The sequence below is a fragment of the Priestia sp. BR_2 genome, from assembly GCF_041954005.1.
Classification (GTDB): Bacteria; Bacillota; Bacilli; order Paenibacillales; family Paenibacillaceae; genus Paenibacillus_AQ; species Paenibacillus_AQ lautus_A.
On the sequence record NZ_JAVFHM010000276.1, the window covers coordinates 1 to 98,838 of the forward strand.

A 98,838-nucleotide genomic window follows, 5' to 3' on the forward strand; every position below is an offset into this window, starting at 1 on the left:
CGGAGGGTTCCCGGCAAGCGGACGGTTCATGGTCTGAAAGAATCAAGAAGTCGTTGCGCAGCATCATGCCAAGGTATACGGAAAAGCCAAGGTTGGAGCTCCTCCGATGTCGGTGCCCCATCTGGACACAAGATACATCGATAACCAAAAAGCACTGCTCTTCGGTCCGTTTGCCGGCTTCTCGCCGAAGTTCCTAAAAACGGGTTCGAATTTCGATTTGATCGGTTCCGTCAAGCCGAATAACGTCTTCACGATGCTGGCGGCGGGGGTTAAAGAAATGGCGTTGACCCGATACCTGATCCAGCAGGTGGTGCTATCGAATGAGAAGCGCATGGAAGAGCTGCGCGAGTTCATCCCGAACGCGAAGAGCGAGGATTGGGAAATCGTCGTGGCGGGCCAACGCGTACAAGTCATTAAGGATACGGCTAACGGAAAGGGCACGCTGCAGTTCGGGACCGAAGTGGTTAGTGCCGCGGATGGTTCGGTCGCAGCCCTGCTCGGTGCTTCGCCCGGGGCTTCGACGGCCGTTCACGTGATGCTTGAGGTATTGCAGAAATGCTTCCCGCAGCAGATGAAGGAATGGGAACCGAAAATCAAGGAAATGATTCCTTCTTACGGGATGTCGCTTTCGAAGAATCCGGCCCTCTTTGAAGAAATTCAAGATACGACTTCAGAAACGCTAGGTTTAAGCTTAAAAGCACTGGTGCATAGTTAATCCCTTCCATGACGAAGACCAACCCGGTATACCGGGTTGGTTTTTTTATGCTGCCAAGCATCACAGATAACAATATTTCGGATAATATTGAAAGTTTACAGGATATTATGAATGGACCAAGCCTCTTATAATGAGTTAAAGAAAGCAGCTTGATAACACTTACATAGCAATCATGAGGAGGCTTATCCATGAAAATCACCCGGCATGCGGAAAATCCGATAGTAGTGCCTGGACTCTACGATTGGAGAAAGGTGACGGTATTCAATCCGGCCGTCATTATCGATAACGGAAAATTCTATATGATTGAACGGACGGCAGGATCCCTGACTCCCTGCAAGAACTACCTGGGTTTGCTGGAAAGCACGGACGGCGTGCATTTCACCCATGTGCTGGACGAACCGGTGGTAACGCCGGACCAGCTGGGATTCCCCTATGGCAGCATCCAGGACCCGCGAATCGTCAAGATCGACGACACCTTTTATTTGAACTATGCCTTGCGCCCGTGCGCCATGAACTATTACCCGACGGGAGCCGGCATCCCCGAACGCTCGATTCCCGAATATCCGGACGGCTGGGGCGAAGAGGAAGGCCATTGGCTGACGCGGTCCGGGATCCTGACTTCGAAGGATCTCATTCATTGGGAGTACCTGTGCGATACAACGCCGCTTGATATCAATGATCGCGACAACATTCTGTTCCCGGAGAAAATCAACGGCAAGTATGTGCTGCTTCGCAGACCGGAAGAATATGTAGGGGAGGAATACGGAACCGAAAAAGCGGCCATGTGGATCAGCTACTCCGAAGACTTGGTGCATTGGGACGAGCCGAAGCTGTTGGCAAAAGCCGAGAACAACGATTGGGAGTTTAAAAAAATCGGCGGCTCGACGCCTCCGGTGCGGACGGACAAAGGCTGGCTGGTGCTCTACCACGGCGTAGACCAAGATACGGTGTATCGCGTGGGGGCTTTGCTGCTGGATCTGGAGAATCCCGAGAAAATCATCGCCAGAACCCGCCGGTTCATTATGGAGCCGGAGACGTATTATGAAAAATTCGGCTATCAGATCCCGAACGTCATTTTCCCGACAGGCAATGTGGTCAAGGACGGTCTCCTCTATATCTATTACGGCGTAACCGATACGGCAATTGCCCTCGCAACGGTACCGTTGGATGACTTAGTGGATTATATTTTGAACGAACCGCAATAAAGACGCTTCAGGGCGTGGCAAATGACTTAGTTCAATGCCACGCTTTCCGTAGAACCTAAGATGTAAGCGATACCATTAAAATGGAAAAACGTGAATTTAATGTAATGAAAATTAACGCATTTGAGAGAAATGTGATGAATAAGAAGCCCGTTTTGTCCAAAATGACTTAAAAAAATTAGATGAAATCGTTTTTTTAGCGGATATTGGGATCGCTAACCCGATTGTATAATTAATATATCTTATATTGTTAAATATAAGAACATGATATGTAATGTATAAAGAGAGGGGTATATTAAATGAAAACGTCTAAGAAGCTTAGAACGATGCTGCTCACCGGAACAGCTGCGCTGCTGCTCATGTCAACCGTCGCTTGCGGCTCCGGAGAGAAAGACGCTGCCGAACCGGAAAAGGTTACCTTGAACATCATGCATCCATGGACATCGCCGAACGTGGATAACGAGGTGTACAAAGAGCGGATCGCCGAATTCGAAAAACAGCATCCCGACATTATCATCAAGCAGGACGGGGTAGCGGCAACGGAGTATAAAACGAAGCTGCGCACGTTGGCTGCCGCCAACAACCTGTCGGATATCAACGTCGTATGGCCTGGTGCCGACCTGGCTCCTCTGGTAGCCGGGGATCTGCTGATGCCGCTGGATGACCTGATGGATAACTGGAATGATATTTTGCCTGAGGACGCGTTGGCCGGATTTAACCAGAACGGCAGTCAATTCGCCGTGCCGACCAAACAAACCTTCGTGGACATTATTTATTACAATAAAGAGATGTTCGCCGGGGTCGGTTATGACCAATTTCCGGCTACCTACGACGAATTCATCGATGCGGTGAAAAAGCTGAAGGAAGCCGGCATTACGCCGATCTCCTTGGGCAACAAAGAGAAATGGCCGCTTCAATCGTCCTTCTTGTCGATTATCGGGGACCGTTACGTAGGCAGTGACTTCTTGCAGAAAATTCTGAACAAGGAAGCCAAATTTACCGATCCCGAATACGTGAAAGCGATTGCCGTCATCGACGAACTGTCCAAGCTGGGAGCATTCAATACGGATGCGAACAATATGGATTCCGTCCAAGGGCAGGACTATTTTATTCAAGGCAAAGCAGCGATGCATATTTCTTCTTCTACCGTTGACGGAAGAATCCGCATCAACAACGAGGAAGGGGACAAATTCGGCATTGCGCTCTTCCCGAGCGTCCCTGGCGGATCCGGCGATCCGGTGAAAAGCGCGGGCGTCGTTCAGTACGGCATCTCCATTAAAAAAGGATTGAGCGATGAAAAGAAAGCGGCTGCCGAGGAATTTATTAAGTTTTTTGTCAATGAGGACCTGTACAAAGATCTGATCAGTAAAGGCGTTGTCGTACCGGCCAACGTTGAAATTCCTGAAGATGCGAGCCCGTATCTCAAGGAGATGCTGGAGTTGACCAACAAGGGAACGGCACCGGTGTTCGACAGCGTCATTCCGACGCAAGTTACCGACGTCATGCAGAACGGATTGCAGGCTCTGACCATCGGCAGAGGGACGCCGGAGGAGCTCGCCCAAGAGGTTCAGGAAGCTTTCGACAGCATGAAGTAAGTTGCGAATTTCCTTCCTTAAGTCAAGATCATGATGGCACAAAGAAAAACCCGGCAGCGGGTTTTTCTTATTAAAGGCAGAAAGAAAGGAGTTACGCCAATGCATACGCTTAAGCATACGAAATGGGCTATATTCTTGGGCTTGGCGCCAGCACTCATTATCTATATATGTATTGCCATATTTCCCATCGGCTTATCGGTTTATTATTCATTAATGAACTGGGACGGAATCACGCCCATGCGTTTTATCGGGCTGGACAATTTCGTAGATATTTTCAAGGATGATATTTTTTGGCTGTCCGTTAAGAACAACATCATTATCATGTTTACCGGGATAGCGGGTCAGATCCCGCTTGGTCTGCTGCTGGCCCTGCTGCTGAATCGAGGACTCAAGGGCTCCAGCTTCTTCCGGACCATCGGATTCCTGCCGGTCGTCATTTCATCGGTTATGGTATCCCTGATCTGGGGCATGGTGTACAACACGGAATACGGGATGCTGAATAACCTGCTCGGCGTTCTGGGTCTTGAGAGCTGGCAGCAAAATTGGCTGGGGGATCCGTTCTGGTCCATGATCTCCATCAGCATCGCTTATATATGGCAAAACTGCGGCTTATATATGATCATTCTATTGGCCGCGCTGCAGAATATCCCCGATGAAGTCAATGAGGCGGCTGCCCTGGACGGCGCGACTGGTCTAAGCCGGATCATGCGGATTACGATCCCGATGATCCGAGGAACATTGCTCGTGTCCGTTGTCTACAGCATCAGCAATTCGTTCCGCGTGTTCGATCTGATCCAGATCATGACGGGCGGCGGACCGGCACATGCGACGGAGGTTATGACCGTCTATATGTACAACAACTCGTTTATGAATATGAGATTCGGCTACGGCAGTGCAGTGTCCGTATTGATTCTGCTGTTTAGCCTTATCGTCATCACGATCGTAAATCGATTGGCGAGAGAAAAGGAATAGAAGGGAGAGGGAGGAGATGTACAGACAAACGAAATGGTTCCATTTATCGGCATACACTTTTTTGGGGATATTCGCTATTATTAATATAATCCCTTTCTTTTGGATGATCGTAGATTCGTTCAAAACCGAGCAGGAATATGCGGCGAACCCGTTCTCCATACCGACCGAGCTGCAGTTCTCCAATTACGCGAAGGCATGGGAAGTGGCGAATATGGATACCTACTTCCTTAACAGCATCATCGTAACGGTCGTATCGTTGGTCGTGACGGTCCTTCTAGGATCGCTTGCGGCATACTTCTTGGCAAGGTTCAATTTTAAGCTGCGCGGTGCAACTTACGCGATATTTCTGCTGGGCATGGTCGTTCCGATTCATGCGACCTTGATTCCGATTTTCTTGATCATGCGGAATCTGCATTTGCTGGATACCCACTTATCGCTGATCCTTCCATACACGGCGTTCCATTTGTCCTTGACGATCTTTATCCTGGAGGGTTTCATGAGAGGGTTTCCGAAGGATTTGGAGGAGTCGGGCGTCATGGACGGCGCGGGCGTATTCAAGATTTTCTGGTCGATCATATTACCGATCACGCGTCCGGCGATTTCAACCGTCGTGATCTTGAACTTTATCTATAATTGGAACGAGTACTTGTTCGCACTCGTCTTGATCAGTTCATCGTCGCTGAAAACATTGCCGCTTGGGCTCGCCAACTTTGTCGGCATTGAGACGGCCAGCCTTACGCTGCAAATGGCTGCGTTGACGATCGCGCTTATACCGATCATTATTTTTTACCTGCTCCTGCAAAAGCAGCTCGTTAACGGCATGACGGCAGGCGCAGTCAAAGGTTAATCCGGTTTCAGCTCAACATCATGAAGTCATCGAAAGAGGGAATGGACATGCGCAGCAGTTTGGGCTGGATCGGGAATTATGGTCTGAAACAGAAGGCTCTGGTCATTTTCCTCTTTTTTGTCATTCTGCCTACGCTGGGGGTCGGCGTCCTGGCCCAAGACAAGCTGAACGAAGTGCTGCGCGGCCAATTTATCCAATCAAGCCAACGCAGCCTGGAGATCGTAACGAACCAGCTGGAAGAACAAACGGCCATGATCGAGGATATCGCCGATTATTTGATATTGAGCAATGACATGCGCCAATACCTGCGCCTTGATCCACCGCCAGAGAGCGGGAGGGCGGAGCAGTTGAAGCAGAATCTCGAAGGATTCCTGACGTTTCAGCTCATGTCCAAAAACTATATCAAATCCATTTCGATTACCGGGTTTAACGGCAATTCCATCGAGATGGGCGAGCCGATTCACGGCAACGAAGAGTCTTGGAACCGGCTGGCGGACGAGCATAAAGGCGGAATCGTGTGGAGCAACGGCTATCCTTCCACCAGCGGCTGGTATGGTGAAGTAAACCTCGTCTCATTGTTCCGGGTTCTGAATTCCTATGACGAGATCACGCTCCCGCTGGCTAGGCTCGTCATCCGCATGGATGAAGCCAGTATTCTTAAACAGCTGCAGCGGGGGTTGACGCGGGACGAAGGCATGGTATTCATTGTGAATGCCGAAGGACAAATCGTACTCCCCTCCAAAGAATTGCTATCCTTGGATATCGGCGATGGGAAAGCGATTACGGATATCATAACCGCCGGGACGATGGGCTCTTCCACGTACCGACACGACGGGGAAGCGTATTTGACCTTTCATCAACGGATGGAGAATACCGATTGGACGATCGTTTCCATGGTGCCCAAGGCTGCGTTGGATCAGGATGTACGCGGCGTATCCATCTTGATGCAGGTTATTCTCATCGGAATTCTCCTGTTGGGCTTATCGGCCTTGATCGGGTTCCACTATACGATTATCAGGCCGATCCTGCGCCTGAAGATTGAGACCAATCGCGTAAAGCTCGGCGATTTCAACGCCCGGGTCCCCATTCGTTCCAAGGATGAGATTTCCGAGCTGAACCGCAGGTTTAACGACATGGTCTCCACGATTCAGGAACTGATCGAGCATAAATACAAGCTGGAACTGAGGGAGCGCGAATCCGAGCTGCGCCTGCTGCAGGAGCAGATGGATCCGCATTTTCTCTATAATACGCTGGATATGATCCGCTGGACCGCCAGGCTGGAGAAGGCCGTCGAGTCCAGCCAGCTCATCGAAATTTTGTCCCGATTCCTGCGTTCCAGTCTGAACAATGGCCATTACGAGACCAGCCTTGCTAAAGAAATGGAATTCGTACGCTCTTATTTGTATTTGCAGCAGAGACGGCTGGGGCGTAAACTGAAATATGCGCTTTACATGGAATATGATCTGGCGAATTCGCTTACCTTGAAGGCTACCATTCAGCCTTTGGTCGAGAATTTTCTCAAGCATGGCCTTGATCGGCGCGAGCCGGTCGCCAGAATAACGGTCATCGCGTATAAGCGGGAGGACGAGATTTGGATCGACGTGCAGGATAACGGCCGGGGTATGGACGATTCTACTTTGGAAGAAGTCAGGGAATCCCTGCGAATCGGAGTCCAAGCCGGCCGCACACGAGGTGCGCTCAGCAACATTCATGAACGTTTATACCTATTTTTCGGAGAACGCTACGGACTGGAAGTGATTGAGGCTTCATCGCAAGGAACCTTGATTCGCCTCAAGCTTCCATATTCTGAAACCTACGGTGGTGAATCGTACGATGCAACACGTGAAGACAGTAAAAATGCTGATCGTTGACGATGAACCGGTGATCTGTCAGGGCTTGCACTATACCATTGACTGGGCGGATTATGGAGTCGAGGTCGTCGCCGAGGCTTATGACGGCAATGAAGCTTTGCAGGTGGTGCAGGAACACGAGATTGATCTGGTTCTGACGGACATCCGAATGGAGGGAATGGACGGGCTTCAGCTTGCTAAGGAGCTGAAGCTCCGTCATCCTCAGATTCGGGTCATCATGATCAGCGGTTATGAGGAATTCGAGTATGCCCGCCAAGCCATCAAGCTTGATGTAACCGATTACTTGCTGAAGCCCGTCGATATTGACGAATTGGTGGCCGCCGTGACCGGAATCGTGGAAGACATTCGCAACCAAGATATCCGTGTCGACGGATCATCGAAGGATGCGGAGCTGTGGCTTTCCGACATGGCAGCGCATAATGAAACTTCATTGGCCAAGGCGGTGCCCGGCGATTTAGTAAACGGTGCCGAATATAAACTCATGGCTACGCAGCTGGAGAAGTTCTCGAACCTTGCAGCTTCCGTATCGGAACAGGATTTAACGATGCTGCAGCATGTATGGATCCGGACGGTTCGTGAAAACCTCGAAACCAGCGGAATTCGTCAAGTATCCGTGTTTGTGCATAAAAATCTGCTGTTGACCCTGCTGATGACGGATCAGCCGCGCCCGAAGCGGCAGTGGGATGAAATTCTGCAGGCGATGCTGGATGCCTGGCCGGAAGAGCATCGTTTGTATGGCGCGGTATCGGATGCTTACGCTTCCCTGGACCAAACGGCAGCCATCTGCTCGCAGGTGCGAGCGTTATTGCCTTATTATGCCTTGGAACAGCGCCCCTTGCTGGATCGAGAATATAAGTCCGAGGTGGATAACGGCCGGGCCAAGCACGATTTCGACAGTGCCGACATGGTCTCGAAACTGTCCGTGGCATTATTCAAGCAGGATGCCGAAATGCTGGAAGAGCTAATCGACGGCATGTTCCGATTCTTCCGGGATCAGCGGTACCTGTTGACGGATATGGTGAACGTGTGTGATGAACTGTCCATCATGCTGCGGCAGCGACTTCGTCAAAGCGGCCTGACCCAGCTGGAGCATGGCCTGGAGAGAACGATCGACCTGGAGGTGTTCAATCATCCCGACGCGATTCGTCTGGCGATATCCACGGAAGTGTTTGATCTGCTGCAGCTGATCGACAGGGTCGGCATCGACAGATCGTTCTGGATCATTGAGAAGGCCAAGAAGTATATGGCGGATCATTATCTGAGCGACCTGAAAGCGTCGGAAGTGGCAGCGTATTTAAAGATTACGCCCAGCTACTTCAGCAATATTTTTAAACAAAGCACGGGAAAAAGCTTCAGCGAATACATGAACGAATTGCGCATCAACGAGGCGAGAAAGCTGCTGCTGACGACGCAGGACAAGGTGTTTGAGATTGCCGACCGCGTCGGTTACAAAGAATACAAGTATTTTGTATCCGTCTTCAAACTGTACACGGGCATGACGCCCAAGAAATATCGGGTCTTGAATATCAAAGAATGATTAAAAGCATGACGACCAGGATGGAAGGAGTATGGGGAATATGGAGAAATATCGGAATGCTGCGCTCCCCGTAGACGAGCGCGTAGAGGATTTATTGTCCAGAATGACGCTGCGGGAGAAGGTCGGGCAGCTGAACCAGCACTTGTACGGCTGGATGGCATATCGGCGAAGCGAAGGGACCGAAACGGAGTTTGAACTGACCGACCTATTCAAGGAGCATGTTGAATGGGGGGCCGGCATGGGGGCGCTGTACGGTCTGTTCCGGGCGGATCCTTGGTCCGGGGTGACCTATGAGAACGGGATTCCTACGCAGGACAACGCGAAGGTGGCGAATGCCATTCAGCGTTACGTGATCGAACACAGCCGGCTCGGCATTCCCGTCCTGCTCTCCGAGGAATGCCCCCACGGCCATCAAGCGCTTGACGGAACGCTTCTGCCCGTCAATACGGCCATCGGTTCCACCTGGAATCCCGAATTAATTGAGAGCGCCTATTCCCATGTGGCCTCCGAGATCCGCAGCCGAGGCGCGCATTTAGGCTTGGTCTCGGTACTGGACATCCTGCAGGATCCGCGGTGGGGACGCTCCGAGGAATGTTACGGAGAAGATCCTTACCTGGCTGCGCGAATGACGGAGGCGGTTGTGTTTGGCATGCAGGGAAGAAACCCGGAAGAATGGAAGAGACACGATAAGGCAGCTGCCGTGCTCAAGCATCTATGCGCTCAAGGAGCAGGGCAGGGCGGACGGAACGCAGGCCCGGTTCCCGCAGGCGAGCGGGAGCTGCGGGAAATCCACCTGCCTGCCGCGGAGGCGGGGATCAAGGCAGGGGCGGCTGGCGTCATGGCGGCCTATAATGAACTCGACGGCATTCCATGTCATGCCAATGATAAGCTGTTAACCGGCATCCTGAGAGATGAATGGGGATTTGATGGGATTGTCATGGCGGATGGAACGGCCATCGACCGTTTGGTGTCCATTACGGGAGACTATGAGTCGGCAGCGGCGCTTGCTCTCTCATCCGGGGTGGATCTAAGCCTGTGGGACAAGTCGTTCACGACGCTTGAACAAGCGGTGGAGCAAGGGAAGGCCGATATGGAGAGCATCGACCGCGCGGTTGGTCGGGTGCTTGGCCTGAAATTCCGGTTGGGGCTGTTCGAGCAGCCGTACGTTGACGAGGGCTTGGCTGCTTCGACCGTGAACAATGCAGCCGCCCGAGCGTTGAACGTTTCCGTTGCAAGAGAAGCGGTTGTGCTTCTTAAAAACGATGAAGGCGTACTGCCATTGAATCACAGCAGTATCAAACGGCTGGCGGTCATCGGTCCTAATGCGGACCGTCTCTACAACCAGCTCGGGGATTACACCAGCGTTCAGCGCGAGGGCAGCGGAGTCACGGCGCTTCAAGGCATTCGGATGGCTGCTCCCGAAGGCACGGACATCGTCTTCGCTCCAGGATGCAGCGTTCGAGGCATGTCCACCCAGGGCTTGCCTGAAGCAATCGAAGCGGCCCGTTCCGCGGACGCGGTCGTGCTCGTGCTTGGCGGCAGCAGTGCTCGTCAATTCGGGGGCACGTTTGACAATAACGGCGCAGCGATCGTAGCAGAGGGGGATCCGACGGAAATGGACTGCGGGGAAGGAGTCGATCTAGCCGAACTTCGCTTAGGCGGGATACAGGAGCAGTTGGTTCGGGAAATTCACGCGATCGGCAAACCGGTGATCACCGTGCTCATTCAGGGACGTCCGCTCGCCGTCGGCGAGGTGGCCGAGCTTAGCGATGCCTTGCTATGCGCTTGGTATCCCGGCAGCGAAGGGGGCCGTGCCATCGGAGAAATCCTGTTTGGCCAAGTGAACCCGAGCGGAAAGCTGCCCGTCTCGATTCCACGCTCCGTAGGTCAATTGCCGGTTTATTACAATCAGAAAAACGCAGGGCGCCCTCGTCCCTATGTCGATATGCCGTCCAAACCGTTATATCCGTTCGGATTCGGCTTGAGTTACAGCTCGTTTGAATATGGATCTCCGGCCATCTCCCAGAACGAAGTGACGCTTGACGAGCTTCGCTCCGGAAGTCGTGTCGAGGTGTGCGTGGAGGTGAAGAACAGCGGAAAGCTAAAGGGGGACGAAGTCGTACAGCTTTACATACAAGCCGATCAATCAGGGATTACCCGCCGACTTCGAGAATTGAAGGGATTCAAGAAGGTAATGCTGGAGCCCGGGGACAGCACCACCGTTACGTTCGAGCTCGGCTTCGAGGAACTGGCCATCTGGAACCGCAACATGGATTACGATGTCGTCCTTTGCCGAGTTAACATCGTTGTAGGCGGCCACTCGGATTGGGAGAACAGTGTTGTTGAGTTGAAGGTAAAAGCCTGAAGCGTAAGCCTATTTCAAAGGGTTTGCCTACATGTCTAAGCTATCGATGTTTTTGGAGACAGCATTCCATGCTGTCTCTTTTCGATGTGATCAGCCGCCTTTCGTTTGACACAAAGAAGGAATCGGGATAATATGTAAGGAAAATACGGAAAATGATATTATTTATATATTTTCCGGGATGGAGGACAAATTTCATTGAGAGAACGAATTGTCGAGGCGGCAAGCAAGGAAATCCGGAGAAGCGGATTGCGATTTACGATGGGTGAACTGGCCAAACAGCTGGGGATGAGCACGAAAACCCTGTATGGCGTTTTCCCTTCCAAAGATGAGCTAATTGCCGAAATTCTCGAGGGGGCGATCGATGAGCTTCAGCATAAAGAGAAGGAAATCATGAATAACGCGAGCCTCAGCACATTGGAGAAACTTAGACGATGTCTGATTCTTATCCCGGCTGATTTTCAGTTTATCGAGCTAAACCTCATCACGGAGCTGCAGCGTTATTATCCTAACCAATGGAACCGCCTCGACCAATTTCTAAATAAGCAATGGGGCAGCATTGCCGAATTATTTCAGGAAGGCATTCGTCAAGGCTTGCTCCGGCCGTTTAACGCCAAAATATTCATTGATCTGTATGTAGGGGGCTTTTATCGGTTAATGGAGGACTCGGCGGCAAACAGGAGCAGCATGACCCTTCAGGAGGGCCTGCGCGATATGGGAGAGATTCTTTTGGCCGGTATCATCAAGAGGGAAACTTGAGCCAACGATAGACCACGAAGGAGAAGAGAGGGTATGCCTTGAGCAAAACATTAAAAGGTTTGTTCTTAGTGACGGATATCGGATTTATTAGTTATTGGGTCATTACCGCACTTGCCTTAATTCCTAAAGAGTATTTATATCAGGATTATACCAATGAGCTGTTGGTTGTTTGGAATTGGTCGTTCTTTCCGCTGGACATATTCATATCCGTGACCGGGATGTACAGTCTGTACTTACATAAACGAAGAAATGCGAAATGGAAAAATCTCGCCTTAATCTCGCTTACCCTAACGTTTTGTTCCGGGCTGCAGGCGATCGTTTTTTGGATCATCAAGTCGGATTTCGACCTCATGTGGTGGGTGCCCAACCTGTACCTTTTGTTGTATCCGTTGTTATTCATCCCTAAACTGCTAGAGACAAAGGAAACATTCGCCGAATCTTAAAGCGGATGCTCCTTTTCTTTATTATCTCTTGAACGTTCCAATTGAAAAAAAGGGCTAAAGGACCATGATTTCCTAAAACTTTAAGTATGATAAGCACAGGAAATCCCTGGGGGAAATGGTAAACTCAAAGTGTACATTCACTACCTAGGAAAGGGGGCGCCGAGGAACTCACGGAATTCTATCATTTCATGGAGGTGGATTGATGTTTGACGTTCAAGGGCTGAGCCTTAAGAAAAGGCAATTTAAATTACTCACGTCCTTCATCCTTGCAATGCTTATCTTTTGTATGTCCGGTTTGCCCGCGTTCGCGGCAACCCCAGAGAAAACCGTCAACGCTTCGGCAACGCTTGCCTACAATTTAAAAGGGCTTCAACACAACGTGGCTGTTCAAAAAGCCTACATCGCGGATAAATATCTGTATGTCACGCAGCGTTCCAAGGGAACCTGCTATCTTTCAAGATTGCTCATTAACGGCAATGACGCTACTTTTGTAGATAAAATGACCGTCACCAACACGGGGCACTGTCAAACGCTGGATATGTATACGTACAACGGCGTCAATTATTTCTATTTCAGTTCAAAAGCGGATCCTTCAACCGATTATTACTGGTCGCTTCAGGTAGCAAGACTGCAATATTCGGCCGGCAAGACGGTCGATTATACGGATCTGCATCGCTTTACCTATATGAATTACGCCAATAAAACGGGAGCAAGGCTGGGCGAGACCTACCGGGTTGATGGCGGCGGCAACAGTACGCATACGGTGTTCCGCGTTCAAACGAAGGAAGGAACCGTGACCTGGTCCATTTATGACACGGTCGCGCTCAATAAGCTGCTTGACAGCAATGAACAGGTGCGGATGGACAGCGCAGCCGCGGTGAACGCAGCGGTTGGCAGCTTCACGCAATCGGGCAGCGGCATCGTCAGACCGAACGGATCCTTCCAGGGGGCGGATATGCTCGGCCAAACGAAAATCTATACGTCAGGCGGAGCCGAAGGCGAAACCCCGCAGATTGCCATGATGACGAATACCGGGACTTTCAAAACCCTCGTGAAAATTACGAATGTAGGCAACCATGAAATCGAGGGAGTTCAGACCAAGAACGGCAACGTATATTTTACGATCGTGACGGATCCGGTCAATAAGCAGAATACGCAGAAGGTATATTACGTTCCGGACAGCATTTTTAACTGACGCCTAGGCGGGTTTTGACTCATTGAATAGTTGCGATCAACCAAGCGAATGTAAGTCGCAGGTCACAGGCTGGACCATATTAAGTGTGTCTAGTCTGTTTCTTTTTTACCATTTTAAAGGAGCAGCTCTTGGCTTGATCTGGCGAAAATAAAACCCGTATATAATCAATTTGATTCTTACGATATTAATCTGACTATTGGAAGGAGATTCGTTCATGAAAAAAAGCCTCATTTCGCTAATCGCTTGTTTGTTCCTCATTCCCCTGTTTGCAACGGGCGTCATGGCAGCGGGAAAGGGTCAAGGCAAAGAAGTAAGCACCACCGTAATGTCTTACAATATCCATCATGGGGTAGGAATCGATGGTCAGCTGAGCCTGCAGAGAATTGCGGATGTGATCCGCGACTCCGGCGCTGAGATTGTCGGGCTTCAAGAAGTGGATCGGCATTACGGGGAACGAAGCGATTTTAAAGACCAAGCCAAGGAATTGGCTGATTTGCTCGGCTATCATTACGCTTATGGCGCGAATCTTGATTTGGAACCGGGGGAAGGACAAACAAACAACCGTCAATACGGGACAGCCATCGTGAGCAAGTATCCGATACTCCGATCCGAGAATACATGGTTAAGCAGCTTCGGGAAGGAACAGCGCGGCGTTCTTCATGCCGTCGTTAATCTGAGAGGAATCCATGTGGATGTCTACAACACGCATCTCGGGCTGGATGTCACCAGCAGAACGGCACAGGCTCAGGAAATCATTGACCTTGCTTCCGGCTCCCAGGGACCTGCGCTTCTCCTGGGGGATTTTAATGCGGAACCGGACAGTTCAGAGTTTCAATTACTGTTAAACAGCGGTTTATTCGTAAACAGCTTTGTGGGAATAGACGATGCTTATACGTTCCCTGTCATCAATCCGTCGGCAACCATCGATTATATTCTGACTTCCCCTAACGTCCGGCATGCCAATCAACGCGTGATCCAAACCGAAGCATCGGATCATCTGCCGATTGCAGCCGATGTGGTATTCAAGCGATAGGTACTAGCATCGGGGAGAATAAGTTCTAATTGGATCTCAGCATGACCGGGGGCTTCCACCAAGCAATTGCTTGGTGGAAGCCTCTTTGCATTTAGGAGATAAATCGATTTTCTTCCCTTTACAGTTTTTTTACCGTCCTGTCTATATCGATAAAATAGGTTATGCTACGATACAAGCACAGGGAGGGAGTGTGCATGATAACTTGGAGATTACCGCTGATTGTATTGACGTGCCTAAGCATGGCCGTAACAGGCTGCATGCAGCGCAGCAGCGGGCAGGGCACGGACGGCATATTTTCGCACTCGGCAGCTTCGAAAATGGCCGTTACAGGTGCAAAGACAAAGCTTAAGTTCTGGTCGACGGGGCGGCATGACGCGAACTATATCAAAGAGGTGATTCATCGCTATAACCAAGAGAATCCCGATAACATTGAGGTTGAGATGACCGTGATGGCGGATGATTTTGCCCAATCATTGGATTTGTCTTTTGCCAGCGAACAATCACCCGACATCTTCACCCCGATCGATCTCGCTGAAATGACCCGTAAAGGCTACGTGGAACCATTGAACGAGTATATAACGCCCGTAATCAGAAGCAGGTTCGGGAAGCAGGCCTTTATCGAAGGATATAACGTATTCGATCAATGGATATACAGCCTTCCTAACAGCGGATCCACCTTACGGCTTATTTATAATGTTGAGCTGTTTGCGCGGGCCGGCATCACCTCTCCTCCGAAATCTCTTGACGAGTTAGTGGAGGCTGCTTGGAGAATCACCGAGATTGGAAAAGCAGAAGGCGTTTACGGGTTCGCGCTGCCCTATAAAATTCCGGCCAGCGCCCTCGGCCGCTCCGCCGTTCCGATAGCTGAAATAAGCGGCATCAGCGGCGATGGTTATGACTTTTCAACAGGTACCTATGACTTCTCAGGCTTAAAACCGATTATTGGCGCATTCCGGGCCATGATGGAGAATGGCAGCACGCTTCCGGGAGCTGAATCCCTGGATATCGATCCGCTCCGGGCGCAGTTTGCCGACGGTAAGATCGGGATGTATCTGTCCTATTCTTCGGAACCCGGCATTTATAAATTTCAATTTCCGGCAAAGATCAAATGGGGGGCGGCACTTCCCCCGTCGATTGACGGAACCTATAAAGGAGTGATCAATCAGGGAGTGGGAGCGACGAGATGGCTATCGATCAGCAGTCAATCGCAGCATAAGGAGGAAGCATGGAAGTTTCTCAGCTATATGTACAGCGATGAAGTCCTGATCGGGTACCAGGAAGCCGGACTTGGCATTCTATCCGTGGAATCGATAGCCAAGAAAGCCAAGAAGCCTGACATCGAGGGCATCGACGGCTTTATACCAGGCGATTATGACGGGATATGGCCTGCGTCGCCTCAAGGATTCAAACCAAACGGAAGGGAGTGGGAGGACGAATTCGTAAAGTATATCATGATCGGCGGTGACCTTGATCGATTGGTTGAAGACTTGAACGCGCGTTACAATGCCGCATTGGATCGGGAACGGGCTGCCGGCAGAGTGAATATGCAAGCCATCCCGGAGTTTGATCCGCTGCATCCTCAGGATCGTCTTATGGCAAGTGATTGATCTTATTCAAAAAGGACAACTGCTGCCACAACCGAAAATAGAGACGGAGGATGTTGATTTATGCTCTACCGACTATCGTTCAGACGCCGAATTTGGATCGCGTTCATGCTTATCGTTATTTTTGCAGTCACCACCGCAGGCGCGCTTAGCTACGTCATCGCCGAGGAAGTCGTGAAGGACAACGCTTATCAGCTTAGTCAGGATACGATCGTTAAAACTTCGAAGGTATTGGATGAGAAGCTGAATCATATCTCGCAAGCGGTTTACTCGATGATGGTCAATACGGCTTACCGAAGAGCGTTAGGGATGGACAGCAGCTATTCGGGCTCGGAGAATTACTATACGCATCTATCGGGGCTGCAATCGACTTTTGTACAGACCAAGCTCACGGAACCTCTTATCGATTCCATTCTTATCGCAACGCGTGAGGGAGACTATTATCAGACGAGTCAGCAGCGTAATTTCTCCCATTCGTTTTATGATTCGGCGCTCTATACGTATATCAAAAGCGAGCGGCGCAAGCTATGGGTGGCCGGTCATGAGGATCTTTTCTTTGCCAGCAGGGAGAAGGTCATTTCCTTTGTAATGGAGGGTATCCCATCCCATTACATCGATGATAGTTATGTTGTAGCGAATGTCAAAATCGACTCGATTCGATCATTAATCGTTTCGGAAGACACAAATCGTAAGCCTTTCCTTCTCCTGGCCTCATCCGATGGGAGCGATGCTTTAATCGAAGATTCCGTCATAACGGATAAGTTGAAACAGGATCCTGAGTATATGGCTGCTTTAACAGTTGAGCAGGGAAGCTTCGAATATTCGGACCAAGGCGATGAATACCTGGTTAACTTTACCAAGCTGGGTGGAGTGAAGGAGTGGACGCTATTCAGCTTTCTGCCTAAAGCTGAATTGATGAAGCAGATGGACAGCATTAAATTGACGATTCTCGGGGTGATCACGGGATGTTTGCTTGTATCTTTTGCTTTTGCGAATATGCTGACACGTTTGCTCGTAAGACCGTTAAGCCATCTGCAATCGTTAATGAAACGGGTGGAGATGAACGATCTTAACGTCCGTTATGAAAGCGAATACAATGACGAGATCACGCAGGTCGGTTATCGCTTTAACCGGATGCTGGAAGAGCTTAATCACATGTTTGACGTGGTGAAGCAGGCAGAGACGGATAAACGTCAGTCCGAGATGAGAGCCCTGCAGGCTCAAATTGATCCCCACTTTCTATATAACACGCTGAATACGGTTTATTGGAAAAGCCAGCTGAATCAATTGGAGGATGTTCAGGAAATGGTGCTGTCCCTGTCACAGCTGTTCCAGCTCGGCCTCAATCGAGGCAAGGAGATGACGTCCATTGAGCACGAGTTACTCCACGTTGAGGAGTATTTAAAAATTCAGCAGAGATGTTATGAAACGCTGTTTACCTATTCCATCGAGGTCGATCCCCTGGTCGATATGCAGCAGCCGATCCTAAAAATCATGCTGCAGCCGCTGGTTGAAAACTCCATCCTGCATGGCTTTAATGATCGCAATGATGGTGGAATTATTCGGATCCAAGTTAAACAGGATGATACCCATCTATATTTCATCGTGGAGGATAACGGATTAGGATTTAGCGAAAATAACGCAGCGGATCCAGAGCTTCGGGAACCGGCTGCCTTTGCTTCATCGGGTTATGCGCTGCATAATGTTCGATTGCGATTACAACTTCAGTATGGAAGCAAGGCCGGCTTGCATATGGAAAGCGAACCTAACCTATGTACTCGGGTCTCGATCATCATCCCCCGTTTACCAGTACCCGAAGGGAGTTGACTTAAGGACGATGAGCGTTATATCGACAACGATATGTTTCATTGACGATATTCAGAGCGTGGTCGACGGCATATCCAAGCAAATCAGCTGGGAACGTCATGGGATCACGGTATGCGGAACGGCCATAAATGGAGAAGACGGATTGAACCTGATCACAACAAGCAAACCGGATATCATCGTGACCGACATTCGAATGCCGAAGCTCGACGGTTTGGAATTGACCCGGCGCGTCAAAGAATTGCTGCCGCGCAGCAAGGTCATCTTGATGACGGGTTTCAGTGATTTCGAATATGCGAAGCAAGCCGTTCAGCTTGGAGCGTTCAACTTGATTACCAAGCCTTTTTCGCTGGCCCATATTGAGGAGATTGTTGTAAAGGCCAAAGAAGAGATCGAGGCGCTGCGAAACCAAGAGCATCATATCGCTGATTTGGAGCAGCGGGTTCAAGAGAGTATGCCGTTTCTGCGTCAGGAATTGTTTGCATGGCTGCTGCATCATAAGGTGAATGAGCAGGAAGCGAAGCAACGGTGGGAATATGTTAAGCCTGATTTGGAGCCCAGGCATCTGCTCGTTATGATTCTTGAAATCGACGGTTATGACGACAAGTATCGGGATTCGCCGATGAACGAACTCGAGCTTGCCAGGTTCGCGTTGAAAAATATTACGGAAGAGACCATCGCTTTATATACTAGGGGACTGGTATTCCGGGACTCGGCAAACCGTCTGGTAGCGGTGTTGAATGCGCCGTTATCAGATTCAGCGGCAGCAATAGCGGAGGCGTGCTGTCACCATGTGAGCGTATATACATCTTTAACGGTATCCATAGGAATTGGCAGAATCGTTTCGTATATCCACGACTTGTATGCATCGTATGATCAAGCTTTGCATGCACTGTCGTATCATTTCTATACCGGCGGCAATGCGGTTATCTCCTATGAAGAGGTGGCTAACACGGAAATGTCCTTGCCGCGCAGCATTCGAAGTGCAGAACAAGAGATGGTGTACGCAATACAATCCGGCAACGTCAGTCAAGCCATAATGAGACTCGATCACATCCTCGACGAGTTTAAGGACAGGATACCGCTTCCCAAACCGGAATATTTCATCAGCCTATATTATGAGCTAGCATATATGATGCTTCGGGCGATACAAGAGAAGGTACCGATGAATGAATTGGCCGATTTGAGCTCGATCGTTCGGGAAGGAAGGGTGAGCTCCGAGAGATCCTTGGCGGACATGAGAAGGGTGCTGCATCACATCGTAACGCTGGGCTGTGAACGCATCGAGAATCAGAGCCGTTCCGCGGCCGTGAAAATCATTCAGGATGCCATTCAATATGTAAACTCCAATTTGGATCAGGACATCAGCCTTAGTGCTTGCGCGAAGGCGGTTCACCTGAGCCCCAGCTATTTTGCCGGCTTGTTCAAGAAAGTGACGGGGATGGCATTTAGTCATTATGTTACCCAGATACGGATCGAGGAGGCTAAGCGTTTGCTCTTGGAGGATCGGCCGATCCAGGAAATTGCAGAGTCTCTTGGTTATGCGGAGCGCCGTTATTTTAGCGACGTTTTCAAAAAGTATACGCAGATGACGCCATCGGAGTTTAAGCAGGCGCACCTAGACAACAACTTTCCATTGCAAAAGGAGGGAGTTCGTGAATAGCCGCATTGAGGAAGCCATTGATTGGCCGGTGTTTATGTCCAGGCACGACATGTTATGGTCGACGCGTCCGATCAGCTGGGATGAAGGGGCGTTTCTTGGAAACGGCATGCTGGGCGCGATGATGTATAGCGAGGAACACCGGGATAAACGGAACGTGCTGCGCTTTGTGCTTGGACGGTCGGATATCACCGCATCACGCCCGGGTAATCGGGATTTTTCGGTACGCGTGCCCATCGGCGAGCTCGCTTTGGAGCTGGAGGGCTGGATTTATCAGCCCTGCGAAATCCGATTGGATTTATGGAATGCTGAGCTTAGAGCGGTTATACCGACAACCAAAGGGGAGGTCAGGATTCGCGCGCTGATTCATGCAACGGCTCCGGTACTTCTTGTGGAGCTGGAGGCAGATGAAGGGGAACACGATGCGAAGCTGAAGTGGTACGCTTATCCGGAGGTTGACCCCGTATTGAAGAATGCGGACGGGATTAATCTCAACCAGTTTATTCCCGAAACCACTGTTCAGCATTTGAAATCCGGCGAGATATCGATCGGCGTCCAGGAATATGGAAGCGGGGAAGGCTGCACTACAGCTTGGCTTACATGCCGCCCTGATCCGACCGAACGAAAGTTGGGGAAATGGAGCAGGCAAACCTGTATCTTAACCGTCATGAAAGGGGTGGAAAATACCGTTCGCGATCAAGCGGTTCAAGAGCTTCGGGCTGTCCCCCTCTCAACCATCGGTTGGGAAGCTTGGCTGCATGCCCATCGCCAATGGTGGCATCATTATTACCCGGAGAGTTTCATATCCATACCGGATACGCAGCTGGAGAGCTTTTACTGGATTCAGATGTATAAGCTGGCTTCTGCGACCCGAGCGGACTCACTCCCTATCGATAATCAAGGTCCGTGGCTCACTTCCACGCCATGGCCGGGGTTATGGTTCAATATGAATGTTCAGATGAGTTATTCCCCAATCTATACGGCGAATCGTCTCCATCTCGGCATGTCGCTGATTCGCTCATTGCAGGAGCATCAGGAGCAGCTGATCCGAAACGTTCCCGAAGCCTACCGTAAGGATTCGGCCGGACTCGGCCGGAGCTCCAGCTATGACCTGCACAGCCCGGTCACGGATGAAGTGGGGAATTTAACGTGGGTCATGCATAACTGCTGGCGTCACTGCCGTTATGCCATGGACGACAATATGCTGCAAGACGTGGTCTATCCACTCCTGCGGCGCAGTGTGTGTTTATATTTGCATCTTCTTGAGGAAGGGCAGGACGGCCGACTTCATTTACCACCGACGGTTTCGCCTGAATACGGCTCCTTCAAGCAGTTGAAGATTGCCGATGCCCATTATGATTTGGCCCTGCTGCGCTGGGGATGTGAAACCTTAATCCGCATCACGGATAAGCTCGGCATTCATGATTCGCTGCATGATCGCTGGCGGGAGGTCCTGGACCGATTGGTACCCTTTCCGGTCGATAGTTCCGGTTATATGATCGGCGAGAATCAGCGCTTGGATTTTGGACACCGGCATTTCAGCCACCTGCTGGCAGCATTTCCGCTGCAACTCGTAGGCGATACCGAAGAGGAGAGGGAGCTTATCCTTCGCTCGCTCCGCCATTGGATCGGACTTGAAGGAGATTTGCGCGGATTCAGCTTCACCGGAGCAGCCTCGATTGCAGCCATACTCGGACTAGGCGATGAAGCATTGGCGTATTTAAGAAGCTTAATGCATCTCATCAAGCCGAACACCATGTATAAAGAGGCGGGACCGGTCATCGAAACGCCGCTCGCGGGGGCGGAGTCGATCCATGATATGCTGCTCCAGAGCAGAGGGGAGCGAATCAGCGTTTTCCCCGCTGTTCCTGAGGAGTGGCCGGAGGCGGTATTTCATCGGCTGCGGTCGGAAGGCGGCTTTCTTGTGAGTGCTGTTCGGGAGGAGGGGCGTACCGCTTGGATACATATTTGCAGTCTTGCGGGTGGATCGTGCCGAATCGCAACGGATATGGTTTCATCACCGGATGCCGGCTTGGTATTGGAGATCGGGGGCATGTCCACAGTATGTCCGATCCAGGCTGACGGATGGATCCATCTGGTTATGCAGGCGAGAGAAGAAGCTTATATATACAGCGATCATTGGAGCGGATCTTCGCCTTTCAAGATCTCGCCCATTCCTGCAGAGAAGGGGAAATGCAATATGTTCGGCAGCCGCAAGCCATGGAGGCTGTACGGAATTCCCCGTTAACCGTATAAATGCCGAAAGCCAACTACAGATCTAGTCCGAAGAGCAGCCTTATCCCCATCAAGGCTGCTCTTATCATAAACAGCAGGTGATAAGGAGGAATAATCGCATGTTCAGCACCCTTCGCAAATATAACCGCAGCGTCATTACGGCATGGCTGTTCTCTTATATTACCGTATTAATGGTGCCAGTCCTGATCAGCTTTGTGCTCTATTCGATCTCGTACCATCAAGTGAGGAGCGAAACCAACCGGGCAAACGGGTTACTTCTTCAGCAGATGGAAATGTCCATTGACAGCAAGCTGAAGAGCCTTGAGCGATTAAGCCTGGAAATTGCGTTAAACAAGGAGATTTCTGCATTTTCCAGCGCGGAGCTCCCGCTTCGCGATCCTCAATATTATGATGTGTTCAAGATATCCGAGAGCCTGCGAACGTATAAAAATGCGAACGATTCCATCGAAGATATCTACGTCATGTACCTGAACAGCGGTACGGTTATATCAACGTTTGATCACACGAACGGCATGGGCCTCTATCAAAAGCTGAGACAGCCGGACGACACCTCCTATGATCAGTGGACGGATTTTTTCGAGCAAAGATATGTAAACGGTTACAAACCCATGGTGTTCAATGACGGCATGGAGAGCTTCCCGGTTGTCGTGTTCGCCCATTCCCTCGTATTCAACTCTCCGGCCCAGCCTTCGGCCGTTGTCCTGTTCTTGATCAAGGATTCGAAACTAATCGAGAGCGTTCCCCAGCAAAAGGGTGCCAATATGTTCATTATAGATGCGGAAAGCCGGTACATCGCTGCATCCGACAAGGATCTGGCCGTACCTGCAAATCTGCGTTATGAACATTTGCAAGGAGACAGCGGAATGATCTATATGAAATCGGATGCGGGGCAGACCGCGCTTTCCTATATTACGTCCCAAGTCACCGGCTGGAAATATGTATCGGTACTCCCGGCGGCTTTGTTTAATGAGAAAATGAAAAATTTACGCCTTTTGACATGGCTCAGCATAGCCCTATGCCTGATCATTGGAGGCTTGGTCACGGGATTGTTATTACGCCGAAACTATATGCCGGTTCAATTGATGCTGCACAGTTTATCCAAGCAATTCGGCCTCAGATTTGACCGGGGGGCCAATGAATACGCATTCCTGGAGGGGGCGATTCAACATCAATTCCATGAAAAAGCAGATATACAAACGCAGCTTCGCAAACATGGCAATACGATTCGAGCTCATTTGCTGCGGCGCCTCCTGAAGGGGTACGCCGATCATGATCAATCGCTCCAGAGCGCCCTCCCGGCCCACGATATCCGGTTTCGATCGGAGCGATCTGTCGTCATGCTGATATCGATCGATCATTTTGGCAAGTTTGAGCAGTTTGGCATCCGTGGGCTCCCGGATCAGAAGCAGCAAATGCTCTATTTCGTGCTGACGAATGTCCTTGAGGATACGGCATCCAATGAAGCGGTCGCTTTTACGACGGAAATGAACGATGTGCTTGCTTGTATTGTTAACTTTAGAGCAGAAATCCCTGAGGAGCAGGAGCTATCCGTTCTGAACCGAATGCTGGCCGAGGTCCAGGATTTCATGGGCAAACATATCGAAACGGAGCTTACGCTGGCCGTAGGACAGGTCCATACGGGCTTGCACGGCATCGCTCAATCTTATCAAGAGGCTCTAACCGCGCTTGAGTACCGCATTGTGATAGGGAGCGGCCAGTTTATCCAGTACAGCGATACTCTGATGAGTAAAGGTAAGCAGTCCCACCGTTTCTATTATCCTCTAAGTGTTGAGCAGCAGTTCGTTTATGTGGTGAAAAGCGGGAACTACGACAAAGCGGAAGCGATTCTTGAAGATATTTTTCAAGCCAATTTTACCAAGCACCCGGTTTCGGTTCCACTTGCCAAATGCCTGATGTACAACTTGGCAAGCACGATGCTGAATACCCTTGAGGAAGTGAAGGCGGGAAGCAAGCGAACATGGGAAGACCATTACATTGAAGTGAATCCATTGCTCGAGTGCGATCATGTTCCGGAGATGAAGGATCGGATGAAACAAATGCTCGGGGATGTCTGCGGATGGATTCTGGCCGAGAAACGGGATCATCATCGTTATTTCATCGAAGATGTCCGGCTGTATATCGAAGAGAACCTTTATGACCCGAGTTTGAATATTTCGATGATCGGCGATGCTTTTCAGCGGACTCCGTCTTACGTTTCGAGACTCTATAAGGATTACACCGGAGAAACCTTGCTGGATTCCATCAACCGTCTTCGTGTGGCTGAGGCGAAAGAACTGCTGGCCCATGGGAAACTTACCGTAAATGAAATCGCGGGCCGGGTCGGTTACGCGGATGTCAGCACATTTCTGCGAATCTTCAAAAAATTCGAAGGCATCACCCCCGGAAAATACCAGAAAACCGCGCTATAAACCGGATTTTGAGATGGCGAAACATCGATTTTTAAGAAATTGCCTGCGATTTTAGATTTTGTCTATGTTAACGGATTCGGTTTTATTGAACAATGACATCGGATAGGTCGGCAAGACCGCCGATCTGATCCTTATCCTAAAATCGGGGGAATGATGATGGTACATCGTATGCTGGCCAAAGACAGCTTGCTGAGAAATTTGAAGTCAGGATTGACCGCCGTATTGTTAACTAGTTTGCTGCTTGCGGGTTGTTCGTCAGGGAGTAAGGAGGATACGCCGGAGGCAAAGCCGAACGACGGCGGGAAGGATGCGTCAACCGCAATCGGCTCATCGTATCCGCTGAACACAACCGAAACGATCACGTCTTGGGAAATCTTGAACATGAATGCCGTAACCTTCTATTCCAATCTTGCGGATACACCGTTCGGGAAGGCGCTTGTCGACCAAACGGGAGTGCAGGTCGAGTACATTCATCCGAATGATCAGCAGACCACCGAGCAATTCAATCTGATGATTGCCTCCGATGAGCTTCCGGACGTCATTGAATATGATTGGACCGGAAGAAGTGCGGGCTCTTATCCGGGCGGACCGGAGAAAGCCATCCAGGACGGCGTGATTCTGGAACTTAATGATCTGATTGATCAATATGCGCCCAACTTGAAGAAGAAACTCGAAGCGGACCCGACTCTTGATCGCATGGTCAAAACAGACAGCGGCAAGTATTATGTATTTCCCATGATCCGCAATCCGTCCGGGCTCGTCTTCCGCGGGCCCATGATCCGCCAAGATTGGCTGGAAGAGCTTGGGCTGCCCGTGCCGACGACCATAGAGGAGTGGGAGAAGACGCTAATCGCCTTTCGCGACGAAAAAGGAGCCACTGCGCCGCTTAGCGTGACGTATACCGGCGGAAATTTTGAGATTCGAGATGCCTTCATCGGAGCTTACAAGACATCGAACTCCTTCTATGTAGATGATGAAGGAAAGGTAAAGTATGGGCCTATGGATCCGCAATACAAGGATTTCCTGGCCTTGTTCCGCAAATGGTTCGCGGAAGGGTTGTTTGACAAGGATTTTGCGCTCACCGATACGAAAGCATTGGATAACAAGATCTTGACCGGGCAGACCGGGGCAACGGTACATCTCCTCAGCGGCGGCATGGGCAAATGGATGGATGCCATGAAGGAGCAGGATCCGAAATTCAAGCTGGTCGGCGCTCCATATCCAACGCTCAATCCGGGCGAAATTCCCTTTATCGGACAACGGGACTTCAAGTACAATCCGGGACCGAGCAAGGCCATCACAACGGCTGCCAAAAATCCCGAGCTGATCGTACGCTGGCTTGATTATGCTTACAGCGAAGAAGGCTCGTTGCTCTATAACTTTGGCATTGAAAGGGAGAGCTATGTGATGGAGAACGGCGCTCCGGTGTATACCGATTTGATTAAAAACAATGAGAAGTACAGTCTGCAGCAGATGGTATCGCAGTATTCCAAGCCGAATGGTCCATACGAAGCGGATGAACGTCGGAACTGGAATACGTTCCCCGAGCAGGATGAGGCCGTGAAAGTATGGTCGAAGACGGATGCCGAGAAGCATATACTGCCTGGCTTCCTGACGCCAACCGCCGAAGAAAGCAAGGAGCTTGGCAAGATTCTAACCGAAGTAAGCAACTATAAAGAGGAAATGTTTGTCAAGTTCATTGTCGGCAAGGAGCCGATGGAGAGTTATGACAAGTATGTGGAGCAGCTCAAGAAGCTGGGTATTGAGCGGGCGGTTGAAATCTATCAAAGCGCACTGGATCGATACAACAGCAGATAACGAAATCATAACGCGCGGGGAATGGAGCGGTTCATTCCCCCGATAACTTGCTACTTCAATAGACCGTACATGAGGAGTGAGAACGGCATGGCGAAACTTCCGCCTCCGACACGCACGTCAATTCCTTCAAACACGGCAGGACTGAATCCACGAAAATGGGGCTTGCTGAAGGACATTAGCAAAAATCGTTTCCTATACATCATGTTGATTCCGGTACTTCTATATTTCGCGGTTTTTCATTATTTTCCGATGTACGGGGCGTCCATAGCTTTTAAAGAGTTCTCCCCACGTCTTGGTATCATGGGAAGCCCATGGGCCGGCTGGGAGCATTTCGAATCGTTTTTCAACGGCATTTACTTCTGGCGAGTTGTCAAGAATACGCTGTTAATCAGCTTTTATGAACTGCTCTTTGGCTTTCCGGCCCCCATTATATTGGCGCTCCTGCTGAACGAAATCAGAAAAACCGCTTTCAAACGCACGGTTCAAACCATAACCTATATGCCGCATTTTATTTCGCTGGTCGTTGTTTGCGGCATCATTAAGGAATTCACGATGAGTGACGGGTTAATCAACGATATCATGGCCTTTTTCGGATGGGAACGGGTCTCCCTTCTGCTGGAATCCGAATATTTCCGGACTCTTTTCGTAACCTCCGGAATTTGGCAGAACATCGGCTGGGGGACCATCATCTACCTTGCCGCCTTGGCCGGTATCGACCAAGAACAATATGAGGCCGCGAAGATCGATGGAGCCAACCGGTGGAGGCAAATGCTGAACGTGACGCTGCCGGGGATAATGCCAACGATAGTCATTCTGTTCATTCTTGAGATCGGTAGGCTGATGAACGTCGGCAGCGAGAAAATCATTCTGCTCTATAACCCGTCAATCTACGATACCGCAGACGTCATTAGCTCCTATGTGTACCGGGTCGGGCTGCAGGAATTCAATTACAGCTTCAGCTCGGCAGTAGGGCTGTTCAATTCGGCCATCAATTTCACGCTTGTCATCGGCTCAAACTGGCTGAGCCGCAGGATGAACAAAACCAGCTTGTGGTAGGAGGTGAAGGGAATGGAATGGAGAGCAGGGAATCGATCGGTCGGCGAAAAGCTGTTTGATATGTTTAATTACGCCTTGTTGACCATCATCACATTATGTACGTTGTATCCATTGATCTACGTGCTGTTTGCTTCCTTGAGTGATCCAACCCGTTACATGCAGCATTCGGGGATTCTGTGGAAGCCGCTGGATATGACGTTTAACGCTTATCGGCTCGTGTTTGATAATCCGATGATTATTCAAGGATACATGAATACGTTCCTTATCGTTTCCGGCAGCTTGGTGCTTAATATTACATTGACCGCGTTCGGAGCGTATGCGCTGTCCCGTAAGGGATTGCGATATCGTAAGCAACTGATGCTGTTTATCGTATTTACGATGTTCTTCAGCGGCGGCTTGATTCCCCTGTATTTTACAGTAAAAGGCTTGGAGCTAACCAATACGCTGTGGTCCTTAATTATTCCACAGGCCATATCTGCTTTTAATCTGATTATCATGAGAACGGCTTTTGAGGCGGTGCCGGATAGTCTGGAAGAATCGGCCAAGATTGACGGAGCCAATGAATTTGTCATCTTATTCCGAATCATGATGCCGCTCTGCATGCCGGTTATCGCCGTCATGCTGCTGTATTACGGCGTCAGTCACTGGAATTCATGGTTTCAGGCCATGATCTATCTGCAGGATCGCTCCTTGTATCCGCTGCAGCTCGTCCTGCGGGAGCTGCTGCTTCTGAACGATGCAAGTTCTATGGCAAGCGGTGCGAGCGGCGGGGAAGTCGCCGTCATCGGCGAGACGCTGAAGCATGCGACCATTATCGTGGCGACGGTCCCGATTCTGCTGGTTTATCCGTTTCTGCAGAAGTATTTCGTGAAGGGCGCTCTAATTGGTGCCATTAAAGGATAGCGATAGGAGGATATAGGATGAGTAAACTAGAGACCCGCCCTCAACTCGACTTGGATACGTGGTGGAATGGTGCTCGCATGAAGGTGGACCGGATATTGGCCAGAAAGCCAGATCTTGCACCGCATGCGGCCAAGGACGGAGAATACGACGATTTGACGTTGGATAACTGGATTTCGGGTTTTTGGCCGGGAATGCTGTGGATTGTTTACGATATGACCGGAGATACGAAATATCGGAAAGCGGCGTGGGACTTTGATATTCGGATGGAGCGTTTGACGCTGGAAGAAAGCCGCTTTCACCATGATGTGGGATTTCAGTATTTGCCGACATCCGTCATGAAATACAAGTTGACCGGCGATGCAGACGGCAAAAGGCGAGGGCTTGCGGCTGCCAACTTTCTGGCAGGGCGGTTTAACCTGGCCGGCCAATACATCAGGGCATGGAACAAGGATCTTCCGGGATGGGCCATCATCGATTGTCTCATGAACTTATCCCTTTTGTATTGGGCTGCCGAAGAAGGAGAAGACCCTCGATTCCGCCACATCGCAAATGCCCACGTAAACATGGCATTACGGCATATGATTCGTGCCGATGGATCCACTTGCCATGTTGCCGTATTTGATCCGGAAAGCGGAGAGCTGCTGGAGTATAAAGGCTGGCAGGGCTATGCCCCGGATTCCTGCTGGTCCAGAGGGAATGCGTGGGCGTTGTATGGGATGGCCAACGCTTACCGATACACGAACAATTTAAATTACTTGCAAGCCGCCAAGCAGGTAGCTCATCATTTTATAGCCTCATTACAAGAACATGGGGTCCCGCCATGGGATTTCCGCGTACCGGATCCCGAAACCGAGCCGTGCGACACTTCGGCCGCGGCCATTGCCGCTTCAGGATTATTGGAGCTGGCTGCCCTGACAACCCCGGAGATTGGCGCTGTGTACCGGAAAGCCGCTGAACGAATCATCGCGGTTTTGTCGACGGAGTATGCAGCCTTTCAGGCCCCTGAGCATGAGGGGATCCTGTTTGGCGGAACCGGCCATAAGCCGGCGGATACCAATATCAATGTATCGCTTATATATGGGGATTATTATTACATTGAGGCACTCGCGAAGCTTCGGGGCTGGGCCCATCGCGTATTCTGATCGGTTATCGGTACGTTAATATTCGAAGCGAGGTGAACGGATATGAGAACGTTATTTACCGCATTAAACCTACGGTCTCTCCGATCGATAAATATGGGACTGGTTATAATCCTGTTGATCGGAACACTGATGATAACACCTTCAGAAGCCCAAGGGGCTTCGGGTGATGCAGGAGGGAGCAGCATGAATCGGATCGAGAGCACGGTAACGGCTAGCAGCTACCAACCGGGCACGAATTACGTACCGGGGAATGTGTTGGACGGGGTATGGGGCGAGGACGCGGAGAGCCAGCAAAGCCGCTGGTCCGCTTCCGGTCAAGGACAATGGCTGCAGTTTGATCTGGGCACGGAACAGACGGTCACGTATGTGAATATTGCCTTTTTGAATGCCAGAGAGCGTCTGTCCAGTTTTGAGATATCAGCTTCGCATACCGAAGATTTTCAATCCAGCACCGTTGTGTTTGAACGACAATTCAGCCGGCAGCTGCAGCCGGAAGACAGCCTCTTGCAAACTTATGTATTGCAAAGTCCGGTGAAAGCCAGGTATTTGCGGTTGATTGGATATGGCAATAACGCCGGCGGCAGCTCGGGAAACTGGAACAGCATCATGGAAGTAGAGCTTTATGCAGGGAAAGTGCCGGGTGAATCACCGGAAGAGCCGCTACCGCCACTTCCTCCTAACGCCGGCGAAGTGAAGGAGGAGGACGTGAAGCCCCCGGAGCTGAAGCGAGTTTCGGTTCGTACGGCGGAACAATTGCAGCAGGCGCTGGATCAGGCAGTGGCCGGCACGCTGATTGAATTGAAGGATGGGACCTATGAGCAGAACGGTCCATTTATTGTGAAGGATAAACACGGCTCTGCGGCCTATCCGATTCGGATAACCGGAAAGTCCGGCAAAGCCGTCATCAGCGGCAATAGTTACATGCACATTGAAAATTCAAGTTATGTTGAAGTCAGCGGGCTCACGTTCCGGAACGGGATCGGCGATGAGAATGGAATACAGACCTTGACTGACCGTGGGTTGGCACATCGGGCGCTTACGGGGGTACACCCGGGCATTCAATTGGAAAGCTCAAGCCGGATATCCATATTAGGCAACAGCTTTGCCTTGAATGAAACAGGTCAGCCTTATCGATTCAAGGCTCTAAACAGGAATGTATGGTGCCTGCTCGATGTCGAGGACAGCTGCCGGTACAGCGGTGATCAGTATGATCCGAATGGCGAAGTATATGAGGGGTTAACGCCATATGAAGATCCGAAGCTGATAACGGACAATGGCACGCACCGACATTATATCCGGGTCGAAGGAACGAGCAGCCATAACCGGATCGCTTATAATGATATCGGACCGAAGAAGGGTTTTGGCGCAGTCGTGATATATGATGGCGAAGGGCATAGCGGGCAGCATATATCGCAATACGATGTTATTGAATACAATTATTTTCACGGAATCGGTCCGCGGGTAACCAACGGGCTGGAGGCCATCAGGCTCGGTCTTTCCAGTACATCCCTCTCCTCCGGATATATTACGATTCAGCATAATTTGTTCGACGGGTTTCATGGCGAAGACGAAGTAATATCGGTGAAGAGCAGTGACAATATCATACGGTATAACACGATTCGCAATTCATACGGCGGGATCGTGTCACGACACGGAAACCGCAACAGCTTCTACGGCAACCATCTCATCGGCGATGGGGTGACACCGGGCAGCAGCGGGTTCCGGATATACGGCAACGATCACAAAATCTATAACAATTACATGGAAGGTCTTACGGATAAAGTGATTCGCCTTGATGGCGGAACGCATGACGGCGGGCCGGAAGGCAGTACGAATCCGGTGGTGCGCTGGGGTGGTAGCCAGGAACAAACCGCGAGGCTGGGGGACCTGCCGGCCGAGCAAAGGACTGAACTTCTGCGCGGACACTGGAGGCAGTACAACGTACAGATTTACAACAATACCATCGTGAATGTCGGCAACCAAACGACGGCCTTCAATCTCGGCGGCAGAACCTATCAACCCGTAGGAACTAAGATATACAACAATTTGATATTCAGCCATGCAAGTACGATATTCCATGAAACCGATGCGGTTATTCAAGCACCCGATCAGGAGCGGGTGGAGTACAAGGGGAATAAACTCGAGGGGAATGCACCGATCTCGAACAATCCGATCGTGGACAGAGAGATGAACAAACAAGACCTTCGTTTGGTGCGCAGCAAGGACGGACTTATCCGGTTATCCATCTATAGCCCCGCCGTTGACGCTGCCCTGGCTCCTTATGCTGCAGCGGAGGACTTGGATGGACAGCTTCGGTATATCCCGGACGTAGGTGCAGATGAGTATGACTCAGGTAAACAGCGGTCCAATCCTCCGCTCACTGCCCGTGATGTCGGCCCGGACGCCTGGATAAAATAAAGCAGCGCCGTTGGGACCCATCGTGTCTGCTGATCCGCGTCGCCTGTCGCACGCATTCAGCGCCATCATTCGGCCTTCATGCCGACTCTTCGGACTTTCGATGTTACACGGAAATCAAAGGTTGTATGCTTATAAATTTCACTCCATTGATCTGCGGTTTTGACATGGCTATTCCAATAGGAAGGTTTTCTGGCTCGTACCAATTCGCCGAATCCGAAAATATCGGATTCTTTTTTTTGCGTTTTTTGGATTAGTCCGAGCATGAGTTCTTTAACGGATCGTTCATTCTCCCGAGCAATTTCCTCAAGAATATGCGAGTTATTGAGCGGGAGGGTTTCCGTGTTTTTCTCTTCGACATTCACTTCCGTCACTGCCGTGATCGTAAAATGAGGAAGCCCGTTCTTGATGTCTACCTTGATTTCCGATTCCCGGTTCGTTGCATGGATGGTGACGACCTGAGAGTCGTCTCCAACATGAATGATTCCGCGATAACCTGCCGGACTGATTCCCTTAATGACCAAGTATCCGGCAATTTCAAACGGTTTAGTCACGCCGACCAGTGTAGCACCTTTGAAAAAAGCCATGCCGCTGATTTCCACGTTATCGCCCTTCATGATTTGGATGTAAGGCAGAAATCCTTCCTGGCCCTTCTTCGACGAATTGTTCCAGAAGGTTCCGATATAGTCGCTCGGGAACTTGCCATGCTTAACGGCGTCGTCCAGCGTGGAGGACAAATACAATGCCGGGACGCGCTCCAGCTTCGGAGCTGCTTCCATCAGTTCTCTCGCTTTCCCTTTGGATACCATCAGCCAGGCCATACGGCGAACTTCTGCGTTTCGGTGAAGATAGTCGTTTAAATTCTCCATCCCCTTTCTGGCAAATTCTTCAGAAACGACGATGACACGGAGATGTCCAAAAAACAATTTGCCTGATATTTGCTGCTGGAGATTCATCATCGCATCATCGACGGTATGTCCCACAACATCAAGCACCCACACAGTTTCTTGGGCGCCTTCGCCTGAAGCACCGCCTTCGCCGGGTCCGAGCGGTATTCTGCCGGGAAGAGCGATTTGAACGGATAACTGGATCATTTCCTGTTTCGGTGCGGGATATTTCCCTCGAAGATGAGAAATTTCATCTTCACGAATCTCGGCATCCTTGCCGGCCGAGTCGATTGATATACCTAGAACGACCGCGCGTTCCTCAATCTCCATCCGATCCCAGCAGCCTGTCAGAAGTGAGCAGAGGAGAAGAAGGATCATGAATTTTAGGTTAAAGCCGGCGTTTACTCTCTTACTCATTGAGATCCTCCTGAACTCAGACATCTAAACTCACACGAAGACTTTAACAAGGACGATAACCAGAAACCAAACCGTTACGATACCGATATTGATCCAACCTAGCACGCGGGATACTTTTTTTTCCTTGGTCATGTTCGATTGTCTGTACTTATTCGTGTCGATGAACAGATTGAACAAGCCGCAGAAGAGCCAGATCAGAATGGCAACATCCAAATAACCGCTGTAAATTTCCCCGATCATTTGGCTGCACCTCTTTTTTTGCGCAGGATGGCAATGATCAGAAGGATTCCGGGATACGCGATAGTAATCAGCAGTCCATATTTGGATATCATGCCGTTCACTTCATTCAATTGAATCAAGCTTTGGGGCAGCATGGCCAACACGAACAGAAAGGGGAGGATGAAGAAGGACAACATCCCATGATCCGCTAACCGGAATAACTTGCTTATCGAGTAAAGCGTAAAGTAGTAACAAGAGAACAAGGAAGTAAAAACAGCCGTTACCCATACGGCTAGAAAGACTGCATCCAAGCGTTCCAGCACATTGGCAGGCAATGAAGTGGCTTTGGCAAGCTCCAGTGTAGGCCACAACAGCTTTTTGGTTTCCTCGGCTCCGAACACACCCACGGTGGCAGCCACGATCAAAATATACAAAGCGCCGGTTACTACCATGGCCCAAAGGCTGGACCGCATCGCTCTTTCAGGTTTGCACATGGCCGGAATGACCATCATCATAATAAAGTATCCTTGGAACACGGTGGAGAGCGTAATAATGCCTGCCGGTATGCCTCCGGGTTCATTTCCCCATAGAGGGAGAACATTGACCAAGTCTGCATTTTTTAATGAAAGGGCGACGATCAAAAGGGCAGGTATCAGAATAAAGGGGCTGTAAAATAAGTGGATATACGCAAAGGTCATAATATTTCGGCGTGAAGAAAATGCAGCCAGGAGCAGCATGACTAGCACCGTTACCTCCAGCGGTGTATTTTTCAGGACGGCCGTAACGACAACCTCACCGAATTCTCTGGCGACCAGAGAGGTCAAAACCGCAAAAAACGCAATCGAGACCAAGCTTGCGATTCGACCGAACCACTTGCCGATGATGACTTCGGTGTACTCCACGTACGAGTCATTCGGAAACCGCATGCCGAGCCGGGTCATGAAGAAAAGTCCGACAAACGCCAGCAGCATTCCCAAAAAAGTAACGAACGGAGCCCCGGCATCCGCAGCTTTGACCGCAGACAAAGGGAGTGCAAGAACGCCTACTCCCACGATGGTGCTGATCGTAATGGCAGAGGCTTGCAGAACCGTGATTTGGCGCTGTTCATTCATGGTTATCGACCTTTCTCGTCATTAGGTTGGACGGGATTCATGATATTGGTTGAGGAATGATCCACCTGCTCCTTCATTTGATCACCGAGCCTTGATGTGTCAAGCGAGTGGAGGAAGGAAGGCCTGTTCTTCATCTTCCACAGCGGTCCGCGAGTCAGAAGATCCCGCATGCCTTGAAAGTTGCCTGGGACGAATGGGCTTAGATACGGAACTCCGAACGATTTAAGCGACAAAAGATGATTGGCAATCAGGATGATGCCGACCATGACGCCGTACAATCCGAAGATCCCGGCCAATATGATCAGCGGAAAACGCAGCAGACGGAGCGCAAGCGCCGCGTTGTAGGCCGGGGTTGCGAAAGATCCGATGGTCGTTAATGCTATGATGACGATGGTAATCGGACTAGCGAACCCGGCAGATACCGCGGCTTGCCCGATGACGAGCACGCCGACAATGGATAATGCACCGCCCACCTGCTGCGGCAACCGGATCGTGGCTTCCCGCAAAACCTCCATCGAAATTTCAATAACGAGCACTTCGACCATCGCCGGAAAAGGGACGCCTGCACGTCCGCCTGCGACGGCGACCGCAAATTCCGTGGGAATCAGCTCAGGATTAAAGGAGATAATCGCCACATACAACGAGGGAAAAACCAAGGAAAATACCAAAGCCACCAGGCGGGACAGCCGAATCGCGCTCATCAATAGAAATCGTTCGGTATAATCTTCGACCGTTTGATAGAACTGGCTGAATACGGTTGGAGCGATCAAGGCGAGAGGAGAACCGTCGACCAGAATGGCCACTCGGCCTTCCAGCAGATTCGCCACGACTTTGTCGGGCCGCTCCGTATACTGGATTTGCGGAAACGGAGACCAATGATTGTCTTCGATAAACTGTTCCAGATACCCCGAATCCAGCACGGCATCGATTTCAATGGCGTCCAGGCGCTTATTCACTTCTTTAACGATGCCGGGATTGGTGATGCCATCCATGTAACAGACCGCAACCTTGGATTTCGTTTTCGTTCCGATCTCCATGGATTTCACGCGGAAATCCGGCGTTTGCAGCCGGTAGCGGAGCAGGGAAATGTTGGTGCCGAGCGTCTCGATGAATCCTTCCCGGGCCCCGCGGATCACCTGTTCCGTCGCCGGCTGTTCGATTGAACGCTGCGATATTTTTCGTGTATCAATGATAATGGCCTCGTCCAGCCCTTCGATCGCTACGACAGACTGTCCCCTTAAAAGATTGTCGGTGAGCACGGAGATTTTTCGTTCCGCGTATCCTTCGCTGTGATAAAGCGTATCCTTCATCAAAGTGTCCATCAACGCATGGCGAGGGAGGTCTGAAACATCGAGATGGCGAGGGCCATATTTAAGCGGTCTTAATAAAGTATTATTAATGACGGCGTGATCCGTCATATCGGAGAAATAAAACAATACGGCCGGATGCTGCCCGAACACATGGAAGGGATGTATCATAAAATCGTCGTTATCGCCGAGAATTTTCTTGATTTCGGATGTGGTCTCTTCTAAGCTCTCCGATATGTTACGGCCATCTGAACTCGCATTATTTGAGTTACGGGATTGGTTTGAACCCGTCCATGTGGAAAATGGCATTGTTGTTTACACCTCACTTGTTTAAACGGTGGTCCTTAGCTGTTTGGATAGTTTGATTAAGTATTTCCTCTGTTTGTTATTTTTATCAAACGAAGCCCTCTAAGTATTGTATTTAATATATGAATGCGATATATTGCATATAACAAACTTAAAGAGTAAGGATGATGAGCCATGCCAGTTCCTAAGAATTATGTCTCTCCCGTACGGATGACCGCAAAAGAAAGAGCCTTCTCCCAAATTCAACGGTGGATTATCGATGGCACGCTTCAGCCCGGCGAGAAATTGCTCGACGCCGAATTGGCGGAATCGCTTGGCGTAAGCCGAACGCCCATCCGGGAAGCTTTTCAACTGCTTGAAGTACAAGGACTCGTGTCCACGCACCCCGGGAAAGAAACAAAAGTTACGGCCATTGAAAGGGAAGATATCTTTAAGATGTATTCGACCATGGCCGTTCTTCAAGCATTGGCTGCCGAAGTGACCACTACCATCATTGTTCCGGAGCAGATCCAGCAATTGCGGGCGATGAATCTGGATTTTGAAAATGCCATGAAGAGCGGGCAAGCTTATCAAGCCATGGAGTTGGATGAACAGTTTCATAATTTCATCGTGGAGCTGTCAGATAATCCTTATGTCGCTGCATATAGTGCCTCGCTTCAGATGCATATCCGGCGGTTTAAGTACGTGTTCTTAAAACAGCCGATTGCTGCCGCACAGGCTTCAGTCGATGAGCATGCCTCGATCATCAGCGCTTTCGAGCAGAAGGACGGTGATCGGGCTCAAGCTATGATGAAACAAAACTTCATGCGTCCCATGCAGGAACTACACGGGTTACTCTAAGTAGAGGGGAGAAGGAAGGATGACAAATAAAAAAGATTTACGCATTCGCAGTAAGGTAATCAGTGAGGGCGTCAACAGGGTACCGAACAGGGCGATGCTGCGGGCTGTTGGTTTCACGGATGCGGATTTTAAGAAACCGATGATTGGCGTAGCCAGCACTTGGAGCGAAGTGACCCCTTGTAATATGCATATCGACAAGCTAGCCATAGAGGCCAAGCAAGGGGTACGCAACCATGGCGGCGCTCCGCTTATTTTCAACACGATCACGGTTTCGGATGGCATTTCGATGGGGCACGGGGGCATGCTGTTCTCCCTGCCCAGCCGAGAAGCCATCGCAGATTCGATTGAGATCGTGACGGGGGCCGAACGTTTCGATGGTCTGGTGGCGATCGGCGGTTGCGACAAGAATACGCCCGCCTGCCTGATGGCAATCGGACGGATGAATCTTCCTGCGGTTTATGTTTACGGCGGTACGATACAGCCCGGGAAGCTCGATGGCAAGAACGTGGATATCGTCACGGCTTTCGAAGCGGTCGGGCAATATCATGACGGAAAAATGACGGAGGAGCAGTTACATAAGGTGGAATGCAGCGTCTGCCCGGGACCGGGCTCTTGCGGGGGCATGTATACAGCCAATACGATGGCCGCTGCGGCAGAAGCCATGGGGATGAGCCTGCCCGGTTCCTCTTCCACGCCGGCTATTTCACCAGACAAAGCAGCGGAATGCGCTGCGGCTGGAAGGCAGGTCCTCTCCTTGTTGGAGCAAGAAATCTATCCCAGGGACATCATGACCAAAAAAGCGTTTGAGAATGCGATAACCGTCGTCATGGCTTTGGGCGGTTCAACCAACGCGTTCCTGCATTTGCTTGCGATCGCTCATTCGGTTGGCGTAGATTTGACGTTGGACGATTTCGAGCGAATCCGTTTGCGAGTTCCCCACCTTGCAGACCTGAAGCCAAGCGGACGACAAGCCATGCAGGACTTAAACGAAGTCGGCGGCGTACCGGGCGTCATGAAATTATTGCTCGCCGAGGGGCTTCTGCATGGCGATTGTCTAACGGTCACAGGTAAATCATTGGCAGAGAATCTGGCGGAAGCTGCGCCGTTAGAGGGCAGCCAGGAAATCATTCGCCCCATTGATAAGCCGCTGAAGCCGAACGGGCCATTGGTTGTATTAAGAGGCAATCTCGCGCCAGAAGGTGCGGTCGCCAAAATGTCGGGTATGAAGAAGCTGCGTTTTGTCGGACCGGCCAAGGTGTATGACAGTGAGGAGGATGCAACCGAAGCGATCTTGAGAGATGAAATATGCAAGGGCGACGTGTTAGTCATTCGTTATTGCGGTCCTAAGGGCGGCCCGGGTATGCCGGAGATGCTGTCGGTCACGGCACTCATTGTAGGCAAGGGTCTTGGCGGAGAGGTTGCGCTGATTACGGACGGCAGATTCTCGGGCGGCTCGCATGGGTTCGTTGTCGGTCACGTAGCGCCTGAAGCACAGGTAGGCGGGCCGATCGCGCTGCTGAGGAATGGAGACATGATCACGATCGACAGCGAAACGCAAGAAATGACGTTCGACGTATCGGATTCCGAATTGGCTGCAAGGGCACAAGCATGGCAGCAGCCTCCACTCAAAGTTTCCACGGGCGTGTTGTACAAATATGCAAAATTAGTGTCCTCAGCATCGAGAGGCGCGGTTACCGACTCTGCAGAATAATGGAATTTCCAGCCCGAATTAAAGCTTATAGTCAATATCTCGGCGAAGACAGGCATCGGTCAGAAGGCCGAGTAATGTGAACGATGACGAAGAAACTGGGCAGCTTTGAGAACAAAACAGGGATGATTTCATCCCTGTTTGTTATTGTCCTGGCTCCCGTGGTCCTTTCGGTACTATCGTTCACATAGTGTTACATTTCAGTATGACTGCAATCACATATGCGGGGATCGGAGTTTCATATACTTGAGTTGTAAGAGTGAAAAAGTTCACAAACACGTATTTAGTCTAGGGAGGTTTGAATAATGAGTTCATTCACGCTTCAGAGCCAAGTATCCGACATTGTGACATCCATCCCGCAAACCGCGGATTTATTTCGATCCCTCCGCATCGATTTTTGTTGCGGCGGACAGGTGCCTTTGGAAGAGGCAGCCAAGCAGCGTCATTTGGATCCAGCCGTCGTTCTGGAGCAGGTTCGGTCCGTAGAGAGCAAGTTTGCCGATTACCAGGAAAGCCGTCCCGCTTCATTGAAGGAATCCGAACTGATTGATCACATCCAACAAAAGCATCATGCCTTCCTCCGTGATGAATTACCGGCATTAACGCCCTATGTAACGAAATTGGCCCGTGTGCATGGAGAGCATCATCCCGAGCTGCTTCGCGTGCAGGTGCTCTTCTCGGAATTGAAAAAGGAGCTGCTAGAGCATACGAAGGACGAGGACGAACGTGTATTTCCGCTCATCTTGAAATTTGTGGCGGACCCTAGCCACCAAGCGGCAGCAGGGCTTAAGCCGCACGTGTCCGAACTGGAGCATGAACATGCTCATGCCGGCAGCTTGCTGCAGGAGCTGCGGGACGTAACATCCGATTTCGAGCTTCCGGCTGATGCCTGCGGTACGTATCGTCTTGTCTTTCAACGGTTAGCCATGCTTGAAAAGGACACGTTTGAGCATATCCATCTGGAAAACAACATATTGTTTGCGCGGCTGCGACAAGCGGTATAACCTTTCGACAACGTCCCTTCCTCACCGAATGAGGAAGGGATTTTTATTGTTCCAGCCTGTCATCCTACTCAACGATTCGCTGCATTCGGACAATATACGCATAAGTAACTCTTCCGATGATGACGTCGAAAGAGTTTTTTCGTGCAAAAATGTTGACTATTTCAAAAAGGCATGCTATATTCTCATCATTCTAAATCGTAAAAATTACGAATAAAGAATATTAAGCCAACTGGCAATCCATTGGAACAGAGGGAGCCCGTGATGAAGCAGAAGATCGATTTTGTGAAATGCAATCCCACGCAGAACATGACGATTCTCATTAACACCAAGCTTCCGCACGATGAACATAAACGCGTCGCTGCTAAAATCATGTCGTACGACAACGTTTATGCAGAGCAGGTTGGTTTTATCGAACAATCCAAGATAGATCATGCAGAAGCGTTTCTGCGGATGGCAGGAGGTGAATTTTGCGGGAATGCTTGCATGGCCTTAGCGGCATACCTGGCAGAGGTTCAAGGGACGAAACGTCATATAACAACTGAATTTCGACTGGAGGTTTCAGGCGCGGAGCGGTTAGTGTCATGCTACGTAACAAAAAACAAGGAGGATTATTGCTGCCGGGTCAACATGCCGCTTCCGGTGACAATTGATCAAACGGTCCTTCAAGACGGGTGCTCCCTTGTTGACGCGGTTGTCGTTCGATACAACGATTTTGTTCATTTCGTGATTGAAGTGGAGCGCTTCGATGCGCAAATGAACAGCAGCATGTTGGCCCTGGCCAAGCACATCGGACCCTCTCTCGATACGAGAATGGTCGGGATCCTGTTATACAACTCCCGCACTAGGGAACTGACTCCGCTCATTTATGTACCGGAGCTTAATAGCGCGGTGTGGGAAAGAGGTTGCGGATCCGGTACGGCTTCCGTAGGCGCCTACTTAGCTTGGAAGCATAAGAGGGATGTCGAGGCTTCCATCAAACAGCCCGGCGGAACGATTCATGTAAAGGCACTATTTGATCAAAACCGGGTGACGCATCTGGAAATCGAAGGGGCCGTTGGCATTGCGGCTCAAGGCATCGCATTCATTGATCTGGATGAAGACCATATCGCGGGGGTGGGAATTCGTGAAACTAACCATGTTTGATCAATCCTTGGCTGATTATTTAACAAGGTTTAAGTACTTCGCAGACCGCTTCGATCATATTTCCCGTCACCGAACCGAGCTGGAACGTCTGGTCGATGATTATTCAACGTTTATCACCGACGAGTCCAACTCCAATATATGGGATGGGCTGGAGCGGCAAGGAACTGGAGGTTTGAACGGGCTTGCGGAGGAATTGAGAGCGTATTCGGCACGCTGCGTAGCGACCCTGGAGAAATATCGCGCATTGAAATTGATCAAGGGAGACACGGGGATCACCGATTATTTCAGGAATATCGAAGAATGCATCGAGAAAGAGTTCGGAAGCTTCCAAGTGACTTCGAAGTCGATCGTACTGCTGGTTGGCTCCGGCGCATTTCCGATGACGGCTCTATTGATCGCCAAGCGAACGGGAGCCGTGGTGATCGGGATCGACATTGACGATGAGGCCATTGGGCTCGGGGTCAAGGTTATCGAGGCATTGGGCCCGGAGCTGAAGATCCGGCTGATAAATACACCAGTAGAAAATCTTGATTACATACAAGAGGTCACCCACATCATTTTCAGTTCAACGGTTGCTGAAAAGTACGACATGTTGGAGCGGTTACATCCATTAACGAACGAAGAGGTCGTTGTGGCCATGAGGCACGGAAACGGTTTGAAGTCTTTATTCAATTACCCCATGAAAGAAACGGATGACGACAAATGGAAACTAGTTGATACGGTATTGCGCCAAAACGATATATTCGACATCGCGTTGTACAAAAAAGGCACCATAACACATGGCTAAACGAAGTGAGGTGTTCTTATGAGAGATATGGAGCGAGTCCTGATATTGGGAACGGGTCCAGCCGCCTTGCAGCTGGCAGTGATCCTTAAGAAAGGGGAGCGTTGTCATTTGGGCATTGCGGGCCGGGAATCGGTCCGTTCCGCGGATTTTTTTGAATCGCTTTCGGCCAGCGGTCAAAGGGTTCGCGTAAGCATCCAAAACGAAAAACATCATGCCTTGGAAGGCGAGTACCGTTTGGACGGCGTATTTCGTGGAATTGAGACGATCGAAGGCCAGTGGGATACCCTGATTTTGGCAGTGACCACCGACGCATATTTGGAAGTCATGCGACAGATCGACCAAGACGTTCTGCGAAAAGTAAACAGCTTGGTGCTGATCTCCCCTACGTTCGGTTCCAACAGCTTGGTAACCGGTTATATCGGGCAATTGAATCCGGGTGCGGAAGTCATAAGCTTTTCTACATATATCGGGGACACCAGATGGGTCGATGACCGGGTTTCCAATCATGTCATAACGACGGGGGTCAAGAAAAAAGTCTATATCGGCTCGACACGGGGCCGCTCAGATCTTGTTGACAGGCTGTGCGGTCTGTATAAGCAATCGGACATTGAAGTGGAATTCATGAGGACGCCCCTGGAGGCAGAAGCGCGAAATATTTCGTTATATGTCCATCCCGCTTTATTCATGAATGACTTCTCATTAAACGCCATTTTTGACGAATCGGGTACTCGTAAGTATGTCTATAAGCTTTTTCCTGAGGGCCCTATTACGCAGGAACTGATCCGCAATATGTTATCCCAGTGGAAAGAAATGATGAACATTTTGGGTCGATTAGGGATGAGAGGCATCAATTTGCTGAAGTTTATGACGGATGATACCTATCCGGTGAGAAATGAGAGTTTATCACGCCGGGATATTGACAGCTTCGAGCACTTGGAAAGCATTCATCAAGAGTATTTATTGTATATTCGTTACGCCTCATTGTTGATCGATCCCTTCTCTGAGCCGGATCCTGAAGGAAAGTACTTTGATTTCTCGGCGGTGCCGATCCGGAGTTTGTTTATCAATCTGGAAGGCTGCCTGGATATCCCGAGAATGCCCAAGGAGGACTATTATCGGATCAAGATCATACAAGGCATTGCCGGCTTCTTAAAGGTGGAATGTCCAACCATCGATCGGTTCATTTCAGCATATGAAAGCAAAATCGTCAGCGTGGCACTTGCTCATAAGGACCGGTCGTTGTCCGGCGCCTTCGCGGTTCAGAGTTTCGGAGAAGAACTGGCCATGATATGCAAGGACCTAACCAATACATGAACGTTAACATAATCAAGTGGGTGGCAGGAGGAAAACCGTGAAAAGAAAAACCGTAATCATATGGATGTTTTTATGCACGATGGCGCTTTTGGCAGGCTGCGGAGAGACGAATCAGGCAAACAAATCCGCATCGGCTGTCCAGGAAGAATTAATCTATGCGACAGCAAAAGATATTCATGATATGAACCCGCATTTGTACACGGGCTCCATGCCGGCTCAGGGCATGGTATACGAGTCGCTGGTGGAGAACACGAAGGAGGGCATCAAGCCGCTGCTTGCGGAATCTTGGGACCTTTCCGAAGACGGCCGGACCTATACCTTTCATTTAAGAAAAGACGTGAAGTTCCATGATGGAGAACCGTTTAATGCCGAAGCGGTCAAATTGAACATCGACGCCGTGCAGCGTAATGCCGAAAAACATGCTTGGATTAAGCTGTCCAGCAAAATCAAAAACGTGAAGATCGTGGATGAATACACTGTCCAATTGATCTTAAGCGAAGCTTATTACCCAACGCTGGTCGAACTGTCCATGACGCGGCCGTATGTATTCCTATCGCCGAAGGACTTCATTCAAGGGGAAACGAAGGATGGCGTTAACGGCCATAACGGTACAGGTCCTTACAAGTTCACGGAGCATAAAATCGATGAGTATGCCGTTTTTACCGCCAATGAAGAATACTGGAACGGTGCGCCGAAAATCAAGAAAATTACGGCCAAGGTGCTGCCTGCCGGCGAGACGACGTTTCTGGCCATGCAGAAAGGAGAGGTGAACTTCGTATTCACCGATGATCGGGGGGCAGACAGCATCGACGTGCAAGCGATGAATCAACTGGTTGACGCCGGAACCTATCAGCTTGTTCGCAGCGAAGCCATGAATACGAAAATGATAGTCGCCAACAGCAGCAAATCGGACAGCCCGGTAAGCGAAACCGCGGTGCGTGAGGCATTCTGGTATGCAATCGATCGCGAAACGATCAGCAAGGACATATTCGAAGGAACCGAAGCCGAGGCGAACAGACTGTTCTCCTCCAACGTGAACTATGCGGATGTCGAATTGAAGGAACGCGGCCATGATCCGGGAGCGGCCGAGTTAATCTTGGAACAAGCCGGATGGAAAAAAGGCAGCGGCGACGAGGCCCGGACCAAGTCCGGGCAGCAGCTGGCCATGAACTTATATTATGACAGCAATTCATCTTCGCAAAAAACACAGGCGGAATTCATTCAGCATGCGCTAATGCAGATCGGAATAAAGCTGGATATCATCGGCGAAGAATCGAGTTCGATCGCGAATCGAAGGTCTACGGGCGACTACGAGTTATTGTTTAATCAGACCTGGGGATTGGCGTATGACCCCCAAAGCACCATCGCTGCGTTCACTTCCGAGGCTTCTTATCTGCATACGACCAAAGGGATCGCCGAAGCGGATCATCTCTATGACCGGATACAGCAGGTTATGGTATCGACTGACGAGGAAGCCAGAAAGGCGTTGTATGCCGAGATCATGCGGACGGTTCACGATGAAGCCGTATTTATCCCGATTTCGAGCGGGAGCGTCACGGTTCTCGCACCGAAGAACTTGAAAGGCATTACGTTCAAGCAAACCCAATTTGAGCTGCCTTTTGAACAAATGTATTTCGAATAGGCTGCGTGCTCATCAATCGATAAGGAGTCATTATGGGAAGTTATATAGCTAAACGATTATTGCTGTCCGTTCCGATTCTGCTCATGATTTCATTCTTGACCTTTCTATTGATCAACCTGTCGCCCATGGATCCTGCCGAAGTGGTGCTCCGCGCCCAGGAAGTTCCCGAAATCACGGAGGAACTGATCGCTAAGACGCGTGAAGAGCTGGGACTGAATCAACCGTTCCTGAAGCAATATGCCGACTGGGTGATGGCCTGTCTTCAATTGGATTTCGGAGAGTCCTACGTCACGGGACAATCGGTGTGGTCCTTGATCAGCCCGGCGTTTCTCAACACGTTAAAGCTAACGTTGGTTTCGTCGATCATCATCATCGTCATGTCCGTCATCTTGGGGGTTGTCTGCGCATTAAACGAAGGCAAAATGCTGGATCGATCGGTAAGAGGCGTTTCCTTCTTTCTGACGGCGATGCCTTCTTATTGGCTGGCTTCGATCATGATCTGGTATTTCTCCGTCCGGCTGGACTTGCTGCCGACCAGCGGCATGGACTCCTATCAAAGCTATATTCTTCCCGTAACGGTCATATCGGTGAGTTATGTCGGCATTTACTTCAGAAACGTAAGAAGCTCCATGCTGGGCCACTTGCATGAAGACTATGTGGTTTATGGGAGAGCTTGCGGTTTGCCCGAGAAGAAGATTACGAAACATATTCTAAGAAATTCGCTGCAAGTCGCCGTATCCATCTTTTGCATGGCGATCCCAATTATACTGGGCAGTACCGTAGTCATTGAAAATGTATTTGCATGGCCCGGACTTGGGCGACTGAGCGTGAAATCCATATTGAGCAGGGACTTTCCGGTCATTCAGGCCTATGTCCTGATACTGGCTGTAGCCTTTGTCTTATTCAACACCTTGTCGGACATGATCAATGCTGCGTTCAATCCGAAATTAAGGAAGGAAATCTGATGAGAGCACTGAAAAATCTGAGCAAAGACAAGCTGGCCAGCCTGTCACTGCTCCTTATTGCCGCAATCGTAATATTGGGGCTGTTCGCCCCTATATTCGCGCCTCACGATCCGAACCATGTCGATATGAAGCTGCGTTATGCCGGCTCGTCCTGGGCGTATTGGTTCGGCAACGACCATTTGGGGAGATGCATCCTGTCCCGGCTGATTTATGGCATACGTCCCAGTATATTATGGGTTCTGGCCGCCTTGTTGGCATCGGTAGGCGTAGGTGCGGCCGTTGGATTCCTGGCAGGCTACTTCAAAGGCAAAACGGACGCGATTCTGATGAGAATTTGCGATATCATGCTTTCTTTTCCCGGGTATGTCATGACGTTAGCGGTTGTCGGCATTCTGGGTGCAGGCCTTGAGAACATCCTGATTGCCTTTGTTGCCATGAAATGGGCGTGGTTTGCCCGCGTCATCCGAACGTCGGTCCAGCAGTATGCCGAAATGGATTATGTGAGGTTTTCAAAAGCTGCCGGCATCAGCAATCGTAGAATCATCATGAAGCATATCGTTCCCGTAACATTCTCGGATATTGCCGTCATTGCCAGTGGTTCGATGTGTTCCATGATATTGCAAATCTCCGGATTATCCTTCTTGGGGCTGGGCATCAAGGCCCCTCACGCCGAATGGGGGATGATGCTGAATGAAGCGAGAGAGGTTATGTTTTCACATCCCGAGCTGATGTTGGCGCCCGGCTTGGCGATCGTCATTGCCGTATCGGCATTTAATTTTCTGGCGGATGGGCTTCAGGTCGCGCTGGATCCCAAACGAATGAACTCCGGCAAGCAGCCGCGAATTGCAAAGGTGGAGAAACCGAATGTTGAATATGCTAGAGGTTAACCATTTGAGGGTATGGGATGCGAAGGAGGGCAAAGAGATCATCCGTGACAGCTCTTTTCGGTTAAAGCCCCAAACCTGCCTGGCAATCGTAGGGGAAAGCGGGAGCGGAAAATCCCTTACGTGCAGATCGATCATCCGATTGCATAAGCCCTGGATTCGTCAATCCGGGGAGATTCTGTTCAAAGGCGAGAATTTGAATCAACTTTCGGATAAAGAAATGAGAAGAAGAAGGGGTAAACAGATTGGGATGATCATGCAGAACGGCATGGGAGCGTTTGATCCATCTTCCGTAGTCGGCGTTCATTTCCAAGAGACGTTAAAAGCGCATTTCGGCTGGAGCAAGAGCCAAGTCGAAACCGCGATGAAAAAAGCGATGGAGAGCGTGATGCTCAATCATCCGATCGAAACCATGAATAAGTACCCTTACCAACTATCGGGCGGCATGCTGCAGCGGTTGATGATTGCGCTCACGCTGGTTCTTTCGCCCGACATCGTGATCGCCGACGAGCCGACGACGGCACTCGATACCATCTCGCAGTACGAGGTCGTTGAACAGTTCATCCAGCTCCGCGAGCGAATGGGAGGCTCCATGATTTTTGTGTCCCACGACTTGGGGGTCGTGAAGAAGATTGCCGATGAAGTATTGGTCATGAGAAACGGCGTCATTGTAGAAAGCGGGAGCGTTGAAGAGGTATTATCGGCACCGCGGCATCCCTATACCCAGTACCTGGTTTCTACCCGTCTTGAGCTGAGCAACCATTTCAACGAGATTATGAGGGGGGAGTAACGTGCTGAAGGTAGAGAACGTTCATAAATCCTACCGGGTAGGCGGCCTGTTTTCGAGGAAAAAGCAGCAAATTCTGCACGATGTAAGCTTCGAATGCCGAAGCGGCGAGTGCCTTGGCATCATCGGCGAGAGCGGAAGCGGAAAATCTACCCTTGGACGATTGATTTTGGGTATTGAACAACCGGACCAAGGGGCCGTCTTAATCGAAGGAAACGATGTGAGGAATCGTCAAGTGCGTTCCGGCAATATGAGTGCCGTTTTTCAGGATTATACGTCTTCGATCAATCCGTTCTATACCGTGAAGGAAGCCATCATGGAACCCTTAACGGCACGGGGTCCGGTACGTTCCGGCCAAGATGCCCGAGTCGATCGTTTGCTGCATCAGGTCGGGTTGAACGCTTCCTACAAAACGAAATATGCGCATGAGTTATCCGGCGGAGAGGCGCAGAGAGTTTGCATTGCCAGAGCGATTGCCACGGAGCCCAAGTGCATCGTGCTCGACGAGGCGATCAGCTCTTTGGACGTATCCGTACAGATACAAGTCCTCCGCTTATTGAAGGAGCTTAAAGACATCTATCAGATGAGTTACGTCTTCATCACGCACGACATTCAAGCTGCCGCTTATATTTGCGACAGGGTACTTCTTTTCAGAAGCGGCAAGGTGGAGGAGACGATCGACGTCAAGCAATTAAAGCATGTTCAGTCGGATTATGCCAAAAAATTAATGGAGCATTTGATTGCGTTCTAACGTTTACACGCAAGCAGGAGGAGAAATATAGTGAGTGGAGCGATGTCTTGGCCGTTTTTGCGTTTATATATGCTGGCCCTGCTTTATTTCAGCGCCAATGCCTTACTCAACGTCATCATTCCGCTTCAAGGAGCCGCATGGGGAGCCAGCAGCACAACCATCGGTCTCGTCATGGGGGCTTACATGCTGACAACGATGTTCTTTCGGCCCTGGGCCGGGCATTTGATCCAAAAGCATGGGCCCGTTAAGGTGCTGCGCCTGGTTCTGTTGGTAAACGGCACTGCCCTGATTCTGTACACTTGTACCGGATTAGGGGGATACCTCATGGCTCGAATTTTGCAAGGCATATGCACGGCTTTTTTTTCGATGGCATTACAGATCGGCATCATTGATGCGCTGCCTGAGAAGGAGCGTTCGCAAGGCATTTCATTTTATTCATTGTTCACTTATATCCCGGGCGTGATCGGTCCGGTTCTCGCATTAGGCCTCTGGCAGACGGGCGGCATGGATTCATTCACGCTTATTCTTGTTGCGATCGCCATTTGTACAGGTTTATTCGGGTACAGCGTCAAGATGGACACAGAGAATGCCCCACCGGAACAAGCGACAAGCCGTTCAGGCGTGTTCCATTCCTTCGGGCAAATCGTCAAGAATCGGTTCCTGTTCCGATGCAGTGTCTTGATGCTGTCGGCATCCATCGTATTCGGAGCGGTCACCACGTTTATGCCTTTATACGGCGAGCAGCTGAACAGCGGCAGCGCCGGCATTTACTTGATGCTCCAGGCTTCGGTCGTAGTCGCTTCGCGGTTTGTCCTGAGAAAACGAATTCCGTCCGATGGCAGATGGCATTCATGGTTTATCATGGGTACCATGCTTCTTGTAACCCTGGCTTCGGCATGCATCAGCTTGTCTTCAGAGTTGGGAAGCATGCTGCTGTACGCAGGCGCCATTCTTATGGGCATGGCCCAGGCGCTGCTGTACCCTACGTTAACGACTTATTTGTCATTTGTATTGTCCTCGTCCAACCGCAACGTGTTAATCGGTCTGTTCATTGCGATGGCTGATTTAGGCGTATCCTTGGGCGGGGTCGCGATGGGACCGATCGCCGATTATTTGTCCTACTCCACCATGTACATGATCTGTGCAATGTTAAGCATGATGATGGTTATTTTCGCGTACGAGCGAAAAGGAGGCTTGGCTGCTTCAAACACCAGCCATATCAGGGAGAGTGAAGGGGATGTTTAGCAATGTACGCCTGAAGCTTCATGAATCTCTGCTCGCTGGTTGAGCAGAGATTCTTTTTGAATTACTCAAAAGTTTCTAATTTTGGCTACGTGATCGATGCATAGCCATCAACTATGAGCTCTGCCGCTCAGGCGGGGAATATTGTTGAAGCTCATCCCAATGCGGCGTCGCCATATTCGCGCTTTTCTTTAATTCGGCAAAAGCTTGCTGCAGCGCTGTCACCTCGTTGGCCGACACCGCCTTATCACTTAACAGAATTCTGCTGATCGGGATAGACAGCATCATCTTCAATAGAACGTAAAAGAGCTTTCTGTTTTTGCGGGCGAACTGCTTTTGAGCGGCAGGCGTAACCGTGAACCCGTTTTTCTCCAATACTTGATGCCCCTCATCCATAGCATGGATGACAAGATGAAGAAGCTTCCTGTCTTTGGCGGCTCTGCGCAAATTCCCGTTATATGTAGAAGCAATAGAATTCAAAGCCAAGATCATAACATAATGGCTCTTCAGCCACTCATTCATATTGTTTTGGTAGGTCCATGCATATTTGGTGTTTGCCAGAGCCTGATCGATGAACGGTCGCCAAGACAGATCCTCGCCTAAACCTCCGATATTGATTTTGGTTCTTGGGCCGCGCACGCTAATGACAAGGCCGTTCTCTCTCCAGCCGGCGATCGATTGAAAAGCGAAGGCCACATGTTTCGTTACGGGGCTATGGGCTTGCAAGTAGGTTTGCATATCCTGAGGGCTTGCATTGTTGCCCATGATCACGACATGGCGGCTGTGATTCGCAGCCAGTGCAGGCAATACGGCCTCGAAATCCGGATATTTCATCACGACAAAAATAAGGTCATATACATCGTCCGGCTCTAGCTCGCGGATGACCCTCACGTTATGAACCGTAGTTTTGAATTGAAAATAATGACGGATGACATTGCCGTTCTTCTCCAGCTCATCCGCTCTTTGTCCTCTGGCCAGCATCGTGACGTTGTGTCCTACGCGCACCAGCTCGTGGGCTAAATAACTGCCCAGAACGCCTGCGCCGTAAACCAATATTCGCATAATAGGTCCCCCATTGTAGATTAAACGCTTGGATCAAAACGAGTTTGCTCAAGCGCATATTGAATGTATTGATCATAGTTTTTAAATAATCGACTTGATATTTAAAAATTACAGCTTGATTCTATATGGATCTTGCTAAGACTGTCAAGAAGTTTTTAAATATTTCCTGTTTAATTTAAAAACTGTACAGGTTATGTTAAACTACGTGTAGTGATGAATGCGGAAGCGAGTGAGGATTTTGATGAACAAATTCGAAGTGAGAACGCAGCAGAAGAAGGATGCGATCGTTCAAGCGGCCTTAAAGCTGTTCAAAGAAAAAGGCTTCGTCCACGTCAGCATCAAAGACATTGCCGAAGAATCCGGAGTGTCGTCCGTATCGCTGTATAACTATTTTGGCAGCAAAGAAGGGGTGGTCAAAGAATGCGCAAACGTTCTGATGCAGAATACCATCCGTATGGCCACGGAGCTGTTAAACCAAGATATCGAGTTTAAAGACAAGTTATCCCGCGTGCTTGCGATCTGCGCCGACCAAGACTATCAATTGCTTTGTACCCCAGGCGCGGTCGAAGATCAGGTGCTGGCTAGCTTATACAGCGAAAGCACCAATAACATTAGACTGGAGCTTATTCAGGAATTTATTGAGATGGGGAAGAAGGAAGGGGCAATTCATTCTTCGGTCTCGCTGGAGACCCTGTTGGAATTATTGAATGCCGTCGGGACGCTGCAAGCTTCCTGGGCAAGAGCCGGGAATTATAACGACAAGATGGCTGAACTTAACCAGCTTCTCTTGTTTGGTTTTATCGGACGCTAATGAATCAATAATAAAATGACCTCCGCCGTATCGGGTGAGAGGTTATTTCTGTTGTTTAATAATGCTGACGAGACAACGCAAAAAAGGAAATTAACCTTCCAAGGAGAACCATATACTACTTGAAGGAGGATGCTTTTTATGCCTAGAACCATACTTGTAGTCGATGATGATCCGGATATCGTAGACATGCTGAAACTCTATTTAGACGCAGAAGGATATAAGACTTTGGCAGCCTTCGACGGGCTTGCTGCTCTTGAGCATCTCCGAAGCCAACGCGTCGATCTCGCTCTGGTCGATATCATGATGCCGGTCATCGACGGATACCAGCTGCTCCGCACGATTAGACAGGATTATAAAATCCCGGTCATTCTCGTATCGGCCAAAAATCAGGAGCTTGATAAAATCACGGGTCTCAAGCTCGGAGCAGACGATTATGTTTCCAAACCGTTTAGCCCGATGGAAGTAATGGCAAGAATCCAGGCCCAGTTAAGACGGTCCTATGAATTCAATGAGCCGTCGGAACCTGACCCGGTTTCCGTCACCCGCATCGGGGATTTGGTGCTGGATCATCGCGAATATATACTGTATATCCAGGGAAAGCCCATTTCGCTCAGCGCGATCGAATATAAATTGTTAAACCTGTTTATGGGAGAACCGGGGCGCGTATTTACGAAACGTCAAATGTTTGAGCATGCCTGGGACGAGATGTACCTGGCCGACGATAACGCCGTTATGGTGCAGATTAGCAGGCTGCGGGACAAAATCGAGACCAATCCGAGAAACCCCGTTTATATCAAAACCATCCGCGGCCTCGGCTACCGGTTTGCCAAGAAAGATGAGTTAGACACATGAAAACGCCTAATCGTTTACAGCGTTCGCTGATCGGACAATACTTGTATTTCTTTGTTACGATTGCCATCATTGCGGCGTTATCGTTGTTTATATTGAATGCGCAAATCATGAATTATTTTCTCGATTCAACCGGTCAGACAAAGGTGGAGGAGACAACACAGAAGGGCTATTCGCCAGCTGCACGGGAGGAGATCTACAACGATCAACAAGAGCGCGTATTCTATAAAATGGCACTTCAGACCCTGCTTCTGTTTCTCGTTTTGTTTGCGATCACCGTGTATGCGTTCGGAAGAAGGACCGCTTCGAGGCTCACGACTCCGCTCAGCTCCATAGCCGACGGCATTCGAGACATTGCCCAAGGTCAATACCGCAAAAGGCTAAACTTCAAAGCAAGCTATGAGCTCGCGCAGATCCAGGACGATTTCAATGATATGGCAGAGCGTCTCGAGCGGATGGAGCGGGAAAAGAAGGAGCTGGAAGAAAGCAAGCAGCGCATGCTGATCGACATCTCCCATGACTTGAAGACACCGTTGACTACCATTCGGGGCTATATCGAAGCGCTTGAGGCGGGACTCGTGGATACGGAAGAGAGAAGACGACAGGTGTTGCGTTTGATATCCGACAAAGCCAGTTTGATGTCGGAGCTGATTGACGATATCTTTGACCTGTCCAAGCTGGACAGTCCCGATGTTTCTTTTTCCGTTGAATTCTCCGACATTACGGAATTTACGAGGGAAATCGCGGCCGAATATTATGAGGTTTTCGAAGATAAACAGCTTGTTTTCCGTTACGATATTCCCGATCGGGAAATGAGGGTCCCGTTCAACGCGATCTGGTTATACCGGGCGGTTTCCAATATGCTGTCCAATGCATGGAAATACAACCCTCCCGGCACAACCGTGGAATTGAAATTGGTAATCGCAGAGAACGGGGTTGAGATTCACGTTGCGGATGATGGCGCCGGTATCCCGGATGCCCTAAAGGATAGGGTGTTCGAAGCTTTCGTTCGCGGAGACAGGGCACGGACAAGCGATGGCGGCACGGGACTCGGTTTGGCGATTGCTAAACAAGTGGCAGAGAAGCATGGAGGAAAGATCAGGCTTACAACAACAAACGGGCAGACGACATTCATTCTGTTTCTGCCGAGCAATATGTAAGATTTCTGAAAGAATTGAGAAAGTGCACAGAAAGAGTGATCCGGTATCCTCAGGTGTAGAACGATCTACTAAATAGAGTGCAGGAGGACTGGGAAGAGTGGAGATACAAAAAGAGAAAGAGAACGAGAAGGGCATTGCCATTATACAAAGAATCGTTGCAAACCGGAAACGTATGCAGCCTTTAACTCCTGGATGGAAGGGGGCGTCGCTTGGACTAGGAGGCATCGCCTTCATTCTAATCCTGATCCAGGCCGATTATTTATTGACGGGGCACGGTTTCATAAAATATATCGCGGGCACGTTTTTGTTTGTTTTAGCGATTGCCATGATAAGCGGCTTGACGGCGTTGCTGCTGCACGGAGTCAAGAAACTGCCAAGCCGTTATATTTGGACGTTGACAGGCTCACTGACCTTGTTAGTATTCTGCTTCACCGTGCCGCCGAAAGTATCGGCCTTGTTCATTGCATGTTTTGCCTTTGTTTTTTCTTTATTTGGGGCATTGCTTTATAAAATTGCAGCCGGAAGCTACAGGCAAGTCTCGAAAGCAAGGAGAATCGGCGCCTTGGCCTGCTTGTCCTTGATCGCGATCGTGATCGGAGCGGGCTGCTTCTGGCTGATTCGGGAGGGAGACGAAGCCGCTCCGGGCGTCACGTTACAACAGCTGAAAACCTCAAGCCGGTATGAAGATTCGACGATGAACAATCCGGCAGAACAAGGCACCTTTCCCGTCCAAAGCCTGTTATACGGAAGTCCTGACAACTACCGGAAAGAGTTTAATCAAAGCGGTTCGCTGACGACCAAAACGGTGGATGCAGCCGAGTTTGTCGAGAAATGGTCCTCAGGGCGAACGAAGTCGCTTGGATTCGGACCGGATGCCCTGCCGTTAAACGGAAAAGTGTGGTATCCCGAAGGGGAGGGGGCATTTCCGCTGGTCCTGATAGTGCATGGAAACCACTTAATGAACGATTATTCCGATCCCGGTTACGAATACCTTGGCAAACTGCTCGCGAGCAAAGGGTATATTTTCGTCTCCGTGGATGAAAATTTCCTGAATGCCGCCCCATACGAGGACCTTTTTCTGGTTAGCGCCCTCCAACGCGAAAATCCGGCAAGAGGTCTGCTGCTGCTGGAGCATTTGAAGACATGGAAGGGCTGGAACAGCGATCCGGACACCCCGTTTTATCAAAAGGTCGATATGGAACGAATCGCCCTCGTCGGTCATTCCAGGGGAGGCGAAGCGGTCGCGATCGCCGCAGCCTATAACAAGCTCGGACGTCACCCGGATCACGGCCATATCAAGTTCGACTATAACTTCTCGATCCGCTCTCTCATTTCCATTGCGGGAACGGACGGGCAGTATCAGCCGCAAGGCAAACCGCTGCCGCTGCAGGACGTGAATTATCTCTCTTTGCATGGAGCTCATGATATGGACGTCAACAGCCTGGACGCTGCCAAACAATATCATCGGATTCGTTATACCGAAGGCAAAGATTACATGAAGTCGATGATTTATGTCTATGGGGCCAACCATGGCCAGTTCAACGGAGGATGGAACAGAGGGGATGGAGCAGGTCTTGCGAATCGTCTCTTTAACCTTCGTCAAATCATGCCGCGGGAAGAGCAGGAAACGATTGCCAAGGTGTTTATTTCCGGTTTTCTCGATGCAACGCTTAAGGACCAACGTCAATATCGGGAGATGTTCACGGATTTGGGTTACGCCAAGGAATGGATTCCCGACAACCTGTACGTGGGCAATGTTTACGATTCGGTGACGACCATGATTGCCGATTTTGAAGAAGACATCGATCTGCAGAGCACGACGCTGCCTGGCGGCAGCCTGATGGGCGAACATCTCCGGGTATGGAAGGAGGAGAAGGTAAGGACCAAGCATGGCTTGGCCGATTACAGCGCGGTTCGCTTAGGCTGGGACACGAGAGGAGAATCCGAACCTGCATCCTTCACGGTCACGCTGCCGGAACGCGGCATGGAAACGGGAACGGAAAGCTCTGTCGTATTTTCGATGGCGGACGCCCGTGGAAAAGACGCGAGCGGCGACCCGAATGAACTGATCAATGCAACGGTTTCCGTTGAAGACAAGAAAGGCAATCAGGCAAGTCTTCCCCTCAGCCACATATCCAAATTGCCGCCTGTTATCGAAGGTAAACTTCTCAAATGGCCGTTCTCGAATTCCGGGAACATTTCGGAGCCCGTATTTCAAAGCTATGATTTCCCGTTAAGCGATTTTGAACAAATGAATCCGGACTTCAATCCGCAGCAGCTGAGCAAGGTCCGTATTCAATTCAACCTGACCAAGCGGGGAACCGTGCTTCTGAGCGACATGGGGATCCGATCGTAACATGTTTGATATGGTCTGATAAGATGACTTTGATGACTGCCAGTCGACTAGAACTAGATAAGCTAAAGAAGCCGCCATATTGGCGGCTTCTTCGCTTTAGATTGAGCAGCGGGCTCATACCGTTACCGCTTATAAGCGGTAATACGTGTCCGTTTTCGGAAAATGAATCGTGACTGTTGTATACCTCCCAGCCTCCGATCGGATAGACAAATGATGTCCCAGCTTATGCGCCAATTGTTTTGCAAGATAAAGTCCCATGCCGGTCGATTTGGGATGGCTTCTTCCGGTAGATCCGGTAAATCCTTTCTCAAAGACTCGATGAAGGTCTTCCGGCTGGATCCCGATCCCCGTATCTACAATGTTCAACCGCTTTTCTTTACGGTCTTCTTCGACCGTGAAAGTAATGTTCCCGCCTTCGTCCGTATATTTCAACGCATTTGCAACGATTTGATCAAGGATAAATCCGAGCCATTTGCGGTCGGTATGGATGGTTTGCCGAATGTCCTCCATATGGAACCGAATCTGTTTATTGATAAACGTCTTGGCGAATTTTTTCGCACAGGTTTTAATGATCGCTTCCAACGGTTCTTCCGTGATGAAATAATCCTTGGAAAAAGAATCGATTCGAGAATAGTACAGTGCCTGCTCCACGTAATTTTCGATTTTATCCAGTTCATCCTCAAGTTTATCGGCCAGGGAATCTGCCGTTTCCCCCGTGCTGTTTTCCATGAGCAGACGACTTGCTGCAATCGGTAGCTTTACCTCATGAATCCAGGACATGATAAATTCCTGGTGATCTATTTTCTCTTCATTGAGTTTCCGGAGGCCTTGTTCATGATGGCGGTGCAATTTGGCAAAAAGCTCGAGATACAGCCGCTGCTGCGAATTTTGCGGTTCCGGGGCAGCGACAGGCCAATCTTCCCGGTCAAGATCGATCAGCTCCTGCAGCTTGCGGTAATAGGATCTGCGATAAACATAGCCAATCAGTAAGTAGGCTGCGGTGAAGGCCAAACAAACGATTTGAATATAAAGAACGCTGCCTGAGGCGTGGCCCGTGTTGACGGATAGGGCAACAATCATCGAAATAAAGCCCATCATCCCGGCGTACAGCAACAAAAAATAACGTTTGTCCTTAATGTATTGAAAGAAACTCATGGGATCATATAACCTTTCCCTTTCTTGGTTACAATCCAGTTTTCCTTGCCGATGCCGGCCAGTTTTTTGCGCAAGCGGACGATGTTGACGGTTAACGTGTTTTCGTCCACAAAGCTTTCATCCTGCCAAAGATAACGCATGATTTTCTTGCGGTCTACAACGGTTCCCTTCTGCTGCATCAGGATCTTCAATATACTGACTTCGGTTTTGGTAAGCTCCGCTTGTTCGGTTTCATACGTGAGCGTCCCTTTGTCCGGAAGGAACACGACCCCCTCATGCTCGAACACATTGGATTGTATGTCCGAATAGGAATACGTTCGGCGCAGCAGCGCATTGACTTTAGCGGTCAAAACATCCATATGGAACGGCTTCTGAATATAATCGTCTCCGCCCATATTCACCGACATGACAACATCCATGGGCGAATCGCGGGAAGAAAGAAAGAGCACCGGTACATTGGAGATTTCCCTGATCTTTTGACACCAGTAAAATCCATCATACGAAGGCAAGTTGATATCCATGATCACAAGATGAGGCTGGTCATGAATAAAGCATAACGCGACCTGGTCAAAGTTATCGACGCTGACCGTTTCCAGGCTCCATTTGGTTAATGCTAACTGGATCATCCCCCGAATGGTCGGGTCATCCTCTACGATCATGATTTTCATAAACGATCCTCCCGGGCGTTACTAGCGGCAAATTAAACACATTGTATACGATCTTCCCGAGGCAGACAAGCAAGTTTCTGGGACTGCTTCCTTTTGTCCAATGTGACAGGAATGTAAGGTTGAGGGAGGAAGTTGTAAGCTAAAGTAAAGGTGACCTGTATTAAGATCAGGATAAGAAATACATGATTTCGAAATCGTGATGACATTGTTTCTATATTGATAACCAGGAAGGAAAGATCAACATGAAAATGGTAGTGAACGCGGCTCAGGTTCGAAAGGTTTATGGCGTAAAAGGAAATGTCTATACCGCCTTGGATGATATCGATTTGACCGTGCAGGAGGGAGAGTTCGTAGGGATCATGGGGCCGTCGGGCGCAGGCAAATCGACGTTGCTCCATGTGCTGGCGACGATCGATCAGCCTACCTCCGGAGACGTTGTGATAGACGGGATGGACGTGCTGAAGATGGATGAGGAACAGCTATCCGCTTTTCGCCGGGATAAACTGGGATTCATTTTTCAAGATTACAATTTGCTGGACACTTTAACCGTGAAGGAGAACATCTTGCTGCCCTTGGCGCTGGCCAAGATGAATGTCAAAGAACTGGAGTTTAGAGTGGGGGAGATCGCGGATAAATTCGGCATCACCCCGATTCTGGACAAATACCCGTATCAGATTTCCGGAGGGCAAAAACAGCGGACTGCGGCTTCACGCGCCATGATTTCCGGCCCCAGCCTGCTGCTGGCCGATGAGCCGACCGGCGCTCTGGATTCGAAATCGGCGACCGACCTGCTGGAGAGCCTGAAGGACTTGAATGAATATGATCAGGCAACGATTCTGATGGTCACCCATGACACGTTTGCGGCAAGTTACTGCAAGCGCGTGCTGTTTATTAAGGACGGTCGCATTTTCACGGAACTGACGAAAGGCGAGGCATCCCGCAAACACTTTTTCAAAAAAATACTGGATGTATTGACCGTACTGGGGGGGAATGCAAGTGACCTTGTTTGACATCGTGAAAAAGAACATGAAAGGGAACTTCAAAAACTACGCCCTCTATTTCATTTCCATCCTGTTCAGCGTCATCATCTATTATACTTTCCTTTCTTTGCAGTACAGCCAAGAAATTGCGAGTTCAATCGAATCGTCGCAGAGCATGCAATCCGTTTTTATGATGGCGTCCATCCTATTGATTGTGTTTGTTGCCGTCTTTATCATGTACTCCAACCGTTTTTTTTCGAGACAGCGTAAAAAGGAAGTAGGTTTGTACGCGCTATTTGGTTTGCCCAAAAAAAAGATCGGAAAAATGCTGTTTTATGAAAACCTGATCATTGGGGTGACGGTTTTAATCATAGGAATCATGATCGGCACATTGTTATCCAAGCTGTTCGCCATGATATTAATCAAACTGCTGGGGACGCCTGTACAGGTAGGCATGGCTTTCTCCCTTCGCGCGCTGGTTCATACGCTCATCGTGTTCATGGTGATTATTTTGGCGACATCGATCCAGGGCTATCGATTGATCTACAGCTTTAAACTCATCGAATTGTTTCGCGCGGAGCAGAAAGGGGAGCAGGAACCGAAAGCGTCGTTTCTATCGGCGGTGGGTGCAGTTCTCTGTCTGGCTGCGGGGTACGGATTCGCTTTCCGCGATTTTTCCGTCACCGAAGAAATTCTTGTCAACCTGAGCGTGATGACCGTCGGTATTATCGCTGGAACGCTTCTGCTCTTCTCCTCCTTGGTCATTGTCTTGTTGAGAACCGCCAAGAAGAGAAAGCGAAGTTATTATAAAGGCATGAATCTGGTCATCACCTCTAATTTGGTGTACCGGATTAAAGGAAACGCTCGTTTGTTAAGCGTCATTTCCCTGTTATCCGCAGCAGCTTTGTGCGCTTTCAGTGTCGGATTAGGTGCGTATTTCACGTTTGACAAAACATCGAAGCTCACGGCACCGTTTAGCTACATGTATATTGCCCAGGACAAAGCCTTTCATCAGAACGTAGACGATATCATACGCGGGGATGCAGCGCATCCGATTATAGCGCAAATGACGATTCCGGTGCTGGAGACAAAAGGGGAGGCTTCCGATCCAGAGATCCTTCCGGAGAGAATGATCGAAGCCGATAAAACCCCGCTCAAAGTGGTTTCGATCGATCAGTACAACCAAGTGGCAAAGGTGTTGCGCTTCCCCGTTCTTGATCCGATCGAACAGGATGAAGCCGTTGCGATCCGGCCCATGTATACGGACTATGAGTGGTCCGATTACGAAGGCGAAACGGTCGACATCGAATTGCCTGATCAACGGCTAACCCTTGCTTTTGCGGGGATGACCGTAGAACGAATCATCAATTGGAGTTATCCGGACGTGATGATTGTTGTAAGTAACGGCACCTACGACAACATCGAGGCGCAAGTTTCGCCGACCCGCTATGTCGGGTATGCCGTGCAGGAACAGAAGACGACGAAGCACACGGCCGATGCGCTGGCGGCGCTGAAGACACCGGAATCGAACCTGTCTTCTTTTTATTCCGAATACCGGCTTGGAATCGAAGAAGCGGCTTTTAATGTGTTTATATTAGGATTTCTTGGACTTGTTTTTGTCATGGCAACAGGAAGCATGATTTATTTCAAGCAAATGACAGAAGCGGCGACAGACAAACCTCGGTTCGATATTCTTAAAAAAGTCGGCGTAAGCGGAAAAGAAATCAGTATGGCCATCATCAAGCAGAACGCCTTCATTTTTGCTTTGCCGCTCGCGATCGGGCTTGCCCACTACATGGTCATCCTGCAATTGTTGAAAAGGTTATTCAGCAATATGGCAGGCGCCAGTCTCTTGCTGCCCATCCTGATCTGCGTCGCTGTGTTTATCCTGATCTATACGGTTTATTATGTGCTCACGGTCAACTCCATCAGCAGGATCGTCCATGGAAAGTCTGCCCCCGTGGCAAGAATTGCAGCTATAGCCATTACGGTCTGTCTTCTGGTACTGATTGGCATATTCTTCGGCACGGAAACCCCTGCAACGCAGGATGGAAGGGGCCCGGCAGAGAAAATCCAGTTACAGCTTCCAAAACCTACTGGAAAATACGCTGTGGGGTCGATGGAAATGCACTTCAAGGATGACAACCGGGTGGACCCATGGAAACAGGACAGAGACAGGGAGCTGATGGTCAGCATATGGTACCCGGCCACGGGAAAAAGCGAGCAGAAGGCTTTGTACATGCAGCCCGAAGCAGCAAAGTATTACGACGAAAACACGATCTCCACGATCGGGTTGGATCCCGGCAGCGTCGATCTATCCGGTATCGGCACACACTCTTGGGTGAATGCGCCTCCACTGAACAACGGCGATGGGTGGCCGATCCTCATCTACACACCTGGCGGATCTGTTCCAAGAAACTTCGGGACGGCTGTAGTCGAAGACTTGGCCAGCAGAGGTTATGTGGTGGTTTCAGTCGATCATACGTATGAAGCCTCTGCGGTCCAGTTTCGCGATGGACGTGTGGCCACGGAGTCGTTACCGCCATTCAGTGCAGAAACGGTACTGAAGATGCTAGAGGTACGAGTGGATGACATCCAATATGTATTGGATCAACTCGAATTCATAAAGAAAGGCCGTTATTCAGGCGATCCTTTACCCGCTGGATTTCAAGAAGCATGGGACCTGTCAAAGATCGGAATATTCGGACACTCCGCAGGCGGGGCTACCGCTGCTCAGGTGATGTATGAGGATGACCGGGTCGACGCCGGCATCGATATGGATGGAACGATGGGGCACATGCCCGATAACCCGCTCCCGGTGGCGCAGCACGGTTTGGATCGTCCTTTCATGCTCATGAATTCAGGCTACAATAAAGAGGGCGAGGTTGATTCCCATCTAACCGCGATGGACCGTCAAATGTTCTGGCAGCATTCGACCGGCTGGAAGCTCGATTTAAGCATACCCGAGGGAGCACATTATACGTTTACAGATTATCAGTCGCTCCTTCCACAGCTTCAGGAGAGGCTGAGCCTTTCGCCGCGAGTCGTCCAACAATTTATCGGGACAGCTGAGCCCGAACGGACGATCGCCGCCCATCGAGAGTATGTCGCTGCTTTTTTCGATTATCATCTAAAGGGTGCACCACAGCCGCTGCTGAACTCCCCGTCCGCAGACTATCCCATGGTTGATTTTATTCCTTAATGTCAGAGGCGTGAACCGCGATGGAGCATCATGCCGCAATAAAAAATACACTTTCGAAGCCGCCATATTGGCGGCTTTTTTTATGAGATAAGAAAGTATAAACTTCGGAGCCTTAACCATCCTTAGCTCGCAAGAAAACTTCAGCTTAAGCCGGTCTTTCTACTTAGAATTTACATCGATAGATGTTTTTCTGAATCGATATCCGTTTATGCCCTCAACTAATAAGAATGATTACGATTTTCTGAAAACGATTGACATCGACGTATAATCGGGATAAAGTATATTTTGTTAATCGTAATAATTACGAATAAACAGGTCGCTGAAAACAAACGAAAGATCGGTGGCTTAGAGACAAACTTAACATCGGGAGGGCGAGTCAATCTATGTACTTTAGATTCAAGCAACGCAAGAAAACATCTTATATCGCAGCCGTCAGTTCATTTCTCTTATTACTGGGATTCATCATGTCAGCTTGCGGGGGGAGTGAGACTTCCAGCAATCCGGAAACCAAGCCGAGTGACAATGCATCGTTACCGGTACGGTCCGATGCCGATACCTCTGCAGCTCAGGAAAATTACATAACATTCCAGGATGCAACGGATCGCACCATAACGCTTCAGCAGCAGCCAAAGCGAATCGTCGTGTTATCGCCAGAATTTCTTGATTTATTATACGCGGTCGGCGGAGAGGCTGTGGGACGGATGGAAGCGGCCGGCGTTTCCATTCCCGAACAGGCTGAAGCGATATCGTCCGTCGGCAGCGTCAGCCAGATCAGCCTGGAACAGGTTGTAGCGCTCAGACCCGATCTGGTTATCGGGCAGGCACGGTTTCATAAAGAGCTTGTGCAATCGCTGGAGAGCAGCGGGATTCCTGTCGCCTTGATGAGTCTGTCCAGCTATGAGGATATGAAAACCAAAGCCGAATGGATGGCGAAGATAGCGGGTACGGAAGCGCAGCTCCCGGAAAAGCTTGAAGCTCTGGAGGTTCGAGTAAACGAAATCGTGGAAAAATTACCGGACGAGGAACCTACCTTTATCAATATGAACGTCACGCCGGGCGGAATCTCGATACAAAAGAACGGCACATCGGGTCTGGAAATAGCGAAGATGTTGGGTTTGACCAACGCTGCCGAGAATCTGGAATCGTCGCCTAACAGTCCAACCACGACGCCTTACAGCATGGAGACGCTTGTGAAACAGGATCCGGATTATATCTTTTTGATTATCCACGGACAAAAGACCGTTGGCGAGAAGAAGATTAAAGAGGAGCTTGAGAACAATCCGGCATGGGCCTCCATCGGGGCCGTCAAGGAACAACACGTCATTGTCGTACCATCCGATCTGTTTCTTACCAACCCGGGGCTTCACTATGATGAATCCCTGGCGTATTTAGCCAAGCTGGTGTATCCGGAGATCTATGGTGATGTTGAATAGATCGGTCCGTCATGCATCCCTGATCATTATTTTCACGATCGCTGCAGTTTCGGCGTGCTTGATCAGTATAGCTACCGGTGCCGTTATGATTCCGCTTCGGGACATTGTCACGGGTATCCTGCATCATGAGCTGCCTGGGATGAACCGGGATATTATCTGGAATATCCGGCTTCCGCGGACGCTTGTCGCGATGCTTGTAGGCGCGAACCTCGCGGTATCCGGGGCGCTTTTGCAAGGCGTCATGCGCAATCCGCTCGCTGATCCCCACATTATCGGAGTCTCCAGCGGCGCCGGACTATTCGGGATTTTCCTGCTGGTGGTTGTACCGCAATATGATTACTTACTGACGCCTGCAGCATTTCTCGGAGCGACTCTCGCTGCGTTCATTATCTATCTTTTGTCTTGGAAGGATGGCGTTAGCCCTCTGCGGATCGTTCTGTCCGGGGTCGCTGTCTCCGCATTCTTGGGGTCCGGGATATCGGCGATGCTTACCTTTTACAGCGACCGTGTGCATGGCGCTTTAATCTTCATGGTCGGCGGGCTTGCAGCCAAAAGCTGGCCGGATCTCTCGACCATACTGCCTTACTCGCTTATCGGTCTTCTTCTGGCGATGATCTTCTCCAAGCAGATGAATATTATGATGCTGGGTGACATCAATGCACGGAATTTGGGGACGCGGGTTGAGCTGTCCCGTTTCATGATAACCGCAATCGCCACGTTGCTCGCAGCCAGCGCCGTCAGCATCGCCGGTTTGCTGGGGTTCGTCGGTTTGATCGTTCCCCACATCGCCAAGCTGCTTGTCGGCGGAGATTACCGGATTCTCATCCCGTCCTCTGCTTTGCTGGGCGCTGCCGTTCTGACGTTCTGCGACACGCTGGCTAGAATGATGTTTACACCGATTGAACTACCGGTCGGAATCATCATGGGGGCATTGGGAGCACCCTTTTTCCTTTATCTGTTAAGGAGGAGGAAAGCATGACACGTTTGGAGACTCGCGATCTTTCGCTGAAATACCAGGAAAAGTTTGTTATTCAACATCTGGGCATCTCCTTCGAGAAAGGATCCGTGTACAGCATTATCGGTCCGAACGGCTGCGGGAAGAGCACGTTGCTTAAAGCGCTCGCGCGCCAGTTGAAGCCCGCAGGAGGGCAGGTTCTGCTTGACAGCAAGCCGTTATCCGATTTAAACGGGAAGGACGTGGCCCGGCAGCTGTCCTATATGGCCCAATCGCAAGAGCCCATAGAAATCACGGTAAAGGAATTGGTCGGATATGGAAGAACGCCCCATCAGCCTTACTGGAATCATGTCAGCGCCAAGGACCGCGAGATCACGGATTGGGCATTGGAGGCAACCGCTCTTACGCCTTATGAGGACAGACTTCTGCATACGCTGTCTGGCGGAGAAAGACAGAGAGCGTGGATTGCCATGGCTCTGGCTCAGCAGCCAGGCGTGCTGCTTCTGGACGAGCCGACCACATACCTGGACATTGCCCATCAGCTGGAGGTTTTGGAGCTGGTTCGGGGATTGAATCAACAATTAAATATGACCGTTATCATGGTTCTGCATGATATTAACCACGCTTCAATCTATTCCGACTATATCCTGGCGATGGAATCAGGGAAGGTGGAAGGCTATGGCTCACCATCCGAGGTTTTGACGCCGGATCTGCTGGGCAGGGTGTTCGGTGTTGAAGCTTCCGTGGAAACCGATCCGGTTCGCGACAAGCCCATTTGCCGGATTACCGGATTAATCAAGAAATAAGGAGTCGAACGCTTTGGAACCTATAGATCATCAATATCCTTTTACAGCCATTGTCGGCCAATCCCGAATGAAGTTGGCTCTCATTCTGAATGTGGTGAATCCGAAGCTCGGAGGCGTTCTGATACGAGGGGAAAAAGGAACGGCGAAATCAACGACGGTACGTGCCTTATCGGGGCTTGTGCCTGATCTGAACGTTGTCAATTTGCCGGTTAGTGCGACGGAAGACCGGGTTGTCGGCGCATTAGACATCGAGCATGCGATCAAGAAAGGAGAAAAGAAATTCGAACCCGGATTGCTGGCTGCGGCCCACGGCCATATCTTATACGTCGATGAGATTAATCTGCTCGATGATCATATCGTGGATGTGCTTCTGGATGCGGCTGCGATGGGGGTTAATACCGTTGAGAGAGAAGGCATTTCCTATTCCCATCCGTCACGGTTCCTTTTGGTAGGGACGATGAACCCCGAAGAAGGGGACCTGCGACCGCAGCTATTGGACCGGTTTGCACTGTCGGTGGAGATCGGCGGGGAAAGGGACGTTCAAGAGCGCACGCTTGTCATCCGCAGACGATTGGAATATGAACGGGACCCTGCTTCATTTGCAGCGCGATATGAGACGGAGCAGAAGAGAGTATTGAACCAAATCCTGCAGGCCCGAGACCGTCTGGGCCATATCCCGATCTCGGACGATATGCTTGAGCTGGCAGCGAAAATCGGCATCGCACTGGAGGTGGAGGGACACCGTTCCGATATCACCCTCATCAAAACGGCAGTTGCCCTGGCTGCCTGGCATGGGAAGGAGACTGTAAGCCTAGATCATATGCAAGAAGCGGCGCACTTGGTCTTGCCTCATCGCATGAGACGGCAGCCGTTTGAAGCCACCGGCGGCATTGAGCAGCGATTACAGACGATACTGACTTCAGTCGAATGGGTACCGTCATGATAACGGAAGAATGGAAGAGCGCTGCCCCGGTATATCCATTCAGTGCGATTCTGGGCCAAGAGAAGGCCAAACGAGCTTTACTGCTCTATCTTGTCAATCCAGCGATTGGAGGCATACTTGTTAACGGCCATCCCGGGTCAGGAAAAAGCGCCCTGCTGCATGCGGCCTCTTCTTTGGTCAAGCCGCGCCGAATCCTATCCGTACCCGTCAACGTTACGGCTGACCGGCTGCTCGGCGCTTGGGATATGGCAGCCGCCATGAAAGGCGGAAAGCTAGCGCTTGCTCCGGGATTGCTGGAAGAAGCCAATGGACAGCTCCTGCTTGTAGACCATATGAATCTACTATCTGAAGCGATCTTGAAGGAGATCGTCAGCACGCTGTCTACGGGCTCGATCTATGTGCAAAGAGAGGGAATATCCACGGTTCGGAGAAGCCGTTTTATGCTGCTTGCAGCAATGGATCCCAATGAAGGCAGGGTATCGCCTCCCCTTCTGGACCATTTTGGTTATTGCGTTACGTTGGACGATGTTCACGATTCCATATCAAGAGCAGAGATTATACGCCGAAATCTGCAGTTTGAGCATGATCCGTTTGCATTCCAGAACCGATTTCGGCCGCAGGATGAAACGCTGCGTCTTCGCGTCGAAGCCTCCGCACAAGCTCTTCCCCAAGTTCAGGTGAGCGCGGACATGATTCAATTGTCAGCCTCCATCGCCAGAGAAGCCGGGATCAGCAGCTCCAGGGGCGATCTCAGTCTGATTGAAGGGGCAAAAGCTGCCGCCGCTTGGGATGGGCGTTCCGCGGTTACCGCCGCCGACATCCGGGAGATAGCTGAATTTGTGCTGCCCCACAGAATGACACATGTAATGGAGAAGCCCCGTGCTTCTAGCAGCGGCTCACCTGAACAGGATAACAGTAAACAGCCGGAACATTCGCTTGAGGATTATGCCTGCTCCTCTCCAATGCCTCCACAGAAAAGTCCCGAACCGAAACGGAATCCCCATCATCCGAGCAACGCTTCTTCTGACAAACAAGATGTGACCAGCCATACGGTAGAGCAGCATGCGGATGATCGACAGCACGTATCAGAAGGTTTGGAGGAACGGGTGCTGCTGCCAGACGAAACGTTTACAATGAAGCCGTTCCAGCTCGAAGGGAAGCGCAAGATTGAACACGAGGGATCGGGAAAACGAAATAAATCCCGGGCCAACCAGAAGAAAGGGAGAGCTATGGGGTATATGTACCCGGGCAGGAACCTGCCAACCGACGTGGCTTTGGATGCCACGATCCGCGCAGCGGCTCCCTATCAAACAATCAGAACAAAAAAAGACGAGGTGGCATATGCCATTGAGTTTGATGATTTGCGTCAAAAGAAAAGAGAGAACCGGGTAGGGGCGACCTTGCTGTTCGTCGTTGACGCCAGCGGGTCTATGGCGGCTCGAAAGCGAATGACCGCCGTCAAAGGCGCTATTCTGTCACTGCTGCAGGATGCTTATGAGAAAAGAGACCGAATTGGGATGATCGCCTTCAGAAACAACGAAGCCGAGCTTATCCTTCCGGTGACGCGCAGCATCGAAGCCGCGTCCAAGCAGCTTCGGGACATTCCCACAGGGGGAAAGACGCCTCTGGCAGACGGGCTTGCCCAAGCGTACAAGGTGCTCCAGTCGGAGAAACGCAAAAATAACGATACGCTCCCGGTCATGATCATCGTAACGGATGGCCGTGCCAATGAAAGCTCCATCGGATTAACCGCGTATGCTGACATTTGGAACGAATGTCTGGAAGCGGCCAAGCTGATCCGAGCTGCCGGGATTCGGTCCCTGGTATTAGATACGGAGCAGGGATTTGTCAAATTGGGACGTTCGAGGGAGCTGGCTGACGCTTTAGGCGCTGAATACAGATTACTTGACCACGTAGATGACGAAGGTATTGCACGGGCTGTCCGCACCACCATGAAATGACCTATCGAATGATTATAGAGGGGAGGCGACAAGAGTGAAAATCGCCGTGCTGACGACATCCCATGCAGCGATGAGGGATTTGTCACAGCTATATAAGAAATGGGACGCATCTTTTCGCAGTCGTCTAGCGTTATCCGTGTTTAATATAGAAGGAACTTTTTCGGATGAAGAATGGAAGCGGCTGAAGGCAAAGGTAGAGGAAGCGGAGTTTATTATTCATGATCCGCACGGTACGCCGGCTCAGACCCTTTCCAGTATTCATGATCTTTGTGCAGGTCTTGAGGCGCAGCAGGTGATTTTAGGAGGGAATGCGGATGGGATTCAAGATTTGTTCCGATTGGGCTCGCTGCGTTTTGAAGATATTGCCGGCAGCGGTCAACGGGGGGAGCCGTCAGCTTCTTTAGCTCAAATTAATACAAATCAAGATCTTGAGCATTATCGAACCTTACTTGATTACTGGAGACATTCCAGTATCGACAATTTGGAGCATATGCTGGGCTATATCGCTACAACATTTGGCCAAATAACGGATTGGCCGCCGTTGGAACCGCCTTCTGTTCTAGAGACGTTGGGTATATACGACCCGTTATTGAAGCGACCGTATGAATCTTTAAAGGCCTATCAGAGCGTGACGCCCGTTCGGACCCATTTGCCGACGGTAGCCGTGCTATTTTTGGGATACAGCTATCCGCTCCATACCGGAGAAATCGTAGGCGGTATCATTCAGGACCTACGAAAAATTGCGAATGTCCTACCCATCGCACTCACTTCCTTGGTTCGCGTAGATCCACAAAGGCTGCGAAGTTTGCTGATGCAAGGAGGCTCCCAGGGCGGGAAGGTCGATCTGATCGTGAATTTTGTTCCGTTCCGGCTTGGCGCGGGGCCTACCGGAGGGAAAAGCGATGAGATCCTATCCTTATTAAAGGAAGTTGAAGCGCCGATGTTCCATCCGTTCTTCTTAACGCGAAGGGAACGGGAAGTATGGGAAGGCTCGCTGCAAGGTTTATCGCCTTCCGAATTTTTGGTCCAAATGATGCTGCCCGAGCTCGACGGGAGCATTGACATGCTTCCGGTTGCCGCATTATCCGGTCGTGAATACGATGAGGAAATGCAGCTTCACACGAAGGAACTGCGGGTCATTGAGGAGCGAGCGCGGCGGTTGATCAGCAGAGTTCGTCGATATTTGGACCTTCGAACCAAGCAGCCGTCGGAAAAGCGTATCGCCATCATCGGCTATAACTATCCTCCCGGAGAGGGGCATTTATTTCAGGCATCGTTTCTGGATACGTTCGAATCCATATCCCGAATCGCGACAGCGATGAAAGATCACGGCTACACGACAGAGGCATTTACCGGAGCTGAATTAAGGGAACGCTTCCTACGGGAAGGAGCGGTCAATTCCGGAGTCTGGACGGACGAGCGTTGGTCCGTTGAACTTCCAACGTACGACAATAAGGCTTATGAGCAGAATAATAAAGTGTTTGCCAATCGCAGGGATGAGCTTATTCAGCAGTGGGGAGAGGCGCCGGGCAATATTATGACGACGGAGGAGGGAGCATTCAAAATCCCCGGTTTGCTAAGTGGAAACCTGTTTATCGGGGTTCAGCCCAGCCGGGGCGTTCACGAGCATCCCGAGGCTGCTTACCATGACAAGAGCCTTCTTCCGCACCATCAGTATCTAGCCTTTTATCAATACATTCGGGACGAATTCAAGGCGGATGCCATCCTGCACGTAGGAACCCACGGAACCCTTGAGTTTCTGGAGGGAAAAGAGAGCGGAATGTCCGGTGATTGTTTGCCGGATGCCCTGATCCAAGATCTTCCGCATTTCTATATGTATTACGTTGGAAATCCGTCCGAGGCAATGATCGCGAAGCGAAGGTCGCATGCTGCCTTGATCGGCTACCAATCCCCGCCCTTCACGACAAGCGGATTATATGGTGAATATGTCGAGCTTGAAGCGATGCTGCACGAGTACCGGGAAACGGAACGGCTGAATCCAACGCGTGTTCCCGACGTAAGGAAGAGGATACGGGACCAGGCGGCATCGCTTTCTATGGAAACGGACGATTTGGAAGAGCTCGAAATCGAGCTGTATCGGATTCGAAGATCCGTGATCCCGAACGGTCTGCATGTCGTCGGCGAGGGCTACAACCATGAAGAAGCGGCAGGGCATATGAAAATGATTTTGAGCCATGAGCAGGGAAAACTTGGATCGCTGCAAAGAGTATTTGCAGCATCCATGGCTTGGGATTATGACAGCCTGCTGGAAAGCCGGGACATTGAAAGACTGCAACTGCTGGATGAGTGTGTAGGAAATGCCGTGTTATCCTTCATTCATAATGAAACCATCCCTGAGCCTCCACAGTTGCCGGATGAAATGAAGGCACGCTGGAACGAGATCTGGAATCACGGGTTAACGGCATATCATTCCACCAAAGCGGATATGGAGCTTAAGAACCTGCTGCGGGCGCTGGATGGGGCGTATTTGCCGGTTAGCCTAGCCGGGGACAGCGTTCGTAATCCGGAGGTTTTGCCGTCCGGAAATAACCTGGTGCAGTTCGATCCGCGCGCCATTCCAAGCCGGACGGCAGCTGCGACCGGGTTGAAAATTGCCGAGAATACCTTGAAGCTGTACTACGAGGCCCATCAAAAATATCCTGAAACGACGGCACTCGTGATGTGGGGGCTGGAAACTTCGCGGACCCAGGGAGAGACGTTAAGCCAGATTCTGGCTTATCTCGGCGTCAGAATCAAGGAAAGGGGACATTCCATGCATATGGGATATGAAATCATTCCACTTTCCGAACTGAACCGACCGCGAATCAATGTCGTCGTGCATATCTGCGGATTTTTCCGCGATATGTTTCCGGACCAGCTATTCATGCTTTATCGCATGTTTAGAGAAGTATCCGAGCTGGATGAGCCGATGGATCAAAATTGGTTCAAACAGCACTCGGAGTTGCTGTACCGACAGCTGCGCAATGCCGGCGCCAGGCACGACGAGGCTTGGGATTTGGCGTGCGCCCGCATTTACGGGCCTGCCGAAGGAGAATATGGAACGTCCGTAACCAAGCTGATCGAGACCAAACAGTGGGAAGAGGAAAGCCAGATAGGCGCATCATTTATAAGCAGCCTGAAGCATGTATATAGCTCCAACTACAGAGGCAAGGAAATGCTTGAGCTGTATCAGGCCAACTTGGCGGCCGTGGATATCGTTTCGCAAATTCGGAGCAATCATGAGCACGAAATTACGGATTTGGATCATTATTACGAATTTTTCGGGGGGTTGGCGAAATCGGTAGAAATCGTTAAGGGCAGTCGAGCGGAAATGTATATCACCGATACAACGCGCGAGCAGGCATTAACGGAAGAAGTACGCAAATCGATTCAGCGAGGCGTCCGAACCCGCTTGCTTAATCCCAAGTGGATGGACGGATTGCTGAAGCATGACTATCACGGTGCACAGAACATAGCCGACCGAACGGAAAATTTGCTTGGTCTGGCAGCGACAACGAACCAGGTGGATTCCTGGATCTTCTCTTCGGTTCATAAGGTATATGTTGCGGACGAACAGCGCAGCAAGCAAATGCGGGACAATAACCGTTCTGCATATCACAGTATGCTGGAAACTCTGCTGGAGAGTCATCAACGGAATTATTGGGACGCGTCGGAGGATGAATTGGGAATGTTGCGTGATCGTTATTTGGAGCTTGAAGGGGATCTGGAAGGCCGTAATACCTAGGTCGTAAAGTGAAGATCCACTATGCCAAACGGGGAAAACAGGGATGATATCATAATCATCCCTGTTTTTTTATGTTCCGGTTCAGGATCATCATCAATATTATTTACGGCTATTGTTATTGTTTTTGCCACATTTCTTCTCGAATATCAATAGAAAAAACAGTATAATAAAGACAAACAAAACTAAACAAAAACATTCGGATAGGGCGGTGGCAGGAATGAATCAGGAATTTGTGCATCCGGCAGATCAGCTTCTTCTCTTTATCAATCGCATTTACAACCATGGGATGACAACCACGTCGGGAGGCAATTTGTCGATCAGGGACCAAAACGGGGATATATGGATTACGCCAGCGGGAGTGGACAAAGGGTCGCTTAACCGGTCGGATATGGTATGCGTGAAGGAGGACGGCAGGGTAGAGGGAATTCACAAGCCTTCCAGCGAATTTCCCTTTCACCGGCTCATCTATCAAGCCCGCCCGGATTTGAAGTCGATCATTCATGCCCATCCGCCTGCACTGGTTTCGTTCAGCATAGTAAGGCGCATTCCGGATACAAGGCTGCTTCCGAACGAAAGGCAAATCTGCGGCGAGATCGGAATCGCGCCTTATGCGCTGCCCGGAAGCGAGCAGCTTGGGGAGAACATCGCAGCCGTCTTCAAGCAAGGGATCGACACGGTCATGCTGGAGAATCACGGGGTCGTGGTCGGGGGAGAGGACCTATTTCAAGCGTTTCGTCGGTTCGAAACCCTCGACTTCTGTGCACGCCTTGAGATTGAGGCACGTCGAATCGGTAAACCGGTCCTGCTTAACGATGAGGATTACGAAACCGTGCGCAACAAAAGCACGCTGCAGATGGATACGTTCATCCGCGATTCCTGCACGTCGGAAGAAAAAGAGCTGCGCCGCGATATGTGCGGATTGATGAAACGCGCGTATAAACAGGGATTGTTCACCAGCACGCAGGGCACATTCTCCCATCGATTGCAAGGAAACGATTTTGTCATCACGCCCTATGGCAAAGACCGCAATGATCTGGAACCGGAAGACCTCGTCCGCATAGAGAACGGCAAAGCGGAAGCGGGCAAACAGCCGAGCAAATCCGTTTTCCTCCATGAAGCGATCTATAACACGCAGCCGCATGTCCATTCGGTCATCATCGCGCATCCTCCCAACATTATGGCATTTGCGGTCACCGACACGGCCTTCGATTCGAGGACGATTCCGGAAAGCTATATATTGCTTCGCGGAACGCCGAAGCTCCCCTTTCATGCGGTGTATAACGAGCCTGAGCGTACCGCTTCGCTGTTTAAAGCCAATACGCCGATTGCCATTGTGAACAATAACTGCGTAATCGTTGCCGGTCAAAGCCTGCTCAACGCTTTTGATCGATTGGAAGTTGCGGAGTACAGCGCGAAATCCATTTTGTCGGCGAGAACGCTAGGCGATGTCATCCACATCGATGATGAGCGAATCCGCGAGCTTGAAGCAGCATTTCATCTGGAATCATGAGCAAGAACCTGGCGTTCATGATCTATAGCCTTTAAATGAAGGAAGAGCAGCAGAGTTGCCGTGAATGATACGCGGCCATCTGCTGCTCTTTTTATTATGCTAGTTGAAATCCGGTTATCATGCTATTTGGTCCATGAACCGACCTTATAAGCTCCGTCTGAAAGCCGGTTTGTGTTAGCGAAATCAATCGCCGGCTGGTTCGTCGATGGATCGAGAATCGCAATGGCTAATTCATAAGTACCGCTCGGCAGTGTATTCGTAGGAAGAGAGCCTGTGACCGTGTGCTGCCCTGTTCTCCAGGTCGTTAAGTCCGCCGATGTGGTTTGGCGTGCCACGATCTGGCCGCCGCTGCGCAGCTGGATTTCAAGAGGCCAATTGAACGGGAAGTGTTGAACCCCCTTATTCTCCACCGTGACGGATACCTCGAGCGTGCTTCCGCTATTTACTTGCGGGTATGCAGCCTTGTTTACGACAAAGTGATAACCCATTCGTTTCTTGAGCGTATCGATGTTGCCTTGCAATGGATTCCCAACCGCCAGGGAAGCCGGAGAATTCGGTCCCAGCCAGCTTGGCTTGCTGAGCTCGGTTTGCCGAAGGGTCTCATTGAAGCCGCTGCCTGACGTAAGCGCAGCATTCATGCCATAAGCACCGCCATAAAATTCGCCGCCGGAGACGCGAGTATCCCAAAAGTTTGCATGTGCGGGTTGCTGCTGGCCGATGTCATCCCAATATCCGTTCTGGGTGCCTGTATACCAGCCCCAATCGGAATCGAAGCTCGGCTGATCGCCGAAGACGTCATTGTACATTCCCAGAATCAAACCCTTGTTGTTATTCTTGGCCAGCTCTACGCTGCGTCTAATCAATAGCTGCGTGTGATCCTCCTGATCGGCAAAGGCATCGATATAATGCTGAATATATTGGTTGGATATGCTGTTCGGGGGAAATGCCCCCGTATAGTTGCTTTCCCCGTTCGGTCCGACATAAGGCCAGGTATGGAATTCGGCCCAATGTCCGAGCGAACCGATTTGCACAAAAGCGATCGGGCTATCCGGGGAGTCGTAATGGTCCGCAATCGCCTCGATTGCAAGTTTGTGCCTGGCGATCAGATAGTCGGAACTGTAATTAGGAGAGAAGCCCGTGTTGTTGCCGGCTCCCATGCCTCCAGTATCGTCGCGATAGGCCTTGCCCGGCGATTGTCCCAGGCTTGCCATGTCGTTGTACAGCCAATCCGGGATATCCCGGTGAGCCACGCCGGAAGGACTGTCCAGAATAAAGCGAAGGATTACCTTGACGCCGCGGCTTTTCCAATAGTCGAAATGATTGGAGGCTTCAATCGCACTGAAATCATAATTGCCCTTCGTCGGCTCAAACTCCTTCCAAGTCACGCCGGCATATACCAGCCGATGAGGTTGAGGATAATTGGTAGATTTCGCGGATGGAGCCCAGCCTTTAAACGGGTTATTCAATGGATCATTCAGCTCGGTTGGATAGAATTCGATCATATTGCCTCCCGGATGATGTGCTTGTAAGGTATAGACCGGAAGCGGCTGGTTCTGTGCCGGCAGGCGGTGCATATCCGAATTGTTATCCAGATACCCGATGCTCACGCTGCTGCCTTCGCCAAGTCCAAGCGTAGAAAGAGGGATCGCTGCTTCAATCACGGATGAGGAACGTACATATTGAGAAGAAGTCAGAGACGATGAAAAATTCCAGCTCCAACTGCTTCCATTGCCTGAGTAGCGGTATAAGGTTTGGTTCTCGAGAAGCCACTCAACGCCTGTCGTGCCCCAGCCAAAAGCTTGATATCCGGTAGAAGCATTCCCGTCCGTATTCAACCAGAAGCTTCCCATCGTAGTGCTAAGGCCGGAGCCTTGCACAAGCAGAAAAAGATTCTTGTCGTCATGGGAAGCCTTTAAGCTTTGAGCCTTTCCCGTATTCGTGGATAGGGCCGGAATGCCCTCCCAGTCGCTCGGATCGCCGTCAACAACGATAGAGGCAGAGGCAGCTTCCGCAGACCAAGTAAAGCGGGGAAAAGGGAATAAGGCAAGTAGAATGGCCGTCATGATAATTAGGGCAAACGGCTGCTTCCAATGGATACCCCGTGCTTTCATGTCAAACCTCCTCACAGAATTGTTCTTTTACTCTCAAGAAATCGAATCCTTCACCTCCTTTCCGAGCCAGGCAATTAACAATACGTGAATACGTGCAACGGTTCCAGGCGCTTGTTCTGAAAAAGCATGGAAACGCCGTTAAGTTTCTTCTTGCCAAAAAAGCCGTTTAAGTTGAGCTGCGTACCACCAAGCGTGTAGGCAAAATCACTTTTTTGGGCAGCAGCTTGTTTCCGTTGATTCGGTCGATTAAGTTATCGACAGCTACCATGCCGATTTCTTTCATCGGCACATCGATCGTAGACAGCGGCGGATTGGAATACTTGGATACCTCAATGTTGGATAGCCCAATAACCGCTACTTCGTCAGGAACGGAAATACCGTTGTTATACAGGCCGTTGAGGGCGGCCATAGCCATTAAATCGCTGCCGGCAAAGAAGGCAGTCGGGAAATTTCGGTTTGTACATAGATGATTGATTTTTTCGATGCAGACCGCCTCATCCCACATGCAATCAATAACCCAATCGGGATTGACCGACAATCCGGCAGCATGCATGGTTGCGTAGTAGCCCCGATAACGACGGCTGTCTTTGAGGTTGCTCGATAATCCGCTGCCCCCGATATATCCGATTCGGGTATGGCCTTTTTCAATAAGATGGCTGACGGCCATCGAAGCGACATTGTAATGATCGTAGCCGACATTGTCGATATCCCCGCGTTCCGTATCGATACCTACGATGTACGGGACCTGCTTGCGAATATATTCGTAGGTCTCGTGATCGAGCGATTCCATGAGAATGAGGCCGGTAATCGGTTCGCTGAATGTATTAAATAGGATCTTGCTGTCGTTCAATTCAATTCCCGTCCGGATAAAGGACATGTTGTAACCGGCGCCAAGCAAGCGTTCTTCCACGCCGGATAAGATCGACATGAAGTAGGGATCGTTGTATTTATCCTTGGTGACGCTTAAGACGCATCCGATTTTGATATGCGATTTGCTTTCGGCCGGATCCTGAGCAGAAACCTTCCGCTTGGGCCCTGATGCGATTTTATAGTTCAGCTGCGTAACGGCTTGCCAAACCCTTTCCCGGGTTTCGTCCGTGATTTTATACTTCGTATCATTGTTTAACACTCTGGACACGGTGGCTGTGGATACATTTGCAAGTTTAGCAACATCCCGAATCGTACTCATGTATAAACACATTCTCCTTTTAAGTTACTAATAATCGCCATTTTAGAGTTTATAGGAATGTTACATTGTTAACAATGATTTGCTTTTATTATAGATTATGTTACGTTGTTTGTTGCGCAATATTGTTACGTTACTTCATTTTACATTCCTCCTTAATCAAAATCAAGAGTAACATGTATATTCCATGCGTTGTCACTAGAAATTTCGAAGTATTTCAAAATTGATATTGCCAGATAACATGCGAATGATATAACATGAAATCACTAAACAAATTGTGCAATGAAACAGATTCAACGTAACAAACAACGTAACAAACAAAGAGTTCTGTTTAGTACATGGGGGAGTTGGGATATGAACAAGAGAGTTACGGTTTACCCTATGATATCGGATGAAATGTTGACCAATCCGGGTATTGGCTTTACCACGGCGCCGGGCTTGATGGGAGATCCGGAACGGATTGTTGATAACCGGGGGGAAGCGCAGCGCAAATACAAGTTTGCGGAAGACAGCAGGACGTACAATCATCCGGACAGCAAAGTATATTTCTTCAGCGTTCGTTGGCGTGACGTCGAAACGGATAAAGGGAGTTATGACTGGAGCGTACTGGAGGAAAAGCTGGATTACGCCAAATCATTAGGCTGTACTGCCGTGGTGCGTTGTTCGCCATATGCATTAAGCGAAGAAGACGATATTCCGTCTTGGTTCCGGGCCGAATATCCGGAGGAGCCCGAGTTTCCGTTCTGGAGAGTAGACCCTCTAACCACCCCATATGCCGAGTATTGGTCTGATTTCATCAAGGCGTTTGCCGCCCGCTTTGACGGCCACCCGCTTATCAGCTCGATCGATTTGACCATAGTCGGAGCCTGGGGGGAAGGCGGCGGAACGGAATTTCTAACGACTGGCGCGGTTAAGCAGATAACGGATGCTTACTTGGACGGTTTTAAAATAACGCCTCTCCAGGCACTGCTGCATGATCCGCTGTCGATCCGGATCATAAATGAACGCAAAGCCAAAGTCGGATTTCGCGTGGATTGCTTGGGGGATATGGGAGGCTTTCATGGCGATCAGTGGTCGCATATGACCGATTTCTATCCGCAAAATATTCAGAATTTTGAGATGGGCGATGCCTGGGAGAAAGCGCCGATCCTGTTCGAAGCATGCTGGCATATGAATGACTGGTATCTGCAGGGCTGGGATATCGACTATATCATACAGGAAACGCTCAAGTGGCATATTTCATCCTTTAACAACAAAGGGACGGTAGTACCGGAACCGTGGAAAGAGAAGGTCAAGGCTTGGATTAACAAGATGGGCTACCGCTTCGAATTAAGGAAATTCGCGTACGATTCGATAGCGTTCGTTGGCGGAGAGCTAAACATCGATGCGTTGTGGGCTAATGTCGGCGTCGCTCCGATTTATCATCGTTATCCGCTGGCGGTGAGGTTAACCGGCCAATGTCGATCGTATACGCTTCATAGCAGTGAAGACATCAGGGAATGGCTCCCGGATGAGGATATTGCTTGGACAGAAAGCTTTTCGCTGCCGGACGATATGCCGGCGGGCGAGTATGGGCTGGAGATTGGCATCGAAACCGGCGTGAAGGAAATCGGGAATATCCAGCTGGCAATCACGGGATATCAAGACGGCTTTTACCCGATGGGTAAGCTATTCGTCGAAAGGGGGAGGCAGGCTAATGGAAAGGCCGATGAATTATAAAGAAGTAACAGCGATCTGTGAATTTGATTATCTGCCTGATGGATTGGAAGCAAAATATGATCGCTATCTACCGGATGGCGAGCCCTATCTCATACCAAGGGGCTTCTTGAATGGAATCTTTGAGCGATATCAGACTCCCGAGGAGACTCGGCAATGGATTAAACAGGGGATTTTAGCGATAGAGGAAGACGCCGTATTGTTTCATTTCACCAAATTTTTGGTGGAGGATCTGTGCTCGGCGCGCAATCGCTGTGATGAAGCCCATTATACCAATATGACGCCCGCATGCATGAAGAAGTACGGCGAATTATATTCATTTTTGTTGCTGCTAGCCTGCGTGGTGCCTTCCATGAAGATGCTGGAGAAGCGTTCCGTACCCCTAACCTATTATGAGGATATTCCGCATCAACCGCTGAAGCTGCAAATGGAAAAATTGGCACTGCAGGGCGATGCCAAGGTTCATGATTTCCCGTGGGTGATGAATTTCTATACCTGCTCCATCTTTCTGTTGGACCGCTTCTATTTTATTCCGTACCGATTCGAGGATTCCTTCACCATGTTCCGCCATAGGGATACGCAGGAAGTGCTTGCCCTTCGCCATCCCGGAGAGGATTTCCGCAGCGATGGACAGCGGAACGGAATCAACGATGTTTATGATCCGCAAGGCCGCTTCACATCTGAATGGCAGGAGAATGCCGAATTCATCATAGCGAATCGGATCAATCCCATGGGATTCGTCGAAAGAGAAACAACGCCGATCTTAAAGAAGGACTGGGATACCGTGCTTCAAAAAGGGGATACCCTGTTGGCGCTTCACATTCCTTCCGGGCCCGGGTACACGCCGGACAGGCTGAGGAATTCCATGGCGATGGCCATCGGGTTCTATGATCGATATTTTCCGGAATTGCCCATCAGAGGCTTCTGGAGTTCAAGCTGGCTTTATGATTCCAGGCTCTCGCTCGTTTTGGACAATGATAAAAGCAATATCGTCCACGTTCAACGGCAGTTTTATAATTATCCCACCCATGAAGGGGACGGCATGCTGCGCTATGAAGTCTTTGGAGACCGGAATGCTGATCCGGCGTTGAACACCGGCGAATATACGACCTCGCTGCAAAGAGCGGCAGCTGAGTATATGCGGACCGGGGCCAGATTCAATACGTTAAGCATGATCGTGCTGAAGGAAGATATCGGCCGGATTGGCAGCATGCCTTATATAACCGACGCAGATATAGAATTGTTCCGCGGAACCGTTGACAGCCATTTACAAAGGAGCGAAGAGGATGGGGAAATATTCGCTTGAGAGCTACGAGAAGTACAAAACCGTCAAAATCAGGCCGAAGCCCTTATCGGTCAAGGAGTATGATACAAGCCACGGTCGATTCGAATATGCGGCTTTTTCATGGAAGGAACTAGAACCTGCGCGAGGAGAGTATAAGCTCGGAGGGATCGACAAGGTATTGAAAGCGATTACGAATCCTGTTCTTTTCCTGACGCCGGACCTGCCAGAATGGACGAAGGATAACCACGAAGCATGTTATGCGGCATTGATCCGAAAAGTCGGGAGTATGATCGATTCGGATAAACGCCTTGCGGCCGTCATGATCTCGACCTTGGCAAACAGCAAGGAAGAATGGAACGCCTATATCGATTCCTTTGGATCCCAGGTACTGCTTGCAGATTTGCAGAATGAACCACTGATTCGATATTTAAAGGAGCGCGGCCGCGGCTTTGGCCTGCTGGTGAAGTGCGGCGAGGAGAATTGGATCGAATGCTGCGAAGCCTTTGCCAAACATCATTTGCAGCGGGTATGGAAGAGCTACCCGGTGTTCCTCCATGCGACCGATGAAGCTGGCGGTTCCCATATCAGACGGGAGGCCTTTCGCTGGCATGCCGGGATGTCCAACGTAAACCTAGGGCTTGGTTACAACCTTGCTTTACGTCGGCTAACTTACCCGGAAACGGTGTCCGGCAGCGGGAGCCTGCCGCTGCGATTCTGGTTCGTAAACTCGGGAAGCTCAAGAATCTATCGAAAATTTCAGCTGCGGCTGCAGCTAAAGCAGGAAAACGTGTCCCATGAATTTCCGCTGCACGCGGCAACGCATTCCTGGTTAACCGGCGACCTTGTCCATAACGAGATCGTACACTTGCAGGACATCGCGGCGGGAACCTATTCGCTTGGCATAGCGCTCTGTTTCGAAGACCGTTCTTCACTCACGCTGAATATACAGAACCGGCAACAGGATGGTTTTTATGAGATGGGTACGATACAAGTTGAAGCCGCCCGCGAGGATCCGCTCAAGAATATATGGGACACCTATTATCCGGAAGGATATTATCCCTTGGAAGATCCCCAGATGCCGGGACAAGAATAATCCATCTAGACAAATACGAGCTCGCTGGAGGTTATGGAGTTGAAACTAGCATTAATTGGTGCAGGACAAAGAGGCATGATCTATTCAAGGCACGCTTACCAAAGCGAGGAAATCGTGGCGGTCATCGAGCCGGATGCCGGCAGAAGAAAGGCAGCGGCGGATGAGTTTCAGATTCCGCTGGAGAAACAATTTGCATCCGTGGATGCGTTTTATGCAATGGGGAAAATTTGCGATGCCGTCATCATCTCTTCCATGGACAAGGACCATTACGAGCAAACGATGATGGCGCTTGATCTTGGCTATGATATTTTACTCGAGAAGCCCATTTCACCAAGTCCGGTAGAATGCATGAGAATTCAGGAGAAAGCCAATGAAAAAGGACGCAAGGTGATTGTATGCCATGTACTCAGATATACGAACTTCTTTGCGGAAATTAAGAAAATCATCGATAGCAATGAACTCGGGAAAATCGTGACCATACAGCACAACGAGAACATCGGCAATTTCCATATGGCACACTCCTTCGTAAGAGGCAATTGGAGAAGAAGCGATCTGGCGAGCCCGATCATCATGCAGAAATCCTGTCATGACATGGATATTCTATCCTGGCTTGTGGACAGCGGGGCGAAGCGTATCTCATCGTATGGAAGCCTTACGTATTTCAAAGAGGAGAATGCACCGGCAGGCAGTGCGGAACGATGCCTCGATTGTAAGGCAGCCGCGAACTGCCGATTCGACGCAAGAAAGGCCTATTTGCCGATAAGGGGCCAATGGCCCGCTACCGTCATTTCGGCGGATCAGAGCGAAGAGGGACTGCTCCAAGCGCTAGCAACGAGTCCTTACGGACGCTGCGTATATCGGCTTGACAATGATGTATGCGACCATCAAGTCACCCTAATCGAATTCAAAAACGGGGTAACGGCAACGTTTAATTTAAGCGGATTCACAAACAAAATGTACCGTACGCTCAAAATCATGTGCGAGCATGGGGAAATCCGAGGCGACGATAACTTGAACATTATCGAAGTCACCCGCTTTAACTCCAATATGGCAGAACCCGTACAGCAAACCGTCATTCGGCCGGCAACGGTGAGCGGCGGACATAACGGCGGCGACACCGGTCTGATGAATGACTTCTTGGAGAATCTGGGGAATGCCGACTTCAGCAGCAGATCCTCCATCGACATGTCCGTTGAAAGCCATATGATGGCCTATGCCGCGGAAGAGGCGAGAATTACCGGTACCGTGATCGATCTGGATGAACTAAAGATGAAGCTGCAGCAAGGCATTACAGCATAGTCGTGTAATCACATGCAAAGGGGTGATGGAATGAGTTCGGCTGTCAAGGGATTTCTCTATGAAATAAAAAAACACAGGATCCTGTATCTCATGTGCGTGCCCGCGCTGATCGTGCTGATCATGTTCTCCTATATCCCGTTTGCCGGGATATGGATGGCGTTTACCGACTTCAATGTGGTCGACGGCATCTTCGGCAGCAAATTTGTGGGTCTGGACAACTTCAAATACTTTTTTTCGGAAAACAGCATGGGATGGAAGGTTACCTATAACACGCTGTATATCAACTTTTTTGGTCTCATCTTAGGCATTATCATTCCTGTCAGCATTGCCATTCTGATCAATGAAATCCGGCATAAAGCCTACAAAAAGATCGCGCAAAGCATGATGTTTTTTCCGTATTTCATATCTTGGGTCGTTGTCGGTGCGATTCTGTACGGAATCTTCTCCACGGATGTGGGCGTAGCGAATCATATTTTGAAGTTCTTCGGTGCAGAGCCGATCTCCTGGTACTCGGAGCCAAAGTATTGGAAGTGGATCATCATTCTGTCGAGCGTCTGGAAATGGAGCGGATACAGCTCCATTGTCTACATGGCGGCGATGTCCAATTTTGACGGGAGCCTATACGAAGCGGCCAAGGTGGATGGCGCCAACAAATTGCAGCAAATTCTTAACTTGACCGTGCCCATGCTGAAGCCAACGATCATCGTTTTAAGCTTGCTGAGCGTCGGACGAATCTTCTACGGGGACTTTGGGATGATTTACGGTATCGTTGGCAACAACCCGGTCCTGGCTGAAGAAGTAACGGTCATCGATACCTACGTTTATCAGTCGATGCGTACGCTGGGCTTTTCCTACTCGACGGCCATCGGGCTATTCCAGTCATTGATGGGCTTGATCCTGATTACGGCTGCTAACAAATCCGCTAAGAAAATAAACGACGGAGAGGGTCTATTTTGATGATGGAAAAGAATAGATTGCTTGGCGATAAATTGGTGATTGGCTTTGCCTATGCATTCATTGGCTTATTCGCACTCGTTTGTCTGTATCCTCTTGTATTAACGTTAAGCGTGTCCTTTTCTTCGGAACAGGCCGTTGCAAGAAACGGATATTCGATCATCCCTCTGAGCCCGAGCTTGGATACATATAAATATATCTTTGTTAATAGTGGGATGAAACTGCTCAAATCCTACGGCGTTACCCTGTTTGTAACCACTGTGGGGACGTTCGGGGCTCTGTTGATTACCAGCATGATTGCATTTTCCCTATCTATCAAAAAGCTGAAATACCGCAACGTGCTCGCTTTCATTAGCAACTTTACGATCATCTTCTCGGCCGGCTTGATACCGTGGTACATGGTCAGCGTCAATTATTACGGGTTGAAGAACAGCATTCTGGCTTTGATCCTGCCGTCCATATTCAGCGTATGGAACATGTTTCTGATGCGAACGTACTTTGCAAGCATTTCTCCATCTTTATATGAAGCGGCCGAGATGGACGGCGCCAATTATTTTACGATCTATGTCAAAATAGCCCTTCCGTTAAGCAAAACCGCACTGCTGACGGTTGGTTTAATGTATGCGCTTCAATATTGGAACGATTGGTGGCACGCGCTGATCTTCATTAACGAACGCGATTTGTTTCCGCTGCAGTATTTCCTCTACAACATTCTGTCGAACGTCAATGCGATAAGTTCCGGACGAATTCCGTCAGGGGCATCGGGCAACATCACATTGCCTGCCGAAACCGTGAAGATGGCCATAACGGTCATTACGATCGGTCCGATCATTTTCCTGTATCCTTACATTCAAAAATACTTCGTGCACGGGATTATGGCCGGAGCGGTAAAAGAATAGACACCTGCGTGGTTATTGGCCGATTCAGGCTTTTAACATAGATTAACCATTTCATAGGGAGGGTCTTTCATGAAAGCAAAAAAAATGCTGATCTTGTTGGTTTTATTGATCGCATCCGTTTCGGTAATGGCAGGATGCAGCGGCAAAAAAGAGGGGGCAGCCGCGCTCGAAACCGTCACGATTTTGTATCCGGGGGAACGAAGCGATCGCATGAACGAATTTTTAAACAACGAATTCGCAGAGAAAATGGCTGCCGATCTCGGTCTAAAGGTCGAAGTCATATATGTGCCGTGGGCCCAGTATTGGGAACAGAAAGATATCATGCTGGCCGCGAACGAACCGATCGATTTGTATTGGGATGGTCTTCCGGACCTTTCCACGATCGTCAACAAGAAACAAGCCATGGTTCTGGATGATTTAATCCAGGAATATGGTCAGGATATGTTGAAAGTTTTGCCGATGGAACAGCTTCAAGGCGCAACCATCGATGGGAAAATTCACGGCATTCCGTCGGCCTATGCACCGTCCTCGGCCATGTACCAGCTGGTTGCCGTCCGCCAGGATATACTGGAAGCCGTGGGGATGACCGACGTGAAGACACCCGACGATTTAAAAGAATTCGCGACCAAGGCGAAAGAGAAGTTTCCTGAAATGAAAGGACCCGCCGACATTATCTTCAAACCGTTGACTCGATACTTTACCGATGAACAATATAACTGGATCGCCGTCGAAGATTTGGTTGTATTCGGGGAAGACAGCAAGAAAGCATACAGCTATTATGAAACGGAAGCATTCCAGGAAGTGGCGAAATTTAACCGAGGAATGTATGAAGCAGGTTTATACACAGAGGATTTGACCATCAAATACAACGAGAGAGACTCCCGCATGCAGACCGGCCTATATTTATGGGTGGAAGGATCACTGGGCAAGGAAATGGAAATCGTCGATGCCATCAAAGCCAATGCCCCGGATGCCGAAGTTAAGACCTATCTGCTAGCCGAGGATAAGCCGCGTTATGTGACCGCCACAGGCGGGGAAGTTCTGGGCATTCCAGTCAATGCTCCGAATCCGGAAGGAGCCATGAAGTTTGTGAACTGGATTTATAAATCCAAGGAAAATTACCAGTTTGCTCTCTATGGCGTCGAAGGCAAGGACTACGAGATCGTGGACGGAAGAATCAATAAGCTCACCCCGAGTGAATTTTTCTATGAATGGATGTTCAGAAACCAGAATTACCAATTGTTCGGGCCGAACGTGGCCCAGGAATCCATCGATCAATATAAGAGCTGGGATGATCAGGCTGTTCGATCCGAATCCTTGGGATTCCGATTCAATAACGAAAAGGTTAAGTTGATCGAGACATCCTTGAAAGAAGTCGCAGGCAAAGATCTAGCTGCGATCCGTTCCGGATTTGTCGATTTTGAGACAGAGTATCCCAAAGCGATCCAGAAGCTGAAGGCGGCTGGGATTGACGAGTATGTCGCCGAGATACAGCGTCAGCTGGATGAATTCTTGGCAGCTAAACAATAGGGGTTTCTCCGTGTTCCAGCAACGAAGCGGCTGAAATTGAAAGCTGTCGGTGAAACAGACCATACCATCATGAATTCCGAAGAAGTATCTCCTGAACATGGGGATGCTTCTTTTCTTTTTTGTTCAATTCATAAATTCACGCTTTGCTGGGCGTTACCGGTCAGGTATTTACAACAAAATAAAATATGTCTATTATATATATAGATGAATAATTAAAAGGTTTATCAAAATAATGATCATTATCATTACTTATATGTTCTATGGCAAACGATGCGCTTGAAATGTTTATGTAAGATCCATTTTTGAGAAAAGAGGAGAAATGATGAACATACACGCTTCTATGAATCATAAGCCCGTTATTGTATCGGAAAATTACGGGGAGGTCGATGGGCGGTTTGCCGGCGCCACAGAAGTTAGGGCGCTATCCCTCGGTCTTTCTCAAGGAAACGAGGAAGGCCAGGCAAATGTTGCCGTCAGAGTATGGAGAGATGCGGACGAGCAAGCGACCGAACCATCGTTAGAGCTTCCGATTCATCGCATTCTGGATATGTCTATTCTCGTTTGCAGCGCGCTGGCGCATTTTAGCGAAGCCTATCGATACGAGCAGCTCTATGATCCGCAGAATCCCGTGATCGACCGGATCGGGCTGCAGGGAAGCGCCATGACGGTAGCCGTATGCACGGACAATGAACAGATCCAAGAGGATATCAGGCTGTTTAACGAGGCTTTGAGCGACAACGGCGAGATGATTGGTGAAAGGCTGCGGACATTAACCAGAGCATTGAGAGAATTGGGGTACGAATAATGAGGAGGCATCCCGGATAGCGGGGGAATGGAGCGAGAGTATCCTTCCACGCTGGGAAAAGCTTGGAGGAGATAGGTTATGCTAGAACAGAATGACAATGAATATTACGTGCTGTCTCCCGGGAGAGCATTGACCGAAGAAGAAAAGAGCCTTGTCTGGACAAAACCGTTAACGCATAAAGGAAGTGAGGAAGAACGGCGAATCTCGAATGAAATTAAGCGGAATTGGGATCGGGGCGAGATGAAAATCGCCAATGTTTTGTTAGAGGGGGATGCCGGATCCGGAAAGACGCAGCTCGCCAAAGCTTTATCCGCGAACTTCAGGCTCCCCTACACCAAAGTCACATGTTTTGCCGATATGGATAAATCGGATATTATCGGAGCCATTTTACCGGTCATTACTTCCGATCAAATAGAGTACTTGGAACCTGCCGATCAGGCTGCCTTGAAAGCCCTATACGATAGTGACGGCTTTCGAAGTTCGACGGAGATTCTAATGGAGGCTTTGGGAATTTCGCGGGAGCATGCTTCGGCGAAGATGAAGCATGTATTGAAGCTGGCCGCGAATGCCGCAGAGAATAAGGCGGTAGAATATCGATTTTACGCTTCCGAGATCGTCAGAGCCTTTCAGAACGGCTATCTGCTGGAAATACAGGAACCGAACGTGATACGTGATGCTGCCGTATTAATGGCGCTGAATTCCGCGCTTGAGCCCGGCGGCACGCTGAATTTGCCGATGGGTATCGTGCACAGGCATCCGGATTTCATTGCGGTGATCACGGCCAACCGCAGTTATGCGGGATCCAGGCCGCTAAATGAAGCATTGCGAGACAGGATACAGCATTCGGAGAAAATGGATCTGCCAACCAAGGATATGATGATGGAGCGCGCAAAGGCCAAAATCGGCTGCGAGGACGATGAAATGCTGGACATCCTCGCAAGGGTCATCATTCTGTTGGACAAAACAGCCCGGGCCAATGCCATTAAGGGGGTTGCCGGCATGCGTTCCTATTTCTATTGGGCGGATGCCGTGGCTCAGGGATCTTCTGCAAGAGAATCCCTTTATCACAAAGTGATCTACAAGATTACGACCGATCCGGAAGAAATCAAACTGCTGGAAGATGCGCTGGAAGGCCAAGGCCTGTTGGGGCTGCTGGATGAAATTCCGGTTGAACCCCCAAGCAAACGAAGAGGGGATGCCGTGGAGATCTCAACCTGGGAAATCGATATGGATGTTGACTCCAATCCGGATCAGCAAGCCGGGGAAGAAGGGGTCCGCTTAAAAAAATCCGCTGAGAGCGAAGGCAGCACATCCGTTTCATCGGATGAATCAGCGGAGATGGAGAGCACGGATTCGGGCGAGGAGGGCACGCCGAATTATCACCAGGCTAATCCTGAGCCCATGTCGGAAGAGGAGAAGCAGAAGGAACGGGATTTCCGCAAGAAGCTGAATCGGGTTTCCAGAGAAATCGTGTCCGATTCCCTTCATCGGTCGGTAAAGCTGATCGTTCATCGCCCTGATTATGATCCGAACCTACAGGAGGAATATGGGCGGTTAAGTCAGGGGCTTATGCCGATTGTACGGGAGATCGCCAGAAAAACGCTGCCGCTCTTGGAGCACGAAATCACCGCGGAGTATGCCAAAAATCAATACTATGGATCAAAATTTCAGGCAGACAGCGTAGCCTACCGGGACTTCAGGTTATTTGCCAAAAAACGTCCTCCGACGGAATCCCCTCGTCTTGTGGTCGGACTGAGGGTCGATGAATCCGCATCGATGGCTGCGTTCGGTAGATTGGAGGCAGCCAAGCGTGCGGTCATTGCGGTCTATGAATTTTGTCAGATTTGCCATATTCCTGTTCTGATCTACGGCGATACGGCCGATGTGTCCCGCTTGGAGCAGATGTCGATCTTCGCTTATGCCGACTATGATCATCCGGATGTTCGCGATCGCTTCAGGTTGATGGGAATCCGCGCGAGAAGCAACAATCGGGATGGTATGGCGTTAAGGATCATGGCGGAACGGCTGGCAGCTTCACCGAAGCAGACCAAGCTGTTGATCAGCATCAGCGACGGGCAGCCTAAGGCGATGGAAGACTATACCGGAAGTCTTGCCATTCAAGACATGCAGCAGACCTTATCCGAATATGAAAGAAAAGGAGTCAAATTTCTGGCTGCCGCCATCGGACAAGACAAGGATGTCATTAGCCGGATTTATGGTGCCGAGAGGTTTCTGGACATTACCAACCTGAATGAGCTGCCCGCAAAATTAGTGCGCATCATTTCTCGGTATTTATAAAACCGTGGGTGAAGCGTGTTCGCAGCTTAAGCCTGTGTGTCTTCATGACACGCAGGCTTATTCCATCATGAGATGACCGACCATAAATACGAACCCTCATGCTGGCCCTTGGTTGACTGGACATGTGCCCTGAAGAAACATTATAGTTAAAAGAATGGAGTTAGCGAAGCTGTGCTCGATTATCTCGACGACATGGGTGGCTTGCATCGATGCAAGTTTTGTGTCTGGAATCGATAAACCTAAATAAGGGAGGACATATATGGAGCAACCTCGCATTTGGCCGGATCGGTTCAAGCGCTTTTTTCTAAACAATAAGTTTGTGCTGCTTTTGCTTGTTCTGTTGCTGGTCGGTTTAAACGTCATGGTATTAAGCAAAATCTCGTTTGTTCTGCATCCGATCGCGGTTCTGATCAAGACGATCGTGCTGCCGATCATTTTATCCGGAATCCTGTATTATTTGCTGAATCCCTTGGTGGATATGATGGAAAAAAGGAAAATCAAGCGCGGATGGTCCATCCTGATATTATATCTGTTGATTGCCGGAATTTTGACGGTTGTGGTGCTGGCGGTCATTCCGGTGCTCCGCACCCAGATTATGAGTCTGATAGACAATTTCCCGACGTACAGCGAGAAAGTCAGGCAGCAGTTTGAAGAGCTGACCGGCAGCCAGTTGTATAGTCAGCTGCAAGAAGCCGTGAACATCAACTCCCAGGAATGGTGGGGCACGATAACGCAGAAAGCAACCGAAATCCTGAACTCGACATGGAGCAAGGTAGGCGGTTTCCTTGGCGCGTTTACGGAGATCGTGTTGTCGATCATTACGGTTCCTTTTGTCCTGTTCTATATGCTGAAAGACGGCAAAAAGCTTCCTCGGAAAATCTTGTCGTTCCTGCCGACCCAGAGTCGTTCGGGGATCCTGCATGTGCTTCAGGATATCAATCACCAGATCAGTTCGTTCATCCGCGGTCAGATTATTGTCAGTGTCTGCATCGGTATTCTGCTGTACATCGGGTACATGATCATCGGCCTGGATTACGCGCTTATTCTTGCCATCATCGCCTCGTTCACCAGCGTAGTCCCCTATTTGGGGCCTGCCATTGCGATCACGCCCGCGTTGATTGTGGCTCTGGTCACTTCGCCGGTGATGCTGCTGAAGATGGTGGCGGTATGGACGATCGTGCAGCTGATCGAGGGCAAATTCATCTCTCCGCAAATTATGGGCAAAACGCTGAAAATTCATCCGATTACGATTATCTTTGTCATACTGACTGCCGGTAATCTGTTCGGCGTGGTTGGCATTCTGTTGGCCGTACCCGGCTACGCTGTTCTCAAGGTTTGCGTTACCCATATATTCGAATGGTTCAAGAACACATCGGGATTATACGATCCTTCGAATGATGGCCATATGTCCAAATAACAAGGCGTGCCTATTGATGAATAGGAGGCGTAACCTTGATAAACTTTAACCGAGATCTATAGAAGCGTATGAAGCTGCGCTTGCGAAGCCGCCGTTTTGGCGGCTTTTTCATGTTCGAGGTTCCGGAGTAAAGCTTAATCGTGGACGCTTTAAACTTGGGTGAATTATGTGAAAGCGGCTTTAAAGAGAGCTGCTTTACGCGAGAGCTTCGAAGAGTTAACGTTTGAAGCTCCGCGTACGTATCGTTCCTCCAATCGCTGTTGTCGCCGAAATTCTGGATTGTATGTTAGGGGTTGAAATTCGGCTCCAAAGGCGACCGCTCCGCTTTTCCGGAATCGATTCGTCCTCTTCACTGCTTCGAAGCTAATGGATTGCCAGGTCACTGGAGAAGAGCACATCTCCCACAAGGGTGGTGGAAGTAGGAGAGCCGCCCTAAGCATAAAATATGGCGGCTTTTGAAGGTAATATCTTTTAATGATTCTTGCTTGGTCCTGGTCTTTGTTGTTTGAGGAAGTCGCCATGGTTTATCCCGTCTTCGCGGATTCATTGCAAATAAGAAACTGAATCAATATAATGGATATCATGGGTCTATGGTAAATAAAATAAAGCAAAGGAGGAAACCGCCATACAGTTTTCCAAAAGCGTTGACTATGCTCTGCACGCCTTAATACATCTGGCTCAATCGGAGCGTGACCACAACATCGGAATCAAGGAGCTGTCTGCGACACTAGGCGTTTCGGAAAGCTATTTGTCCAAAATCATGTCCAAGCTGAGACAGGACGGAATCGTGCGTGCCGTGCCGGGGGTAAACGGTGGCTATGAGCTGGCAAAGCCGGCCCGGCAGATTACATTTTTAGAAGTGATCCAAGTGATCGAAGGAAGGCAGCAGCTGTTTGAATGCTCCAATCTCAATTCGCAGCAGCATCGATTGCTGACCGAAGAGAAGCCTAGCGACAGGAACGAAGACAAGCCGGGTGCTTGCGTATGTCTGGTCAAACAGGTGATGGACGGTGCGGAACGGCAGTTGAATCAATACTTGGAGGAGCAAACGATCCAATCGGTATTGGAGGCTGCTTCCAAACGCGGCAGCTGCTCGACTAACAAGAAGTGACGAAACAGTTGAACTTCGCTTCGGAGGGATCTTTATCGATAAGCTATACGAGAAATTGCAAGGGTTTGGGGAAAGAGAGAATTGGCTTTTACTCCGTCGGTTGCTGAACACAGCGATCCAGGATGCCACGAACGTCGGGCATGAAGAGAAAAGGGCTGCTGAGCGATTGTACAAGCTGATCGAACATCATGCAGAGATCGTTCACCATGAGCGGCTGCAGGAGGAGAATCTCCAAACGCATGTTCATATCATTTTCAGTCTCTCGAATGCCGGTTCATTAAAAGTGGCGCTCAGTCAAGTGGGGAATCGGGAGAAATCCCGCGTATTAGCATTTAATGAATGCTTTTCCACCGGCCCTATCAGGGATTTAAGCACAGCGGAAGGGCAGCAGCGCAGGCTAATCTGGTTGATGGAACATGACAGAGATTACTACTCTTCTTACACGAGCAATCTGGAACACCAAATCGAGCGCATGATAGAAACGCTAAAAACCATACCGGAGAGCAAGACCGTAGTCATATGGTGCGCGGATAACGCCCATGATCAAACCGGGCTTCGCTTTGCATCGTACTTGCTGAGGGAGCGGAAACGCCCCGTTCATGTGGTGAATGTGACGCAAATTCATAAAGAATCGAGTTTGCAGCAGAACAAGGGCGAGACTCCAGTCTATCAATCCAGGATCAAGCGGGAGATTTACATTGAAATCGTTAAAACTTATGGTGAAGGGATTCCGCTGGACCCGGATCTAAGGAAACGGTACGAATCCGAATGGCTGGAGCTGGCAGGACAAGATCATGTCCTTCGATTCTGGGAAGAGGACAGGGTCATCGGCTGCGAAGAGAATCGAATGGATGCGCTTATCTTACAATCGGTCGCTGAACTGCAAGAGCAGCACCATTCTGGTGATCTGGTTAAAGCAGGGGACGTCTTAGATCGTATATTCGAAATTTCACGCCAATTCGTAAGTTATTCTTATATCGTGCACAGAATCTGGTTCTTAGTCAGTGAGGGGGTCCTCATGTTCAAGGGGTTACCGGGCTTTCCCCATCAATTTTCGATAGGTTTGCCTAAAGCTTAAGGAGCCGCCAAATGGCGGCTTTTTTGATTTGACTGGAAAATCCATTCGCATTGGCATGGTTTCCTTGGATTAGTTGCAACCACAGGTTATTTACAGTAAACTGTCTGTTACAACTTGTTATACGGAAGGATGAAAGATAACCATGACCATACCTTCATTGCATAGAATTAATGAACTGAGCCGCAAGCAGAAGACCGAAGGTCTGAGCCAAGAAGAATACACTGAACAGCAGCAGCTTCGTCAGGAATATTTGCAAGCCATCCGAGGGCAGGTTCTCTCGACCATGTCTACGTTGAAAGTTGTGGACCCGAATGGCGAGGACGTTACCCCGGAGAAACTGAAAATTACGCAAAAACAGAATACGTCAAAGCTCCATTAAGCTTCGTGCTTGGTTAGTTTCTGTTTTGGATTCATTGGTCTCCGCACCCGCACAGGGATAGGCAAACGTTTACCCTGTGTATGGTGTGGAGTTTTTTTTGTGCGGAATGAACTTTTATATATCACCAGATAGTTAGAGCTAAAGAACTAGTTACGGTTGATTTTTGCTTTGTAAACTACCAGTTTAAAAGTTGATCGGTGCAATGCCCTCAGCTTGCCAAACTGTACCTCTTCGTTCGTACTCGAATAACTGTTCAACAGCATTTGCGATTTGAGGTCCCAATTCACGCTCAACCAAATATAGGGAAACATCAAGTCCAGATGTCACACCGCCACCAGTCACCAGGCGAGGACCATCTTCAACGACTCTTGCATCAATCGGATTTGCACCGAGAGCTTTCAGTGCAGTCATTCCGATCTGATTGGTAACGGCGTGTCGATCCTTCAACATGCCGCCCATAGCAAGCAGCAATGAACCTCCACAAACGGTGGCAACCGTAACATCCTTATTATCCATGGACTTTTTTAACATCGCAGGGAGACGGGTTTGCAGGGCTCCTTTTAACACATTCGGAATGGCATCTTCCGAATTGCCTGCTGGTTTACCCGAAGCTCCAGGAACCAAGATAATTCCGGAGCGATTAGGGTCTAAGACGGCTTCGGCTTTGAGGGAAGGGCCATTCAAACCGCTCGGGACCGAGCGCTTGCCTTCTGCGGATACCAATTCCACGGTAACTTTTCCTCCAGAGTACATTCCAGCTGCAGCGAATACTTCATATGGGGCCAGTGCATCCAGCAGATCAAACCCATCAAACAATACGATTTGAACATGCAGATTTCTGTTTTTGAACTCATCTTGATTCTTATTCGCTTTCGCGCTTGCAGCCGGAGCAAACAAACTAAGTATCAGTGTTAACGACATAAGTAAACTAATCATTTTTTTCATTCGATTACCCATTCCTTTCGTTTCGATCTGATGATGATTTCAGGAATAACAATCAGCAGTGCAATAGAGCCGTAAAGGCCAATGGTGTAGCTTGTGGCGTAAACCATGCCGAAACCCTGATGAACAAGAGAGGTGATAAGATGAATCAACAGGTTCGTGAAGCAGAAGGCGTAACTCCGGATCATCCAGTTCCGGTGCCGGTCGATTCGTTTCCTCTTGATCTGGATGAGCGCCGTAATGGTGACAAACAGCCAGATCAGATTGAGCGCGTTGAATCCCATGCTGCTGATTTTTCCGCCGGTGGCGTAAGGCGCCATATATCCGGAGGTCAGGACAACCAGCAGTACGGACACGAGATAAACGTAGCCGTTGAAACGATGGAACCTGCGGCTTTTTTCAAACATTCGATTGGAAAAGTTGATCAAGCCCGACGCCATGGCCAGACATGCAAATCCAACATGAACGTACATGACATTCAACCAGACCGGAAGATTCAGCTCCCGCTTCAGCCCGGTTTTACGGCTTAAAAAACCAGCGGCACCGGGATCGATCCAATAGTTTTTGACCAGGGCGTATAGAATAAACACAAGGCTGACACAGGCCAGGAGCCGGTATAATGATTTCCGTTTCTTCATGCAGTTCCACAACCTCCGAATCTTAAGAAACCCGTGTTCCGGTTAATTTGGATGCCGGCAGCATGCCGGCCTTGGCGGTTCCGGTCATAACATCTCCGTCCGCGGTAACTTCGAATTTCAGGTTCAGGCGCATGGGCTTCGTGATGGGAAGCGACCAGGCCAGCTTGCCGTTCTGAAGCACAGGGCTCCTGAATCGGATGGTTTCATCTCCTTGCGTTGCCGTACCTTCGATGATGTCGTTCCTTGCCAATATGGAGAGCCTGACTTCCATTTTCCCGACAGGCGTAGCAATCATTGTATCCCAATCCCCTTCGAATATAGATGCCTGCGTGAGTTGGTGACCCGAGGATGCGTTAGTTAACGCCCCATGGTTCGCTGCTGCGTTCGGTTCGCTGTCGTCCGGCAAAGACTTCTGCGTGCTTGGTGCCAGACCGATCCCCTTCCAAACCGTTCCTCTTCGTTCGTACTCGAATAACTGCTCTACCGCGTGCGCGATGCGCGGTCCGAGTTCCCGTTCCACCAAGTACAGTGCCACATCAAGCCCGGATGTGACACCGCCCCCGGTAACGAGGCTGCCGTCGTCCACGACCCGTGCCTTGATCGGGACTGCCCCGGTTGCACCAAGCAAGCCCATGCCAAGGTGATGCGTTACCGCAGTTCTCCCTTCCAATAGCCCGCCCATGGCCAGCAGCAGAGAGCCGCCGCAAACGGTAGCGACTACGATGTCCTGCCGGTCGAGCGCCTGCCCGATCATACCGGTTAATTCGGTATTCATTGCCCGGCCCAAAATAGCTGGGATCGAATCGGGGCCATCACCGTCGACCTCGCCAGACGCTCCCGGTACGAGAATGATGCCCGCGCATTCCGGATTCAATCGGCTGTTCGCTTCAATTTTTAATCCGTTAACGCCGCTAGCCACAGCCCTTGACCCTTCGGCCGTGACCAATTCCACGCTTAACTCATGTTCTGCAAACGACGCTGCCGCGCAAAAAACCTCGTAAGGCGCAATGGCATCCAGTAGGTCGAAACCATCAAATAACACGATTTGTACAGTTAGCATATAAATCCTCCCGTCTTAGGTGCGATGACGAATCGCGTAGATTCGACTGCATTGCCCGGACGACCTCCCGAATGAAGCCCCGTCCGTGTTCGCAAATAGAAGTTTAACAAACGAATATCTCAAACGAAGTCGTAAAAAGGTCACAAAAGTATAAACAAACCATCACAATTCATGGCCTCTCGTCGGTTCCTGCAAAAAAAATGATAAACTAGATGGCAAAGGTGGGATTTGCATGAGCGGAGACAATACGATACTCGTTGTAGACGATGACCAAAGCATCGTCGAACTATTAAGGGACTTTCTTGAGAATGACAGCTTTCAAGTGAAGACTGCTTGTGATGCGGAGGAGGCGTGGGCCATATTCCAACAGCATCCCATTCAGTGCATGGTTCTGGACATCATGATGCCGGGACAAAATGGATTTGAGCTGTGCCGCAGGATTCGGGCGGAAAGCCCTGTTCCGATTCTCTTTTTGAGTGCCCGCAGCGACGACGTGGACAAAATCCGGGGGCTGACGCTCGGCGGCGACGATTATATCGTCAAAACGGCTTCTCCCGGGGAGATCGTTGCCCGCGTGAAAGCCGTACTGCGGCGCTCCGCGACCCGGCAGCCAGTGGAGGGAAGGGTGTTGGATTACGGCCGCCTCCGGTTGAATTTGTCCACAAGAGAAGTGGTCGTGGAAGGCAATAACGTCGTGCTCACGCCGAAGGAGTTCGAACTGCTGCGAGTATTCGCAGAGCATCCTAGACATGTTTTCACCTATGACCAGCTGCTTGCGAAATTTTGGGACGGGGTGGGCGACAGGCATACGATCCGTGTCCATCTCAGCCGGCTGCGCGAGAAAATCGAAGCTGATCCGAACCAGCCGCAATTGCTCGTTAACGTGTGGGGAGTAGGCTATCGCTTTGAGGGTCGTTGACATGAAGAAGCTGCGCATTCGTACCTTTACCATGCTTTGCTTTTTCTTTATCCTTCTGTTACCGTGGATCTTTTTTGTCACTGCCCATTTTATGGAGACCAAGACGCTCAGCTTCGAAAAAGGGCGTCTGCAAAATGAGACGCTGCAAAGTAATTTATCGGAAATGATAAACTTCATTGAAGCAGGCTCCGGCCAATGGACGGAACCGGCTTGGCAAAATCAATTGAAAACGGCGCTCCATGAAGCGAAAATGGATGTTCTTATTCAATCCGCGGAAGAGCGGGAGCTGTATCGGTCTAATCCGGAACGCAGCGGTACGTCGTTGTCAACGGAACGATTCTCCGTCATCAAGGATGGTCAATTGCTGGGTAGGGTAACTCTGTATTTGCCAAGAACCAATGAAAAACAGGTCATGTCGGCTTTTGCAGGACTGCTGCTTGCTATCTTGATTGTCGGAATGGGAATGAGACGGTTCGTGCTCAAACCGCTTGAGAAGATGGGAAATGCAGCCAGGCAAATCGCGACAGGCGATTGGAACGCGCGGTTGCCCTCATCCTGGGTCACCGAAATCGCCGAAGTACGCGATGGATTTGAAGTGATGGTGAAGGGGCTTGAGAAATCCTATCAAAAACAAGCCGAATTGGAACAGGAACGCCGATTCGTGATTGCTGCCGTTGCGCATGATTTGCGGACGCCGTTGTTTGCGTTGCGGGGTTATTTGGATGGTTTGGAACAAGGAATCGCTCAATCCCCGCAGATGGTCGCCAAATACGTAGCGGTATGCAAGGAAAAATCGGTGCAGTTGGATCGTCTTGTGGAGGATCTTTTCACATTTACGAGGATGGAATATTTGGAGGCGGAACTTAGCCGCAGCCTCGTTGATTTGAGAGATGTTATCCAGAATTCGATGGACAGCCTGCGGCCGCTGGCGGCTGACAAGCATATTACCTTTACCGCACAATTCATGGGCGATTGTCTACTAAGCGGCGATACGCATTTATTGGAGCGCGCTATGAATAATCTCATGGACAATGCCGTCAGACATACACCTCTGGATGGTGAAATTGCAGTGCAATGCTGTAAGGACGGCAACCGGATCAGGTTTACGATACGGGATACCGGACCGGGCTTCTCCTCGGCAGACCTGGAGCGCGTTTTTGAACCCTTGTACCGTGGGGAAGCGTCTCGAAGCCGATCAACTGGAGGCAGCGGTTTAGGGTTGACCATTTCACAAAGAATCATAAGGCGGCACGGAGGTGAAATAACCGTCAGCAACCATCCGGAGGGAGGAGCGCTGCTGGAAGGATGGTTACCTGCCGCAACCCCCGAACTATAGGATTAGGATATGGATGGTTGTTAGTCTTATCCCTCTCAGTGAGACGCACTTAAAAAGCCGCGAATAACGCGGCTTATTTGTATTTAAAGGATCCATGAATAGCTTTCGTGCCATTAAGTTCGTCTTACCCAATCAAGACATGATCTTCAGCATAGCCGATTTTGGAGGCACGCTTTTTCTGAGCCAATGCGAAAGCCAGCGTTAATGGACCCAGTCGTCCGGCAAACATCGTTATCGTCACAATGATTTTCCCCACGGAGGACAATTCGCTTGTCAATCCCATCGACAATCCCGTAGTGCTAAATGCCGATGTCGCTTCAAACAGCACTTCCAAGAAATGCTCTTCGAGCATTCCTTCAGATATGGTCAGCAGCAAGGAGACTCCCAGCACAACCACCAAAGAACCCATGACAACGGCTAACGCACGCATAACGGTTTCTCCTGCAATCTTGCGTTTGAAGGCATGGATTTGACCGCCACCGCGAAAGGTTTGGATTGTGGCTAATATAAGTACAATAAGCGTATTGATTTTAATGCCTCCGCCTGTGCCTCCGGAAGCAGCACCGATGAACATCAGAATGATAATGAAAAATTGAGAAGCTGCCAGCATGCTGCTGATGTCAATCGTGTTGAATCCCGAGCTTCGGGGCGTTATTCCTTGGAAAAATGCAGCCAGGACCTGTTCGCTATCGTTCAATTGGCCAAAAGTCGACGGATTCCAGCTCTCCATAAAGTATATAAATAGAAAACCGAGCAGAGATAGCGTTCCTGTCCCGACAAGAACAACCTTAGAGTGAAGCGAAAACTTCTTCCATGAACGTTTTTGGAATACATCCACAATGACGATATAACCGAGACCCCCAATGATAAACAGCACCACAATCGTAATGTTGACGATCGGATCGCCAACGAAGGGCGTCAGGCTGTCAGACCACAGGGCAAATCCGGCATTATTGAATGCGGAAACGGAATGGAAAATGGCGTAATAGGCTGCCTGACCCCAACCGAAATCCTGTTGCCAGCGAAGCGTAAGAACAATCGAAGCCAATGCTTCAAACGCGAAGGCTATAAGCACCATGTACATCGACAATTTAACCAAACCTTGTGCCGAAGTCGAATGAGTGGTTTGCTGAATAATGAGACGTTGTTTTAATCCGATTCTTTTGCCCAACACAATGGCAACCATGACGCCAAAAGTCATAAAGCCGAGTCCGCCAATTTGGATCAAAATCATAATAACGACTTGACCAAACGTCGAAAAAACACTCCCGGTGTCCAAGACAACAAGTCCGTTTACGCATATTGCCGAGGTGGCTGTAAAAAAAGCATCCAGCAGACCAACGGATCTGCCTGTGGAGGAAGAAAGTGGTAGCGCAAGCAATGCAGCTCCGATTAATATCAGTGTGAAAAAAACAAGCATAATGAGCTGAGGGGGGCTCATATTTTTTTTAAGTTTGTTGATGAACAACTCCATTTTAGCAGGAGCGGAATGTTGTGTATTTCGATCGTTCAATTTCATAATGGATTTACTCACAAGTTCCACTCCCTTTCTTCAGTGATTGCTGGATTTTTCATGAATTTCTCTGTTTTGGAAAAAAGACGAATCTACTACTTTTCCGTGACTAATTTTCAAATAGTGGACTTCGTGATCTTTTTTTAACTTCAACAAACCTGTGTCAAAATCGGTATTCAATTCTTTGAAAAATAGTCCCTCGGCTATAGAGTTACTGGAATCACTCCCGGATTTCTTATTATCGATGAGAAAATGAGGACCATCCTTGAAAACCATGACTCGAATTCCGCGCTCATGGGTGTCATCCGTTTGCTCGTCCATCCTTTGAACCGCTACAATGTGCAGATCCGTTTCGCCGATCTGGTTTAAGAGCTCGTTGACAATCGAGCCGCGTGTTATTTCTTGCCATCGTGTTTGTCCGGATTGTCCGATAATTAGTTGAGTTATATGAAGATTCTTGACGGTTTCCGCTATAATTTCCGAAGCTTTTCGATCTTCATTCGTTTTGACGATAAAGGTTGCCCCATATTCATCACATTTCGTTTGCCACTCGGCCATATACCTTTCTTGTGCTTGATCGAGCTCATTTTCACGTTTTGGAATAACGCTTAACACAAACAGGGGACACTGAAGCAGACGGGCTAATTCACCACCTCGGCGAATAAGACGTTCTCCGTTTGGACCGTAATATACCTTTCTCTTATACAAATCTTACGCTGC

75 protein-coding genes and 1 pseudogene are annotated in these 98,838 nt (G+C 49.8%); 62 read left to right on the forward strand and 14 right to left on the reverse strand.

The features are described from left to right. The 22 genes and pseudogenes from RB298_RS21215 to RB298_RS21320 form a co-directional block, all read left to right on the forward strand. Positions 1-715, forward strand: a pseudogene (locus RB298_RS21215) (malate:quinone oxidoreductase); the annotation flags it as partial. Between the two features lie 188 nt (positions 716-903). Continuing rightward, entirely contained in the window at positions 904-1,920 is a 1,017-nt protein-coding gene (locus tag RB298_RS21220) for a glycoside hydrolase family 130 protein (RefSeq protein WP_009592050.1), read from the forward strand. 296 nt (positions 1,921-2,216) lie between these two features. Then, a complete protein-coding gene (locus RB298_RS21225; protein ID WP_096773547.1) occupies positions 2,217-3,512 on the forward strand; it encodes an extracellular solute-binding protein in 1,296 nt (431 codons plus the stop codon). Positions 3,513-3,611: 99 nt separating this feature from the next. Then, entirely contained in the window at positions 3,612-4,484 is an 873-nt protein-coding gene (locus RB298_RS21230) for a carbohydrate ABC transporter permease (protein ID WP_015735068.1), read from the forward strand. 16 nt (positions 4,485-4,500) lie between these two features. Beyond that, positions 4,501-5,331 carry a carbohydrate ABC transporter permease gene (locus tag RB298_RS21235; RefSeq protein ID WP_009592052.1) on the forward strand — a complete coding sequence of 277 codons (831 nt, stop codon included), beginning with the start codon at positions 4,501-4,503 and terminating at the stop codon, positions 5,329-5,331. Between the two features lie 47 nt (positions 5,332-5,378). Continuing rightward, complete coding sequence (locus RB298_RS21240; protein WP_015735069.1) at positions 5,379-7,202, forward strand: sensor histidine kinase; 1,824 nt, start codon at positions 5,379-5,381, stop codon at positions 7,200-7,202. Then, the gene (locus RB298_RS21245) at positions 7,165-8,739 is read left to right on the forward strand and encodes a response regulator transcription factor (protein WP_096773549.1); all 1,575 of its coding nucleotides are present in this window, start codon (positions 7,165-7,167) and stop codon (positions 8,737-8,739) included. The genes RB298_RS21240 and RB298_RS21245 overlap by 38 nt, the downstream gene beginning before the upstream one ends. Positions 8,740-8,779: 40 nt before the next feature. Beyond that, on the forward strand, positions 8,780-11,104 hold the full coding sequence (locus tag RB298_RS21250) for a glycoside hydrolase family 3 N-terminal domain-containing protein (RefSeq protein ID WP_486048462.1): 2,325 nt from the start codon (positions 8,780-8,782) through the stop codon (positions 11,102-11,104). Between the two features lie 195 nt (positions 11,105-11,299). Further along, positions 11,300-11,860: a TetR/AcrR family transcriptional regulator gene (locus RB298_RS21255; RefSeq protein ID WP_096773550.1), complete on the forward strand. Its 561-nt coding sequence runs from the start codon at positions 11,300-11,302 to the stop codon at positions 11,858-11,860. Positions 11,861-11,898: 38 nt separating this feature from the next. Next, positions 11,899-12,303, forward strand: coding sequence for a YvaD family protein (locus RB298_RS21260; RefSeq protein ID WP_486048464.1), 405 nt, complete (start codon positions 11,899-11,901; stop codon positions 12,301-12,303). 202 nt (positions 12,304-12,505) lie between these two features. Continuing rightward, entirely contained in the window at positions 12,506-13,498 is a 993-nt protein-coding gene (locus RB298_RS21265) for a phage baseplate protein (RefSeq protein ID WP_036663222.1), read from the forward strand. Positions 13,499-13,712: 214 nt separating this feature from the next. Further along, positions 13,713-14,531: an endonuclease/exonuclease/phosphatase family protein gene (locus tag RB298_RS21270; RefSeq protein WP_096773552.1), complete on the forward strand. Its 819-nt coding sequence runs from the start codon at positions 13,713-13,715 to the stop codon at positions 14,529-14,531. 194 nt (positions 14,532-14,725) lie between these two features. Continuing rightward, on the forward strand, positions 14,726-16,138 hold the full coding sequence (locus RB298_RS21275) for an ABC transporter substrate-binding protein (protein WP_176502387.1): 1,413 nt from the start codon (positions 14,726-14,728) through the stop codon (positions 16,136-16,138). A 60-nt stretch (positions 16,139-16,198) separates the two neighbouring features. Continuing rightward, positions 16,199-17,962, forward strand: a complete 1,764-nt coding sequence (locus tag RB298_RS21280; protein WP_486048467.1) for a sensor histidine kinase — start codon at positions 16,199-16,201, stop codon at positions 17,960-17,962. 10 nt (positions 17,963-17,972) lie between these two features. Continuing rightward, positions 17,973-19,622: a helix-turn-helix domain-containing protein gene (locus tag RB298_RS21285; RefSeq protein WP_486048469.1), complete on the forward strand. Its 1,650-nt coding sequence runs from the start codon at positions 17,973-17,975 to the stop codon at positions 19,620-19,622. Continuing rightward, complete coding sequence (locus RB298_RS21290; RefSeq protein WP_486048471.1) at positions 19,615-21,867, forward strand: glycosyl hydrolase family 95 catalytic domain-containing protein; 2,253 nt, start codon at positions 19,615-19,617, stop codon at positions 21,865-21,867. Before RB298_RS21285 ends, RB298_RS21290 begins: the two co-directional genes overlap by 8 nt. A 106-nt stretch (positions 21,868-21,973) precedes the next feature. Beyond that, entirely contained in the window at positions 21,974-24,304 is a 2,331-nt protein-coding gene (locus tag RB298_RS21295; RefSeq protein WP_486048473.1) for a helix-turn-helix domain-containing protein, read from the forward strand. Positions 24,305-24,460: 156 nt separating this feature from the next. Continuing rightward, positions 24,461-26,122 carry an extracellular solute-binding protein gene (locus tag RB298_RS21300; RefSeq protein WP_486048475.1) on the forward strand — a complete coding sequence of 554 codons (1,662 nt, stop codon included), beginning with the start codon at positions 24,461-24,463 and terminating at the stop codon, positions 26,120-26,122. A gap of 87 nt (positions 26,123-26,209) precedes the next feature. Then, positions 26,210-27,178 carry an ABC transporter permease gene (locus RB298_RS21305; protein ID WP_176502390.1) on the forward strand — a complete coding sequence of 323 codons (969 nt, stop codon included), beginning with the start codon at positions 26,210-26,212 and terminating at the stop codon, positions 27,176-27,178. Between the two features lie 12 nt (positions 27,179-27,190). Continuing rightward, positions 27,191-28,081 carry a carbohydrate ABC transporter permease gene (locus RB298_RS21310; protein WP_096773557.1) on the forward strand — a complete coding sequence of 297 codons (891 nt, stop codon included), beginning with the start codon at positions 27,191-27,193 and terminating at the stop codon, positions 28,079-28,081. A 17-nt stretch (positions 28,082-28,098) separates the two neighbouring features. Beyond that, positions 28,099-29,223 carry a glycoside hydrolase family 88 protein gene (locus tag RB298_RS21315; RefSeq protein WP_486048477.1) on the forward strand — a complete coding sequence of 375 codons (1,125 nt, stop codon included), beginning with the start codon at positions 28,099-28,101 and terminating at the stop codon, positions 29,221-29,223. Positions 29,224-29,406: 183 nt separating this feature from the next. Beyond that, positions 29,407-31,641: a chondroitinase-B domain-containing protein gene (locus tag RB298_RS21320; RefSeq protein WP_486048479.1), complete on the forward strand. Its 2,235-nt coding sequence runs from the start codon at positions 29,407-29,409 to the stop codon at positions 31,639-31,641. A gap of 65 nt (positions 31,642-31,706) precedes the next feature. Here the strand turns inward: RB298_RS21320 and RB298_RS21325 are convergent, their stop codons facing one another. From RB298_RS21325 to RB298_RS21340, 4 genes are read right to left on the reverse strand one after another with little or no spacing between them, the layout of a single operon-like run. After that, positions 31,707-32,942 carry a Ger(x)C family spore germination protein gene (locus RB298_RS21325; RefSeq protein ID WP_375119717.1) on the reverse strand — a complete coding sequence of 412 codons (1,236 nt, stop codon included), beginning with the start codon at positions 32,940-32,942 and terminating at the stop codon, positions 31,707-31,709. 30 nt (positions 32,943-32,972) lie between these two features. After that, entirely contained in the window at positions 32,973-33,182 is a 210-nt protein-coding gene (locus tag RB298_RS21330; RefSeq protein ID WP_096773560.1) for a CLC_0170 family protein, read from the reverse strand. Further along, positions 33,179-34,273, reverse strand: coding sequence for a GerAB/ArcD/ProY family transporter (locus tag RB298_RS21335; RefSeq protein WP_096773561.1), 1,095 nt, complete (start codon positions 34,271-34,273; stop codon positions 33,179-33,181). Before RB298_RS21335 ends, RB298_RS21330 begins: the two co-directional genes overlap by 4 nt. A gap of 2 nt (positions 34,274-34,275) precedes the next feature. Continuing rightward, complete coding sequence (locus tag RB298_RS21340; protein WP_486048482.1) at positions 34,276-35,889, reverse strand: spore germination protein; 1,614 nt, start codon at positions 35,887-35,889, stop codon at positions 34,276-34,278. A 171-nt stretch (positions 35,890-36,060) separates the two neighbouring features. On the opposite strand from RB298_RS21340, the gene RB298_RS21345 reads away from it, so the two are divergent. From RB298_RS21345 to cntE, 12 genes are all read left to right on the forward strand, one after another. Further along, positions 36,061-36,726 carry a GntR family transcriptional regulator gene (locus RB298_RS21345; RefSeq protein ID WP_096773563.1) on the forward strand — a complete coding sequence of 222 codons (666 nt, stop codon included), beginning with the start codon at positions 36,061-36,063 and terminating at the stop codon, positions 36,724-36,726. A gap of 19 nt (positions 36,727-36,745) precedes the next feature. After that, positions 36,746-38,437: a dihydroxy-acid dehydratase gene (ilvD, locus tag RB298_RS21350; RefSeq protein ID WP_375119720.1), complete on the forward strand. Its 1,692-nt coding sequence runs from the start codon at positions 36,746-36,748 to the stop codon at positions 38,435-38,437. A 302-nt stretch (positions 38,438-38,739) separates the two neighbouring features. After that, entirely contained in the window at positions 38,740-39,438 is a 699-nt protein-coding gene (gene ric / locus RB298_RS21355) for an iron-sulfur cluster repair di-iron protein (RefSeq protein ID WP_375119721.1), read from the forward strand. Between the two features lie 261 nt (positions 39,439-39,699). Continuing rightward, positions 39,700-40,581, forward strand: coding sequence for a histidine racemase CntK family protein (locus RB298_RS21360; RefSeq protein WP_486048484.1), 882 nt, complete (start codon positions 39,700-39,702; stop codon positions 40,579-40,581). Continuing rightward, complete coding sequence (locus RB298_RS21365; protein WP_486048486.1) at positions 40,562-41,368, forward strand: class I SAM-dependent methyltransferase; 807 nt, start codon at positions 40,562-40,564, stop codon at positions 41,366-41,368. Before RB298_RS21360 ends, RB298_RS21365 begins: the two co-directional genes overlap by 20 nt. Positions 41,369-41,386: 18 nt before the next feature. Beyond that, positions 41,387-42,682 carry an opine metallophore biosynthesis dehydrogenase gene (locus tag RB298_RS21370; RefSeq protein WP_486048487.1) on the forward strand — a complete coding sequence of 432 codons (1,296 nt, stop codon included), beginning with the start codon at positions 41,387-41,389 and terminating at the stop codon, positions 42,680-42,682. A 37-nt stretch (positions 42,683-42,719) separates the two neighbouring features. Beyond that, positions 42,720-44,324 carry a staphylopine-dependent metal ABC transporter substrate-binding lipoprotein gene (cntA, locus tag RB298_RS21375; protein ID WP_486048489.1) on the forward strand — a complete coding sequence of 535 codons (1,605 nt, stop codon included), beginning with the start codon at positions 42,720-42,722 and terminating at the stop codon, positions 44,322-44,324. 32 nt (positions 44,325-44,356) lie between these two features. Beyond that, positions 44,357-45,289: a nickel/cobalt ABC transporter permease gene (opp1B, locus tag RB298_RS21380; RefSeq protein WP_486048491.1), complete on the forward strand. Its 933-nt coding sequence runs from the start codon at positions 44,357-44,359 to the stop codon at positions 45,287-45,289. Then, positions 45,289-46,176, forward strand: a complete 888-nt coding sequence (gene cntC, locus RB298_RS21385; protein ID WP_486048493.1) for a staphylopine uptake ABC transporter permease subunit CntC — start codon at positions 45,289-45,291, stop codon at positions 46,174-46,176. Before opp1B ends, cntC begins: the two co-directional genes overlap by 1 nt. Further along, the gene (gene cntD, locus RB298_RS21390; RefSeq protein WP_486048495.1) at positions 46,154-46,963 is read left to right on the forward strand and encodes a staphylopine uptake ABC transporter ATP-binding protein CntD; all 810 of its coding nucleotides are present in this window, start codon (positions 46,154-46,156) and stop codon (positions 46,961-46,963) included. Before cntC ends, cntD begins: the two co-directional genes overlap by 23 nt. A gap of 1 nt (position 46,964) precedes the next feature. Then, on the forward strand, positions 46,965-47,711 hold the full coding sequence (locus tag RB298_RS21395) for an ABC transporter ATP-binding protein (RefSeq protein WP_486048497.1): 747 nt from the start codon (positions 46,965-46,967) through the stop codon (positions 47,709-47,711). Positions 47,712-47,741: 30 nt separating this feature from the next. Continuing rightward, the gene (gene cntE, locus RB298_RS21400; protein ID WP_486048499.1) at positions 47,742-48,956 is read left to right on the forward strand and encodes a staphylopine family metallophore export MFS transporter CntE; all 1,215 of its coding nucleotides are present in this window, start codon (positions 47,742-47,744) and stop codon (positions 48,954-48,956) included. Between the two features lie 111 nt (positions 48,957-49,067). On the opposite strand, the gene RB298_RS21405 is transcribed toward cntE, so the two are convergent. Next, a complete protein-coding gene (locus RB298_RS21405) occupies positions 49,068-50,015 on the reverse strand; it encodes a ketopantoate reductase family protein (RefSeq protein WP_486048501.1) in 948 nt (315 codons plus the stop codon). Positions 50,016-50,256: 241 nt separating this feature from the next. Between RB298_RS21405 and RB298_RS21410 the strand changes: the two genes are divergently transcribed. From RB298_RS21410 to bahA, 4 genes are all read left to right on the forward strand, one after another. Next, positions 50,257-50,826 (forward strand): TetR/AcrR family transcriptional regulator, encoded by a 570-nt coding sequence (locus RB298_RS21410; protein ID WP_486048503.1) that lies wholly within the window; start codon positions 50,257-50,259, stop codon positions 50,824-50,826. 138 nt (positions 50,827-50,964) lie between these two features. Next, complete coding sequence (locus tag RB298_RS21415) at positions 50,965-51,678, forward strand: response regulator transcription factor (protein ID WP_486048505.1); 714 nt, start codon at positions 50,965-50,967, stop codon at positions 51,676-51,678. Continuing rightward, positions 51,675-52,835: a HAMP domain-containing sensor histidine kinase gene (locus tag RB298_RS21420; RefSeq protein WP_486048507.1), complete on the forward strand. Its 1,161-nt coding sequence runs from the start codon at positions 51,675-51,677 to the stop codon at positions 52,833-52,835. The genes RB298_RS21415 and RB298_RS21420 overlap by 4 nt, the downstream gene beginning before the upstream one ends. A 97-nt stretch (positions 52,836-52,932) precedes the next feature. Further along, complete coding sequence (bahA, locus tag RB298_RS21425; RefSeq protein WP_486048509.1) at positions 52,933-55,191, forward strand: bacitracin amidohydrolase BahA; 2,259 nt, start codon at positions 52,933-52,935, stop codon at positions 55,189-55,191. Between the two features lie 129 nt (positions 55,192-55,320). Here the strand turns inward: bahA and RB298_RS21430 are convergent, their stop codons facing one another. Continuing rightward, positions 55,321-56,346: a sensor histidine kinase gene (locus RB298_RS21430; protein WP_486048511.1), complete on the reverse strand. Its 1,026-nt coding sequence runs from the start codon at positions 56,344-56,346 to the stop codon at positions 55,321-55,323. Further along, positions 56,343-57,014 (reverse strand): response regulator transcription factor, encoded by a 672-nt coding sequence (locus RB298_RS21435; RefSeq protein WP_486048513.1) that lies wholly within the window; start codon positions 57,012-57,014, stop codon positions 56,343-56,345. Before RB298_RS21435 ends, RB298_RS21430 begins: the two co-directional genes overlap by 4 nt. A 242-nt stretch (positions 57,015-57,256) precedes the next feature. Here RB298_RS21435 and RB298_RS21440 point away from each other — a divergent pair, with 242 nt between their 5' ends. From RB298_RS21440 to RB298_RS21480, 9 genes are all read left to right on the forward strand, one after another. Continuing rightward, positions 57,257-58,024, forward strand: a complete 768-nt coding sequence (locus RB298_RS21440) for an ABC transporter ATP-binding protein (protein WP_096773581.1) — start codon at positions 57,257-57,259, stop codon at positions 58,022-58,024. Next, positions 58,005-61,196: an FtsX-like permease family protein gene (locus RB298_RS21445; protein WP_486048515.1), complete on the forward strand. Its 3,192-nt coding sequence runs from the start codon at positions 58,005-58,007 to the stop codon at positions 61,194-61,196. Before RB298_RS21440 ends, RB298_RS21445 begins: the two co-directional genes overlap by 20 nt. Before the next feature lie 383 nt (positions 61,197-61,579). Continuing rightward, positions 61,580-62,629, forward strand: a complete 1,050-nt coding sequence (locus RB298_RS21450) for an ABC transporter substrate-binding protein (RefSeq protein ID WP_486048517.1) — start codon at positions 61,580-61,582, stop codon at positions 62,627-62,629. Next, the gene (locus tag RB298_RS21455) at positions 62,619-63,608 is read left to right on the forward strand and encodes a FecCD family ABC transporter permease (protein WP_096773584.1); all 990 of its coding nucleotides are present in this window, start codon (positions 62,619-62,621) and stop codon (positions 63,606-63,608) included. Before RB298_RS21450 ends, RB298_RS21455 begins: the two co-directional genes overlap by 11 nt. Continuing rightward, complete coding sequence (locus tag RB298_RS21460) at positions 63,605-64,390, forward strand: ABC transporter ATP-binding protein (protein ID WP_096773585.1); 786 nt, start codon at positions 63,605-63,607, stop codon at positions 64,388-64,390. The genes RB298_RS21455 and RB298_RS21460 overlap by 4 nt, the downstream gene beginning before the upstream one ends. Before the next feature lie 13 nt (positions 64,391-64,403). Beyond that, positions 64,404-65,333 (forward strand): magnesium chelatase ATPase subunit I, encoded by a 930-nt coding sequence (locus RB298_RS21465; protein ID WP_217993019.1) that lies wholly within the window; start codon positions 64,404-64,406, stop codon positions 65,331-65,333. After that, on the forward strand, positions 65,330-67,294 hold the full coding sequence (locus tag RB298_RS21470; RefSeq protein ID WP_486048520.1) for a VWA domain-containing protein: 1,965 nt from the start codon (positions 65,330-65,332) through the stop codon (positions 67,292-67,294). Before RB298_RS21465 ends, RB298_RS21470 begins: the two co-directional genes overlap by 4 nt. Before the next feature lie 34 nt (positions 67,295-67,328). Further along, positions 67,329-71,039, forward strand: coding sequence for a cobaltochelatase subunit CobN (locus RB298_RS21475; RefSeq protein WP_486048522.1), 3,711 nt, complete (start codon positions 67,329-67,331; stop codon positions 71,037-71,039). A 217-nt stretch (positions 71,040-71,256) separates the two neighbouring features. Then, positions 71,257-72,549, forward strand: coding sequence for a class II aldolase/adducin family protein (locus RB298_RS21480; RefSeq protein WP_096773588.1), 1,293 nt, complete (start codon positions 71,257-71,259; stop codon positions 72,547-72,549). A gap of 122 nt (positions 72,550-72,671) precedes the next feature. Here RB298_RS21480 and RB298_RS21485 read toward each other — a convergent pair whose 3' ends face one another. Together RB298_RS21485 and RB298_RS21490 are read right to left on the reverse strand one after the other, a co-directional pair. Continuing rightward, complete coding sequence (locus tag RB298_RS21485) at positions 72,672-74,660, reverse strand: DUF4832 domain-containing protein (protein ID WP_486048524.1); 1,989 nt, start codon at positions 74,658-74,660, stop codon at positions 72,672-72,674. A 166-nt stretch (positions 74,661-74,826) separates the two neighbouring features. Continuing rightward, positions 74,827-75,849: a LacI family DNA-binding transcriptional regulator gene (locus RB298_RS21490; protein WP_096773590.1), complete on the reverse strand. Its 1,023-nt coding sequence runs from the start codon at positions 75,847-75,849 to the stop codon at positions 74,827-74,829. Between the two features lie 351 nt (positions 75,850-76,200). Between RB298_RS21490 and RB298_RS21495 the strand changes: the two genes are divergently transcribed. From RB298_RS21495 to RB298_RS21555, 13 genes are all read left to right on the forward strand, one after another. Next, on the forward strand, positions 76,201-77,565 hold the full coding sequence (locus tag RB298_RS21495; protein ID WP_486048526.1) for a DUF4832 domain-containing protein: 1,365 nt from the start codon (positions 76,201-76,203) through the stop codon (positions 77,563-77,565). Next, on the forward strand, positions 77,543-78,868 hold the full coding sequence (locus tag RB298_RS21500) for an acyltransferase domain-containing protein (RefSeq protein ID WP_375119742.1): 1,326 nt from the start codon (positions 77,543-77,545) through the stop codon (positions 78,866-78,868). The genes RB298_RS21495 and RB298_RS21500 overlap by 23 nt, the downstream gene beginning before the upstream one ends. Next, entirely contained in the window at positions 78,849-79,940 is a 1,092-nt protein-coding gene (locus tag RB298_RS21505; RefSeq protein ID WP_486048528.1) for a DUF4832 domain-containing protein, read from the forward strand. Before RB298_RS21500 ends, RB298_RS21505 begins: the two co-directional genes overlap by 20 nt. A gap of 33 nt (positions 79,941-79,973) precedes the next feature. Next, positions 79,974-81,239 (forward strand): Gfo/Idh/MocA family protein, encoded by a 1,266-nt coding sequence (locus tag RB298_RS21510; protein WP_228468935.1) that lies wholly within the window; start codon positions 79,974-79,976, stop codon positions 81,237-81,239. 30 nt (positions 81,240-81,269) lie between these two features. Beyond that, positions 81,270-82,196 carry an ABC transporter permease gene (locus RB298_RS21515; protein WP_486048530.1) on the forward strand — a complete coding sequence of 309 codons (927 nt, stop codon included), beginning with the start codon at positions 81,270-81,272 and terminating at the stop codon, positions 82,194-82,196. Continuing rightward, positions 82,196-83,092: a carbohydrate ABC transporter permease gene (locus RB298_RS21520; protein WP_009590583.1), complete on the forward strand. Its 897-nt coding sequence runs from the start codon at positions 82,196-82,198 to the stop codon at positions 83,090-83,092. The genes RB298_RS21515 and RB298_RS21520 overlap by 1 nt, the downstream gene beginning before the upstream one ends. A gap of 69 nt (positions 83,093-83,161) precedes the next feature. Next, complete coding sequence (locus RB298_RS21525; protein WP_213578490.1) at positions 83,162-84,622, forward strand: ABC transporter substrate-binding protein; 1,461 nt, start codon at positions 83,162-83,164, stop codon at positions 84,620-84,622. 322 nt (positions 84,623-84,944) lie between these two features. After that, on the forward strand, positions 84,945-85,427 hold the full coding sequence (locus tag RB298_RS21530; protein ID WP_486048533.1) for a DUF6530 family protein: 483 nt from the start codon (positions 84,945-84,947) through the stop codon (positions 85,425-85,427). A gap of 78 nt (positions 85,428-85,505) precedes the next feature. Continuing rightward, the gene (locus tag RB298_RS21535) at positions 85,506-87,725 is read left to right on the forward strand and encodes an AAA family ATPase (protein WP_486048535.1); all 2,220 of its coding nucleotides are present in this window, start codon (positions 85,506-85,508) and stop codon (positions 87,723-87,725) included. 259 nt (positions 87,726-87,984) lie between these two features. Next, positions 87,985-89,142 (forward strand): AI-2E family transporter, encoded by a 1,158-nt coding sequence (locus RB298_RS21540; RefSeq protein WP_096773597.1) that lies wholly within the window; start codon positions 87,985-87,987, stop codon positions 89,140-89,142. 625 nt (positions 89,143-89,767) lie between these two features. Then, entirely contained in the window at positions 89,768-90,253 is a 486-nt protein-coding gene (locus tag RB298_RS21545) for an RrF2 family transcriptional regulator (protein ID WP_486048547.1), read from the forward strand. Positions 90,254-90,353: 100 nt separating this feature from the next. Beyond that, positions 90,354-91,331, forward strand: a complete 978-nt coding sequence (locus RB298_RS21550) for a DUF1835 domain-containing protein (protein WP_486048537.1) — start codon at positions 90,354-90,356, stop codon at positions 91,329-91,331. Between the two features lie 142 nt (positions 91,332-91,473). Then, positions 91,474-91,710, forward strand: a complete 237-nt coding sequence (locus RB298_RS21555; protein ID WP_009590590.1) for a DUF896 domain-containing protein — start codon at positions 91,474-91,476, stop codon at positions 91,708-91,710. A gap of 183 nt (positions 91,711-91,893) precedes the next feature. Here RB298_RS21555 and RB298_RS21560 read toward each other — a convergent pair whose 3' ends face one another. From RB298_RS21560 to RB298_RS21570, 3 genes are read right to left on the reverse strand one after another with little or no spacing between them, the layout of a single operon-like run. After that, positions 91,894-92,655, reverse strand: coding sequence for a DJ-1/PfpI family protein (locus RB298_RS21560; protein WP_486048539.1), 762 nt, complete (start codon positions 92,653-92,655; stop codon positions 91,894-91,896). Next, positions 92,652-93,290 carry a DUF2306 domain-containing protein gene (locus tag RB298_RS21565; protein WP_375119747.1) on the reverse strand — a complete coding sequence of 213 codons (639 nt, stop codon included), beginning with the start codon at positions 93,288-93,290 and terminating at the stop codon, positions 92,652-92,654. The genes RB298_RS21560 and RB298_RS21565 overlap by 4 nt, the downstream gene beginning before the upstream one ends. 22 nt (positions 93,291-93,312) lie before the next feature. Continuing rightward, complete coding sequence (locus tag RB298_RS21570; RefSeq protein WP_486048541.1) at positions 93,313-94,350, reverse strand: DJ-1/PfpI family protein; 1,038 nt, start codon at positions 94,348-94,350, stop codon at positions 93,313-93,315. Positions 94,351-94,582: 232 nt separating this feature from the next. Here RB298_RS21570 and RB298_RS21575 point away from each other — a divergent pair, with 232 nt between their 5' ends. Further along, the gene (locus RB298_RS21575; RefSeq protein WP_486048543.1) at positions 94,583-95,269 is read left to right on the forward strand and encodes a response regulator transcription factor; all 687 of its coding nucleotides are present in this window, start codon (positions 94,583-94,585) and stop codon (positions 95,267-95,269) included. A 1-nt stretch (position 95,270) separates the two neighbouring features. After that, positions 95,271-96,605, forward strand: a complete 1,335-nt coding sequence (locus tag RB298_RS21580) for a sensor histidine kinase (RefSeq protein ID WP_486048549.1) — start codon at positions 95,271-95,273, stop codon at positions 96,603-96,605. 124 nt (positions 96,606-96,729) lie between these two features. Here RB298_RS21580 and RB298_RS21585 read toward each other — a convergent pair whose 3' ends face one another. Both RB298_RS21585 and RB298_RS21590 read right to left on the reverse strand, forming a co-directional pair. Continuing rightward, entirely contained in the window at positions 96,730-98,079 is a 1,350-nt protein-coding gene (locus RB298_RS21585) for a TrkH family potassium uptake protein (RefSeq protein WP_255250528.1), read from the reverse strand. Positions 98,080-98,157: 78 nt separating this feature from the next. After that, a complete protein-coding gene (locus RB298_RS21590) occupies positions 98,158-98,733 on the reverse strand; it encodes an adenine nucleotide alpha hydrolase family protein (RefSeq protein WP_486048545.1) in 576 nt (191 codons plus the stop codon). Positions 98,734-98,838 lie beyond the last annotated feature (105 nt).

What these genes read in the sequence shown, in the direction of transcription:
- RB298_RS21220 (WP_009592050.1), top strand. Translation starts at nt 904, where the DNA reads ATGAAAATCACCCGGCATGCGGAAAATCCGATAGTAGTGCCTGGACTC.
- RB298_RS21225 (WP_096773547.1), top strand. Translation starts at nt 2,217, where the DNA reads ATGAAAACGTCTAAGAAGCTTAGAACGATGCTGCTCACCGGAACAGCT.
- RB298_RS21230 (WP_015735068.1), top strand. Translation starts at nt 3,612, where the DNA reads ATGCATACGCTTAAGCATACGAAATGGGCTATATTCTTGGGCTTGGCG.
- RB298_RS21235 (WP_009592052.1), top strand. Translation starts at nt 4,501, where the DNA reads ATGTACAGACAAACGAAATGGTTCCATTTATCGGCATACACTTTTTTG.
- RB298_RS21240 (WP_015735069.1), top strand. Translation starts at nt 5,379, where the DNA reads ATGCGCAGCAGTTTGGGCTGGATCGGGAATTATGGTCTGAAACAGAAG.
- RB298_RS21245 (WP_096773549.1), top strand. Translation starts at nt 7,165, where the DNA reads ATGCAACACGTGAAGACAGTAAAAATGCTGATCGTTGACGATGAACCG.
- RB298_RS21250 (WP_486048462.1), top strand. Translation starts at nt 8,780, where the DNA reads ATGGAGAAATATCGGAATGCTGCGCTCCCCGTAGACGAGCGCGTAGAG.
- RB298_RS21265 (WP_036663222.1), top strand. Translation starts at nt 12,506, where the DNA reads ATGTTTGACGTTCAAGGGCTGAGCCTTAAGAAAAGGCAATTTAAATTA.
- RB298_RS21270 (WP_096773552.1), top strand. Translation starts at nt 13,713, where the DNA reads ATGAAAAAAAGCCTCATTTCGCTAATCGCTTGTTTGTTCCTCATTCCC.
- RB298_RS21275 (WP_176502387.1), top strand. Translation starts at nt 14,726, where the DNA reads ATGATAACTTGGAGATTACCGCTGATTGTATTGACGTGCCTAAGCATG.
- RB298_RS21280 (WP_486048467.1), top strand. Translation starts at nt 16,199, where the DNA reads ATGCTCTACCGACTATCGTTCAGACGCCGAATTTGGATCGCGTTCATG.
- RB298_RS21285 (WP_486048469.1), top strand. Translation starts at nt 17,973, where the DNA reads ATGAGCGTTATATCGACAACGATATGTTTCATTGACGATATTCAGAGC.
- RB298_RS21295 (WP_486048473.1), top strand. Translation starts at nt 21,974, where the DNA reads ATGTTCAGCACCCTTCGCAAATATAACCGCAGCGTCATTACGGCATGG.
- RB298_RS21300 (WP_486048475.1), top strand. Translation starts at nt 24,461, where the DNA reads ATGGTACATCGTATGCTGGCCAAAGACAGCTTGCTGAGAAATTTGAAG.
- RB298_RS21305 (WP_176502390.1), top strand. Translation starts at nt 26,210, where the DNA reads ATGGCGAAACTTCCGCCTCCGACACGCACGTCAATTCCTTCAAACACG.
- RB298_RS21310 (WP_096773557.1), top strand. Translation starts at nt 27,191, where the DNA reads ATGGAATGGAGAGCAGGGAATCGATCGGTCGGCGAAAAGCTGTTTGAT.
- RB298_RS21315 (WP_486048477.1), top strand. Translation starts at nt 28,099, where the DNA reads ATGAGTAAACTAGAGACCCGCCCTCAACTCGACTTGGATACGTGGTGG.
- RB298_RS21320 (WP_486048479.1), top strand. Translation starts at nt 29,407, where the DNA reads ATGAATCGGATCGAGAGCACGGTAACGGCTAGCAGCTACCAACCGGGC.
- RB298_RS21325 (WP_375119717.1), bottom strand. Translation starts at nt 32,942, where the DNA reads ATGAGTAAGAGAGTAAACGCCGGCTTTAACCTAAAATTCATGATCCTT.
- RB298_RS21330 (WP_096773560.1), bottom strand. Translation starts at nt 33,182, where the DNA reads ATGATCGGGGAAATTTACAGCGGTTATTTGGATGTTGCCATTCTGATC.
- RB298_RS21335 (WP_096773561.1), bottom strand. Translation starts at nt 34,273, where the DNA reads ATGAATGAACAGCGCCAAATCACGGTTCTGCAAGCCTCTGCCATTACG.
- RB298_RS21340 (WP_486048482.1), bottom strand. Translation starts at nt 35,889, where the DNA reads ATGCCATTTTCCACATGGACGGGTTCAAACCAATCCCGTAACTCAAAT.
- RB298_RS21345 (WP_096773563.1), top strand. Translation starts at nt 36,061, where the DNA reads ATGCCAGTTCCTAAGAATTATGTCTCTCCCGTACGGATGACCGCAAAA.
- ilvD (WP_375119720.1), top strand. Translation starts at nt 36,746, where the DNA reads ATGACAAATAAAAAAGATTTACGCATTCGCAGTAAGGTAATCAGTGAG.
- ric (WP_375119721.1), top strand. Translation starts at nt 38,740, where the DNA reads ATGAGTTCATTCACGCTTCAGAGCCAAGTATCCGACATTGTGACATCC.
- RB298_RS21360 (WP_486048484.1), top strand. Translation starts at nt 39,700, where the DNA reads ATGAAGCAGAAGATCGATTTTGTGAAATGCAATCCCACGCAGAACATG.
- RB298_RS21370 (WP_486048487.1), top strand. Translation starts at nt 41,387, where the DNA reads ATGAGAGATATGGAGCGAGTCCTGATATTGGGAACGGGTCCAGCCGCC.
- opp1B (WP_486048491.1), top strand. Translation starts at nt 44,357, where the DNA reads ATGGGAAGTTATATAGCTAAACGATTATTGCTGTCCGTTCCGATTCTG.
- cntC (WP_486048493.1), top strand. Translation starts at nt 45,289, where the DNA reads ATGAGAGCACTGAAAAATCTGAGCAAAGACAAGCTGGCCAGCCTGTCA.
- cntD (WP_486048495.1), top strand. Translation starts at nt 46,154, where the DNA reads ATGTTGAATATGCTAGAGGTTAACCATTTGAGGGTATGGGATGCGAAG.
- RB298_RS21405 (WP_486048501.1), bottom strand. Translation starts at nt 50,015, where the DNA reads ATGCGAATATTGGTTTACGGCGCAGGCGTTCTGGGCAGTTATTTAGCC.
- RB298_RS21410 (WP_486048503.1), top strand. Translation starts at nt 50,257, where the DNA reads ATGAACAAATTCGAAGTGAGAACGCAGCAGAAGAAGGATGCGATCGTT.
- RB298_RS21415 (WP_486048505.1), top strand. Translation starts at nt 50,965, where the DNA reads ATGCCTAGAACCATACTTGTAGTCGATGATGATCCGGATATCGTAGAC.
- RB298_RS21420 (WP_486048507.1), top strand. Translation starts at nt 51,675, where the DNA reads ATGAAAACGCCTAATCGTTTACAGCGTTCGCTGATCGGACAATACTTG.
- RB298_RS21430 (WP_486048511.1), bottom strand. Translation starts at nt 56,346, where the DNA reads ATGAGTTTCTTTCAATACATTAAGGACAAACGTTATTTTTTGTTGCTG.
- RB298_RS21435 (WP_486048513.1), bottom strand. Translation starts at nt 57,014, where the DNA reads ATGAAAATCATGATCGTAGAGGATGACCCGACCATTCGGGGGATGATC.
- RB298_RS21440 (WP_096773581.1), top strand. Translation starts at nt 57,257, where the DNA reads ATGAAAATGGTAGTGAACGCGGCTCAGGTTCGAAAGGTTTATGGCGTA.
- RB298_RS21445 (WP_486048515.1), top strand. Translation starts at nt 58,005, where the DNA reads ATGCAAGTGACCTTGTTTGACATCGTGAAAAAGAACATGAAAGGGAAC.
- RB298_RS21450 (WP_486048517.1), top strand. Translation starts at nt 61,580, where the DNA reads ATGTACTTTAGATTCAAGCAACGCAAGAAAACATCTTATATCGCAGCC.
- RB298_RS21455 (WP_096773584.1), top strand. Translation starts at nt 62,619, where the DNA reads ATGTTGAATAGATCGGTCCGTCATGCATCCCTGATCATTATTTTCACG.
- RB298_RS21460 (WP_096773585.1), top strand. Translation starts at nt 63,605, where the DNA reads ATGACACGTTTGGAGACTCGCGATCTTTCGCTGAAATACCAGGAAAAG.
- RB298_RS21470 (WP_486048520.1), top strand. Translation starts at nt 65,330, where the DNA reads ATGATAACGGAAGAATGGAAGAGCGCTGCCCCGGTATATCCATTCAGT.
- RB298_RS21480 (WP_096773588.1), top strand. Translation starts at nt 71,257, where the DNA reads ATGAATCAGGAATTTGTGCATCCGGCAGATCAGCTTCTTCTCTTTATC.
- RB298_RS21485 (WP_486048524.1), bottom strand. Translation starts at nt 74,660, where the DNA reads ATGAAAGCACGGGGTATCCATTGGAAGCAGCCGTTTGCCCTAATTATC.
- RB298_RS21490 (WP_096773590.1), bottom strand. Translation starts at nt 75,849, where the DNA reads ATGAGTACGATTCGGGATGTTGCTAAACTTGCAAATGTATCCACAGCC.
- RB298_RS21495 (WP_486048526.1), top strand. Translation starts at nt 76,201, where the DNA reads ATGAACAAGAGAGTTACGGTTTACCCTATGATATCGGATGAAATGTTG.
- RB298_RS21500 (WP_375119742.1), top strand. Translation starts at nt 77,543, where the DNA reads ATGGAAAGGCCGATGAATTATAAAGAAGTAACAGCGATCTGTGAATTT.
- RB298_RS21505 (WP_486048528.1), top strand. Translation starts at nt 78,849, where the DNA reads ATGGGGAAATATTCGCTTGAGAGCTACGAGAAGTACAAAACCGTCAAA.
- RB298_RS21510 (WP_228468935.1), top strand. Translation starts at nt 79,974, where the DNA reads ATGGAGTTGAAACTAGCATTAATTGGTGCAGGACAAAGAGGCATGATC.
- RB298_RS21515 (WP_486048530.1), top strand. Translation starts at nt 81,270, where the DNA reads ATGAGTTCGGCTGTCAAGGGATTTCTCTATGAAATAAAAAAACACAGG.
- RB298_RS21520 (WP_009590583.1), top strand. Translation starts at nt 82,196, where the DNA reads ATGATGGAAAAGAATAGATTGCTTGGCGATAAATTGGTGATTGGCTTT.
- RB298_RS21525 (WP_213578490.1), top strand. Translation starts at nt 83,162, where the DNA reads ATGAAAGCAAAAAAAATGCTGATCTTGTTGGTTTTATTGATCGCATCC.
- RB298_RS21530 (WP_486048533.1), top strand. Translation starts at nt 84,945, where the DNA reads ATGAACATACACGCTTCTATGAATCATAAGCCCGTTATTGTATCGGAA.
- RB298_RS21535 (WP_486048535.1), top strand. Translation starts at nt 85,506, where the DNA reads ATGCTAGAACAGAATGACAATGAATATTACGTGCTGTCTCCCGGGAGA.
- RB298_RS21540 (WP_096773597.1), top strand. Translation starts at nt 87,985, where the DNA reads ATGGAGCAACCTCGCATTTGGCCGGATCGGTTCAAGCGCTTTTTTCTA.
- RB298_RS21555 (WP_009590590.1), top strand. Translation starts at nt 91,474, where the DNA reads ATGACCATACCTTCATTGCATAGAATTAATGAACTGAGCCGCAAGCAG.
- RB298_RS21560 (WP_486048539.1), bottom strand. Translation starts at nt 92,655, where the DNA reads ATGAAAAAAATGATTAGTTTACTTATGTCGTTAACACTGATACTTAGT.
- RB298_RS21565 (WP_375119747.1), bottom strand. Translation starts at nt 93,290, where the DNA reads ATGAAGAAACGGAAATCATTATACCGGCTCCTGGCCTGTGTCAGCCTT.
- RB298_RS21570 (WP_486048541.1), bottom strand. Translation starts at nt 94,350, where the DNA reads ATGCTAACTGTACAAATCGTGTTATTTGATGGTTTCGACCTACTGGAT.
- RB298_RS21575 (WP_486048543.1), top strand. Translation starts at nt 94,583, where the DNA reads ATGAGCGGAGACAATACGATACTCGTTGTAGACGATGACCAAAGCATC.
- RB298_RS21580 (WP_486048549.1), top strand. Translation starts at nt 95,271, where the DNA reads ATGAAGAAGCTGCGCATTCGTACCTTTACCATGCTTTGCTTTTTCTTT.
- RB298_RS21585 (WP_255250528.1), bottom strand. Translation starts at nt 98,079, where the DNA reads ATGGAGTTGTTCATCAACAAACTTAAAAAAAATATGAGCCCCCCTCAG.